Below are 115343 nucleotides of genomic sequence, written 5' to 3' on the forward strand. Positions count from 1 at the left end.
TTCTCACCGGGGCCATCGGCACCCTCACCGCGCTGGACTTCCTTGGCTTTGGCCTGCCGCCGGGCGCGCCGTCGCTGGGCGAACTGGTGGCACAAGGCAAGTCCAACCTGCAGGCGCCGTGGCTGGGCATCAGTGCCTTTGCCGTACTGGCGATCATGCTGAGCCTGCTGGTATTCATCGGCGAATCCGCCCGCGATGCCTTCGACCCGAGGAAGTGACATGACTGAACAAAACCTGATCGAAGTGCGTGACCTGGCCGTGGAATTCGTCACCGGGGAGCATGTAAACCGGGTGGTCGACGGCATCAGCTTCGACATCCGCAAGGGCGAAACCCTGGCGCTGGTGGGCGAAAGCGGTTCGGGCAAATCGGTGACTGCACACTCGATCTTGCGCCTGCTGCCCTACCCCCTGGCCCGCCACCCCAGCGGCAGCATCCGCTACGAAGGCAAAGACCTGTTGCAGCAAGGCGAAAAGGCCATGCAACGGATTCGCGGCAACCGCATCGCGATGATCTTCCAGGAGCCGATGACCTCGCTCAACCCGTTGCACTGCATCGAAAAGCAGATCAACGAAATCCTGCTGCTGCACAAGGGCCTGACTGGCAAACAGGCCACCGCACGCACGCTGGAGCTGCTGGAACTGGTCGGCATCCCCGAGCCACGCAAGCGCCTCAAAGCCCTGCCCCACGAGCTGTCTGGCGGGCAACGCCAGCGGGTGATGATCGCCATGGCCCTGGCCAACGAGCCGGAATTGCTGATTGCCGACGAACCCACCACCGCGCTCGACGTGACCGTGCAGTTGAAGATTCTCGACCTGCTCAAAGAGCTGCAGGCCCGGCTGGGTATGGCGCTACTGCTGATCAGCCACGACCTCAACCTGGTGCGGCGCATCGCCCACCGCGTGTGCGTGATGCAGTGCGGCAAGATCGTCGAACAGGCCGACTGCGCCCAGCTGTTCAGCAAACCGCAGCACCCTTACACGCAGATGTTGATCAATGCCGAACCCAGCGGCCTGCCGGCGCACAACCCGGTGGGGGCACCACTGCTGGAAGTGGACGACCTCAAGGTCTGGTTCCCGATCAAGAAGGGCTTGCTGCGCCGTACCGTCGACCACGTAAAGGCGGTGGACGGCGTCAACTTCAGCCTGCCTCAGGGGCAGACGCTGGGCATTGTTGGCGAGTCCGGCTCCGGCAAATCCACCCTCGGGTTGGCGATCCTGCGGTTGATTTCCAGTCAGGGCGGCATCCGCTTCCACGGCCAGGCGCTGGAAGGGCTGAACCAGAAGGAAGTGCGCCCGCTGCGCCGCGAGATGCAGGTGGTGTTTCAGGACCCGTTCGGCAGCCTCAGCCCGCGCATGTGCGTGGCTGATATTGTCGGTGAGGGGCTGCGCATCCACCGCATCGGCAGCCCGGCCGAACAAGAGGCTGCGATCATCGCCGCGCTCGAAGAGGTAGGCCTGGACCCACGCACCCGCCACCGTTACCCCCATGAGTTTTCCGGCGGCCAGCGCCAACGCATCGCGATTGCCCGCGCCTTGGTGCTCAAGCCCGCGTTGATTCTGCTGGACGAACCTACCTCGGCGCTGGACCGCACCGTGCAGCGGCAAGTGGTGGAGTTGCTGCGCAACCTGCAGCAAAAGTACAACCTGACCTACCTGTTCATCAGCCACGACCTGGCCGTGGTCAAAGCGCTGAGCCACCAGTTGATGGTGATCAAGCATGGGCAGGTGGTTGAACAGGGGGATGCCCAGGCGATCTTCCATGCGCCGCAGCATGCGTATACCCAGCAGTTGCTGGAGGCGGCGTTTTTGGAGCCTGAGGTGCGTCGGGCTTAGGGCATTGTGTTGGCTGTGCCGGCCTATCGCGGATAAATCCGCTCCTACAGGGGTACGCGTGTAGGAGCGGATTTATCCGCGAGAGGCCCGCGCTGGCAACGAAAATTCAGGGAGAATCGCAATGACCATAGACAACCCGGCGCTCAAGACCACCGTCGGCAAGACTACGCTCTACCAAGGCGAAAACCAGACACACCCCTTGTTCCGTATCGAACCCGGCATCACTTGCCAGCATGCCCGCGAGCAGGCGTCGGAATTAATGGGCTACGAATGAGGCCGACGATCAATTCGGCGTCACCAACCTGTACCCCACCCCCGCCTCGGTCACGATAAACCGCGGCGCCGCCGGATCATCCCCCAGCTTCTGCCGCAAATGCCCCACCACAATCCGCAGGTAGTGGGTATCGTCCACATGCGTCGGCCCCCAAATATCCTTGAGCAGCTGCTGCTGGGTAATCACCCGCCCCGGGTGCCCGGCCAGTTGCGCCAGCAGGGCATATTCCTTGCGGGTCAGCGCCACTTCCACGCCATCGAGCGTCACCTTGCGAAAAGCAAAATCCACGATCAGCGGGCCGAAGCTGGCGGCCACCTCCCCGCCGCCGCTCTGGGGCACCTGGCGCAGCAACGCACGCACGCGGGCAAGGAATTCCTGGATGCCGAAGGGCTTGGTCACGTAGTCGTTGGCCCCGCCGTCGAGTGCATCCACCTTCTGCACTTCACTGGCCCGCACCGACAGCACCAGCACCGGCACCGCGCTCCATTCGCGCAGCTCTCGCAGCACCTGCTGGCCGTCCATGTCGGGCAGGCCGAGGTCGAGCACTACCAGGTCCGGCTTGGCCAATGCAGCCTGGGCCAGGCCTTCGCCGCCGGTGGCGGCTTCGATCACCTTGTAGCCCTGGGAAGCCAGGCTGATGCGTAGGAATTTGCGGATCTGGGGTTCATCATCGATGACCAGCAGCGTGGCGGATTGGCTCATGGGGCGTCGTTTTCAGCTACAGGTTGTTCAGGCAGGGGCAAGCATAGTGTGATGCAGGTGCCATGGCCATCAATGCCATCATCCACCAGAATCTGCCCGCCATGGGCGCCGATCATGCCTTGGCAGATGGCCAGGCCCAAACCTGTGCCCTGCCCGCCCCGGTCGCCACGGGCGGCGGTGTAGAACATGTCGAAGATCTTCTCGCGCTCGGCAACGGGGATGCCCGGGCCTTGGTCGCTGACGGCGAAGCGCAGTTGCTCGCCTTGCACCGACACGTGAATGTCCAGCCGACCCTGTGCGGGCGAGAAACGGGCAGCGTTTTCCACCACGTTGATCAGCGCTTGCTCGATCAGCGCCGCATGCACATACAGCAATGGCAGCTCGCCCGGCACGTCGGTCTGCACGCGCAGCGGCGCCAGCACGGCCCGCAGGCGGTTGAGGGCGCTGCCGACGATGTCGCCAGGCGCCACCCAGTCGCGGGCCAGTTTGAGGCCACCGTGGCCGAGGCGGGTCATGTCCAGCAGGTTTTGAATGTAGCGGTCGAGGCGTTCGGCTTCGTTGCGGGTGCCTTCCAGCAATTCGCGGCGGTCTTCCATGGGGATCGCTTCGCCCAGCGCCAGCAGGCTGTCGATGCTGCCACGCATGGCGGTGAGTGGGGTGCGTAGGTCGTGGGACACCGAAGCCAGCAGCGCGCTGCGCAACTGTTCAGTTTCGCCGTGCAGGCGGGCAGCCTCCAGTTGCTCGGCCAGTTGCGCACGGGCCAGTGCCTGGGCCAGCGGTTGGCCGAGGGCCATCAGCAGGCGCCGACGCTGTGCGCTCAATGGCTCGCCTGAACGCGGGCGCACGCCGAGCAATGCCAAGGGCTGGTCCTCCACCGCCAAGGGCCACCACCACCAACGGCCATTGGGCAAGGTATCGCTGCCGTGGCCGGCGGCCTGAACGTGCTGCCAGGCCCATTCGGCGGCAGCGCGCTCGTTGTCGCTCAGCGCATGGGCCTCACCGCTGGCCACATGCAACAGGCCTTCGGGGTTGCGCTCCATCAGGCACACCTGAATGTCGCGCCAGTCGTTCAAATGCTGCCCGGCGGCGCTGAACACGGCCTGGCGGTCGGCGGCCACGGTCAGCCGGCGCGACAGGTCGAGCAACTGGTTGGTCTGCGCCTGGGTTTCGCGCAGGGCCTGCAACTGGCGGCGCTGACGGGCCGCGAGGTTGCCGGTGAGCGCGGCCATTAGCAGGAAGAACACCAGGGTCAAAACGTCCTCTTCACGCTGGATGCTCAACGAGAAGGTGGGTGGGATGAACAGGAAATCGTAAGCCAGAAACGACAGCGCCGCGCATGCCAGTGCGGGCCCCAGGCTGCTGCGCACGGCCACCAGCAATACGGCAGCCAGGAACACCAGCGAGATGTTGGGCAGCGCCAGCACGCTCGACACGGCATGGGCCAGCCCGGCCGCCAGCCCGGTGGCCGCCAGCGCCAGCAGGTAGTGCCGCCACATCCACACACGCTGCACAGTCGCCCGCGCGGGCGGGGCTTGGTTATCGCGGTCCAGTACGTTGATTTCAAGGCCGTGGCTTTCGCGCAACAAGCGTGCCGCCACCCCGGCCCCGAAAAAGCGCCGGCGCAGGCGATCGCGGGACTGCCCCACCAGCACCAGGCTGGCGCGGCGTTCGTTGGCATGCTGGATCAGCGTGCGGGCGACTTCGCCTGCCCTCAGCAATACCACTTCGCCGCCCAGGCGCTCGGCCAACTGTTGGGCGGCCTGCAGGCGGTGGCGCGAGGTTTCGTCACGCAGCCGGCCGTTGTCGACGTGCACCAGGCTCCACGGCAAATGACGGCGCTGGGCAACGCGGCAGGCATGCCGCACCAGCCGTTCGGCCTGGTCGTCACCATCGACGCCCACCAGCAGGCGGCCGCGCAATGCCGGCGCTTCCTGGCCGCGCTGGCGGTAGCCGTGGGCCAGGTCGTTGTCCACCTGCGCGGCGGCGGTTTGCATGGCCAGTTCGCGCAGGGCGGTGAGGTTGGTCTGGGAGAAGAACGCGTCGATGGCCGCGCGGGCCTGCTCCGGCACGTACACCTTGCCCTCGCGCAGGCGTTCGAGCAGTTCGCGGGGTGGCAGGTCGATCAACACCAGTTCGAAGGCTTCCTGCAGCACCCAGTCCGGCAGGGTTTCGCGCACCTGCACGCCGGTGATGTCGCGCACCTTGTCGTTGAGGCTTTCCAGGTGCTGGACGTTGACCGTGGTGTACACGTCGATGCCGGCGGCCAGCAATTCCTGCACATCCTGCCAGCGTTTGGCATGGCGGCTGCCGGGGGCGTTGGTGTGGGCCAACTCATCGACCAGCGCCAGCGCGGGGGCGGCCTTGAGCAGGCCGTCCAGGTCCATTTCCTCCAGCGTTACGCCACGGTAGTCGGTGCGCAGCAACGGTTGCTGGAGCATACCGCCCAGCAGGGCTTCGGTTTCGGCGCGGCCATGGGTTTCCACCACCCCGGCCAGCACCTGCACGCCTTGACGTTGCTGAGCGTGGGCGGCCTGCAGCATGGCGTAGGTCTTGCCTACGCCGGGGGCTGCACCGAGGAACACTTTCAGCCTGCCGCGCCCTTCGCGCGGCAGGTTGGCCAGCAGCGCGTCTGCGCGGGTGGAGTCATTCATGTTTCATCCTTCGAACTCGGGGCACTGTGTAAGAGCGGGGGCCGCGTTGCGGCCCTTTCCGACCGGTCCGGCGCCCCGGCAAGGCCGCTCCCACAATCAGCGTGGTGCCAGACGTTCCACGGCTTGGTTCAGGGCCAATACGTTGACCACCGGCGGGCCGACCAATGGGCGCAGAGTGGCCCCTTCCACCAGCGCTTGCAAGCGCTCTGCCGGGATCTGCCGGGCGGCCGCCACACGGGGGATCTGATACGCCACGGCCTCGGGGGGCAGGTGCGGATCCAGGCCGCTGCCGGAGGTGGTCAGCAAGGCCTGGGGCACCGGGCCCTGCTGCGCCTGATAAAGCGCTGCTGCGTCAGTTCTTACCCGCTCGGCCAAGGCCGGGTTGCTCGGCGCCAGGTTGCTTGCGCCGCTGGCGACGGTGGCGTAGGCGCCTGCCGAGGGGCGTGAATGGAACCAGCCATCGCCTTTGAACTCCTGGGCGATGAGTGCCGAACCACGCACCTGGCCCCGGTCATCGCGCACCAGGCTGCCGTTGGCCTGATCGGGGAAAACCACCTGCGCTACACCGGTCACCGCCAAGGGGTACAACGCGCCGGTGATCAAGGTCATCAGCAAGGCCAGGCTCAGTGCCGGGCGTACATAGCTATTCATGTCAGTCTCCTCAAACCAGGTGCAATGCGTTCAGCAACAGGTCAATCAGCTTGATCCCGGCAAACGGCACAATGATGCCGCCCACGCCGTAGATCAGCAGGTTGCGCCGCAACAGGTGCGCCGCGCTCGCCGCCTGCACGCGCACACCGCGCAGCGCCAGCGGGATAAGCACGATGATGATCAGCGCGTTGAACACGATGGCCGAGAGGATCGCGCTCTGCGGGCTGGCCAGCTGCATCAGGTTGAGCACGCCCAGTTGCGGGTAGATGGCGGCGAACAGCGCTGGCAGGATGGCGAAGTACTTGGCCACGTCGTTGGCGATGGAGAAGGTGGTCAACGCGCCTCGGGTCACCAGCAGCTCCTTGCCCACCTGCACCACATCCAGCAGCTTGGTGGGGTCGCTGTCCAGGTCGACCATGTTGGCCGCCTCGCGCGCGGCCTGGGTGCCATCGTTCATGGCCATGCCCACGTCTGCCTGGGCCAGTGCCGGTGCGTCGTTGGCGCCGTCGCCGCACATGGCCACCAGGCGGCCGTCGTTCTGCTCCTGGCGGATGCGCGCCAGTTTCTTCTCTGGCGTGGCTTCGGCCAGCACGTCATCGACACCCGCTTCGGCAGCAATCGCTGCGGCGGTGAGCGGGTTGTCGCCGGTCACCATCACGGTGCGGATACCCAGCTTGCGCAGTTCGGCGAAGCGCTCGCGGATGCCCGGCTTGACCACATCTTTGAGGTGAATCACGCCAAGCAGGCGCTTGTCGACGCACACCAGCAGCGGCGTGCCACCGCTTTGGGCAATGCGCTCCACTTCCCGAGCCAGGGCCTGCGGCATGTCCAGGCGTTGCATGCCGACGAAGGCCAGCACGGCATCGACGGCGCCCTTGCGGTAGCGGTGCTGCTGCAGGTCGATACCCGACAGGCGTGTTTCGGCGCTGAAGGCGATGGCGTCGTACTGCCCGGCAGCCGGCTCGGCGAAGTCGTGCAACTGGCGCAGGTACTCGACGATCGACTTGCCTTCGGCGGTGTCATCGGCCAGCGAGGCCAGTAACGCACCCTCCCCCAGTTCCTTGGCCGTTACGCCAGGCGCGGCATGCAGGGCGCTGCAACGGCGGTTGCCGAAGGTGATGGTGCCGGTCTTGTCGAGCATCAACGTGTGCACGTCCCCGGCCGCTTCCACGGCGCGGCCAGAACGTGCGATCACGTTCAGCCGCACCAGGCGGTCCATACCGGCGATGCCGATGGCCGACAGCAGGCCGCCGATGGTGGTGGGGATCAGCGTTACCAACAGGGCGGCGAGGAAGATCAATGGCAGCTCGCCACCGGCAAAGCGGGCGAACGGCTGCAGGGTCACCACCACGATCAGGAAGATCAGGGTCAGGCCGACCAGCAGGATGTCGAGGGCAATTTCGTTGGGGGTTTTCTGGCGCTTGGCGCCTTCGACCAGGGCGATCATGCGGTCCAGGGTCGATTCGCCCGGGTTGGTCGTGATGCGAATCAACAACCAGTCGGACACCAGGCGAGTGTTGCCAGTGACGGCCGAGCGGTCGCCGCCGGACTCGCGGATTACCGGTGCGGACTCCCCGGTAATCGCCGCCTCGTTAACCGCCGCGATGCCTTCGAGCACTTCGCCGTCACCGGGAATCAGCTCACCGGCGACCACTTTGACCACGTCGTCCTTACGCAGCTGGCTGGCGAGCACTTTCTCGAAGCCGCCCGACGCAGTGCGACGCATGGCCATCAGCCCTTGGCTGCCTGCTTTAAGGCTGTCGGCGCGGGCCTTGCCGCGGCCTTCAGCGAGGGCTTCGGCGAAGTTGGCGAACAGCACGGTGAACCACAGCCACACGGCAATCTGCACGGCAACACCGGTGCTTACACCGCTGCCGGGGGCAAAGCACAACAGCGTGGTGAGGACGGCGGTCAGGGCAACCACCAGCATCACCGGCGAGCGCTTGAGCTGACGCGGGTCGAGCTTGACGAAGGCCTGTACCAGCGCCGGGCGCCAGAGTGCGGCGAAGTGGGTCTGGTCCTTGGCGCCATGCGGGGCCTTTACTTCAGGAATGGGCATGTTCATGGTGTGCTCCTCAGAAGCCCAGGCTCAGGTGTTCGGCGATCGGCCCGAGGGCCAGGGTCGGCAGGAAGGTCAGGCCGCCCACCAGCAGGATGGTCACCACCAGCAAGGTGGCGAACAGCGGGCCGTGGGTGGGGAAGCTGTTCAGCCCCTGCGGTGCGGTTTTCTTCGCCGCCAGGCTGCCGGCCAAGGCCAGGATCGGCAGGATGTAGCCGAAGCGGCCGATCAGCATGGCCAGGCCAATCATCACGTTGTGGTACACGGTGTTGGCGCCAAAGCCGGCGAACGCCGAACCGTTGTTGGCAGCGCCCGAGGTGTAGGCGTAAAGCAACTGGCTGAAGCCGTGGGCACCGGGGTTGCTCACCGCACCGGCCGGGCCGGGCAGGCTGGCGGCCAGGGCACCGAGCACCAGCACGCCTACCGGCATCACCAGCAGGGTGGCCACCAGCAGCTGCACTTCACGCGCCTGTAGCTTTTTGCCCAGGTATTCCGGCGTACGGCCGATCATCAGGCCGGCCAGGAACACGGCAATCAGCACAAACAGCAGCATGCCGTAGAGGCCCGCGCCCACGCCGCCGAAAATCACCTCGCCGAGCATCATGTTGACCATGGCGACCATGCCGGTGACTGGGTTGAGGCTGTCGTGCATGGCGTTGACCGAGCCGTTGGAGGCGGCAGTGGTGGTCACCGTCCACAGCACCGAACCGGTGGTACCGAAGCGGCTTTCCTTGCCTTCGAGCGGCGGCACCTGTTGCACCTGGGCGTTTTCCAGCGCCGGGTTGGGCTGGTACTCGGCATACAGCGCGGTACCGCCGCCGATCAGGAACAGGGCCAGCATGCAGGCCATGATGGCGCGGCTCTGGCGCAGGTCCTTGACGTAGTGGCCGAAGGTGAACACCAGCGCGGCCGGGATCAGGATGATCGAGGCCAGCTCGAACAGGTTGCTCCAGGCGGTCGGGTTCTCGAACGGGTGCGCCGAGTTGACGCCGAAGAAGCCGCCGCCGTTGGTGCCCAGTTGCTTGATGGCAATCTGGCTGGCGGCCGGGCCGAGCGGGATGGTCTGGTCAGCGCCTTGCAGGGTAATGGCATGGGCATAGTCAGCGAAGGTTTGCGGCACGCCCTGCCACACCAGCAGCAACGCCAGCACCAGGCAAAGCGGCAGCAGGCCGTAAAGCGTGGCGCGGGTCATGTCTGCCCAGAAGTTGCCGAGGGTGGTGGTGGAACGACGGGCGATACCGCGCGCCAGGGCAACCAGTACAGCCAGGCCGGTGGCGGCGCTGACGAAGTTCTGCACGGTGAGGCCCAGCATCTGGCTCAGGTAGCTCAGCGACGCTTCGCCGCTGTAGGCCTGCCAGTTGGTGTTGGTGACGAAGCTCACCGCCGTGTTGAAGGCCAACGACCATTCCTGGCCGGGCAGGTGTTGCGGGTTCAGCGGCAGGTAGCCCTGCAGCAGCAACACGGTAAACAGCAGGATGAAACCGGCGAGGTTGAACGCCAACAGGGCCAGCAGGTATTGCTTCCAGTCTTGCTCCTGTTCGGCCCGTACCCCGGCCACGCGATAGCAGCCCCGCTCCAACGGGCCGAGTATGGGGGTAAGCCAGGTACGCTGGCCTTCCATGACCTTGTAGTAGAACCGGCCCAGCAAAGGTGCCGGCACCAGCACCAGGGCGAAGAACGCCATCAGCAGTGCGAAATCGTAACTGTGCATGGCCGCTCCCTAGCTGCGATCGGCGCGCAGCAGCGCCACCAGCAGGTAAACCGCCAAGGCCACTGCCAAGAGCAGTGACAGACCGTCGAGCATGTACATGAGTGGAACTCCCCGTTGTGCGGCGTGGGCCGCTTTGGGGGAATTGTCGGAGGGAGGGGTGTAAAGGGGCGAGATCGAGGGGGTGGGGTGGGAATAAAGAATGCGTAAAGATGGGGGGTTTGTAGTGTTTGTGCCGGCCTCATCGCGGATAAATCCGCTCCTACAAGGGGCGGTGTAGGAGCGGCTTTAGCCGCGATGAGGCCGGTGCAGGTTTACGACTGGACCTGCCCCGAATTGCGGCTCCAGTCCAGCAACAGGCTATACCCCACGGCCAACAAGGTCGGCCCGATGAACAACCCGATGAAGCCAAAGGCAATCAACCCGCCAAACACCCCCAGCAACACGATCACCAGGGGCAGGTTACCGCCCCGGCTGATCAGGTAAGGCTTGAGCACGTTGTCCACGCCACTGATCACGAAAGTGCCCCAGATGCCCAGGAACACCGCCATGCCGTACTCGCCCTGCCACACCAACCAGGCGGTGGCCGGTATCCACGCCAGCGGCGGGCCCATCGGGATCAGGCTAAGCATGAAGGTCACCAGGCCCAGCACGATCGCGCCCGGCACACCGGCGATGAGAAACCCGATCAACGCCAGCAAGCCTTGGGCCGCCGCCGTGCCGATCACCCCGTTCACCACGCGCTGCACGGTCCCGGCCACTAGGTCCAGATAGTACTCGGCACGCTCCCCCACCAGGCGGTTGAGCAGGCGCAGCACAAAGGCCGCCAGCCGTGGCCCATCGCGGTAGAAGAAGAACACGAACACGATGCTCAGGGTCAGCTCCAGCACCCCACTGCCGATTTGCGCACTGCGCGCCAGCAACCAATTGCCGACCTGGCCGAAGTAAGGCTTGATCGACGCCAGCAGCGCGGCACCCTGTTGGTCCAGCGATTGCCACCAGCTGACCAGCCGCTCACCGACAAAGGGAATGCCACCCAGCCACTCCGGCGCATCGGGCAGCCCGTCCACCTGCACATCGCGCACGAAGGCGGTGGCATCGCGGATATGGTCGGCCAGGTTGAACCCCAGCCACACCAGCGGCAAGGCCACGATCAGGATCCAGGCGGTGGTCAGCAGGCTTGCCGCCAGCGTTTCGCGCCCGCCCAGCGCTCGCGTCAGCAGGCGCATCAGCGGCCAGCTGGCAAACGCCAGAATGGCACCCCACAGCAAGGCGGAAATAAACGGCGCCATCACCCACAGGGCCGCGCCGAGCAAGGCCAGCAGCAGGATCTGGATCAGCAGGCGGTCATTGTTGGCCATGGCGGTGCTCGTTCAACGGATCAGCTCCAGGTGCAGGCCATCGGTTGGCGCGCTGCCCACTTCAAGGCGGTTGCTGCGCACACCGGCCTGTACCAGTTGCTCGCGCCAGGCTTCGGCTTGCTCACCGCTGAGGCTGGCGCGCAGGGTGCTGTCGAGGTTCAGGCTGCGGCCCAGCAACGTCACCCAGGCGGGTTGCGGGGCTTTCAGGTCCGGGTAGTCGAGCTTGCCGGTGTCGCGCATTTCGCGCAGCACCGTGGCGGCGGTGGGCAGCAGGTCGCCCAGCGGGCTGCTGGCGACGAACTCCTCCACATGCAGGTAGGCGCGGCGGTTGCCACGGGTGACGCTATACAACGCCACCAGGGTGTCGGCCTCCTCGGCGGAGCGGCGTAGCAGGATGAACGCCTGCTGCTCGTCACCGCCATTGAGGCGGGCATTGGCGAATACGTCGTTGGCCCACAGGCTGGCTTCGCCGCAGTCGCGGCCCTGGCACCAGAACAATGGGTAACCGCCGTCGCGCTGCAGTTCTTCGCGTGCACTGGTGAAGGCTTCACGCGCGGTGCGCTCGACAGGCAGCTCGTAGGTAACCGAACTGACCTGGCCACGGCTTTCCACCTTGTCCTCGACGCGCAGGCGGCCACTGATCTTGCGCAGCGGGCCCATGGGGTAGATGCGCTCCTGCTCCACGGCCGGGCGCTGGTCGACCACTTTGGCGTCCACGGGCACCGGCAGGCTACCGGCCCACAGCAACGGGCTGGCAAACGCCAGGCAGGCGGCGAGGGTGGTACGGATGGAAACGGGCGCGCTCATTGGCGGCCCATGCGGCGCCCAGCGCCGAAGTGAAGCTCCAGGATGTCTGGCAGTTGCATGGTTGTCTCCCTGTTCAACCCGCCAAGCCTCGACACTTGCCCGGTGCAAGTCAAGCAAAGCCAAAGAAGCGATTGAAACAGTCTGCGACAAGGGCCGCGCCCTGTTCATCGTTAAGGTGCAGGTGATGCCCACCGGGCAGCACCGTTTGCTCGAAGCGTAGCTGCTTCAGCAGGCCGGTGTTGCGGGCCAGCATGCCATCGGCCGCCACCACCAGGCTGGCCGGGCATTTCACCCCCTTTACGTAGGCCATGGCCTGCCCCAGGGTCAGGCGCACGGGCGATGGCAAGGTCAGGCGACTGTCGCTGCGCCAACTGTACCCACCTGGCACTGGCATCAGGCCACGTTGGGCGAGCAGCTCGGCAGCTTCACGGCTGACGGCGACCATGCCGTTCATACGCGCTTTCACACCCTCCTCCAAGGTCGGGTACACCGTTTTGCGCTTGCCATCCATGCGCAGCTGGGCTTGCAGCGCCATGCCCAGACGATCCCCGGCGTCCTGCTCGGCACCGGTTGGTGGAATCACGCCATCGATCAAGGCCAGGTGGCTGACCCGCTCCGGCAAGGCACCCGCCAGCTGCACCGAGATAATCGCACCCAGCGAATGCCCCAACAGGGCAAACCGCTGCCAGCCCATTTGCTCAGCCACCCGGAGCACGTCATGGGCATAGTCGGCCAGTGCATACCCAGCCCCCAATGGCCGGTGCCCGGAGTAACCATGCCCGGCAAGGTCAAGGGCGATAATACGCAGCCCTTTGAGGCGTGGCGCCAGCCTGGCAAAGCTGTTGGCGTTGTCCAGCCAGCCATGCAGGGCAATCACCGGCATGCCATCCTCCGGGCCGAACAGGTGCGCGGCCAGTTCGATATGGCCCAGCGTGAGGCGCACCTCTTCAACCTGCGCGCTCATGCCTGGCTCCAGCGATCGAAAAGGCCTTTGATCAGGCTTGCAGTATCGCAGGGCCGCTCCAGAGGAAACATGTGGCCGCCCGGTACACTGTGATACTCACCTCTGGGCATGCCGCGCACGGCCAACGCATGGTGGCGGCGAATCACATTGCTGCGGTCACCACGCACCATCGCCAGCGGTACTTGAAGCTGTCGCGCCGGTGCCGGGCTGGCATGGGGAATGCTGCGGTAGATGCTGATCTCGGTGGCCGGGTCGAAGCGCAGGCGTAGCCCCTCTTGCGCCTCCTCCAAACCATGTTCCAGATAAGCCTCCAGGCAGTCGGGATCAAAATGCCGGAACAGGTGCTTGCTGGCAAAATAGGCCCGGGCGCTGTCGCGGTCGGCAAATGCCTCTCGCCGCCCCAAGGTACGCCCTGCCGGGGTAATACGGTCAATGAAGCCAAAGCGCTTGGCGGTGCGCAGCAGCCATTGGTCTGCGCGGGTCAGCACGGGTGAATCGAGCATGACCACGCCGCGGTAATACTCAGGGCGGCGCAAGGCAGCGTGAAAGTGCAGCACGCCGCCCAACGAATGGCCAACGCCCCACACCGGCGCTTGCTGCCGGGCCAGATGGTGCAGCAGTTCATCCACCAGATTCTGCCAGTTCTCGTTTACCGGAAAACGCGGATCATGGGCATGTTGCACCAAGTGTTCAACTTGATAGTCCGGCGCCAGTGCGGCGAACAGCTTGCCGTAAGTAGCCGACGGGAAACCGTTGGCATGGGCGAAGAAGATCTGCTGCGACATGGCGCCAGTTCCGGAGCTGGAATGATGGCCTATTGTCGGCATGCTGATCGCGTTCGGCAATGTCCGTAAAGGTCATCGACGAGGGCTAACAGGTCATCCGTGCTGTGTGAAATCGGCCATGGAGCGGTCAAGGCATGCCTGCATATACGCCAGCTGGCTCTCCAGCACCTCCCGGGCCAGCCCTTGGTCCTCGTGCTCCAATTGCAGACGACGCAGGGCAAGGCAACTGCTTTGCAGCAGATGTGCCATGCGCACACAAGCATCCTGCAGCTCGTACAGGTCATTTTCGAGAGGGAGCGCCAGAGCCTGCCCAGGGCCAGACTTCTCTCGGATCTTGCCCATCAGGCGATAGAGCTTGGCATCGGTCGCATCGCGTAGCAGGCTGTAATGGGCAAAATCCAGTACATGCCGATTCTGCACTTTCTGCAGCGTTGTCTGCATATCCAGAGAACTTAACAAATCACGTAGCCAGACACTCATGCACCACTCCCTGCACTGCTGAAAGCCGTTTTCCTGACCCCACGCTAGCAACAGGTGGGCAGCAGCGACAACTGACAAAAATGCTAGTTTCGCAGGCTAACGATTTACAGCATCATCTGTGCCGCTCCCTCTACGGGTGTGGTACAGGGTCATGCGTGATTGATGCAGCACAACGTCATCGAAGCCATCAACACTGCCGCCCCTTCCAGCTCTGCCAAGCTGGCAGTACTCATCCCTGGCCCCTGCCGATGGCCGTCCACCAACATCCCCACCAGGCAACTTACCAAAGGCTGGTGGCTCACCAGCAATACATGTTCCAGCCCCAGCCGCTCGACCTGATCGATGACTTCCCGCACATCACTGTCCGGCGTCAGCCAAGGCACCGTGCGCACCGGCTCGGCAAAACCCAGCGTGTCATGCACGATCGCCGCCGTCTGCTGCGCCCGCACATACGGGCTGGCAATAATCGCCTGCAGCGGCTGCCCCATTAACCGGGCAGCACTGTGCAGCACCTGCTCGCGCCCATGGGCGGTCAGGCGGCGCTCGGCATCGCTGTTGGCCCGAGGCTCCGCCTCACCATGGCGCAGCACCCACAGTTTCACAGCTTGGGCTCCTCATCGCGCACCGGGTGTGGCGCGGGGGCCACGGCATGGGGCGGCTCGCCTTCCGGTGCGCGCGGCGTGGGCCAGTCGGCGAACGGCCAGGGTTTGCTGTCGGTGTGGAAGGTGCCGAAACGGCCAATCTGCGCCAGGTACTGGCTCAGGCTGTCGCCGAAGTTCATCAGGCTGCCACTGGGGGCGCCGTAGATCACCCGGTAGACCAGCTGCACCAGCACCAGCCCGCCCAGCAGGATTTCGGCCAGTTGCCAGACGATCAGGAACACCAGCATCCACAACACACGCAGGATGATCGACTCGCGCTGGGCGCGCTCGGGGGTATCGTTCATGGCTTGCTCCTTCAATCAATTGAAACCGCTGGTGGAAATGAAGTCGACGTCTGTTTTGGGCTCGGCGCGCATAAGCCGCTCGATCACCTGGTTCAGCGTGCGGCCTTCGAACAGGATGGCGTGCAGGCCGGCCACCAGCGGCATGTAGACCTGTACTTCTTCAGCTTTGGCCTTGAGCACCTTGAGGGTGTTGACGCCCTCGGCCACTTCGCCCAGGCGATTGACCGCCTCCTCAAGGCTCAGGCCCTGACCCAAGGCGTGACCGACCTGATAGTTGCGGCTCTTGGGCGAAGAGCAGGTGACGATCAAATCGCCGACACCGGCAAGCCCCAGGAACGTCATCGGGTTGGCACCCTGGCTCACGGCAAAGCGGGTCATTTCGGCCAACGCGCGGGTAATCAGCATGCTCTTGGTATTCTCACCCATGCCAAGCGCCACGGCCATGCCGGCGATGATGGCATAGACGTTTTTAAGCGCGCCGCCCAGTTCGACGCCGAAACGGTCACTGCTGGCATAGACCCGGAAGGTGCGCCCGTGCAGCACGGCCTGCACGCGCTGGCAGAGGTCTTCGTCTTCACTGGCGACCACGGTGGCGGTCAGCGCATGCTCGGCGATTTCACGGGCCAGGTTCGGGCCGGACAGCACACCGATACGGGCCTGCGGGGCGATTTCTTGGAGGATCTGGCTCATCAGCTTGAAGCTCTGCGCTTCGATGCCCTTGGTCAGGCTGACCAGGCATTTGCCGCGCAACAGCTCGGCATGCGGCGCCAGCACGCTGCGCAGGGCGCTGGAGGGCAGCGCGACAAAGATCAGGTCGCTGTAGTTCAGTGTGGCCAGCAGGTCGCTGACCGGCTCAACGCCCTCCTGCAGGCCGATACCCTTCAGGTAGCGGGGGTTCTCGCGGTTGGTGCGCATCGCCTCGGCCTGCTCGGGGTCGCGCATCCATTGGCGCACGGGCACGCCGTTCTCGGCCAGCAGGTTCGCCACGGCGGTGCCGAAGCTGCCGCCTCCCAGAACTGCAACAGGTTGCTGTTCAGTCATAACTCAGTCCGTTCAAGCCAAAATGTAAGTGGCGACAGGGGCATTATACGGAGCAGCGGGGATAGAGCCAGCATCAACGACGTGAGCCAGACCACTCGGTTTGACGCTCACCAACGCGGGTACTCAGCGGCGCGTGCACAAGTCGAGCAATCGCTTTTCTTCAGCCGAAGAAAAGCGATGCATGTCAACTGGCAAATGTATTGGTTTTTGTATTATTAATTTGGCACGGCTCGATAAACACCTAGCATTTTTGTCAGTTTAAAATCAAAAGCTCTGCCTTTAACCTAAAGCCCCACACACAAAGCAGGGCAACTGAAATGACCAACACCACATGTACCCTGGAAGACTTCAGCAGCATTAGCAGTCAAACTGAAATCGAGGAAGGGCTCGAACTAAAACTGCCAGGGCTGACTGTCCTGGCCTGGAGAAAACCATGCTATATCGATAACTCACCGGAATGGGATGGCCTCAGCGGATACCATCTTGGGATAGAGTTTTTCGGCACCGTGGACTTGGACCTCAAACAGGCTGCCTATGAGATCAGTTTCGCCTTTGTCTGCGGGAGTTCAGCTCCAAGTAAACTTAAAGTCGAATTTTATTCCGACCTGGGGGGCACAACCCTCATCAGCACACAGGAGACTATGCCGAGCGCTCAGAACTTAGGTTTGTTCAGCAGCGGCGTACTAAACACACCGTTTCTCAAGGTCAGAGTCATCACGCCCGAATCAGAAGCCCTTAAAACCAATGCCTGGCTCGATGACATTGTGGTCCGTAGCAAGCCCGCTCTGAAGTCCAAGTAAACGTCTCCAACTTTTTGATATCTCTGCCCAGCGTCGTAGTCGACTGCCGCTAACGGTAAATCCTTAGCGCTCCCGGACGCTCTTTCCCTGTCAAATTCATCAGGCCGCAGACCTCCACTGGCAAAACCCCCACAGTCAGTTACCATGCCTGTTTCAACTCTGATACAAGGCCGTATCGTGTTCCCAGGCACGCCCCCCTACCCTCGCCTGCTGTTGCTGACTGCCCTGCTCGGCGGCCCGGTCATGGCCGACGACCTGTTCACCGACAACACCGACCTGCCACAGGTACTGACCGCCACGCGCCTTAAACAATCCCCGGCCGCAGTGCCCGGCAGCATGACCGTGCTAGACAGCGAGCTGATCCGCGCCAGCGGCGCCCGCGACATCCCCGAGCTGCTGCGCCTGGTGCCGGGCATGATGATCGGCTACGGCGCCGGCAACCAGCCAACGGTCAACTACCACGGCAGCAACGTCGAACAGGCCCGGCGCATGCAGGTGCTGATCGATGGCCGCTCGGTGTACCGCGCGGGCCTGGCCACGGTGGACTGGAGCGACATCCCGGTCGCCCTGGAGGACATCGAACGCATCGAGGTGTTCCGCGGCCCCAACACCGTCAGCTACGGCGCCAACGCGCTGATGGCGGTGGTCAACATCCTCACCCGCAACCCGGCCGACAGCCACGGCACGCGCATGAAGCTGACCCGCGGCCAGGATGGCATCGACGACTATTACCTGAGCCACGGTGAAGGCTGGGACGGCGGTGACATGCGCCTGTCGGTGTCGGGCCAGAAAGACGACGGTTTCGACACCAATCAGCTTGGCCAGGACTACCGCGACAGCCGCCGCCTGAACCGCTTCAACCTCAGCGTCAACCACACCCTGGCGCCGAACCAGACCCTGGAATGGCAACTGGCGGCCAAAGAAGGCAGCAACCAGCGCCCCTACACCTACCAGCCGGTGTTCCCCTTCGTCACCGAAAGCGGCAACAATGCCGACGTCAACGCCAAGGATTACGCAGGCTCGGTGCGCTGGAACATCGATTTCAACCCCGAGCACAGCCTGTACGTGCAGGGCTCGGCCCAGCATTTCGACCGCCAGCAGGTGTGGCGCGCCTGTGACGCCGCGCTGGCGTTCAGCCCGGAGTTGACCCGCCTGTGGCAGCTCAACCCCAACTTTGCCGAGCAGGTGGCGCGCGGCGCCAACAATCCGCCCAGCAGCAGCAACCCCGAGGAACAGGCGCTGGTCAACGCGATTCGTGACCAGTGGAACAACCAGGGCGGCAGCAACGTGGTGTGCGGCGACGTGGACCAGAGCACCCGCGAAACCCGCTATGACCTGGAAGTCCAGGACACCCTGAGCCTCACCGACAGCCTGCGCCTGCTAAGCGGCATGAACTTCCGCTATGATCGCGCCGACTCGGCAACCTATTTCGACGGCAGCCTGGATGACCAGACCTGGCGCTTGTTCGGCCAACTGGAGTGGCGTGCCGACGAGCACTGGATTGTCCAGGGCGGCGCAATGTTCGAGGACTCGCAACTGTCGGGCAGCTCACTGACCCCGCGCATGGCGGTGAACTACCTGATCACCCCACGCCACGGCCTGCGGGCAGTGTATTCCGAGGCGGTGCGCTCGCCCGACATGTTCGAGAACAACGTCAACTGGAGCTACACGGTCAGGAACCTGACCCCACCCGCCTTCGGCCAGCAGCACGGCGAATACTTCGTCAAGACACGCGGCCCGGGCAACCTCGACCAGGAACGCATGCGCTCCCGTGAGCTGGGCTATAACGGCCAGTTCAGCGACATCGACCTGAACATGGATGTGAAGCTGTTCTACGACGAGATCACCGGAATGATCAGCGAACCGTTGCGCAACAACCAGTACATCGCCAGCAACGCCAACAAGGCCCGCTTCAGCGGCAGCGAGGTGCAGCTGGACTGGCGCCCCACCCGGCGCGACCGCCTGCGCTTCACCTACGCCTACGTCGACGCCTGGGCCAGTAACCCGGCCGACAGCGCCAATACCGCGCGCAACAGCGGCTCGGCAGGCTGGATGCGCGAGTGGGGCGGCGGCTGGTCCAGTGCAGTGTTCTACTACGGCGACGATGCGCTGAACGAATACCGCTACGAGCGCGTAGACCTGCGGGTTGCCAAGCGTTTTCGCATTCAGGGCAGCAACCTGGAGCTGGCTGCGTTGTGGCAACAGCGCCTGGATGACGAACCGATCACCACCGCCGACAACCGGTACGACAGCCGTCACCGCCTGAGCGTGAGCGCGGAGCTGGAATTCTGATGGCCCTACTGCTGCGCCTGCTGCTGTTCTGCCTCTGGCCACTGGGGTCGCTGTCCGCCAGCGAAATCCTGTTGGTCGGCGGTGATGACCAGCCCGGCATCCGCAGCTTCGTCGCGGCACTCGAAAGCCGCCGCAGCCATGATCAGGTGCGGTTCCAGACCGTCGCCGAACTGCCCCGGCCTGGCCAGCTGAAAGCCGACCAGCGCCTGATTCTGCTTGATAGTGCCGCGCTGGAGTGGCGCCTGGCAGAAAGCGCCGGCCCGCCTGCCCTGGCCATGCGCATCAGCCGGGTGCAGGCTGAGCAACGCCTGGGAAAGTCCCGCCCTGCATTCCTGACCTTGCTCTGGAGCGACCCGCCGCTGGCGCGGCAACTGCGCCTGGCCCGCTACCTGCTGCCCCAGGCCCAGCGCATTGGCGTGCTGTATGGCCAACACAGCCACTTCTTGCTGGACGAACTGCGCTTGGCCGCCCGTTCGCTGGGCCTGGAAATCGTCGCCCAGGACTGGGACGACCCACGTGACAGCCGCCCCCTGCAGCACCTGCTGGGCAACAGCGACGTGCTGTTGGGCCTGGACGATGCCGACTTGTACAACTCCAAGACTGCCAAAAACCTGCTGCTTAGCAGCTACGGCCGGCAAATGGCACTGATCGGCCCCAATGCCGGCTTTGTGCGTGCCGGTGCTTTGGCCAGCACCTACAGCGACCAGGACGACTGGCTGGCGGTGCTGGACCAGCTGCTCGACCACCCGCCCGCGCGCTGGCCGCGCAGCCTGTACCCGGCCCGCTTCGGTGTCAGCGGCAACCAGCAGGTGGCGCGTGCACTGGGCCTTGAGGCCATCAACCCGGACGCCGCCGCCAAGGCGCTTGCCGAAGGAGAACCCACCCCATGAGCACTCGCATGAGCTGGGACATCCACACCCGCACCCAGATCATCAGCCTGGGCCCCGCACTGCTGCTGACCTTGCTGCTGATCAGCTTCTTCACCTTCGTACGTATTCAGGACTTGCGACAGGAGCTGAACCACACCGGGCAACTGATCGCCAACCAGCTGGCCCCGGCATCGGAGTATGGGGTGATCTCCGGCAACAACGAAGTGCTTGAAGGCCTGATGCGCGCCACGCTGAGCATTCCCCATGTGCGCTTCCTGGAGGTGCAGGACAGCCGCAACCACATTCTGGTGTACGTCGAGCAGGCCGACGAAAGCGCCAACCGCGCACAGCGCGTGGAGGTGTTCCAGGCGCCGATCCGCCTGCAGCAAATCCGCCTGGATAGCGACTTCCTGCAACAGGGCAAGGCGGCAACGCCGGCCATTGGGGACGATTACCTGGGCCGGGTGATCGTGGGCATGTCGGACGACGCCTTCAGCCAGCGCCAGCAGGAAATCGTCATCAAGGCCGGCATCCTGGCGCTGTTCGCCCTGCTGTTCACCTTCTTGCTCGCGCGCCGCCTGGCCATGAGCCTGGCCAAGCCGATCAGCGACATGGGTCACGCAGTAAAGGCCATTCAGCAAGGGGAATACAACGCGCCGCTGCCGGTGGTCGATGACAGCGAACTGGGCCACCTGGCGCGCCACATCAACAACCTGGCCAGCGCGCTGGAACAGGCCAGCGCCGAGCAGAAGCAAGCCATCGCCCAGCTCATCCAGGCGCGTGAAGAGGCCGAGCAGGCCAACGGCGCCAAGTCGGAATTCCTGGCCATGATGAGCCACGAATTGCGCACGCCCATGAACGGTGTGCTGGGCATGCTGCAACTGCTGGAAACCACTCAACTGACCAGCGAGCAGGCCGACTACACGGCAGTGGCCAGCGAGTCTACCGGGCACCTGCTGAAGGTGATCAACGACATTCTCGACTTCTCGCGCATCGAACGCACCACCCTGCAACTGGAGCACATCGACTTCAACCTTGGCGAAATCATTGCCAGCAGCGTGCAGTCGTTCCAGCACAGCGCCCAGCAGCGGGGCCTGGATCTGCAACTGCAACTGCCGGCCGACGCCGAACCCCCGGCGGTCAATGGCGACCCCACCCGCATCCGCCAGATTTTGCTCAACCTGATCGGCAATGCGCTGAAGTTCACGGAACACGGCCAGGTTCAGGTGGTGGCTCGCTGGCAGGCGCTCGACCGGCAACTGCTGTGGCTGACCTGCAGCGTGCGCGACACGGGCATCGGTATCGACAACGAACGCCTGGAAATGATGTTCGTCGCGTTCCAGCAGGCCGACAGCTCGATCTCCCGGCGCTACGGCGGCACCGGCCTTGGGCTGTCGATCGCCCGCACCCTGGCCGAACGCATGGGTGGCAAACTGCGTGGCGAGAGCCGGGTGGGTTCGGGGTCGACCTTTACCCTGGAGATGCCGCTGGCCCTGGCCAGCGTCGAACCGGCGCCCCTGCCTGGCGCGCAGGCGGAGGCTGCCCCGTTGAACGAGGGCGAGCGCATCCTGCTTGTGGAGGACAATCCGGTCTATCAAAGCGTCATCGAAGCCATGTTGCGCAGCCTGGGGCTTGAAGTCAGCATTGCTCACGACGGCCTGCAGGCGGTGGAACAGGTCAGCCAGCAGCGTTTTGCCGCCATTTTGATGGATTGCCGCTTGCCCGAGATGGACGGCTACGAAGCCACCCGGCACATCCGCCTGCTGCCCAACGGCGGCGAGCTACCGATCATCGCCTTGACGGCCAATGCCTTGCAGGGTGACCGTGAGCGCTGCATGGCCGCCGGCATGAACGATTACCTGAGCAAACCCTTCCGCCGCACCGATTTGCAGCGGGTATTGCAACGTTGGTTGCCCGGCCAGGCAGCCGCGACTGGCGATAAATGCTAAAGTGCGGCAGTCTTAAACACTGGACAGGACCTTCGTCGGCCCTGAAAATAGACGTTTCAGTGCACACCTGTACTTCTTTCGCCAGGTGCGCTGTGACTTTCACCACAACGCAATAGTCTACCTGTAGGCTGCCGCCCCGTAAGTCGACGTACCACGGGCCGGCCGGGAAGATTCATCCCCTGCCCACAGGGGGTTATTGAGGAGCTCGCATGACCAAACAACACGCCTTTACTCGGGAAGACCTGCTGCGCTGCAGTCGCGGTGAGCTGTTCGGCCCAGGTAATGCGCAACTGCCCGCGCCGAACATGCTGATGGTCGATCGCATCACCCATATCAGCGAAGAAGGCGGCAAGTACGGCAAAGGTGAATTGGTCGCCGAGCTGGATATCACCCCGGACCTGTGGTTTTTCGCCTGCCACTTCGAAGGCGACCCGGTAATGCCGGGCTGCCTGGGCCTTGACGCCATGTGGCAGCTGGTCGGCTTCTTCCTCGGCTGGCAAGGCCTGCCGGGCCGTGGCCGTGCGCTGGGTTCGGGCGAAGTGAAATTCTTTGGCCAGGTATTGCCTACCGCCAAGAAAGTCACCTACAGCATTCACATCAAGCGCGTCCTGAAGGGCAAGCTGAACATGGCCATCGCCGATGGCTCGGTCAGCGTCGACGGCCGCGAGATCTACACTGCCGAAGGCCTGCGGGTCGGCGTGTTCACCTCCACTGACAATTTCTAAGGGTTATTCGCATGCGCCGCGTCGTTATCACTGGTCTGGGCATCGTATCGTGCCTGGGCAATGACAAAGCTACCGTCACCGAAAACCTGCGTAACAGCCGTCCGGGTATCCGTTACAACCCGGAATACAAGGAAATGGGGCTGCGCAGCCAGGTTTCCGGGTCCATCGACCTCAACCTCGAAGAACTGATCGACCGCAAGGTTTACCGCTTCGTCGGCCACGCGGCTGCCTACGCCTACCTGGCGATGCAGGACGCCATCAAGGATGCCGGCCTGACCGAAGAGCAGGTTTCGAACCCGCGCACCGGCCTGGTGGCCGGCTCCGGCGGCGCTTCGACCCTGAACCAGATGGAAGCGCTGGACACCCTGCGTGAGAAGGGCGTCAAGCGCGTGGGCCCATACCGTGTCACCCGCACCATGGGCAGCACCGTGTCGGCGTGCCTGGCTACCCCGTTCAAGATCAAGGGCATCAACTACTCGATCTCGTCGGCCTGCGCCACCTCGGCACACTGCATCGGTACCGCACTGGAGCAGATCCAGTGGGGCAAGCAGGACATCGTCTTCGCCGGTGGCGGTGAAGAAGAGCACTGGAGCCAGTCGTTCCTGTTCGATGCCATGGGCGCCCTGTCGACCAAGCGCAACGAAACCCCTGAGCTCGCCTCGCGCGCCTACGACGCCGACCGTGATGGCTTTGTCATCGCTGGCGGTGGCGGCATGGTGGTGGTCGAGGAGCTGGAACACGCCCTGGCCCGTGGCGCCAAGATCTACGCTGAAATCGTCGGCTACGGCGCGACTTCCGACGGCTACGACATGGTCGCACCGAGCGGCGAAGGCGCCATCCGCTGCATGCAGCAGGCCCTGAGCACCGTCGACACCCCGATCGACTACCTGAACACCCACGGCACCTCCACCCCGGTTGGCGACGTTGCCGAGATGAAAGGTGTGCGTGAAGTGTTCGGCGACAAGGCACCGAAGATCAGCTCGACCAAGAGCCTGTCGGGCCACTCGCTGGGCGCCGCTGGCGTGCACGAGGCGATCTACTGCCTGCTGATGATGGAAAACAACTTCATCGCCGGCTCCGCCAACATCGATGAGCTGGACCCTGAGGTCGCCGACCTGCCAGTACTGCGCAAAACCGAAGAAAACGCCAAGATCGACACGGTCATGAGCAACAGCTTCGGCTTTGGTGGCACCAACGCTACCCTGGTGCTCAAGCGCTGGGAAGGCAAGTAAGGTTTAGCTGCTGTAATCAAAACGCCCCGACTGGTTCGGGGTGTTTTTTTGTGTGGCCTGTGCTGGCGTCTCGCGGATAAATCCGCTCCTACACGGTCCTTGTAGGAGCGGATTTATCCGCGAGACGCCCGCACAGGCAACTCACCTCCCCTTTGGCAACACCGCCAAAAAGTTATCCCTTGCCACCTTTTTGGCCACATCTTCAGGCAACGCATCCAGAAACGGCTTGAACCCATTCATCTGCTCACCCACGCTGCCAAACCGCCCCACCACATCCGACCCCAGCATGAACCTGTCCGGGTGCTTTTCCACCAAAGCCACCCACCCCTTGCGCGGCACGCCTTTGTCATCCAGCAAGTACGGCTCCAGCACACTCCACGAAAGATCCACATACAAATTCGGGTAATCCGCCAGCAACCGGCTCAGCACGGGCAGCAAAAAATCCATCTGCGTCTGGTGCCGGTGAATTTCCATGCTGCTGCCGGCATGCGCCCAAATGAAGCGGGTGTGCGGGTGATTGCGCAGCGGCTCTTCGATCTCTGCCAAGTACAGCGGGTTGCGCTCGCGCTTGGAAGTGATGTTGGAATGCACCAGCACCGGCATGTCGCGCTCAGCGGCCAGGTGGTAGATACGGGTCATGGCTTCGTTGTTGGCGCGCGGGGTATCGCCGCTGGTGAGGGCTGTCAGGTCATCGTGGCGGGTGAACACTTCGCCGATGCCCTGCCACAACCCGGGGTACAGTTCGAGCATGCGCTCGATGTGGGTCACCGCATTCTTGTCCACCGGATTGAAGCCTGTCAGGAACGGGTGAAACCGCCGCCGTTGTTCGGCAGGCAGTTTTTCAAGGGCTGCTGCCACGTAGGTATCCGTGGCGCTGTACCAATAGGCGTCGGCATCGTCGCCGGCGTAATAACGCGGGCGCTTGGGTTCGTCTTCATGCCATTTCTTGGCCACCGGGATGCCGGAAATCATCGAGTGCTCGATGCCGGCCTGGTCCATGGCCTTGATCAGCGCAGGCATGCCCTCGGTTTCCTGAAAGAAGTCCACGTAGTGCAGGTGAGCGTCGCTGTAGCGGTAGTCACGCGCCTGGGCGGCCTGACACAAACAACCGGACAACAGCATGCAGGCCAATGCTCGGGCAATCATCGGGCAGCGTCCTCTGATGGATAAGAACAGGGTAGACCGGCAGCGCGACGTAGCAGTTCAGCCACGCCAGGCAACCCGTTATGCTGTAGGCCTTCCCGCCAACACCGGAGCCCGCCATGAGCAGCCCCCTGGTCATCCGCCCACGCGCCGAATCGGTCGAGGGGCAGCCGATTTTGCGCCCACTGCCGTCGGCCCAATGCCGCAGTGTCGGGCCATTCGTGTTCTTCGATCACATGCTGGAAACGGACTATGCGCCCGGCCATGGCATGGACATCCGCCAGCACCCGCACATCGGGCTTTCAACGCTGACCTACCTGTTTGAAGGGGCGATCCTGCACAAGGACAGCCTCGGGTCGGACCAACGCGTGCTGCCAGGGGATGTGAGCTGGATGACGGCCGGCAAAGGTGTCGCACATGTGGAGCGCACGCCCGAAGATGCGCTGGCCCACGGCTCGCGCCTGCACGGGCTGCAGGTATGGCTGGCCTCGCCGCAGGCGCTTGAGCAGGGTGAGCCGCAGTACAGCCACCACCCGGCAGCGAGCTTGCCGGTCAGCGATAGCCTGGGCGTGCGCATCTGCATGATTGCGGGTAGCGGCTTTTGCCTGGAATCGCCGGTGCCGGTGCAGTCCCCTACCCTGTATGCGCATGTGGCGATGCAGCCGGCGACCACGCTGCTGGTGCCTGACGAACATGCGCAGCGGGCGCTGTATGTGCTTGATGGCGAATTGAAGATGGACGATGAGGACGTCGAGCCCTGTAGCCTGGTGGTGTTGCCGGAGGGGGAAACGGTGACGCTGTATGCCGAAGGGGAATGCCAACTGGTGCTGATTGGTGGCGCGCCGCTGGATGGGCCGCGGCGGATGAACTGGAATTTTGTGGCCAGCGACCAGGAACTGATTGAGCGGGCCAGGGAGAGGTGGGCGGCAGGGGATTGGCCAAGCGTGCCAGGGGAGATTTCGAGGATTGAGTTGCCTCGATGACCGCTGGGGCTGCTTTGCAGCCCCATTACTGTCAACCGTGGAACACTTCGCCCAGCAGGTTATGCATCGCCCGGAACGCCCGCTCCGAGGTCCGGCGGTCATACTGCATCTTGCCCGGCACATTGGCATGCGGGTCGGTGAACGAATGCACCGCGCCGCCGTAGCTGACCAACTGCCAGTCGACCTTGGCCGCGTTCATCTCGGCTTCGAACGCCGGCAACTGCTCGCTCGGCACCAGTGGGTCGGACGCGCCATGCAGCACCAGCACCGAGCCCTTTATGCGTTTGGCATCTTCCGAGTTCGGGGTGTCCAGCGTGCCGTGGAACGACACCGCAGCCTTCAGGTCAGCGCCGGTACGCGCCAGTTCCAAGGCACAGCAACCCCCGAAGCAGAAGCCAAAGGTGGCCACCTTGCCAGGCTCCAGCAAAGCCCTGGACTGCCCTAGCAACTGCGCCAACGCTTCCTGCATGCGCTTGCGCAGCTCGCCACGGTCGTTCTTCAGCGGCATCATCGCCGCCCCGGCCTCGTCGGCATTGGACGGGCGCACCGATTGGCCGTACAGGTCGGCAATCAACACCACATAACCCTTCTCGGCCACTTCCTTGGCGATGCGCTCGGCACCTTCGCCAATGCCCATCCAGTTAGGCGCCATCACCAGCCCCGGCTTGGGCAGCGCGCCCGGCTCGTAAACCAGGCGGCTCTCGTAGGTTTTGCCAGCCAGGTGATAAACCAGCGACTCGACGATTACCTTGCTCATCAGCACTCCTTAAGGCTCACCATTAAAAAAGCCCGCCGAAGCGGGCTTTCCTTGCATCAACTCAAGCAGACAGTTCGACCAACAGCTTGTTCAGGCGACGAACGTAGGCTGCCGGGTCTTTCAGGCTGTCACCCGCGGCCAGTGCGGCCTGATCGAAGAGAATGTGCGACAGCTCGGCAAAGCGGTCTTCGCTCTGCTCGTTGTCCAGCTTCTCTATCAGCGGATGGGTTGGGTTGAACTCGAAGATCGGCTTGGAATCCGGCACTTTCTGGCCGCTGGCTTCCAGGATCTGACGCATCTGCAGGCCCAGGTCCTGCTCACCGATGGCCAGAATCGCCGGCGAGTCGGTCAGGCGGTGGGAAACACGCACCTCGGCAACGCTGTCACCCAGCGCACCCTTGAGGCGCTCGACCAGGCCTTCCTTGTCCTTGGCGACTTCTTCCTGGGCCTTTTTGTCTTCTTCGGAATCCAGGTTGCCCAGGTCCAGGTCGCCACGGGCGACGTCGACAAAGGCCTTGCCATCGAATTCGTTCAGGTAGCTCATCAGCCACTCGTCGATGCGGTCGGTCAGCAGCAGTACTTCGATGCCTTTCTTGCGGAAGACTTCCAGGTGCGGGCTGTTCTTGACCTGCGCGTACGACTCGCCGGTGAGGTAGTAGATCTTGTCCTGGCCTTCTTTGGCGCGGGCCAGGTAATCAGCCAGGGCAACGCTCTGCTCGCCGCTGTCGTCCTGGGTGGAGGCAAAGCGCAGCAGGCCGGCGATTTTCTCTTTGTTGGCGAAGTCCTCGGCCGGGCCTTCCTTCAGCACCTGGCCGAAGTTTTTCCAGAAGCCCTTGTACTGCTCGGGCTCGTTCTTGGCCAGCTTCTCCAGCATGTCCAGCACGCGCTTGGTCAGCGCGGTTTTCATCGAGTCGATGATCGGGTCTTTCTGCAGGATTTCGCGCGACACGTTCAGCGACAGGTCGTTGGAGTCCACCACGCCCTTGATGAAGCGCAGGTACAGCGGCAGGAACGACTCGGCCTGGTCCATGATGAACACGCGCTGCACGTACAGTTTCAGGCCGCGTGGCGCCTCGCGCTGGTACAGGTCGAACGGCGCGCGGGCCGGCACATACAGCAGCGAGTTGTATTCGAGCTTGCCTTCGACCTTGTTGTGGGCCCAGGCCAGCGGGTTTTCAAAGTCGTGACCGATGTGCTTGTAGAACTCCTGGTATTCCTCGTCCTTGATCTCGGTACGCGGGCGGGTCCACAGCGCGCTGGCGCGGTTGACGGTTTCCCACTCCTGAGCCGGCTTCTCTTCGCCTTCGGCGGCTTCCTGTTCTTTCGGCAACTCGATAGGCAGGGCAATGTGGTCGGAGTACTTCTTGACCACGTTGCGCAGGCGCCAGCCATCGGCAAACTCCTGCTCGTCCTTTTTCAGGTGCAGGACGATACGGGTACCGCGCTGTGGCTTCTCGACGGTGGCAACTTCGAAGTCACCCTCGCCCTTGGACGACCAGTGCACACCCTGCTCCGCAGGCTGGCCGGCACGACGGCTATACACGTCGACCTTGTCGGCGACGATGAAGGCCGAATAGAAGCCCACACCGAACTGGCCGATCAGGTGCGAATCCTTCTTCTGGTCGCCGGTGAGGTTTTTCATGAAGTCGGCCGTGCCAGACTTGGCGATGGTGCCCAGGTGGGCGATCACATCGTCGCGGCTCATGCCGATGCCGTTGTCCTCGAGGGTGACGGTGCCGGCGTCCTTGTCGAAGCTCAGGCGAATTTTCAGATCGGCGTCGCCCTCCAGCAGCTCAGGCTTGGCCAGCGCTTCGAAACGCAGCTTGTCCGCGGCGTCGGAGGCGTTGGAGATCAGCTCACGCAGGAAGATCTCCTTGTTCGAGTACAGCGAATGAATCATGAGGTGCAGCAGTTGCTTCACCTCGGTCTGGAAGCCCAGTGTTTCCTTTTGTGTTTCCACAGTCATGGTCTTCGAAACTCCGATCTGATGGCAGGTGGCGCCCGGCAGCCGATTCGGCCTGCTTGAGTGGCGGATGTCATGCAGATGGGGGCTGCCCGGATGATTTCAAGGGCTTTTCCGGTTCTATCTTGAAATGTGCACGGGCGGTGGCGATGGGTGATTGACGGTCGCCCTGCCAGGCGGTGATGGCAACATTGGTCACCCGCCGGCCCTGGCGCCACAGCTGGCACTGCGCGTACGTGTCGCGGTAGTGCCCGGCGCGCAGGTAATCGATGGAAAAATCGATGATCTTCGGAATGCTCGCGCTTTCGCTGTAGATCAACAGGTACAACGCAGCCGACAGCTCCATGAAACCGGCGATCACACCCCCATGGATGGCCGGCAGCAGCGGGTTGCCGATGTTGTCCTCGCTGGCCGGCAGGCGGAACAACAGGTCATCGCCCTGGCGCTCGCACTGGATGCCGATCAGGCCGGCATAGGGGATAAGCGCCAACAGCGGCTGGTAGTCACCCACGGCGTGGGCCTCATTGAGGCGCTTGCGCACATCCTGCGGAATCATGCGTCACCTGCCTTGAGGCTGTTGCCGAAGCGGATACCGCCCTTTATCTCCTGCCCCAGGCGCATGAAGGTGCCTACCACCTGGCAAATCGGCTGGCTGGGGTCGTCCTGATAGGCGCTGCCCCGCGTGAAGATCACGTCGCGGGTCACCCGATAGCATTGGGCATGGCCGTAGATCGGCTTGCCCGCCTCGGCCGGGTGCATGTAGTCGATGCGCAGGTCCAGAGTCGGGCAAACCTCGAAGCGTGGCAGTACGCACAGCGTGGCCATGCCGCAGGTGGTGTCCATCAGTGTGGTCAGTGCCCCGCCATGCACGGCCCCCGTTTGCGGGTTACCGACGATGGCTGGCGACCAAGGCAGCATTAATGTCATGCCGTCAGCATCTGCATGGGCCACTTGCATCTGCAACAACTGGCAATGTTTGAGCGCCGATAGAAATCGCTCGGCCATGGCCATCAAGCTTGTATCGCTCTTCCCTGCTTCCATGATCAACACCGCTGCGGCATAAAATTAATAAAAAGTCTATACAGGGCAATGCTTTATATATCTGCAACATTCGTGGAACTTATCCCGCACCGCTGAACTCGAAGGAACAAGTCAGTTATTCCACCAAGGAGAAACACCCCCATGCGTAAACCATTTGCTTTTGCTCTGATGCTGGCTGCTGCCATGGGCCTGGCTGCTTGCGATAAAGCGAGCGAAGACAAAGCCCAAGACGCACAGCAACACGCCGAGCAAGCCCAGGAAAAGATGGGCGAAGCTCAGGATAAAATGAACGACGCTGCCAAGGAAAACGCCGAAGCCGCCAAAGATCAGGCCGAAGCCGAGCAGAAGGCCGCTGAAGAAGCCGCACCGGCTACTCCGGCTGCGCCTGTTACCCCGGCCGAGCCTGCCAAGCAGTAATCGCGTTAAACAAAAAAACCCGACAACGTCGGGTTTTTTTGTGCCTGTTACTTGCAGGTTAAACGTTTCAGGAATTAACCGTTTCTGCCGGGCTACTTTCCGTTGGGGTGAACACCATGACATCCAATACATCGGAATGGAATTCGCGACGGTAAAGAATCAGTACAACCCCCACACTCGTCACCATGAACAACCAGGGGCTGATGAACCACGTCAGCATGGCCATGCCGAAGTAATATGAACGCAGGCCGAAGTTGAACTGGTTTGCAGCCAGTGACAATACCCGCGCCGCCCTCGAAGCAAATGCCTTGCGCTCCAGCTCATTGACCAGTCGCTCGCCGATCATCGGTGCAGAACCTACCAGCACGGCTGCGAAGTTGTACTGGCGCATGCACCAGCTGAAGGTGAAGAACGCATAGACGAACACCGCTGCCAGGCACAGCAACTTGATCTCCGACATCCCTTGAGAGGCCTGTTGCACCAGTGGCAAATCGGCCAGCAATGACAGCGCGCGGTCCGACGCACCCAGCACGGTGAGGATACCGGCCAGGATAATCAGCGTACTGGACGCGAAGAACGAGGCGTTGCGCTCCAGATTACCGATCACACTGGCGTCGGCGATACGGTTGTCGCGCAGCAACATGCGGCGCATCCAGTCTTCACGGTACAGGTGCAGTACGCTGGCCAGGCACGCGGTGTCGCGGCCTTTCCAGATGGCGTAGCGGGTGTAGCCGCCCCAGCACAGGGCGAACCAGCAGAGGGCCAACAGGTTGCTGAGGTTGTTCTGGATGAAGTTCATGCACGGGTCCTGAGGGGCAGGTGCAGTTTCGACGTTGGCGAGCGGAAAAAGGCACACGTTGGCGCCGTAATTTGTGGCGCCTGTTGCGGCCTCATCGCGGCTAAAGCCGCTCCTACATGTGCTGCGCTGGCCATTGTAGGAGCGGCTTTAGCCGCGATGAGGCCAGAACAGGCGCACAAAAAACCCCGCATCCTCACGGACACGGGGTTTTCAAGCTTCCACCCTTGGCGTACACCCTACGGCTTGTGGCCGGTGACGCCCTCAGGCTTCAACCCATCAGGCCAACGCTTCGCGCGGCTTGCCGAGCATGCGGTCGCACACCACGGCACCGGCCAGCGTCACCACCGAAGGCACCAGCCAGGCCAGGCCCTGGTCGCTCAGCGGCAAGTGCGCCATGAAGTCTGGCAGCACGTGGGCGATGGTGCTGCCCTTGATGGCATCGACGATGCCAAACAGCAGTGACACCAGCATGACCGGCGCCAGGATACGGGTCGGCGAGTTCCACAGGTCTTTTACGAAGCTCAGGCCCACCACCACGATGCACGGTGGGTAGATCGCCGTGAGCACCGGGATCGAGAACATGATCAGCTTGGTCAGGCCCAGGTTGGAGATCAGCAGCGAGAAGCCCGCCAGGATCACCACCAGTGCACGGTACGACAGCGGCAGAATCTGGCTGAAGTATTCGGCGCAGGCACAGGTCAGGCCAACCGCGGTAACCAGGCACGCCAGGGCGATCAGCACGGCGAGGAAGCCGCTGCCGAGCGAGCCGAAGGTGTGCTGCACGTAGGCATGCAGTACCGCCGCACCGTTGGTGGCACCGGCTGCGATCTCGTGGCTGCCCGCCCCCAGGCGGAACAGGCTGATGTACACCAGCGCCAGGCCCACACCCGCGATCAGGCCGGCGATGATGGCATAGCGGGTGATCAGCTTCGGCGACTCCACACCGCGCGAGCGGATGGCGTTGACGATCACGATACCGAATACCAGGGCACCCAGGGTGTCCATGGTCAGGTAGCCGTCGGAGAAGCCTTTGGAGAACGCCGCCGCCGCATACGCAGGCTGCGCTTCACCCATGGTGCCGGCCGGCAGCGCGAAGGCTGCAATGCCCAGCACCGCCAGGGCGATGATCTTCAACGGCGCCAGGAAGCGGCCCACGGTATCGAGCAACTTGCCCGGATACATGGAAACCGCCAGCACCACGATGAAGTACACCAGGCTGTACAGGAACAGCGCCAGCGGGCTTTCACCGGTCAGCGGCGCCACACCCACCTCGAACGACACGGTCGCGGTGCGCGGGGTGGCGAACAGCGGGCCAACCGACAGGTAGCACACAGCCGCCAGCAGGCCGCCGAAGAACTTGCCGATCGGGCTGCTCAAGGCGTCCATGCCGCCACCGACCTTGGCCAGGGCGACCACGGTGATGACCGGCAGGCCCACGGCGGTGACCAGGAAGCCCAACGCTGCCATCCACACATGCGGGCCGGACTGCAGGCCGACGATGGGCGGGAAGATGATATTGCCAGCGCCCACAAAAAGCGCGAACGTCATAAAGCCAAGTGCCAGGATGTCCTGGCCTTTTAACACTTTCATTTAAGGAAGTACCACACTGCTGAAATCGGGATTCGAGAAGGGATTTCCCCATGGGTGAGGGAAATGCTGCCCGGCTTGGTAGGCCAGACCCGTTTAGCGTGTCGTTCCCTTTTGGGGTACGGGCACAGAGTGAACGCGTAGATTAACCGTTTTACCGGGCAAACGCACTGTTACGGTGCTGCTTGTCCGATGTGCGTACATGTTTGTCGTCTGTGTGACCGAGGACGGGGCGGATTATCGGTGTTGGATGGGCATTCGTCTGTGTGAAGAATCCTATTTAAATGATCGAAAGTGCTCATTACCTGTGACGACCCTATCGCGGATAAATCCGCTCCTACAGGTTGAATGCGTTGTAGGAGCGGATTTATCCGCGATAGGGCCGTCACAGGAAAAACTTAACCCAACAACGACAAAGGCCACCCGAAGGTGGCCTCTGTGCGCGTGGGGGTACTACGTATTACTTACTTCTTGGCTTCCCAGCCAGTCAGCTCGGCCAGGGCCTTGCCGATGTCAGCCAGGGAACGCACAGTTTTCACACCAGCGTCCTGCAGGGCGGCGAACTTCTCGTCCGCAGTGCCCTTGCCGCCGGAGATGATGGCGCCAGCGTGACCCATGCGCTTGCCCGCAGGTGCGGTAACACCGGCGATGTAGGAAACGACTGGCTTGGTGACGTTGGCCTTGATGTAGGCCGCGGCTTCTTCTTCAGCCGAACCGCCGATCTCACCGATCATGACGATCGCTTCGGTCTTCGGGTCTTCCTGGAACAGCTTCAGGATGTCGATGAAGTTGGAGCCCGGGATCGGGTCGCCACCGATACCCACGCAGGTCGACTGGCCGAAGCCGGCGTCGGTGGTCTGCTTGACCGCTTCGTAGGTCAGGGTGCCGGAACGCGAAACGATACCGACCTTGCCTGGCAGGTGGATGTGGCCTGGCATGATGCCGATCTTGCACTCGCCCGGAGTGATCACGCCTGGGCAGTTAGGGCCGATCAGGGTAACGCCCAGCTCGTCGCACTTGACCTTGGCATCCAGCATGTCCAGGGTAGGAATGCCTTCGGTGATGCAGACGATCAGCTTGATGCCGCCGAAGGCCGCTTCCAGGATCGAGTCCTTGCAGAACGGAGCCGGAACGTAGATGACCGAAGCGTCAGCGCCGGTAGCTTCCACGGCTTCCTTGACGGTGTTGAACACCGGCAGGCCCAGGTGGGTGGTGCCACCCTTGCCCGGGGTAACGCCGCCGACCATCTTGGTGCCGTAGGCGATGGCTTGCTCGGAATGGAAGGTACCCTGCGAGCCGGTGAAGCCCTGGCAGATGACTTTGGTGTCTTTATTGATCAGGACGCTCATTACTTGCCCTCCGCAGCTTTGACAACTTGTTGAGCAGCGTCGGTCAGGCTGGTTGCCGCAATGATGTTCAAACCGCTTTCTGCCAGTACTTTAGCGCCCAGTTCGGCGTTGTTGCCTTCAAGGCGAACAACAACCGGTACTTTGACGCCGACTTCTTTCACTGCACCGATGATGCCTTCGGCAATCATGTCGCAGCGAACGATGCCGCCGAAGATGTTGACCAGAACGGCCGCGACATTGCTGTCGGACAGAATGATCTTGAACGCTTCGGTAACGCGCTCTTTGGTAGCGCCGCCGCCAACGTCGAGGAAGTTGGCTGGCTTGCCGCCGTGCAGGTTGACGATGTCCATGGTACCCATGGCCAGGCCGGCACCGTTGACCATGCAGCCGATGTTGCCTTCCAGCGCTACGTAGTTCAGTTCGAACTTGGCAGCGTGGGCTTCACGGGCGTCGTCCTGGGACGGGTCGTGGAAGGTCTTCAGCTTGGGCTGACGGTACATGGCGTTGGCGTCGATGTTGATCTTGGCATCGAGGCAGTGCAGGTCGCCGTCGGCCTTGATCACCAGCGGGTTCACTTCCAGCAGAGCCAGGTCGTGATCCTTGAACAGTTTGGCCAGGCCTACGAAGATCTTGGCGAACTGTTGAACTTGCTTGCCTTCCAGGCCCAGCTGGAATGCCAGCTCACGGCCTTGGAACGGCTGAGCGCCGACCAGTGGGTCGATGGTGGCCTTGAGGATTTTCTCAGGTGTTTCGTGAGCGACTTTCTCGATGTCCACGCCACCTTCGGTGGAGGCCATGAACACGATACGGCGGCTCGAACGGTCCACTACAGCGCCCAGGTACAGCTCTTTGGCGATGTCAGTGCAGGATTCGACCAGAATCTTGGAGACGGGTTGACCGTTGGCATCGGTCTGGTAGGTAACCAGATTCTTGCCCAACCACTGTGCAGCGAACGCCTTGGCGTCTTCCTTGCTGCGAACCAGCTTGACGCCGCCCGCTTTACCGCGACCACCGGCGTGGACCTGGGCTTTGACGACCCACTCCGAACCACCGATCTTGTCGCAGGCTTCTGCCGCTTGCTCAGGGGTGTCGACTGCGAAACCCTTGGAAACTGGCAGGCCGTATTCAGCGAACAGCTGCTTACCCTGATACTCGTGAAGATTCATGCTTTTTACCGTCTTCGTTAGGTACTGCGCTTCGGCGCTGCGCCATTGCTGGCGCCGCACCACCTGTGACCGTTAACCCCGGGTTATCCCGTGTAGTCCGGTCCGGCGAACGTTCCGCGGTGAGTCATGCACGCAAGACTCACGACGGGCAGCCCGCCGTGGTTTCTTATAATTAACGCTTCTTACGGTTGGCCACGTGAATGGCGCCGCCATTCACTGCCAGCGCTGCTTCATGCAACGCTTCGGACAGGGTTGGATGGCTGAAGACCATCATGCCCAGATCCTCGGCACTGGTGCCGAATTCCATTGCGATCGCGCCCTGCTGTACCAGTTCGGCAGCGGATGGGCCAATCACGTGCACACCCAGTACGCGGTCGGTCTTGGCATCAGCGATGACCTTGACGAAACCACCGGTGTCGTTGGCTGCCATCGCACGGCCGCTGGCCGCGAACGGGAAGGTGCCTACGTTAACCTCAACACCCTCTGCCTTCAAGGCTTGTTCGGTCTTGCCGACCCACGCGATTTCCGGGTGGGTGTAGATAACCGACGGGATCAGGTCGTAGTTCATCTGGGCTTTGTGGCCCTTGATGCGCTCGACAACCATGATGCCCTCTTCCGAGGCCTTGTGTGCCAGCATCATGCCGCGTACCACGTCACCGATGGCGTACACGCCCGGTACGCTGGTAGCGCAGTGATCGTCGACGAAGATGTAGCCACGCTCGTCGATGTTAACGCCGCTGTCAGTGGCCAGCAGGTCGGTGGTCACCGGGCGACGACCAACGGCAACGATCAGCTTGTCGAAGGTGATCTTCTGCTCGCCTTCGGCGTTGGTGTAGGTGACTTCGACTTCGTTGCCGTTCACTTTCGAGCCGGTGACGCGAGCGCCCAGCTTGATGTCCAGGCCTTGCTTGGTCAGGGTCTTCTGGGCTTCTTTCGACACAGCGGTGTCGGCAGCCATCAGGAAGGTGTCCAGCGCTTCCAGAACAGTGACTTCAGCGCCCAGGCGAGCCCAGACCGAACCCAGCTCCAGGCCGATGACGCCAGCACCGATCACGCCCAGGCGTTTCGGTACCGATTGGAATTCCAGGGCGCCGGTGGAGTCGACGATGACGTTCTGGTCGACCGGAGCCGGCGGAATGTCGATCGGGCGCGAGCCGGATGCCAGGATCACGTTTTCGGCTTCGATGACTTCGGTGGTGCCGTCAGCCTTGGTGACTTCGACTTTCTTGCCAGCCAGCAGCTTGCCGTGGCCCTGGATCGAAGTAACGCCGTTGGCCTTGAACAGAGTGGCAACGCCACCGGTCAGGTTCTTGACGATGCCAGCCTTGCGGCCAACCATCGCGGCAACGTCCATCTTCACTTCGCCAGTGGAGATACCGTGTACGTTGAAGCTCTCTTTGGCTTCCTTGTACTTCCAGGAGCTGTCCAGCAGCGCCTTGGAGGGAATGCAGCCTACGTTCAGGCAGGTGCCACCCAGGGCCAGCTTGCCCTCGGCGTCGGTGTACTTCTCGATACAGGCAGTCTTCAGACCGAGCTGGGCAGCCTTGATGGCAGCTACATAGCCGCCAGGACCTGCACCAATCACCACTACGTCAAATTTCTGGGTCATAAAAGATTCCTTGTGAGCTTCAAGCGGCAAGCTGCAAGCCGCAAGACAGACAGGCTTCGACTTGAAGCTTGCCGCTTGCAGCTTACAGCTGCGCGATTAGATGTCCAGCAGCAGGCGAGACGGATCTTCCAGCAGGTTCTTGATGGTGACCAGGAAGGTTACCGCTTCCTTGCCATCGATCAGGCGGTGATCGTACGACAGCGCCAGGTACATCATCGGGCGGATGACGACCTGACCGTTGATGGCCATCGGACGCTGGATGATGTTGTGCATGCCCAGGATGGCAGCCTGCGGCGGGTTGACGATCGGGGTCGACATCATCGAGCCGAAGGTACCACCGTTGGTGATGGTGAAGGTGCCGCCGGTCATCTCTTCGATGGACAGCTTGCCGTCACGGGCCTTCTTGCCGAAGGTGGCGATGCCGTTCTCGATTTCAGCCAGGCTCATCGATTCGGCGTTGCGCAGCACAGGAACCACCAGGCCACGGTCGCTGGAGACGGCAACGCCGACGTCGGCATAGCCGTGGTAGACGATGTCGTTGCCGTCGATCGAGGCGTTAACGGCCGGGAAGCGCTTCAGAGCTTCGGTGGCAGCCTTGACGAAGAACGACATGAAGCCCAGGCGCACGCCGTTGTGGGTCTTCTCGAACAGGTCCTTGTACTTCGAACGCAGGGCCATGACTTCGGTCATGTCGACTTCGTTGAAGGTGGTCAGCATGGCCATGCTCGACTGGGCTTCGACCAGACGCTCGGCGATCTTGGCACGCAGGCGGGTCATCGGCACGCGCTTCTCGGTGCGGTCGCCAGCGGCAACCACAACCGGGGCAGCAGCAGCGGCAGCAGGCTTGGCAGCCGGCGCAGCGGCAGGGGCCGACTTCTTGTTGGCGACGGCAGCAACGACGTCTTCCTTGGTGATGCGGCCACCTTTGCCGGTGCCGGCAACGGTAGCCAGGTCGATGCCGTTTTCTTCAGCCAGCTTGCGGGCGGCAGGTGCGGCGACCGGGTCGTCTTCACCAGCATCGGCAGCGGCGGCAGCCGGGGCAGCAGCGGCCGGAGCAGCAGCTGGAGCAGCGGCGGCAGCACCACCTTCAACGATCGAACCCAGCACTTCGTCGGACAGGACGGTGTCGCCCTCGCCCTTGACGATGGCACCCAGCACGCCGTCGGCGGTGGCCAGCACTTCCAGGACGACCTTGTCGGTTTCGATGTCGACGATCAGCTCGTCACGCTTGACGGCTTCGCCCGGCTGCTTGTGCCAGGTGGCAACGGTGCCGTCGGCAACCGATTCCGGGAAGGTTGGGGCTTTGATCTCGATAGCCATTATCAGTGTTTCCTTAAATTCGGTTTCAGGTGCACGAAGGCGTTAGACAGTGAACGCGTCTTGCAGCAGTTTTTCCTGCTGTTCGGCGTGCTTCGAAGCGTAACCACAGGCTGGCGCGGCGGAAGCGTCGCGGCCGGCGTATTCCAGGACCAGTGCCTTGTTGTGGCGGCCCAGGATACGGCGCATGTGGTGCTGGCTGCTGTACCAGGCGCCCTGGTTCATCGGTTCTTCCTGGCACCACACCGCATGCTTGAGGTTGGTGTACGGCGCCAGGATTTCGACCAGGTCGTCCTCAGGGAACGGATACAGCTGCTCGATACGCACGATGGCGATGTCTTCGCGGCCTTCGGCACGGCGTTTTTCCAGCAGGTCGTAGTAGACCTTGCCGCTGGCCAGCACCAGGCGTTCGACCTTGGCCGGATCGAGGGTGTCGATTTCCGGGATCACGGTCTGGAACGAGCCTTCTGCCAGGTCTTCCAGGGTGGAGATGGCCAGCTTGTGGCGCAGCAGCGACTTCGGCGTCAGCACAACCAGCGGCTTGCGCAGCGGGCGAATGACCTGACGACGCAGCAGGTGGTAGATCTGTGCCGGGGTGGTAGGCACGCACACCTGGATGTTGTGCTCGGCGCACAGCTGCAGGTAACGCTCCAGACGCGCGGAGGAGTGCTCCGGCCCCTGCCCTTCATAACCGTGTGGCAGCAGCATGGTCAGACCGCACAGGCGGCCCCACTTGTGCTCGCCGCTGGTGATGAACTGGTCGATCACCACTTGCGCACCGTTGGCGAAGTCGCCGAACTGGGCTTCCCAGATCACCAGCGCGTTCGGCGTGGTGGTGGAGTAACCGTATTCGAAGGCCAGCACCGCTTCTTCCGACAGGAAGGAGTCGTACAGGTCGAAACGCGGCTGGCCCGGGAACAGGTTCTTCAGCGGCACATAAGTGCTGGCGTCCTTCTGGTTGTGCAGCACCGCGTGACGGTGCGAGAAGGTGCCACGGCCGATGTCCTGGCCGGTCATGCGGATCGGGTGGCCTTCGAACTGCAGGGTGGCGTACGCCATGGTCTCTGCATAGCCCCAGTTGATCGGCAAGCCACCGGCCTGCATCTTCTGGCGATCTTCGTAGATCTTCGCGACCTGGCGCTGAACCACGAAACCTTCCGGCAGCTCCAGCAACTTGGCCGACAGCTCCTGCAGGGTCTTGAGGTCGAAGCGGGTGTCGTGACGCGCGGTCCAGGCATGGCCCAGGTATGGGCGCCAGTCCACGAACAGCTCGCGGTTCGGCTCCTTGACCAGGCTTTTTACAACGTGCAGGCCGTTGTCCAGCGCATTGCGGTACTCGTCGATCTTGGCCTGGGCGCGCTCGGCGTCGATGCGGCCAGCCTGGATCAGCGCCTCGGCGTACAGCTCACGGGTGGTGCGCTGCTTGGTGATCTGCTGGTACATCAGCGGCTGGGTGCCGTTTGGCTCGTCGGCCTCGTTGTGGCCGCGACGGCGGTAGCAGACCAGGTCGATGACCACGTCACGCTTGAACTGCATGCGGTAGTCGATGGCCAGCTGGGTGACGAACATCACCGCTTCCGGGTCATCGCCGTTCACGTGCAGGATCGGCGCCTGGATCATCTTGGCAACGTCGGTGGCGTACTCGGTGGAGCGCGCGTCCAGCGGGTTGCTGATGGTGAAGCCAACCTGGTTGTTGATCACGATGTGCACGGTACCGCCGGTCTTGAAACCGCGGGTTTGCGACATCTGGAAGGTTTCCATGACCACGCCCTGGCCGGCGAATGCAGCGTCGCCGTGGATCGAGATCGGCAGCACCTTGTCACCCACGGTGTCGTTGCGACGGTCCTGACGGGCGCGCACCGAACCTTCCACCACTGGCGAGACGATTTCCAGGTGGGACGGGTTGAACGCCATGGCCAGGTGAACTTCGCCACCGGGGGTCATCACGTTGGAGGAGAAGCCCTGGTGATACTTGACGTCACCGGAGCCCAGCTCGTTCATCTTCTTGCCTTCGAACTCGTCGAACAGCTCGCGCGGGTTCTTGCCGAAGGTGTTCACCAGGACGTTCAGGCGGCCACGGTGGGCCATGCCGATCACGACTTCCTTGGTGCCGTAGGAGCCGGAACGCTGGATCATCTCGTCCAGCATCGGGATCAGGCTTTCGCCACCCTCGAGGCCGAAACGCTTGGTGCCCGGGTACTTGGTGCCCAGGTACTTCTCCAGGCCTTCACCGGCGGTCACGCGCTCGAGCAGGTGAGCCTGCACGTCGGCGGAGAATTCCGGGCGGCCACGCACGCTTTCCAGGCGCTGCTGGAACCAGCTGCGTTGCTCGGAATCGACGATGTGGGTGAACTCGGCGCCAATGGTGCGACAATATGTCTTCTGGAGTGCATCGAAGATGTCGCGTAGGCTCGCTTCCTCTTTGCCGATGAACAGGTCGCCGGCACGGAAGGTCGTATCAAGATCGGCATTGGTCAAGCCGTAATGATTGATCGACAGGTCTACGGGCGCAGGGCGCTGCCACAACCCCAAGGGGTCGAGCTTGGCAGCCTGATGGCCGCGCATACGATAGGCCTGGATCAGTCGCAGAACTTCAACCTGCTTCTTCTCGTGTTCTGTGCTCACGCTCCCGGCGGACACCGGTTGGGCGCGGCGCTGGTTCTTTGCCAGCAATACGAAATGGTCGCGGATCGTCGAGTGCGATACATCGGTAGCGGTGCTGCCGTCGGCGGGCAACTTCTGGAAGTAAGTGCGCCACTCTTCTGGCACAGCGTTAGGGTCGTGCAGGTAGAGCTCGTAGAGCTCTTCCACATATGCAGCGTTACCACCTGAAAGGTGGGCGCTTTCCCACATGCGCTGCATCACGCTTTCTTGCATGCTTGGTCACCCTCGGTTAGGGGACTGATCGGCGAGAGCCACAGCAAACCTGGAAAAGTCCGAACACAGCGACTGAACCACGCCACTTGGATCTTGCTGATTTTCCGGGTACCAGCCCGGAAAGCCCCTGCTGGTCTCATATCTTCATAGGTATCGAGCGCGGGCTTTGTGGGCCCTTGCTCAGGTTTTACCTCAGTGCGGGCTCACCACCCGCACCTCGGCTTACTGCAGTTACAACGCTTTGAATCAGGTGCCGCTTTGCAGCAGCATGTTACGTACGTGGCCGATTGCCTTGGTAGGGTTCAGACCCTTGGGGCAAACGTTCACGCAGTTCATGATCCCGCGGCAGCGGAATACGCTGAACGGGTCATCCAGGGACGCCAGGCGCTCCTGGGTTTTGGTGTCACGGCTGTCGGCCAGGAAGCGGTAGGCCTGCAGCAAAGCGGCCGGGCCCAGGAACTTGTCCGGGTTCCACCAGAACGACGGGCAGGAAGTCGAGCAGCAAGCGCACAGAATGCACTCGTACAGGCCGTCCAGCTTGTCGCGGTCTTCCGGCGACTGCAGACGCTCGATGGCCGGAGCCGGCGTGTCGTTCTGCAGGAATGGCTTCACCTTCTCGTACTGCTTGTAGAAGATGCTCATATCGACGACCAGGTCACGGATTACCGGCAAACCTGGCAGCGGGCGCAGAACCAGCTTGTTGTTCTTGACCACACCCGACAGCGGGGTGATGCAAGCCAGGCCGTTCTTGCCGTTCATGTTCATGCCATCGGAACCGCACACGCCTTCACGGCACGAGCGACGGTACGAGAAGCCCTCGTCCTTTTCCTTGATCAGTGCCAGCACGTCCAGCACCATCAGGTCCTTGCCGCCGGTATCGACGTCGAACGACTCCATCTTGGGCGCCGAGTCGGTGTCCGGGTTGTAACGATAAACTTCGACTTTCAACATAGCAGCCACCCTTAGTAAGTCCGGACTTTTGGTTCGAAGGCTGGAACAGTCTTCGGCGCAAAGTTGACGCCACGCTTGGCAACGCGCTTCTCACCCGGGTAGTACAGGGTGTGGCACAGCCAGTTCTCGTCGTCACGGTCTTCGAAGTCTTCACGGGCGTGCGCGCCGCGGGACTCTTTACGGGCTTCGGCCGCAATGGCGGTAGCTTCGGCAACTTCCAACAGGTTCTGCAGCTCCAGCGCTTCGATACGCGCAGTGTTGAAGGCCTGGGACTTGTCGTTGATCTTCACGTTGGCGATGCGCTCGCGCAGGCCAGCCAATTGCTCGATACCCTTGAGCATGTATTCGCCGGTACGGAATACACCGAAGTAGTTCTGCATGCAGCTCTGCAGCTCGCGCTTCAGCGTGGCAACGTCTTCACCGGTGTTACGCTCGTTGAGCTTGCTCAGGCGGCTCAGGGCAACATCGATGTCGGTGTCGCTGGCATCGAGATGCTCGATACCGTCGCTCAGCGCCTTCTCCAGGTGCAGGCCGGCAGCACGGCCGAACACCACCAGGTCGAGCAGCGAGTTGCCGCCCAGGCGGTTGGCGCCGTGAACCGATACGCACGCCACTTCACCGACCGCGAACAGGCCCGGAATGATGTGGTCCTTGCCTTCGGCGTCCATGGTGATGGCCTGGCCATGAATGTTGGTGGCAACGCCGCCCATCATGTAGTGGCAGGTTGGAACGACCGGGACCGGCGCGACGACAGGGTCGACGTGGGCGAAGGTCTTGGACAGTTCGCAGATACCTGGCAGGCGGCTGTGCAGCACTTCCTCGCCCAGGTGGTCCAGCTTCAGCAGTACGTGGTCCTTGTTCGGGCCCACGCCGTTGCCGGCGATGATTTCTTTGACCATGGAGCGCGCAACCACGTCGCGGCCAGCCAGGTCTTTCGCGTTCGGCGCGTAACGCTCCATGAAGCGCTCGCCGTGGGCGTTGATCAGGTAGCCACCTTCACCACGGCAACCTTCGGTCACCAGTACACCGGCGCCGGCGATGCCGGTCGGGTGGAACTGCCACATTTCAATGTCCTGCACCGGCACGCCGGCACGCAGCGCCATGCCGATACCGTCACCGGTATTGATCAGGGCGTTGGTGGTGGAGGCGTAGATACGGCCTGCACCGCCAGTGGCCAGTACGGTGGCCTTGGACTTGATGTACATGGTTTCGCCGGTTTCGATGCAGATCGCGATCACGCCGACAAACGCGCCCTCCTGGTTCTTCACCAGGTCAACCGCGTAGTACTCGTTCAGGAAGGTGGTGCCTGCTTTCAGGTTGCCCTGGTACAGGGTGTGCAGCAGCGCGTGACCGGTACGGTCGGAAGCAGCACAGGTACGGGCAGCCTGACCACCCTTGCCGAAGTCCTTGGACTGGCCACCGAACGGACGCTGATAGATGCGGCCGGTTTCGGTACGGGAGAACGGCAGGCCCATGTGGTCCAGCTCGAAGACCGCAGCCGGGCCTTCCTGACACATGTATTCGATAGCGTCCTGGTCACCGATGTAGTCGGAACCCTTGACGGTATCGTACATGTGCCAGCGCCAGTCGTCGTTCGGGTCGGCCGAAGCGATGGCGCAGGTGATGCCGCCCTGGGCGGATACGGTGTGCGAACGGGTCGGGAAGACCTTGGTGACTACGGCAGTCTTGTGGCCGCCTTGAGCCAGTTGCAGCGCTGCGCGCATGCCGGCGCCGCCGCCACCGATGATGATGGCGTCGAAGGAAATGGTTGGAATGCTAGCCATGGATCAGATACCCCAGAGAATCTGCACACCCCAGACGAAGTAAGCGAACATCGCAACGCCGCATACCGCCTGGAACAGGAAACGAATCGCAGTCGCCGACTTGCCGAACGACATCGGCGTCAGGTAGTCGGTGGCGATGGTCCACATGCCGACCCAGGCGTGAGCGCCCAGGGCAACGAGGGCCAGCAGACTGAAGATCCGCATCGCGTTGTTGGAGAACAGACCGTGCCACTGGGCATAGTCCATGCCCGGGTGTACGACGATGTATCCGATCAGGAACAGGAAGTAAGCCGCGAGAACGACCGCCGAGACGCGCTGCGCCATCCAGTCATAGAGGCCCGAACGCGACAGGTTCGTGACATTGGTTACCATACCCAAACTCCCACCAGAACGATCACCACCACGGAGATGACAATCACGATTTTCGAGCCCAGTTTGCCGCCTTCCAGCGTCTCACCGATGCCCATGTCCATGATCAGGTGGCGTACGCCTGCCACCAGGTGATACAGCAGGGCGGATAGCAGACCCCAGGTCACGAACTTGGCCAGCGGGCTGGTCAGACACGCCTTCACCTCGCCGTAGCCTTCCTCGGAACCCAGCGACTTGCCCAGTGCATAAAGCATGATGGCAAGGCCCAGGAACAGGATGACGCCGGAGATACGGTGAAGAATGGACGTGTACGCGGTGATCGGGAGCTTGATGGTCCTTAGGTCTAGGTTTACAGGTCGTTGGCTTTTCACGGCTTTTTTCACACTGAAGAGCCCCTAGCGAATCAGGGCAAAGTTGTTGGTAAGTGTACTGGTCAGGTACCCACCACCCACAGAACGGCGACCCCCAGCAGTTCGGGCTTGCAAGCCCCTGGCGGTCGGGTGCCGAGTATAGACAGTTAGGCTGCTTATGACAACGTGACGGGGTAGCCCAAATAGCGGATTGCCTTTAGCGCGCAAAAGGCGTAAATGGGCGACAAATTCTTGAAAAATCAGGGTTCAATACCGGTTTCAACCAGCCTTTAGGCAAATTGACATTCGGATTTGATTCTCTATAGTGGTGCGGGCCCTGCGTGGGGGGACTGTCTGATGATTTCAAGCATTAATAGGAGGCCACATGGCTGACAAAAAAGCGCAGTTGGTCATCGAGGGCGCTGCCCCCGTCGAGCTGCCCATTTTAACCGGCACGGTTGGTCCTGATGTAATCGACGTCCGCGGGTTGGGGGCCACTGGTCACTTCACCTTCGACCCAGGTTTCATGGCGACCGCCTCGTGCGAGTCGAAGATCACCTACATCGATGGCGACAAGGGCGTGCTGCTGCACCGCGGCTACCCGATCGAACAACTCGCCGAAAAGTCCGACTACCTCGAAACCTGCTACCTGCTGCTCAACGGCGAACTGCCGAATGCCGAGCAGAAGGCCCAGTTCGTCAGCACCGTGAAGAACCACACCATGGTTCACGAGCAGCTGAAGTCGTTCTTCAACGGTTTCCGCCGCGACGCTCACCCGATGGCGGTGATGTGCGGCGTGGTCGGCGCCCTGTCGGCGTTCTACCACGACTCCCTGGACATCAATAACCCGCAACACCGCGAAATCTCCGCGGTGCGCCTGGTCGCCAAGATGCCGACCCTGGCCGCGATGGTTTACAAGTACTCCATGGGCCAGCCGATGATGTACCCGCGCAACGACCTGTCGTACGCGGAAAACTTCCTGCACATGATGTTCAACACCCCGTGCGAGATCAAACCGATCAGCCCGGTGCTGGCCAAGGCAATGGACCGGATCTTCATCCTCCACGCCGACCACGAGCAGAACGCTTCCACCTCCACCGTGCGCCTGGCGGGCTCTTCGGGTGCCAACCCGTTCGCCTGTATCGCCGCCGGTATCGCCGCGCTGTGGGGCCCTGCCCACGGCGGTGCGAACGAAGCCGTGCTGACCATGCTCGATGAAATCGGCGATGTTTCGAACATCGACAAGTACATCGCCAAGGCCAAGGACAAGAACGACCCGTTCAAGCTGATGGGCTTCGGCCACCGCGTGTACAAAAACCGCGACCCGCGCGCCACCGTGATGAAGCAGACCTGCGACGAAGTCCTGGGCGAGCTGGGCATCAAGAACGACCCGCAGCTGGAACTGGCCATGCGCCTGGAAGAGATCGCCCTGACCGATCCGTACTTCATCGAGCGCTCGCTGTACCCGAACGTCGACTTCTACTCGGGCATCATCCTGAAGGCAATCGGCATTCCGACCAGCATGTTCACCGTGATCTTCGCCCTGGCACGTACCGTGGGCTGGATCTCGCACTGGAAAGAAATGCTCTCCAGCCCGTACAAGATTGGCCGCCCGCGCCAGCTGTACACCGGCGAGCAGCAGCGTGACATCGCTGAGCTGAAGGACCGCAAGTAAGCTTTAACGGCCGAACGCAAAAAGGCTGCCCTCGGGCAGCCTTTTTTATTGGCAAGTCAGCCGCAACCCCTGCTGGACCCTGCTGGACCCTGTGGGAGCGGCCTTGTGTCGCGAAAGGGCTGCGCAGCGGCCCCGGCAATATCGGCTGTGAAGCTGAAATCCAGGGGCCGCTGCGCGACCCTTTCGCGACACAAGGCCGCTCCCACAGGGATCGCGTCAGCCTTTAGGCTTTGTACAAGTCAGTTGCTCCCTCAGGCAGAGCAATAAGGCTACTCAGTTTTCTCGGCCCGCTCACGCAGCTCTTTCAGGGTATTGAACGGCGAATCCACCACAAACTTGTTGGCCACCATCGCCGGCACGCTGCCACCAGGCTCAGTGTGCACCTGATAGGTCACTTCCGTGCTGTCGCCTTTAGGCACCAGCTTCCAGAAGCCCTCCACCTTCGCCACCCGCACAAAACCCTTCTCTTCCGGGATGTACGTCGGCTCTTCTTTCAAGGTACGCGTCAAGGTGCCGTCCGCGCCCTTCACGGTGGTGATGTGCAGCACCGAATCGCGCGGCGTCACCGGCCACGGCGTGTTGAACTGGGTGTAGGTCCAGCTCTGGTCGCCTTCATGCTTGAGCAGCTTCTGGGCCTTGCACTCGTGCACCCAGGCACAGGCCCCGGCCACATCCTCTTGCAGCGCCTGCACTTTGGCCAATGGCGCCTTGATCAGGGTTACACCCTGATAAGCCTTGTACTTGGAGCCCGGCACTTCGCTGAGGGAGACCTTGATCCCCTCCTCGTCCTTGGCCACCTGCCAGTTCTCGGCCCAGGCCGCCGGCGCCAGCAAAACACCCATTCCACACACCAGCGCAATACGCTTGAACGATCTCATCATCTTTATCCTTGTTGTCGAAGATACCGCTTTCACGCCGCCGTCATCTGCTCCCACCAGCCGAGGATCCTGATCGCTTCGTCACGGTCGTTGCCGCACACCTCGATATCCGCCTTGAACCCACCACACACCGCCGGGCGTTCGGGCTTGCCGAACAGGTCGCAGAGGTTGTCGGCGGTCAGGTGCAGGCAGCGCTCGCCGGCAGGCTTGCCTTGGGGCATGCGCGGCATGGCAGAGGTAATGGACGGGGCAATGCAGCAGGCACCGCAGCCCTCACGGCAATTCATGGCTAACAGGACTCCCTGGAGCAAAACGGGACGAACGTCCCTGATACTAACGGCTCAAACATATGTTTGAAATTGCTGGCCCGATGAAATCTGCCGTGACCCGGCAGTCAGTTCGCCCGGGCTACTGGCGAAACTCAAATTCGATGGCCGCCCCTTCCACATCCCGGCGGCTGTCATTGCGCAGCTGCAGCTGCATTTCGTTGCTGATCAGTCGCCCATTGAGCTGGAACGGGCTGTCGTCGGTTTGCGGCTTTTCCGTGAACATGGCCGGCAGCAAAGGTTTGCGACGGGTGGCCGAACTGCCCACGTCGGGTTCAAGGTTCTTGACCATATCAACCGGCAGGCTCAAGTCCAGATGCGCCTTGGGCAGCGGCTGGGTAACAGCCTTGCTCACCGGCTTGCGCGCAGGCTTGGCCTTGGCGGGCTTTACCGGCGCTTTATGAGCAGCCTGATCATGGCCGACCGGCTGTGCGGCATGCGCCGCGGCACCTAGCATGCAAAACGGCGCGAGGCAGAGCGAAAAAGCAAAACAACGCAACAGAGTCATGGATGTCGGCGGGCAGGCTGGAAAGTGCGTATGCTCTCCGTTCCGCCGCCCGCTGGCAAGCCTACAACAGCGATCCGGCAGAATCTCGGCACAATTGCTGGGCCAGCAACCCGAGCGTCATCACTGCCCGCTCGGCTTCCTTGTTCCAAGGAATGCCGCAATTAAGGCGGATGCAGTGGTTGAACTGCTCGGTGTTACTGAAGATCAACCCTGGCGCAATACTGATGCCCTGCTCCAGGGCCCGCACGTGCAATTCCTGAGTGTTGACCCGTCCCGGCAGGCTAATCCAGAGAATGAAGCCGCCCGTCGGCCGGGTCATCTGCGTGCCTTCAGGGAAGTGCTGCTGCACGGCCAGTTGATACGCACTGAGATTCTTACGGTACTCCTGGCGAATGTAGCGCAAATGGCGGTCGTAACCGCCGTTCTCCAGGTAGGCCGCCACGCCCATTTGCGTGACACTGCAGGCCGAGTGGGTGGTGAACGTTTGCAGGCGCTGGATCTCGTCCTGATAGCGCCCCGCGATCATCCAGCCTACCCGCACCCCGGGCGACAGAGTCTTGGAAAAGCTCGAGCAGTAGATCACCCGGTCCAGGCGATCGAAGGCCTTGAGGGCCTTGGTCTTGCCTTGCTCGAACATCAGTTCGCCATAGATATCGTCCTCGACGACCTGAATGTCAAAGTCGGAGGCAAGGCGCAGCAGCTGTTTCTGCCGCTCTTCCGGCATGGTCCCGCCCAACGGATTGCTCAACCTTGTGGTCAGCACCAGGGCCTTGATCGACCACTGGCTGGCAGCGAGCTGCAGGGCTTCCAGGCTGATGCCGGTCGAGGGATCACTGGGGATTTCGATCACCTTCAAGCCAAGCAAGTCGGCAAGCTGCAGCAAGCCATAGTACGTCGGCGATTCGGCGGCGATCAGGTCGCCAGGCCGGGTCAGCACCCGCAGTGACATTTGCAGGGCATCGACGCAGCCATGGGTGACAATCACCTCGCGCGGGTCGACCAGCACCCCGGCATCGCGCATGCGAATTGCAATTTGCCGTCGTAGCGGCTCGAACCCGGGGCTGAACATGTAGCTGAAGGCCCGCGGGCTGTGAAAGCGAGTGACCTTGGCGATTTGCTGGTGCAAGGCGCGCACGGGCAGGTAATCAACATGGGGCACCGCGGCGCCGAACGGGAACACACCATCACGACGCGCCTCGGTCAGTACCTGCTGGATGATGCTGGCACGGGTAACCAGGCCTGGGCGCTCCACACGAGCGATGTCCGGCGTTTGCGCGGTAAGGGCGGGTGTTTGGTGAACGTAGTAGCCCGACTGCGGCCTGGCACGGATCAGGCCCTGATCTTCCAGGTTCGCGTACGCCTGCAGTACCGTGGCATGGCTGACATTGAGCTGCGCGCTCATCTTGCGCACTGAGGGTACGCGCTCGCCCGGCTGGTAGACACCGCGACGGATGTCATCGGCCAGTTGCTGGGCGATACGCTGGTACAGCAGCAGGTTGGTCATGGCGGGCGGGCTCGTTGTTCTTGTACGACTGACTGTCGGTAAAGCATACCGTAACAGTTGCAAAGTGTACTGGGACAGATTGCAGGATAGTCGACATTTCTGTTGAGTAGCAGTCCTAGCGTGGATGGCACCGGCTACGCCGGTGTTCGCGGCTAAAGCCGCTCGCACAGAGATTGCGCATGCCTTGAGGCAAGCACTGAACCTGTGGGAGCGGCTTTAGCCGCGAAGAGGCCCGCACAAGGCTACCGCGCCGGCGCCAACCTGCCCTTGTCATCCGAAAACACGATCTCCACCCGGCGATTCTGCGCCCTGCCCCGCTCCGAAGCATTGGCTTCGATCGGATACTGGTCACCATACCCCATCACCTCCAGCCGCTTCTCATCGACACCAAGGTCAACCAGCATGTCAGCCACGGCCTGGGCACGATCACGGGACAGCTTGAGGTTTTCCTCAGGCGCACCCGTACTGTCGGTGTAGCCCTCGATCCGCACCACGCGGCGCGGGTTCAACTGAAGGAACTGCACCAGTTTCAGCACCGTGCGGCTGGCCGAGTTCTTCAGGTCGGCGCGGCCGGTGTCGAACAGCACATCACCCAGGGTCATCACCAGGCCACGGTCGGCCTGCTCCGACGCCAGCGCGGCGATCTGCGTCTCAACCCATTTACCCTGTTGCTGCACGCTTGCCAGCTTGGCCTCGCGAAGGGCCAACTGCAGGCGCTGGCGCTCCAGGTCGAGTTTGGCAATGCGCTCCTGGTTCAATGCCAGCTTGGCATGCTCGCCAGCAATTTCGCTGTAGCGCTGGCTCAGGTAGGCGTAATGACGCACATCGCTGCCGGTGCCAATGTAGCTGGACAGGCGCTCGGCCCGCGCCAGCGATTCACCGGCACGAATCACGTCACGCGGCGCACTGCGCAGCACGTCGGAGTCGTCCTTCACCTTCTGGAACGCCGCCGTGGCGTCATCCAGGGCTGCCTCGCTGCGCTGGCTGGCGCAACCCTGCAAACCGGCCGTCAAGGCCAGCAGCGCCAGCACGGCCATGGGCTTGGATGGCTTCATGGCTGCACCTCCAGCTGCTTGCGCAGGCGCTTCACCCGCGAGTTCAGCAGCTCAAGCTGCTCTTCACTCTTCTGGTTCAACACCTGCGCCTCGGCCAGACGCGCATCCAGTTCGGCCTGCTCGGCGCGCATGCGGGCATCGCGGTAGTCTTCGCTGAGCATGTTGCTCTTGGCCCGGGTGAACTTGTCTTCGGCCAGCTTCAGCGCCTCGACCTGGTCGGTGGCACCGACCGCCTTGGCCTGCTCCAGCGCCTGCTCGGAAATTCGCATCTGCTCATTGGGCGCCGGGTCGTTGGCGCAGCCGGCCAGGCCGAGCATGGCCACGGCAAGAATCAGGGATTGGGTTCTCACGCACTCTTCCTAATGTTTGGGGGCGTCCGCCTGCACCTGCATCTGCGCCTTCCAGCGCTCGACGTTACGTTGCAGCACAGCCTGGGACGCACCGGAGATCGGCAATTCTGTCAGCTTTTTCGCCAATTGCCCACGCAACCACGTGTCGTTGCACGCCGAATTGTGGGACACCGCCAGGTACAAGCCTGGCCTGTCCACCGGCAAGCCGCGGGCGATCAGGTGAGTGCTCATGCCCAGGCTCTGGGTCATGGCCATGCCGGAATAGCGCCCTGCCAGCACATAGTCGACCTGCCCCAGCACCAGTTTTTGAAAGGCCTGGGTCAGGTTCTGGGCCGGCACCAGCTTCAGCTGCGCCTTGGCGAAAGCACTGAAGGCCGGCGTCAGGCGTGCCCGCTCCGACAAGCTGCCCTGATAGTTGGCCAGGTCCGCCGGGCCTTCGAAGTCCAGCACGGCGTCATGCCGGGTCCAGACCAGGTATTCGTTAAGCTGCAAGGGCGGGTGGATGTAGTCCAGCGTGGTGAGTTGCTCGACCTGCATGGGGGTGTCGAGCAACAGGTCGATACGCCCGCTGCGCACCTCTTCCAGCGCCTGATCGCGCCTGCCGGCGTTCAGCACCTCCACCTTCACGCCCAGTTCGCCGGCAACCTGGCGCAGCAGGTCAACGTTTGCGCCGATCAGGTGTTTGGGGTCTTTAGGGTCTTGCCAGGAGTATGGCGGCGCGTCCGGGCTGCCGGTGGCCACCAGGCGCTCGCACTTACCAGCCGCAACAGCCAGCGGCGATGCCATCGCCAGCGCGCATGCCAGCATCTTGCCTGCCTTGCGAAACACCATCGGTTACTCCTTGCCAATAAAAAAGCCCGGCCCTCGATGCGAGGGCCGGGCTTCTTTATAAGTGAAGCCGCCGGATCAGACCAGCTTTTCCAGCTCTGGAACGGCTTCGAACAGGTCCGCGACCAGGCCGTAGTCGGCCACCTGGAAGATCGGCGCCTCTTCATCCTTGTTGATCGCGACGATCACCTTGGAGTCTTTCATACCGGCCAGGTGCTGGATCGCGCCGGAGATACCGACGGCGATGTACAGCTGTGGCGCGACGATCTTGCCGGTCTGGCCGACCTGCATGTCGTTCGGCACGAAGCCTGCGTCAACCGCGGCGCGCGAGGCACCCACGGCAGCGCCGAGCTTGTCGGCCAGGCTGTACAGGTGCTTGAAGTTATCACCGTTGCCCATGCCACGGCCGCCGGAAACGACGATCTTGGCAGCGGTCAGCTCAGGGCGGTCGGACTTGGCCAGTTCTTCACCGACAAAGGCCGAGATGCCGGCGTTGTGCGCGGCGCCCACGGTTTCAACGGCAGCGGAGCCACCTTCGGCAGCCACGGCGTCGAAGCCGGTGGTACGCACGGTGATGACCTTGACCGCAGCGCTCGATTGCACGGTGGCAATGGCGTTACCGGCGTAGATCGGGCGCTTGAACGTGTCGGCGGATTCAACCGAGATGATCTCGGAAATCTGGTCGACGTCCAGCAGCGCGGCAACGCGTGGCAGTACGTTCTTGCCATTGGTGGTGGCCGGGGCCAGCACGTGGCTGTAGCCTTTAGCCAGCTCGACGATCAGCGGCGCGACGTTTTCCGGCAGCACGTGGGCGTAGGCGGCGTTATCGGCAACCAGCACCTTGGCCACGCCAGCGATCTTGGCGGCGGATTCAGCAACGCCACCCACGTTCTGGCCAGCGACCAGCACATGGACATCACCACCGATCTTGGCAGCAGCGGCAACAGTGTTCAGGGTGGCCGGGGCTACGGCACCGTTCTCGTATTCAGCGACAACCAGGATAGTCATTTAGATTACCTTCGCTTCGTTCTTCAGCTTCTCGACCAGTTCGGCCACCGATTTGACCTTGATGCCAGCGCTGCGGGCAGCAGGGGCTTCGACTTTCAGGGTCTTGTTGGTGGAGGCGAGGGAAACGCCCAGCGCGTCCGGAGCCAGTGTCTCCAGCGGCTTTTTCTTGGCCTTCATGATGTTCGGCAGCGACGCATAGCGCGGCTCGTTCAGGCGCAGGTCGGTGGTGACGATCGCCGGCAGGTTCAGCGATACGGTCTGCAGGCCGCCGTCGATTTCGCGGGTGACGTTCAGCTTGTCGCCAGCCACTTCAACCTTGGAGGCGAAGGTGCCTTGGGCGTAGCCGGTCAACGCAGCCAGCATCTGGCCGGTCTGGTTGTTGTCGCTGTCGATGGCCTGTTTGCCGAGGATGACCAGCTGAGGCTGCTCTTTGTCGACAACGGCTTTCAGCGCCTTGGCCACGGCCAGGGAGTTCAGCTCGTCTGCGGCTTCAACCAGGATGGCGCGGTCGGCGCCCAGAGCCAGGGCGGTACGCAGTTGCTCCTGGGCAGTGGTCGGGCCAACGGAAACCACGACGATCTCGGTCGCAACGCCCTTTTCTTTCAGGCGTACGGCTTCTTCGACGGCGATTTCGCAGAAGGGGTTCATGGACATCTTGACGTTTGCAAGGTCGACGCCGGAGTTGTCCGCCTTGACGCGAACCTTGACGTTGTAGTCGACCACTCGTTTGACAGCTACAAGAACCTTCATGGATTCCTCGTTACTCTCCGGTGAATAGATAGTCGCCTGGGGCTGAGCCCGGCGATGCGCGTGGGTACAAGGGCACCTCTAAAAACGAATCTGGAGCGGCAAACTTCATGGTGACCGAACAGTCTTGTCTGGACTGTTGCGGCAAATACCCACGGGTCATTTTCTGTCGTGGCGTGTAAACTCCACTACAAACCGGCCTGATGGCCGAAAACCCTGCTCCAAACCAGGTCTTTAGAGGTGTACCTGCGCCCGGCTGCAAGCCTACGGCGAACGTAAAACCGCTCGTATCTTGACCGTAACACCCAATCCGGTCAATACGGCAAATCGGTCACCCTTCAGCCGCGCTCCTGTGATTTTACTGGCCTGCGGCAAATTCAAACAAACGTTTGTATTGGACCCGCCGAGTGGTGTAGATATAATGCGCGGCCAAGAGAAAACGGTGTAGTTCATCCTTTGCGCAGCTACAGGCCGGCTCCACCCGTGAGAGCCGCCGCGCAACAGCGCCCGCACCCATAAGACAAGCAACAGCACGAGCCTTGATGAGTAGGAGAGAACCAGTGGAACGCGAATACATGGAATTCGACGTGGTCATCGTCGGCGCCGGCCCGGCGGGCCTGTCCGCCGCCTGCCGCCTGAAGCAGAAGGCCGCCGAAGCCGGTAGCGAGATCAGCGTCTGCGTGGTGGAAAAAGGCTCCGAAGTCGGTGCTCACATCCTCTCCGGCGCGGTGTTCGAGCCCCGCGCGCTGAACGAACTGTTCCCTGACTGGAAAGAGCTCGGCGCGCCGCTGAACACCGAAGTGAAGCGCGACGACATTTACGTGCTCAAGGATGCCGGCAGCGCCACCAAGGTGCCTGACCTGTTCGTGCCCAAGACCATGCACAACGAAGGCAACTACATCATCTCCCTGGGCAACCTGTGCCGCTGGCTGGCCCAGCAGGCCGAGAACCTGGGCGTTGAGGTCTACCCGGGCTTCGCCGCCCAGGAGGCGCTGTTCGACGAAAACGGCGTGGTGCGCGGCATCGTCACCGGTGACATGGGCGTGGACCGTGAAGGCAACCCCAAAGACGGCATGTACACCCCGGGCATGGAGCTGCGTGGCAAATACACCCTGTTCGCCGAAGGCTGCCGTGGCCATATCGGCAAGCAGTTGATCAAACGCTTCAACCTGGACAGCGATTCCGATGTGCAGCACTACGGCATCGGCCTGAAGGAAATCTGGGAAATCGACCCGGCCAAGCATGAACAAGGCCTGGTGGTACACACCGCCGGCTGGCCGCTGGATGTGGTAAAAGCCGACAACACCGGTGGCTCGTTCCTTTATCACTTGGAAAACAACCAGGTCGTGGTCGGCCTGATCGTCGATTTGTCCTACGCCAACCCGTACCTGTCGCCGTTCGACGAGTTCCAGCGCCTGAAGCACCACCCGGTGATGGCCCAGTACCTCGAAGGCGGCAAGCGCATCAGCTACGGCGCCCGCGCCATCTGCAAAGGCGGCCTGAACTCGCTGCCCAAAATGGTATTCAACGGTGGCGCGTTGATCGGCTGCGACCTGGGCACCCTGAACTTCTCCAAGATCAAGGGCAGCCACACCGCGATGAAGTCCGGCATGCTCGCCGCCGAAGCGGTGGCCGATGCCCTGATTGCCGGCAGCGAGGGCGGCGACGCCCTGAACACCTACGTCGAAGCGTTCAAGGCCAGCTGGTTGCATGAAGAGCTGTTCGCCAGCCGCAACTTCGGCCCGGCCCTGCACAAGTTCGGCCCGCTGCTCGGTGGCGCCTTCAACTACGTGGACCAGAACTGGTTCGGCGGCAAACTGCCGTTCACCCTGCACGACACCAAGCCGGACTACGCCTGCCTGAAACTGGCGGCCGACTCGCAAAAAATCGAGTACCCGAAGCCGGACGGCAAGCTCAGCTTCGACAAGCTCAGCTCGGTATTCCTCTCCAGCACCAACCATGAAGAGGAACAACCTTGCCACCTGAAGCTGACCGACCCGAACGTGCCGATCGCCAGCAACCTGCCGCTGTACGACGAGCCCGCCCAGCGTTACTGCCCGGCTGGCGTGTATGAAGTGGTCACTCAGGAAGACGGCAACAAACGCTTCCAGATCAACGCGCAGAACTGCGTGCACTGCAAAACCTGCGACATCAAGGACCCGGCCCAGAACATCACCTGGATTACTCCTGAAGGCGCCGGCGGGCCGAACTACCCGAACATGTAAGGCCCCAACAAAAAGCCCCCGGCTCGCAAGAACCGGGGGCTTTTTCGTATGCCGAAGCGTCAGGCGGTACGCACTTCCTCGAACAATTCCGGGTGGCGATCGAGCAGTTTGAACAACTTGATCAGCGCCACTGGGGGTGTGGTCTTGCCGTTTTCATAGCGAGAGAATGCATTGACCCCACCACCAAAGATCTCCCCCGCCTCACGCTGGTCGAGGTCGAATTTCCGGCGTATGGAAACAATGAACGAAGGGTCCACAACCGTTGCGTTCACTTGGCGCTCGAACGCCGTCATCAGAGTACTGACACGCATGGCTTCATCGTGGCCAAGAACACATTCTCCACAGGCGGAACAGTAATCGCCACTAACGCCTGTGATTACGGTCGCCACGCCTTTGTAACTATAGGGCATACCCTGAACATCAGGTGCAAGCTCCGCACCGCCGCATGCTGGACATCTCATGACTACAACTCCTTGAAAGACACGATGAGTACCTCGTCTATCACGGAAACTTTCAGATAAACGTACCCGGTTGCCGTAAGCCGGCGATACACGTCCTGCCAAACCCGGTGATCGATATGGCTGGTCATGCTCTTGAAGAAATCAGTGCGTTCCAGGCGGGCAACCACTTCAAGGATGCCGGGAAAATCCATTCCCAGCGTCCTGGCGCCTCTCAATGCAGTACCCGTAACGCCAACGCGCCCTTCGGCAGCCAAGGCTTTCACCCGCTCCAGCGGGCAATGAGGCATTCTCTTTTCCATGAGAAATTAACCTTCCAGGTTAAATTTGGCCAATAGGTTATTCCAATAACCCCCGCCCGGAAGTCTGCCTCAGTGCCTCACCAGCGTTAGCCCCTCATTTGTCACCACACATGATCGGCAACGGCTGCGCCACAAACGCCAACGCCTCACGACGCCCGAAGTACAGGGCCGTCAGCAACCCCACCACACCCATGATCAGACAAAACCCGACACACACCCACGGGCTCCACGGCATCAGCGCAATCAGCGCCAGCGGCGTGGTACTGGCCCACAGTGCATAGGCCACGTTGTAGGTGAAGGAAATCCCCGACACGCGAATTTCGGCCGGGAACAGCCCGACCATCACCGACGGCACCACCCCCACCACCCCGCAGCACAGCCCGGCCACGGCATATGCCAGCCAGGTCGCGCCCCACTGCCCCACCAGGCTGGCATACAACGCGCCGATGCCCAGCGGCAGCAGCACGCTGTAGATCATCAGCGCACGCCAGGCGCCCAGCCGGTCGACCAACAGCCCGGCCAGCACGCAGCCGATGTTGAGGAACACGATGCCCACGCTGCTCAAGGCAAAGGTATGCCCCGCCGTCATGCCAAAGCGTTGCTGCATCACGGTCGGGGTGATCACCACCAGCACCACCACTGCCGAGGTCAGCACGCAGGTCAGCAATGCGGCCGGGATCAGCGCCTGACGGTGCTCACCCAGCACCCGCCGCAACGGGAACGCCACCGGTTGTTCCTGGCGCTCGCGCAAGGCCAAAAATACCGGGGTTTCGCTGAGCCAGCGGCGCAGCCATACACCAATCACGCCAAACACCCCGCCCAGCAGGAACGGGTAGCGCCAGGCGTAATCGAGGATTTCCTGCGCAGTGAACACCTGCGCCAGCAGCGTCGCCGTCAGTGCCCCGAGCAAGTAGCCAAAGGTCAGCCCCGCCTGCAAGAAACCCAGCGCATAACCACGGCGCCCGGCCGGTGCATGCTCGGCCACGAAGGTCCAGGCACTCGGCACTTCACCTCCCACTGCCGCCCCTTGCAGTATGCGCAGGGCAAGCAGGATCAGCGGCGCCGCGTAGCCGATGTCGGCATAGGTAGGCATCACCCCGATCAACAGGCACGGCAGCGCCATCATCAGGATGCTCAGGCTGAACACCCGCTTGCGCCCCAGGTGGTCGGCAAAGTGGGCCATCAGGATGCCCCCCAGCGGCCGCGCCAGGTAACCGGTGACGAAAATGCCGAAGCTCTGCAGCAAGCGCAGCCACTCGGGCATTTCCGGCGGGAAGAACAGCTGGCTCAGGGTCAGGGCGAAGAACACGAAAATGATGAAATCGTAGATCTCCAGCGCGCCGCCCAGTGCCGCCAGACCCAGGGTCCGGTGATCGCTGCGGCTGAAACGCGGCGCGCGCGCGGTATCGATGGCAGTCATGGCAGGGGTCCGAAATCGGCAAAGGGCTAGAGAATAACAAATACCCTCTGCCTTGCCCCCAACGAACGGCCTATCGGCTGAAAACAGTGTGGGCGAAGTTCCGGTGGCGAATGGCTGGCGTACTGCCACTGGACATGCCCGGCGGCAGCGGCAGTTTGCCTATGACCAAGGGCGCATCGATGATCGCCATGAACGACTCCAACGCCTCGTTATCCGGTACCTGCGGCAAGCTGACGTTCACCGCCTGGCGTTCGGTTTGCGGCACCGCAGGCACTTTCAGGTGCTGGGAGTGGTAGAGCAGCGCGTGTTGGATCTGCGCGCTCACCCGGCAAAAGCGCGCCAGGTCGACGCCGGCATGGCTGGCCAACTCGATGTTGCCAAGCAACAGGTTGAACGGCTGAAGCGCACAGTGCACCAGGCGCTGCAGTTCATCGAAGCTTTCCACCGGGGCAATGCGGTAATAGCCCAGCCCGTTGAGCAGGCGTTCCAGCTGCAGGCGCTGGTACGGGTGCTCGTCGGCAATCAGTATGCGCAGGGTCTTGTTCGCCATGGTTGGGCCTGGGCAGTAAGGAAAAAGGGCAAACTCCCTGACCAGACTGCGCCAGCAACAGGCAACCACCAAGGCTGCGCTTGGAGGGGTCAATTTAGATATTTGTCGGTTAACAGTGAGAAATCAAGTCGCCACCACACAGATTTTTCACACGCACTGCATGACTTTTTCAGGACTCCCACTGCCGCATCCGCACCCGGCAGTGCTTCATCGCATTGACGATGTGCTTTTCCACCAGGCTACGGGAGATACCCAGGCGCTCAGCGATCTGTTGATGCGACAGGCCATCAAGCTTGCGCAGCAGGAAGCTTTCCCGACAAGGCAGGCTCAATTCATCCAACGCTTTCTGCATGAGGGCCAGGCGCTGGTCCAGTTGCATGTCCTGGGGAAACGCGGAGCTATGCCAACGCTCGTCCTGTTCAAGTACTTCCAACGGTTCGGTCTGTCGGACCAAATGCCGCCGATGGCGGTCGACCACCAGGTTGAGCGCAGTGCGATAGAGGAAGGCCCGAGGATGCTCGATCTGTTGAAGATCGGTGCGCTCCAGCACGCGCAGGTAGGCATCGTGGGCAACATCTTCCGCCGCCTGGCGACTGCCAAGGCGCGCGCAGAGGAAGCTCACCAATTCGCGATAGTAGTGTTCCACGACGGTACCTGAAACGTCCTTGCCAACCAGGGCCGAGCAAGGCGGGAGGCTGAATGATATCAGGCTGGCATCTTACAAATTATAATTATTCTCAGCAACACGATCGGTTCGACCCGCCCAGCTAATTTCCGCCACGCTGCCTTCGTCTATCGGGGACCTCCCTGCGCACGCAGTTGCCAGCGTGCAGCCATCACTCCGGCTGGAAGCCCTCATGAGACGTGAATCCCCTATCCGCCGTCGCCTGGTACTTGGTGGCCTCGGTCTGCTCAGCCTGGGCAGCCTGCTGGCCTGGAAGGCCCTGCCTTTCGGCACGCTGCCAGTCAGTACCGTCACGGTCACCCGCGCCGACATCGAAAGCAGCGTCACCGCCCTGGGTACCCTGCAACCCCGGCGCTATGTCGACGTCGGCGCCCAGGCCTCCGGGCAGATCCGCAAGCTGCACGTGGAAGCCGGCGACCCCGTGCGCAAAGGCCAGTTACTGGTGGAGATCGACCCCTCGACCCAACAGGCCCGCCTCGACGCCGGACGCTTCTCGATTGACAATCTCAAGGCCCAGCTGGCCGAACAACGCGCCCAGTTTCAGCTCGCCCAACAGCAACTGAAACGCCAGCGCGACCTGGCCGCCGCCGGCGCCACTCGCGATGAGGACCTGCAGGCAGCCGCTGCCCAGTTGAAAGTGACCCAGGCGCGTATCGAGATGTTCCAGGCGCAGATCCGCCAGGCCCAGGCCAGCCTGCGCAGCGACGAGGCGGAACTGGGTTACACGCGCATCTATGCGCCGATGGATGGCACCGTGGTGGCGGTGGATGCCCGTGAGGGCCAAACCCTCAATGCCCAGCAACAAACGCCGCTGATCCTGCGGATCGCCAAACTGTCACCGATGACCGTATGGGCGCAGGTGTCCGAAGCCGATATCGGCAAGGTCAAGCCCGGCATGACTGCCTACTTCACCACCCTGGCCGGCGGCAAACGCCGCTGGGCCAGCAACGTGAGGCAGATCCTGCCCATCCCGCCCAAACCCCTCGAACAAACCAGCCGCGGTGGCGGCGGCCCGGTCGCCGCCACCAGCGGCACCACCGGTAGCCAGGTGGTGCAGTACACCGTGCTGCTCGACGTCGACAATCCGGATGGCGCACTGATGGCCGACATGACCACCCAGGTGTTCTTCGTCGCCGGCCAGGCCAGCCAGGTGCTCAGCGTGCCGCTGTCGGCGCTGGATGACCGCGGTGACCAGCGCCTGGCCCAGGTACTCGACCCGGACGGCAAGGTCCGCCAACGCCAGGTGCGTACCGGCCTGAGCGACCGCCTGCGGGTCCAGGTACTCGACGGCCTGCGCGAGGGCGAGCGCCTGGTGATTGGCGCCAGCCCCGCCAGTGGAGGATGAATGACTACGCCCCTGATTGAACTGCTCGACATCCGCAAATCATACGGCGGCCAGGACACGCCCAAGGTGGACGTGCTGCGAGGCATCAGCCTGAGCATCCACCCTGGCGAATTCGTCGCCATCGTCGGCGCCTCTGGCTCCGGCAAATCGACGCTGATGAACATCCTCGGCTGCCTCGACCGGCCGACTTCCGGCAGCTATCGCTTTGCCGGCAAGGACGTGGCCGAGCTGGGCAGCGACGAGTTGGCCTGGCTGCGCCGCGAAGCGTTCGGCTTCGTCTTTCAGGGCTACCACCTGATACCTTCCGGGTCAGCCCAGGAAAACGTCGAAATGCCAGCCATCTACGCCGGCACACCCGCCAGCGATCGCCATGCCCGCGCTGCCGCCCTGCTGGGGCGCCTGGGCCTGGCAAGCCGCAGCGGCAACCGCCCGCACCAACTGTCCGGCGGCCAGCAGCAACGGGTATCGATCGCCCGTGCATTGATGAACGGCGGCCATATCATCCTCGCCGACGAACCTACCGGCGCCCTCGACAGCCACAGTGGCAGGGAAGTGATGGCCCTGCTGGACGAACTGGCCAGCCAAGGCCACGTGATCATCCTGATCACCCACGACCGCGAAGTGGCGGCCCGTGCGCACCGGGTCATCGCGATCCGCGATGGCCTCAAGACCAGCGACTCTGCCAGCGCTCAGGGCACCGGCGACACCCGCCAGGGGCTGCAGGCCGATGAACTGCGCCAGCGCCTGGACCGCGGCGCAAACCTGCGCGGCGCCTGGAAAGGCGAGCTGCTCGAAGCCCTTCAGGCCGCGTGGCGGGTGATGTGGATCAACCGTTTCCGCACTGCCCTGACCTTGCTTGGCATCGTCATCGGCGTCGCTTCGGTGGTGGTCATGCTGGCCGTCGGCGAAGGCAGCAAACGCCAGGTCATGGCGCAGATGGCCGCCTTCGGCTCGAACATTCTCTACCTCAACGGCAAGGCGGCGACGCTGGGCGAACCGGCGGGCACCATCACCCTCGACGACGTAGCGGCTATCGGCGAACTGCCGCAGGTCAGCCGCATCATGCCGGTGATCGGGGAAAAGCTGATGGTGCGCCAGAACAACAACAGTCAGATGTTCTACGTAGGTGGCAACAACACCTGGTTCGAGGAAATCTTCAACTGGCCAGTCGTCGAAGGCGCCTTCTTCAGCGAGGCCGACGAAGCCAGCGCCGCGGCGGTGGCGGTCATCGGCCAGAAAGTACGGGAAAAAATGCTCGGTGACCACGCCAACCCGATCGGCCAGTACCTGCTGATCGGCAATGTACCGTTCCAGGTGGTCGGCGTGCTCGCCGGCAAGGGAGCCAGCTCTGGCGATCAGGACAGCGACGGACGCATCGTGGTGCCCTACTCTGCTGCGGCGATCCGCCTGTTCGGCCACCGCGACCCGGACTACATCACCGTCGCCGCACGCGACTCGACACAGGTCAACGACACCGAAAAGGCCATCGACCGCTTGCTGCGCCAACGCCACCAAGGCCGCCACGACTTTGAGCTGACCAACGATGCGGCGCTGATCCAGGCCGAGGCGCGCACGCAGAACAGCCTGTCGCTGATGCTCGGTGCGATTGCCGCCATTTCGCTGCTGGTCGGCGGTATCGGGGTGATGAACATCATGCTCATGACCGTGCGCGAACGCACCCGCGAGATCGGCATCCGCATGGCCACGGGCGCACGCCAGCGCGACATCCTGCGCCAGTTTCTCAGCGAGGCAGTGATGCTGTCGATGGTCGGGGGCCTCAGCGGCATCGCCCTGGCCCTGGGCATCGGTGGCGGGCTGATGCTCGCCGGCATCGCCGTGGCCTTTGCCCTGCCTGCCATTCTCGGCGCGTTTGCCTGCGCCGTCGTCACCGGCATCGTGTTCGGCTTCATGCCAGCACGCAAGGCCGCCCGACTCGACCCGGTGAAAGCCCTTACCAGCGAATAAGCCATGACCTTGCCAAGCCGCATAAGCCTGTTGACCCTCTGCCTGGGGCTCACTGCCTGTAGTACCCCACATGCACCTTCAAGCGGTATCACCGCACCACAGAGCTGGCAGGGTGGGACTTCCTTGCCCACGGTGGCCCCACCCTCGACACGCTGGTGGCAAACCTTCGCCAGCAACGAGCTGGACCAACTGGTCGAGCGCGCACGTGACAATGCCCATGACCTCGCCGCTGCCACCGCACGGGTGCGCCAGGCACAGGCGCAAGCTGTGATTGCCGGGGCACCACTGCTGCCCGAAGTACAGTTTGGCCTGGATGGCAGTCGCCAGCGCCTGCTGCACGGGCCCGGCAACAATGCGCTGGATGTCAGCAAAAGTGCCCCCACCTACAGCACCTTCGGCACGCAACTCACCGCCAGCTACGAGCTTGATTTCTGGGGCGGGCTGCGCTCAGCACGCGCCAGCGCCCTGCACGACCTCGACGCCAGCCGTTTCGACCGCCAGACGGTGGAGCTCACCCTGGTCAGTGCCGTTGCCAACAGCTACCTGCAAGGCCTGGCTCTGGATGAACAGCTGCGTATCGCTCGCCTGAACCTGCGCAATGCCCGAGACGTGCTGAAGCTGGTCGAAACCCGCCAGCGCGCAGGTTCAGCCACGCGCCTGGAGCTTGCCCAGCAGCGCAGCCTGGTGGCTGCCCAGCAGCGTCAGGTGCCGCTGCTCGAACAGCAACGGCAGGACAACCGGGTCACCCTCGCCACCCTGCTCGGTGACCCGGTACAGGCTCTGCCCGCCAGCCGCCAGACGATCGCCACCGTGCAGTGGCCATCCATAGGCAGTGGCGTGCCCAGCGAGCTTTTGGCCCGGCGACCGGATATTGCGGCCGCCGAAGCACGCCTGGCAGCCGCCAATGCCAATGTGCAGGTGGCCAAGGCCGCATTGCTGCCCCAGGTCACGCTCGGCGCAACCCTGGGCACGGGCGCGAATACCTTTGCCCGGATGTTCGACAGTTCCTACTACACGCTCACGGCCGGCCTGGTCGCTCCCGTTTTCAACAACGGCCGGCTGCGTGCCGCGCGTGCGCTGGCCGAAGCCGAGCAGGACGAGCTGCTGGAAAACTACCGCAGCAGCATCCTGGCCGGGTTTGCCGATGTCGAAAAAGCCCTCAACGCCATCCAGGGCGTCGAGCGTCAACAGCAATGGCAAGATGAGGAGGTCGAGCAGGCTCGTCAGGCCTTCGATCTGGCCCAGCAACGTTATGGCGCAGGGGCTGAGACGCTGCTGACCGTGCTGGAGACGCAACGCACGCTATACGTGGCGCAGGATCAGCAGGCGCAGCTGCGCCTGGCCCGCCTGCAAGGCAGCGTAGCGTTGTACAAAGCACTGGGAGGGGGCTGGCAGGTGCAGTCACGTTGACAACGAGGCCATGGGAAAGGCCCGCTCCCATGGCCTCTGCACTGCCAAGGTGTACTAACGCAGCTGCCCGACGACTTTGAGGTTGCGCGCATACCAGGGCCGCTGTGGCACCTTCGGCCGCAGCTTGGCAAAGATGTCGTCATTGCCGTAGATGATGCGCAGTGCCAGCTTCATGGTTTCCGGGTCCATCTCCACGCTACGCCCTGGCAGCAGCCCCGGTACGTTGGAGCAACCGTGGGTATCCGGCCCCAGCCACGGGTCGGCCACCTGCACCCAGCGCCCCGGCGCGAACCACGGCACACCGTTGATCTCCATGCGCCGTACTTCACCCGGGTGCAGCCGTTCGTGAGCGCGAAACCAGTCCTCGATGCGGTCGTCGATCCAGCCATGGAAATGCCAGAACACAGGGTTCACATGGGATGAGAACGGGTCGCCGAGGAAGTCGTTTTCGGCGCCATACCAGCGTTGGGCAAAATCGTTCGGCGTGCGCGCCATCGGCACCGGCATGCCATTGGCCGGGTCACGCGGCACCGATGCCCAGCGCATGTGCAGCCAGTCGTGCAAGCCCAGTTCAACTTCCGAGCCGAACTGCCCCAAGGTCAGGGTGCTCAGGTACTCCGGGTCACTGTAGCGGGACTCCCAGACCTGGAAGTTGCCATTGAAGGTGTCCGGGCTCTTGATGTCCCGTACCCACTGGGTGTATTCGGCATCCCCCGGCGCCAGCCAGGTGGGCGGCAAGGCGTTGCCGTCGTGGTTGTCGAAATAGCGGGCGAAACCGGCGCGATCACGCTCGAGTTCCGGCTGCGGCAGCGGGAATCGCGTCCACGACGGCAATGGCTGAATGGCCCGGGCGCTGCGCAGCATATGCCGATGCATGAAGAAAAAGTCCTCACCCGACCCATTGCGGTCCTTGTGCCGCCCACGCGCGTCACGCTCCCGGTCACGCGGCCCCGGCTGCCAGCCGAGGCCGCGCAAGGCCGCGTGCTTGTCGTCGTCAAGCTTGTGCCACTTGTCGCGGGAGGCATGCCAGAGCTGGTGAAACAAACGGTGCTCCGGGGCAATCAGCCAGGCCAGCAATTGCGGTGACAGTGGCGTACGCTCGCGCGCTTCGGGGAAGGTACGCTTGAGCGCCATGAAGCGGTTGTCCTGCAGCGGCAATGCCAGCGAGCGGTCCATCGAGGCAATGCGCCCATTCAGGGTGGCTGGCCCGGCATTGCCGAAAGCCCCCCATACCTCGTCCAGCACGATATGGCATTCGTAACGCACCGGCTGCTCGCCCGCTTCATTACCCAGCAACCGCCAGCGCAGTGTGCCCGGCTTGTCCGCCAGCAGGTCGCCGACCACGCGATAACGCGGCTGCGCCTCACCCCGCAGGCGCTCGGGGGTGTCAAGGAAGCCGCGCAGGCCACGCCCACTTGGCGCAACATCCAGGAACAATTCCAGATCGCCCTCGGGCAAGCCCAGCAGGCCTGCGTCCTCGCCCAGCGCAGTCCATCGCCACACGCCACGCAGCGAGTCGCCCAGCTGCCGCAGGCGGCTGTCAGCCAACTCGACCACCGCCTCGCCGGGGGTCTCCGGGAATTCTTCGGTGGCTCGCTGGCGCTGAAGATAAAGCGCCCCCGGCACCGCCACCCCCGTCAATGCCACACCGGCGATGAACCAGCGTCGAGAAATCGTCATTGCAACTACCTGCGCATTCATTGCGGCCATGGAGCACGGCCCGTCCAAGGCTAGAACGTTGCAGGCACGGTGAAATTTACCGCAGTGCGCAGGCTTGCCTGGCGCCGTCAGGTGCAGGACAGGCGGCTAAATTTCCACCGTGCGGGCTCGTTCCCTCCAGGTAGCGGCGGCCTCTGTGCCCATCCCTCGACGGTGAACCTACTGAGACCAAGATGACGACACCACGCTGGAAAAAAGCCCTGTACATCAGCCTGAGCGCGGCCGTTGTCGCCGGTGCCGGGCTGGCCGCCTGGCAGTACCTGAAAACCCCGGCCGGCTACCCTCGCGAGGTGGTGCGCCAAGCCAACGACCTGCAGGAACGCATCATTTCGTTCGACAGCCATGTCACCCTGCCGCTGAATTTCGGCAGCAGAGGCAACGAAGCCGACCAGGACGGCCGTGGCCGCTTCGACCTGGCCAAGGCTGCACGTGGCCGTCTGTCCGGCGCCGCCCTGACCATCTTTGCCTGGCCCGAATCATGGACGGGCAGCAATGGCCCACATCGCCCCACCGACGGTTTCGTCGAGGCGGCAAGGCATACCCAGGAAGTCCGTTACAATGCCATCAGCGCCATGGTCCGCGATTTCCCCGAGCAGGCCGGCATCGCCTACACCCCGCAAGACATGCGACGCCTGCACGGCGAGGGGCGCTTCGCGATCTTCCTCAGCATGCTCAATGCCTACGCGTTCGGCGATGACATCGACCAGCTCGACCGCTGGGCAGCGCGCGGCGTGCGCATGTTCGGCTTCAGCTATGTGGGCAACAACCGATGGGCTGACTCCTCGCGCCCGTTGCCATTCTTCAACGACACCGCCGATGCGCTGGACGGCCTGTCGCCGATTGGCCAGCGTGCGGTGCAGCGGCTCAACGACCTTGGCGTGATCATCGATGTGTCGCAGATGTCCAGCAAGGCGCTGGCCCAGGTAGTGCAGCTCAGCCGGGCGCCAGTGGTGGCTTCCCACTCGGCCCCGCGGGCCATGGTCGACATCAACCGCAACCTGTCCGACAAGGAGCTGCAACTGATCAAGGACAGTGGCGGGGTCGTGCAGCTGGTGGCCTTCTCCACCTACCTCAAGCCACTGAGCAGCAAGACGCAGGACAAGCTCAACACCTTGCGGGCGCAGTATGACCTGCCGCCGCTGACCAACCTCAACTATGCGCTGATGCCCGGGGACCCGGTGATCGCCGGCTGGCCCGAGCAGAAGGTCGGCCAGTATGCCACCGCGCTGTACGCGATCCTCGACGAAGAGCCACCCGCTTCACTCAAGGATTACGGCGACGCCATCGACTACACGGTGCGCAAGGTCGGCATCGACCATGTCGGCCTCAGTTCGGACTTCAACGAAGGCGGCGGCATCGACGGCTGGCACGACGCCAGCGAAGCACGCAACGTCACCGCAGAACTGATAACCCGCGGCTACTCCGAGGCGGACATCGCCAAGCTCTGGGGCGGCAACTTCCTGCGTGTGTGGGAGCAGGTGCAAAGCGCCGCCAAGCCCAACGCCACGTCGGCCCGATGACCCAGCGAGCGCATTCATGAACGATCGCCGTACCTTTCTCAAGCAAGCCGGCCTGCTCGCCGTCAGCCTGCCCCTGGCTGCACGGTTTGTGCCCGGCGCCCAGGCCGCCACGGCACTGGCCAATGCCGATGACAGCTGGGCAGGTTTTCGCAGCCTGTTCGAGCTGGATCCGGACTATGCCCACTTTGCCAACTTCCTGATCACCTCACATCCCAGGCCGGTGCGCGAGGCGATTGAAGCCCTGCGTGCGCAATTCGACCAGCACCCTGCCCGCCTGGTCGACTGGGACAGCCAGTCCGAGTGGAAGCATGAAGATCAGGTGCGCGAGGCTGCCGCCCGCTACCTTGAAGTGGCCCCGCGCCAGATTGCCCTTACCGGCAGTACCACCGAAGGCCTGGCCCTGATCTACGCAGGCCTGAAAATCGCCCCGGGCCAGGAAGTGCTGACCACCGTGCACGAGCATTCCGCAGCCCGCCACACCCTCAAGTTGCGCACCGCGCGCGATGGCACGATGGTACGCCGGCTACGCCTGTTCGATCAGCCATGGAACATCAGCACCGACCAGGTGTTGGGCACCCTCGCTGCCGCCATCAGCCCCAAAACCAGGGTTCTGGGCATGACCTGGGTCCACTCCGGGAGTGGCGTCAAACTGCCCGTTGGCGAGATCGGCGCGCTGGTGCGCGAAATCAACCGCAACCGCGACGAACACGATCGCCTGCTCTACGTGATCGATGGAGTACACGGGTTTGGCGTCGAAGACATGCGCTTTGCCGACCTGAACTGCGACTACTTCATCGCTGGCACACACAAATGGATGTTCGGCCCTCGTGGCACCGGCATCATCTGCGCGGCCTCAACCGAGCTTGGATCGTTGACGCCGAGCATTGCCACCTTCTCCCAGGACGAGGACTTTGCCACGACGATGAGCCCGGGCGGCTATCACGCCTTCGAGCACCGTTGGGCTTTGGGCAAAGCCTTCGAGCTGCACCTGCAGTACGGCAAGGCGGCAATCCAGGCACGCATCCACGGCCTGAACGAGTACCTCAAGCAACGCCTTGAAACACTACCGGCCGTGCAGCTGGTAACGCCACGCAACGCCAGCCATAGCGCAGGCTTCACCTTCTTCCGGGTCAAGGACCGGAACGCCGACCAGCTGGCCAGCCAGCTCAATCGCCAGCGCATCGTCGTCGATGCCGTGGCGCGTGACGTTGGCCCGGTGGTGCGCACCGCGCCCGGCCTGCTCAACACCGAAGCCGAAATTGACCGCTTGATCGACGTGCTGCACCAAACGTTGCGCAGTTGATCTTTGCCTTTCTCCTAGCCATTGCTGACGGAATCTTGCCCATGCCTCATCTACCCCCCGCTTCGCCCAGGCCATCGCTGCTGCGGCTGAGCCAGCTCGGCGCATCGGCCCTGCTGGCCCTCGCTGCATGCTCGCAAGCCCAGGCTGCCGCTGCACCGCAACCGGGCAGTGTGTTCAGGGACTGCCCCCACTGCCCGGAAATGGTCGTGCTGCCTGCCGGCAACTTCATGATGGGCACTGCGGAAGGTGAAACCGGCCGCGAGCCCGATGAAGGCCCGCAGCACAAAGTGACCTTCGCCAGGCCGTTCGCCATCAGTCGATACCACGTCACCGCCGGCGAGCTCGATGCCTACATCAAGGAAGCCGGCGTGACCATCGCCGACGGCGACGAGCGCCCTGGCCGCCGCTGCACGGCGAGCAAGCCAAGCTACAAGCAGGGCCCGCGCCAACCGGCGGTGTGCGTCAGCCACACGGATGTGCAGGCCTATGCCAAGTGGCTGTCGGCCAAGACCGGGCATGTGTACCGCATGCTCAGCGAGGCCGAGCGCGAATATGCCGCCCGCGCCGGTTCCAGCGGTCCCTTCCCGTTCCCGTTCGACAACGACGACGCACAGAAATACAGCATCGCCCAGCACGCCAATACCTATGGCCCCACCGACGGCTATTCGTACACGGCGCCCGTGGGCAGCTACCCGCCCAACGCCTTCGGTGTGTACGACATGCATGGCAACGTCTACGAATGGGTCGCCGACTGCGGCCATCCCAACTACATCGGTGCGCCCAGCGATGGCAGCGCCTGGACCACCGGCAAATGCCAGACCCGGGTGATGCGCGGCAACGACTGGGGCGAAGCGCCGGTATTTTCGCGCTCCGGCAACCGCAACTACCGCGCCCCCGAAGTCCGGGGCGATTTCCTTGGCTTCCGGGTTGCCCGTGAGCTGTAAGCCTTCCACGACCCGCGTATCGGGAGACGCTCATGTCCACTAAACCCCGCGGCGCCATCCGCGAACTGTTCACCCTGCTCAGGCCTTTCTGGCCTCTGGTAAGCGTATCGATCGTGCTGGGCATGATCGGCGGCCTGAGCGTGACCGTACTGCTCGCGACCATCAACCAGGCCCTGCACAGCGATGCCGGGCTGACCCAGGGCGTGGTGTTCGGCTTTGCCGGCCTTTGCGTGCTGGCACTGGGCTGCACGATCTGCTCGGATATCGGCACCAACCACGTCGGCCAACACATCATCGCCACCTTGCGCAAGACGCTGGGCGAGAAGGTGCTGGCGGCACCGATCGACCAGATCGAGCGCTACCGCAGCCACCGCCTCATCCCGGTGCTGACCCGCGATGTCGACACCATCAGTGCGTTCGCATTCGTCTTCGCACCGCTGGCCATCTCGCTGACCGTGGTCATCGGCTGCATGGGCTACCTGGCGATGCTGTCGTGGCCAATGTTCCTGATCATGCTGGCGGCCATTGCCCTCGGTACGGTCATGCAGTACATCGCCAGGGCCCGGGGCATGCGTGGTTTCGAGGCAGCCCGGGAGGCCGAGGACGAACTGCAGAAGCATTACAATGCGATCGCCGCGGGCGCCAAGGAGCTGCGCATCCACCGCCTGCGCCGCCAACGCATGTTCAGCCACGGGATACAGGACACCGCCGAACGCATCTGCACCACCCAGATGCGCTCGATCAACACCTTCGTGATTGCCAAGAGCCTGGGTTCGATGCTGTTCTTCGTGGTCATCGGCCTGGCACTGGCGTTGCAGTCGATGTGGCCAAGCAGCGACCCGACGGTGATGAGCGGTTTCGTCCTGGTGCTGCTGTACATGAAGGGGCCACTCGAACACCTGATCAGCACGCTGCCGATCATCAGCAAGGCGCAGATCGCGTTCCGCCGCATCGCCGAACTGTCCAGCCAGTTCTCCTCGCCCGAGCCGCACCTGTTGCTCGACGACCACAGCCAGCCGCCGATGAACCTGAACGTGCTGGAACTGCGTGACGTGCGCTATCGCTTCCCACCGGTCGAAGGCAGCGAGCCGTTCCAGCTTGGCCCGGTGAACCTGCGCATCAACCAGGGCGAGATCGTGTTCATCGTCGGTGAAAATGGCTGTGGCAAGACCACGCTGATCAAGCTGCTGCTGGGCCTGTACGCACCACAGGAAGGCAGCATCATGATCGATGGCAAACCGGTGACCGCACAGAGCCGCGACGACTACCGGCAACTGTTCACCACCATCTTCGCCGACTACTACCTGTTCGACGAGCTGATCCAGGGAGACAAACCGGTGCCCCAGGATGCCGAGCGTTACCTCGAACGCCTGGAAATCAGCCACAAGGTCAGTATCCGCGACGGCAAGTTCAGTACCACCGACCTGTCGACCGGCCAGCGCAAGCGCCTCGCCCTGGTCAGTGCCTGGCTGGAAGAACGCCCGGTGCTGGTGTTCGACGAATGGGCCGCCGACCAGGACCCTACCTTCCGCCGGGTGTTCTACACCCAGCTGCTGCCCGACCTGAAGCGCCTGGGCAAGACCATTATCGTCATCTCCCACGACGACCGTTACTTCGACACGGCCGACCAGTTGGTCCGTTTGAGCCGCGGCCAGGTCGTCTGCGAGCTACAGCCCGCCTGATCGAAGGCCGGACGAGCCGGATAGAAAAAATCTTTCCGGTTTTTCCGGCCTTCTGCGTCTCACTAGTGGAAATATAAATCATTATCAATAGCCAGCCTTTCCAGAGCGTACGATGCCAACTACACACAGCCTCTCACCTCTCACCACGGCGCTTAAGCTAAGCCGCCTGCTGCAACCCAAGCTGCTCGGATCGACCATGGGGATGGTCATGTCCTTGCCACTGGCAACCCAGGTAATGGCCCAGGACATCGACTTCAATGTCCCGGCCCAGCCTCTGTCACGCGCGGTGATGGCATTCGGTCAGCAAGCCGGCCTGCAAGTGCTGTTCAGCCCGGAAGACCTCGAAGGCATGCAGGGCAATGCCCTGATCGGCCGCTACAGCGCACAGTCGGGCATCAGCCGGTTGCTCGGCAACGCGGCGGTCAACTACAGCTTCCAGAGCGGCACGCTGACCATCACTGCCCGCAACAAGGATGGCGCGGTGGAACTGGGTGCCACCAACATTACCGGCCAGGGGCTGGGCGCGCAGACCGACGGTACCGGCTCGTACACTACCGGCATCAGCAGCACCGCCACGCGCATGAAACTGTCGCTGCGCGAAACGCCGCAGTCGATCAGCGTGGTCACGCGCCAGCGCATGGACGACCAAGGCCTGAACGACCTCACCGAAGTGCTCCAGCAAACCCCTGGCCTGTCGGTACAGAGCCTGGGCAGTGAGCGTTTCAACATCTACTCGCGCGGCTACTCCGTCGACAACTACCAGTTCGACGGCATTCCCACCACCCTGGACATCGCCAGCCAGGTGTCGGCACAGAGCCTGGCCGACATGGCCATCTACGACCGTGTCGAAGTGCTGCGCGGTGCCACCGGCCTGATGACCGGCGCGGGTGACCCTTCGGCCACCATCAACATGGTGCGCAAGCGCCCCACCGCCGAGTTCAAGGGGCATGTCAGCGCGGGCGTCGGCTCGTGGGACAAGTACCGCACCGAAGTCGACCTGTCCGGCCCGCTGACCCCGACCGGCAACGTGCGCGGTCGCATGGTGGCGGCCTATCAGCAGAACAATAGCTACGTCGACCATTACTCCCAGGAAAAACAGATCTTCTACGGGATCCTGGAAGCCGACCTCACCGACACCACCCTGCTCACGGTAGGCGCCGACTACCAGAAAAACGACCCGCAGGGTTCGTCTTCGGTGGCCTTCCCGCTGTTCTACAGCAACGGCCAGCAAACCAACTTCTCGCGCTCCACCAACAGCGCCGCACGCTGGAGCCACAACCCGCAGGACGCGCTGAACACCTTTGCCAGCATCGAGCAAAAGCTGGCCTATGACTGGAGCCTGAAGGTTGCCGTCAACCAGATGTACATCAAGCGCGACGACTACAAGCTGGCCACCGCCAGCTGGGGCTTCCCCGACATCAACACCGGTGCTGGCGTGCGCCTGTACGGTGGCGCCGGCAGCACCTGGCAGAAGCAGACCGGCCTCGACGTCCAGGCCCAGGGCCCGTTCCAGTTGTTCGGCCGCCAGCACGAGCTGATCGTCGGCTACAACTTCTCGCGCTACGAAAACCGTCACTCGCCCCTGCGCGGCACGGCCATCGAGGGTACCTACGTCAACTTCTACGACTGGGACAACTACACCAACGAGCCGAACACCAGCAACGGCAAGCTCTATGACGGCGACACCACCATCTACCAGAGCGGCACCTACATTGCCACGCGCCTGCGCCCGACCGACGACCTGTCGATCATCCTTGGCGCACGCGCCAGCAACTACAAGTACAACTACGACCTGGAGTACGTGCTGACCCCGGCCAGCAACCGCAACACCCAGTACCGCGAAAGCGGCGTGGTCACGCCTTACGCGGGCGTGGTCTACGACCTCAACGACATCCACTCGGTCTACGCCAGCTACACCAGCATCTTCAAGCCGCAAAGCGTACGCGACGCCACCGGCGCGACCCTGGACCCACGCGAAGGTGACAACTACGAGATCGGCCTGAAGAGCGAGTTCTTCGGTGGGCGCCTGAACACCAGCATCGCAGCCTACGAAATCAAGCAGGACAACCTGGCCGTGGTCGATCCAGGCCAAGTCGTACCGGGTACCACCACGTCCGCCTACAAGGCCGTCAGCGGTGCCACCACGCGTGGTTTCGAAGTGGAAGCCAACGGTGAGCTGATGCCCGACTGGAACGTCGCCGCCAGCTACAACCACAGCATCACCAAGGACTCCGACGACGAGCGCATCAACACCGAAGCCCCGGCCAACATGGTCAAGCTGTGGACCACCTACCGCCTGCCGGGCGACTTCAATCGCCTGACGGTCGGCGGCGGTGCCAACTGGCAGAGTGGTACCCACATCACCGTCACCCCGAGCACGGCCATGGGCACCGTCAAGGCCAAGCAGGAGCAGTTCACCGTGGTCAACCTGATGGCCCGCTACCAGCTGACCGACCAGCTTTCCACCACGCTCAACGTCAACAACGTCTTCGACAAGAAGTACATCAGCGCGCTGGATACCACCTTCTACAGTGGCTACTACGGCGAACCGCGCAACGTGATGCTCTCGGCCAAATACCAGTTCTGATCAAGGCGCAAACAAAAGGCGGGCATCTCTGGATGCCCGCCTTTTTTCTTGCCCCGAATCCCCCCCCCCCGGTCAGCGCGCGAGCAGCGCCTGCAACCACTGCCCGAGGTCTCGGTAAATGCCCTCCACCGCCCCGACGATACCGGCCATGCGCAGGTAGTCGTGGGTCAAGCCTTGTTCGTCGCACAGCGTCACCTGCGTGCCGCTGGCCTGCAGGTGGCGCGCGTACGCCAGGCCCTCGTCGTACAGCGGGTCGAAACCCGCGAGGCCGACATAGGCGGGTGCCAGTGGCGGCAGGTCCCTGGCCTGCAGCGGTGAGGCGCGCCAGTCCAGACGGTCAGCCGGGTTGGGGGCGTAATGCTGGTAGAACCAGCGTAGCGTCTGGGTTTCCAGCAGGTAACCCGCCGCATGCCGTTGGTGCGAATCGCGCTCCTGGCTGATGTCGGTCACCGGGTAGAACAGCAGTTGCGCCAGCGGCTTCAATGCCAGCCCGGCCTGCGGCAGTGCCGCGGCGATCGCCAGCCCCGCAGCCAACGACGCGCCGACACTGTCACCCGCGAACACCACGCGCTCGCGGTCCAGCCCCAGTTGTGCGGCGGTTTCCGCCAGCCAGGCCACGGCATCCTGGCAATCGAGCTGCGCCGTCGGGAAAGCGTGTTCCGGCGCTCGCCGATAGGTCGGGGCCAATACCGCGAACTCGCCCAGGCAGGCCAGGCGTCGGCACACCGCTTCGTGGGAATCGAGGCTGCCCACCACATAGCCGCCGCCATGCAGGTAGAGGATCACCGGTTGCCCGGAAACCGCATCCGGGCGGCGGTACAGGCGCGCCGGCAACAGCGCGCCATCGCGCGTCGGCACCTGCAGCTCGGTTACCGACAGCTCGCCGGGCGGGCTCGGGTCGATGACCTGCGAACTGGCTTCAAAATCGCTGCGGGCCTGCTCGACGGTTTGTTCGTGCATGGCGCGGCTGGCGCCGGTCAGGCGGCCAAACTCGACAAGTTCGAGGAAGGCGGCCAGGTCAGGGTTGAGTGACATTGCGTATCCTTGGTCAGTCATGCTTCAAATGCCGGCCTGGGTCTCTACCCAGGCCGGCCAGTATGTTTCAGCCGTGCAGGGCCTGCGCTTGCTCCAGGCAATCACACGCCTGCTCGATCAGCATCGGGTGCTGCAGCATCTGGAAGTGCGTGGCCGCCACTCGGTGGCTTGCCTGCACATTGCCCAATGCCTGCTCGAACGCTGCCCGGCTCGGCCGCTCGGCGTCGGCGTTCCACCAGCACAGCGTCGGTGCCTGCAACGCGGGCAACGCCTGCTGCTGTTCACCCAGCGCCTTGAGCCGCATGGCCACGACGAAGGTGTGGGCCAGGTCGTCGACCGAGAAGTTCAGGTGCGCGCGCCAGTCATCCCGCTCACGCAGCAGCCCTTCGATCAACCCCTGGATCCGAACCGCATCCTCCCCGGCAGGCAAGGCGAAGGCAGGCAACTGTTCAGGCGCCCGATTCAACGCGATGCTGAGGAACTGGCGCAGTTCGTGCCCCCAGTCCGCTGCTGGCGAGGTGCCCTGGGCGCGTGGCACGTAGCTGTCCGCCAGGCCCAGCCAGGCCACCTGCTGCCCCTGACGCTCCAGTTCGTGGGCCACCAGCACCGCCAGCGGGCCACCCAGCGACCAGCCCAGCAGGTAGTACGGGCCATGCGCCTGCTTCTGGCGGATGTACTGGGCATAGTCGATGGCCATGGCAGCCAGCGACTCGTCACGCCACTGGCGATCGATCTGCATGCGGCATTGCAGGCCATACACGCTGCGGATGCCCTCCAGGCTGCGGGCCAGCGGCTCGTAGTCGAACACCGTGCCGAACCCTGCGTGCAGGCAGAACAGCGGCGCCCGGCCTGCAACTTTGCCATTGAGCGGTAACAGCGGGTCGAGCGCACGCTCGGCCTCGGGCTGGTAGCCCGACAGTTCGGCGATGGTAGGCTTGCTCATCATGTCGCGCAGGCTCAGGGTCAGGCCCAGCTCCGGTTGCGCGCGGACCTTGCTCAGTACCTTGAGGGTACGTAGCGAGTCACCACCCAACTCGAAGAAGTTGTCGGTCATGCCCACCCGCTCGAGCTCCAGCACCTCCTGCCAGATCTGCGCCAGCGCACGTTCCAGGGCATTGCGCGGCGCCAGGTAGGCAGCGCGCTGCAGTTGCGGATCCGGCAATGCCTTGCGGTCGACCTTGCCATTGGGGCTGAGCGGGAACGCCTCGAGCAACACGATCTGCGCAGGCACCATGTAGTCAGGCAGCTGCCCTTGCAAGGCGGCGCGCAGGCTGTCGCCGTCGACCCCGCCCTCGGTTGTCACGTAGCCGACCAGCTGGCGGCTGCCTTGCACGTCGCGCGCCACCACGAGGGCATCACGCACCCCCGGCTCACGGCGCAGGCAAGCCTCGATCTCACCCAATTCGATACGGAAACCACGCACCTTGACCTGATGGTCCACCCTGCCCATGTAGTCCATCACACCGTCTTCACGCAGGCGCACCAGGTCACCGGTACGGTACAGCCGGCCACCCTCGCCGCCAAACGGGTCGGCGATGAAGCGTTCGGCACTCAGGCCAGGCTGCGCGCGGTAACCGCGGGCAAGGCCGATGCCACCGATGTAGAGTTCACCGACCACGCCATGCGGCAGCGGGTTGAGCTGATCGTCGAGCACGTACAGGGTACGGCTGCCGACCCGTTGGCCAATGGGTGCCACGGCCGCGCCACAAACGTCAGCGTCGCCAGCCTTCCACAGCAGTGGCGTGACCACGGTTTCGGTCGGGCCATAGCCATTGGTGATCCAGCGCGGTCGCAGGTTGCGCCGCACCAGTTCAAAGCTGGCCTCGGCTACCGCATCGCCACCGAAGCAATAGACCTGCACCGGTGGCGGGTTGTCGCGGCCTTGCCCGTATTCCGCCAGTTGTTGCAGGTAGGCCGGAGGGAAGCAGGCAATGCTGATGCCATGGGTGTGCAGCGCATCCCAGGTCTCTTGCGCCGTCCACAGGCGGTTGCCGCGCAGCACCAGGCCGCCACCGGCCAGCAATGTCGACAGCCAACGCTCCTGCGCACCGTCAAAGGCGAACGACATGAACAGCAGCTCGCGGGTCTGCGGGGTCATCGCGTAGCGCTCGATGATGGCTTCGCAATGCATCTGCAGCGGCCCTCGTGCCACGGCCACGCCTTTTGGCCTGCCGGTGGAGCCGGAGGTGTAGATCACATACGCCAGGCTGTCGTCATGCACTTGCGGCTGCGGGGCATGGTCGCCAGCGCCCTGCAGGTCCAACTGCTCCAGCACCAGTCGGCGTACCTGCGTCAGCGCGGGCAGGCGCTCGGTCACCGTGGCCTGGGTCAGCAGCAGGGCCATCGCCGAGTTCTCGGCGATCCACTGCAGGCGTTCGGCGGGGTAGTCGATGTCCAGCGGCACGTAGCCACCACCGGCCTTGAGCACGGCATAGAACGCCACGATGACGTCGACCGAGCGCTCCAGGGCGATGCCGACCAGCACTTCCGGGCCGACACCTTCGGCCGCCAGGCGGTTGGCCAGGCGGTTGGCGCGCAGCTCCAGCTCGGCGAAGGTCAGGGAAACGTCGTCGCAGACCACCGCGAGCGCCTGTGGCCGTTGCACGGCGTTGGCCTGCAGGCGTTCAAGCAGCGAGGCGGCACCGGTGTGCATTGCCGGCAGGCGGTTTGCCTCGCTCAGCAGGCGGCATTGCGCCTGCCCCAGAATGCCCAGGTTGCCGATCATCTGCGCCGGGGCATCGAGCACGCTCTGCAGCAGGTGTTCGAAGCTGTCGCGAATCTGCGCAGTGCCCTGCTCGGTGAAGCGGTTGCGCAGGTACAGGAACTCGATGTTCAGGCGCTCACCCAGGTTCACCGCCAAGTCCATGGCGTAGTTGGTGACATCGCGGCCCTCGGCCTGGCCAAAGCGCAGCTCGCCCTGGCCCAGGCCCTGCAGGCGTTCATCCACCGGGTAGTTCTCGAACACGATGATGCTGTCGAACAATGCCTGGCCACCTTGGCCCGACCAGCGCTGCACGTCGGCCAACGCCGCATGCTCGTGGTCGCGGACTTCCAGGTTGTAGGCTTGCAGCTCCAGCAGCCACTGGTCGAAGCGCTGGCCCGGCGCAGGCGCCTGGATGATCGGCAATGTGTTGATGAACAGCCCGAGCATCTGCTCCGAACCCGGCAGGGTCGCAGGGCGGCCCGCCACCGTGGCGCCGAAGCATACCTGCTGGCGACCACTGTAGCGCTGCAGCAGGATCAGCCAGACGGCCTGCACCAGTGTGTTGGGCGTGACCCGCAGGCGCTGGGCCTGCTCACGCAGCCGCGCGGTACGCGCCGCGTCCCAGTCCAGGTACAGCGCCGCATGGCCGGCCAGGCTTGCATCGGCCTTGGGGTACAGGCTGTCGGCCAGCAGGGTGGGCGCTTCCAGGCCGGCCAGCTTGCCTTTCCAGAACCCTTCCAGGGCGGTTTGCGGCTGCGCTTGCAACCAGGCGATGTAATCGCGGTAGCGCCCTTGCTTGGCCGGCAGTGCCTGCCCGGCATAGGCCACGAACACTTCGGCAAGCAATTGTGAGTTGCTCCAGCCGTCCATCAGCAGGTGGTGACGGGTCCAGATCAACTGATGGCGCTGGGCGTCCAGCCTTACCAGGGTCAGGCGCATCAGTGGCGCGGCCTGCAGGTCGAAGTTGGCCGCACATTGGCGGGCCAGGCCGGCCAGCGCCTGCGCATCCACTTCGCGGTCGCGCCAGTCCAGCACGGTGAACGGCATGCGCGCGGCGCGGTGCACCACTTGCAAGGGCTCGGCACTGCCGGCATTGCCGTGGAAGCTGCTGCGCAGCACCTCGTGACGGGCGATCACGGTGTCCCAGGCAGCCTGCATGCGCTGCACGTCCAGGCCCTCGACCGGCACACTGGTCTGGTTGATGTAAAGCTGCGCATCGGGCTCGGCCAGCGAATGGAAGTACATACCCATCTGCATCGGCGACATCGGGTAGATGTCCTCGATGTCCTGCGGTGCCACCGGCAAGGCATCGAGCTGAGCCTGGTCCAGGCCGGTCAACGGGAAGTCCGACGGCGTCACGCCGGCACTGTCGGCCAGCAGGCAGTGTTCGATCAACGCCGCCAGTTGCGTGCTGTAGCGATCGGCCAGTTGCTGGATCACTTCCGGGGCATAACGCTCGCGGCTGAAAGTCCAGTTCAGGCTCAGTTCGCCATTGAAGACCCTGCCATTGACCAGCAGGTCGTTGTTCAGCTCGGCATCGGCACCTTGTTCGGCACCGCCATGGGCGGAGCAAGGTACGAACAGTGCGGCCTCGTCGTCAGCGGCAAAACTGCCGTCGAACTGGCCCAGGTAGTTGAAGGTGACTTTCGGCTGCGCCAGGGCAGCCAGTGCCTCGCGCTGGGCATCGCTGCCCAGGTGGCGCAGCACGCCGTAGCCCAGGCCCTTGTCCGGGATGGCCCGCAGTTGCTCCTTGATCGCCTTGATCGAAGCGGCCAGGTCGGCCTGCGGGGTCAGGCGCAGCGGGAACACCGTGGTGAACCAGCCCACCGTGCGGGTCAGGTCGACATCGTCAAACAGTTCCTCACGGCCATGGCCTTCCAGGCGGATCAGCGCACTGTCGTTGCCGGTCCAGTCGGCCAGCGTGCGTGCCAGGGCGGTCAACAGCAGGTCGTTGACTTGGGTCCGGTAGGCGGCAGGGGCCTGCTGCAACAAGCGCTGGGTCACGCCCTGGTCCAGGCGCGTGCGCACGGTCTGCACATGACGGCTGTGTTGGGAGCCTTGCGGGTTGTGGCTGGGCAGGTTGATCGGCGTGCCTTGCAGTTGCGCCAGCCAGTAGTCGAACTGGCTAGCCAAGGCAGGCATCTGTGCGTGGGCCTGCAGGCGCTGGCCCCACTGCTGATAGCTGCTGGTCTTGGCCGGCAACTGCACGGGCTGGCCGGCGGCCAGTTGCTGGTAGGCGGTTTGCAGGTCTTCGAAGAGGATCCGCCACGACACGCCATCCACCACCAGGTGGTGAATCACCAGCAACAGGCGTTGCTCTCCATTGGGCAGCGTGGCCAGCACCGCGCGCAGCAGCGGCCCATTGGCCAGATCGAGGCTGGCCTGGGCCTGTTCGGCCAGTGGCAGCCACGCGTTTTCGTCGGCCAGTTCGGCTTGCCAGAGCAGCGCCGCTTGCACATGCGGTGCCGCATGCTCGGCCTGCCAGCCAGCGGCCTGCTCGATAAAGCGCAGGCGCAGGGCATCGTGATGGCTCAGCAGCGCATGCAGTGCCCGTTCCAGATGCTCGGCATCCACCGCCATGCGCATCTGCAGCACCACCGACTGGTTCCAGTGATGGCGTGTGGTCATGGCCGTGCCGAAGAAGCCTTGCTGGATCGGCAACAGCGGCATGCTGCCTGTCACTGGCCCCTGGTCCTGTTGCGTCAATTCCTCCAGGCGCGCCACCCGGGCCAATGCCTGGATGGTCTGTTGTTCGAACAGGTCCTTGGGGCTGAAGCGGATGCCGGCCTGACGGGCGCGGCTGACCACCTGGATCGAGATGATCGAGTCACCGCCCAGTTCGAAGAAGTTGTCGCTGGCACCTACCTGCGGCAAGCGCAGCACGTCCTGCCAAATGCCTGCCAGTGCTTGCTCCATCTCCCCCTGCGGTGCCACGTAGGCTTCCTGCGCCTGGCGGGCATCCGGCTGCGGCAGGGCCTTGCGGTCGAGCTTGCCGTTGGGGTTGAGCGGCAGCTTGTCCAGCAGCAGCAGGTGTGCCGGCACCATGTAGTCGGGCAGCTGCGCCTTGAGCTGGCCCTTGAGCCGCTCGCGCAGCGCGCTTTCGTCGGCGCCACCTTCCACCACCAGGTACGCCACCAGCTGCGCGCCGGCCGGGCCGGGCTGGGCCAGCACCACCGCTTCGCGCACCTGGGCATCGTCCAGCAGGCAGGTCTCGATTTCACCCAGCTCGATGCGGAACCCGCGCACCTTCACCTGGTGGTCGACCCGGCTCACGTAGTCCACCTGGCCATCGGCCAGGTAGCGCACCAGGTCACCGGTGCGGTAGGCACGTGCGCCCGCCTCAGCGGCGAACGGGTCCGGCACGAAGCGCTCGGCGGTCAGCGCCGCCTGGCCGTGGTAGCCACGGGCCAGGCACGAACCACCGATGTACAGCTCGCCCACCGCGCCCAACGGCAACAGCTCGACGCTCTCACCCAGCACATACAGGCGGGTGTTGGGCAGGGCACGGCCGATCGGCACACTGCCCGCGCCGGCTTGCGTGCGCTCGCCATGGGTGGCGTTGATCGCCGCTTCCGCCGGCCCGTAGCGGTTGTACAGGGCAACCCCCGGCAGGCGCTGCCGGGCACGTTCAAGCAGCTCGCGCGACAGCGCCTCACCGCCCGAGAACAGCCGCTTGAGGCTGCTGCAGGCGGCCAACCCCGGGGTTTCGATGAAGGCCTGCAACATCGACGGCACAAAGTGCAGGCTGCTTACCTGCTGCGCCTGGATCAGCGCCACCAGGCGCTCCGGGTCACGCTGGTCGCCGGGTTCGGCCAGCACCAGGCGCCCGCCCGCGCTCAGCGGCCAGAGGAACTCCCACACCGACACGTCGAAGCTGAACGAGGTCTTCTGCAGCACCCCCTCGCCGGCCTCCAGGCCATAGGCCTGCTGCATCCACAGCAGGCGCCCGAGCAAGGCACCGTGGTGGTTGCCCACCCCTTTCGGGCGCCCGGTGGAGCCGGAGGTGTAGATGATGTAGGCCAGGTTGTCGGCGCCCACGGCGCTCACCGGGTTGGCCGCGCTGTAGCCTTCCAGCGCCAGCGCATCCACTTCCAGCACCTGCAGCGCGCGCCCTGCCAGGGGCAGGCCCGGGCGGCTGGCACGGTTGCTCAGCAGCAGCGCGATGCCGCTGTCGTCGATCATGTAGGCCTGGCGCTCGGCCGGGTATTCCGGGTCCAGCGGCACATAGGCACCACCGGCCTTGAGCACCGCCAGCAGGCTGACCACCATCTCGACGCTGCGCTGCAGGGCGATGCCCACGCGCACATCCGGGCCAACGCCCAGCTCGATCAGGTGCTGCGCCAGGCGGTTGGCCCGGGTGTTCAGCGCCTGGTAGCTCAATGCCTGCCCTGCGAACACAAGGGCGGTGGCATCTGGCGTACGCTGTACCTGTTGTTCGAACAGCGCATGCACCGCGGCGTCTGCGCCGTAGTGCAGCAGCTCACCCTGCCAGCTGTGTAGCATCGCCTCGCGCGCATCGCCCACGGCAAATTCGAACGCCCCCAGGCAGGTCTGCTGTGGCGCTACGGCCAGCCAGTCGAGCAACTGCAGCAAGTGTTCGTTCAACCGTTCGATAGCCGCCGGGCTGAACTGCGCCAGGTCATGGCTGTAGTGCAAGTCCAGGCTGCTGCCCATGCCAACCGCCAGGCTCAACGGGTAGTTGGTGCGCACATTGTTGGCCACACTGCCGAACACCAGATCGGCCGGCGCTTCTTCCTGAAGCACCTCGGCGATCGGGTAGTTCTCGAACACCAGGATGTTGTCGAACAGCGCCTCGCCGCCCTGCCCGGCCCAGCGCTGGATATCGAACAGCGGCGTGTGCTCGTAGTCACGCAGGCCCAGGTTTTTCGCCTGCACTGCCTGCAGCCAGTCACCCACGCTGTGCTCGGGGCGAGGACGGGCGACTACCGGCAGCGTGTTGATGAACAGGCCGATCTGTTTCTCGATACCGACCAGTTCGATCGGCCGGCCCGCCACGGTGGCGCCGAACACCACCGTGTCCTGCCGGGTGTAGCGCTGCAGCAGCAGCAGCCAAGCGGCCTGCATCAAGGTATTGAGGGTAACCTTGTGCTGGCGCGCCGCAGCGTTCAAGCGCTCGGCCCGCTCACCCGCCACGCGCACCGAATGGATACCGTGCCCTTGCCCGGCGGCACCGAGGCTATCCAGCCCGCCCGTGCCTGCCAGGCGAGTCGGAGCGTCCAGGCCAGCCAGTTGCTGGCGCCAGAACGCCTCGGCAGCGCCGGCATCCTGACGTTGCAACCAGCCGATGTAATCGCGGTAGCGGCCACTGGCTTGAGGCAGGCTGGCGTGGGTGTAATGCTGCATCACCTCGCCCATCAGCTGCGAACTGCTCCAGCCATCCATCAGGATGTGATGGTTGGTGTAAATCAGGTGGTGCTGGCCAGCACCGGTGTCTACCGCCAGCAAGCGCAACAGCGGCGCACTGGCCAGCTCGAAACCACGGCTGCGTTCGGCCGCGGCCAGCGTATCCAGGGCCTGGGCCAGATCGTCGGCGGCAGGCCGGGCGAGCACCTCGAATGGCATGTCGACCTGGCGCTGCACGCATTGCAGTGGCTGCTCCAGGCCCTCCCAGAGGAAGCTGGTGCGCAGGATATCGTGCTTGTCCATCACCGCCTGCCAGGCCTGACGGAAACGCGCCAGGTCCAGGCCGCGGACATCCAGGCGCATCTGCCCCAGGTACTGGGCACTGCCCTGCTCGTACAGGCTGTGGAACAGCATGCCCTGCTGCATCGGCGACAGCGGATACAGATCCTCGATCTGCCGAGGCTCGGGGGCCAGCTTGTCCAGGTGCTCCTGGTCCAGACGCGCCAACGGGAAGTCCGAAGGCGTCACCCCCGCGTTGCCCGGCGCGATGCAGTGGCTGATCAACGCCTGCAACTGGGCCAGGTAGGCTTGCGCCAGCGCTTCGATGGCCGCGCTGTCGAACACCTCGCGGCTGAAGGTCCAGGCCAGGCTCAGGTGCCCGTCGTAGACTTGGCCATTGACGGTCAGCCAGTTCCCCAGCGGGGCATCCGCGGCCTGGTCGGCACCGGCAGGTTCACCGGACGGCGCAAACAGGGCTGCAGCATCGCCGCTGAAACTGCCATCGAACTGCCCCAGGTAGTTAAAGGTGACTTTTGGTTGCGCCAGGGCTGCCAGAGCCTGACGCTGGGCATCACTGCCCAGGTAGCGCAGCACGCCGTAGCCCAGGCCCTTGTCCGGGATGGCCCGCAGTTGCTCCTTGATCGCCTTGATCGAAGCGGCCAGGTCGGCTTGCGGGGTCAGGCGCAGCGGGAACACCGTGGTGAACCAGCCCACCGTGCGGGTCAGGTCGACGTCGTCGAACAGTTCCTCACGGCCATGGCCTTCCAGGCGGATCAGCGCACTGTCGTTGCCGGTCCAGTCGGCCAGCGTGCGTGCCAGGGCGGTCAACAGCAGGTCGTTGACCTGGGTCCGGTAGGCGGCAGGGGCCTGCTGCAACAACTGCTGGGTAACTTCGCGGCCCAGTCGCACCTGCACGGTGTGGGCGTCGCGATTGTACTGCGCGGCGTGCGGATCGGCGCACGGCAGCACAGGGTCTACAGGAGCCGACTGGGTCAGCCAGTAATCGAACTGGGCATCCAGCGCGCCGTCACGGGCATGGCGCGACAGGCGCTCGCCCCACTGCTGGTAGCTGGTCGTCTTGGCCGGCAGTTGCACCCGCTGGCCAGCGGCCAGTTGCCGATAGGCGGTTTGCAGGTCTTCAAAGAGAATCCGCCACGACACGCCATCCACCACCAGGTGGTGAATCACCAGCAACAGGCGTTGCTCGCCAGCCGGCAGGTTGGCCAGCACGGCGCGCAGCAGTTGCCCGCGTGCGGGGTCAAGGCTGGTATGGGCACGCTGGGCCAGGGCCTGCACGGCGTCGCCATCGACGGCATCGGCCTGCCACAGCAACGCTTCGTGCTGCTGCCGGGCAGCCACTTCGGCCACGCTCAGGTGGGTGGCCTGCAACGTTTCGCCCTGGCCGGCGAAGCACAGCCGCAGCGCATCGTGGTGGTTGACCAGCGCGGCCAGCGCCTGCTCAAGGATGGCCGCCTGCAGCGGCTCGCCGGGCTTGAGGGAAACTGACTGGTTCCAGTGCTCGGGGTGGCTCAGGCCTTTGTCGAAGAAGCCTTGCTGGATTGGCAACAGCGGCATGCTGCCTGTCACCGGCCCCTGGTCCTGTTGCGTCAATTCCTCCAGGCGCGCCACCCGGGCCAATGCCTGGATGGTCTGTTGTTCGAACAGGTCCTTAGGGCTGAAGCGGATGCCGGCCTGACGGGCGCGGCTGACCACCTGGATCGAGATGATCGAGTCACCGCCCAGTTCGAAGAAGTTGTCGCTGGCACCTACCTGCGGCAAGCGCAGCACGTCCTGCCAAATGCCTGCCAGTGCTTGTTCCATCTCCCCCTGCGGTGCTACGTAGGCTTCCTGCGCCTGGCGGGCATCCGGCTGCGGCAGGGCCTTGCGGTCGAGCTTGCCGTTGGGGTTGAGCGGCAGCTTGTCCAGCAGCAGCAGGTGTGCCGGCACCATGTAGTCGGGCAGCTGCGCCTTGAGCTGGCCCTTGAGCCGCTCGCGCAGCGCGCTTTCGTCGGCGCCACCTTCCACCACCAGGTACGCCACCAGCTGCGCGCCGGCCGGGCCGGGCTGGGCCAGCACCACCGCTTCGCGCACCTGGGCATCGTCCAGCAGGCAGGTCTCGATTTCACCCAGCTCGATGCGGAACCCGCGCACCTTCACCTGGTGGTCGACCCGGCTCACGTAGTCCACCTGGCCATCGGCCAGGTAGCGCACCAGGTCACCGGTGCGGTAGGCACGTGCGCCCGCCTCAGCGGCGAACGGGTCCGGCACGAAGCGCTCGGCGGTCAGCGCCGCCTGGCCGTGGTAGCCACGGGCCAGGCACGAACCACCGATGTACAGCTCGCCCACCGCGCCCAACGGCAACAGCTCGACGCTCTCACCCAGCACATACAGGCGGGTGTTGGGCAGGGCACGGCCGATCGGCACACTGCCCGCGCCGGCTTGCGTGCGCTCGCCATGGGTGGCGTTGATCGCCGCTTCCGCCGGCCCGTAGCGGTTGTACAGGGCAACCCCCGGCAGGCGCTGCCGGGCACGTTCAAGCAGCTCGCGCGACAGCGCCTCACCGCCCGAGAACAGCCGCTTGAGGCTGCTGCAGGCGGCCAACCCCGGGGTTTCGATGAAGGCCTGCAACATCGACGGCACAAAGTGCAGGCTGCTTACCTGCTGCGCCTGGATCAGCGCCACCAGGCGCTCCGGGTCACGCTGGTCGCCGGGTTCGGCCAGCACCAGGCGCCCGCCCGCGCTCAGCGGCCAGAGGAACTCCCACACCGACACGTCGAAGCTGAACGAGGTCTTCTGCAGCACCCCCTCGCCGGCCTCCAGGCCATAGGCCTGCTGCATCCACAGCAGGCGCCCGAGCAAGGCACCGTGGTGGTTGCCCACCCCTTTCGGGCGCCCGGTGGAGCCGGAGGTGTAGATGATGTAGGCCAGGTTGTCGGCGCCCACGGCGCTCACCGGGTTGGCCGCGCTGTAGCCTTCCAGCGCCAGCGCATCCACCTCCAGCACCTGCAGCGCGCGCCCTGCCAGGGGCAGGCCCGGGCGGCTGGCACGGTTGCTCAGCAGCAGCGCGATGCCGCTGTCGTCGATCATGTAGGCCAGGCGCTCGGCCGGGTATTCCGGGTCCAGCGGCACATAGGCACCACCGGCCTTGAGCACCGCCAACAGGCTGACCACCATCTCGACGCTGCGCTGCAGGGCGATGCCCACGCGCACATCCGGGCCAACGCCCAGCTCGATCAGGTGCTGCGCCAGGCGGTTGGCCCGGGTGTTCAGCGCCTGGTAGCTCAATGCCTGCCCTGCGAACACAAGGGCAGTGGCGTCTGGCGTGCGCTGTACCTGTTGCTCGAACAATTCATGCACACGCGCTTCGGCGGCATAGCTGATTGCCGGAATATCGTTCCAGGTCTGAAGTTGAAGCTCGCGCTCCGCGGGCATCAGCAATTCCAGCTCGGCGACGCGCGCCTGCGCTGGCTGCTCGACGATCTGCAGCAGCAAGTTGAGCAAGTGCTGGTTCAGTTGCCCGATGATCGTGCTGTCGTAATGAGCGCGCGCGTAGCTGTAGTGCAACGACAGTGTCTGGCCAAGGTTGACGGCCAGGGTCAGCGGGTAGTTGGTGCGCACTTCGCTGCTGATTTCACTGAATGCCAAGCCTTGCGGCGCCCCCTCCTGAAGGGCTTCGGAGATCGGGTAGTTCTCGAACACCAGAATGTTGTCGAACAGCGCCTCGCCGCCCTGCCCCGCCCAACGCTGGATAGCGTTGAGCGCGGTGTGCTCGTACTCGCGTGCGGCCAGGTTGGTCGCCTGCAAGCCTTGCAGCCACTCACCCAGGGCCAGCCCGGCGTGCGGTGTGCCCAGCACTGGCAAGGTGTTGATGAACAGGCCGATCATCTGCCCGGCCCCCGCCAGCGCGGCCGGGCGCCCTGCCACCGTAGCACCGAAGGCCACGCAGGCCTGGCCGGTATAGCGTTGCAACAGCAACTGCCAGGCGCCCTGCACCAGGGTGTTGACGGTGACCTTGTGCTGACGCGCGCTGGCCTGCAGGCGCTGAGTCTGTTCAATGCTGAGGCGGGCATGCAAATCATCGTGCCCGCTACCGGCCTGTACCTGGCCGGCCACGGCTTCGGCCAGACGAGTGGGTGCCTGCAATGCCTGAAGCTGGCCCCGCCAGAATGCCTCGCACTGCTGCGGGTCCTGGCGTTCCAGCCAGTCAATGTAGTCACGGAAGCGCGCCGGTGCGCCAGCAGGTGGCTGGCCACGGTAATGCTGCAGCACTTCACCCATCAGTTGCGCGCTGCTCCAACCGTCCATGAGGATGTGGTGGCTGGTGTAGATCAGGTGATAACCGTCGTCTTCGGTACGGGCCAGAACCAGGCGCATCAGCGGCGCGCTGCCAAGGTCGAATCCGGCATCGTGCTCTTGACGGGCCAGGGTTTGCAGCGCCCCTGCGAGGTCATCAAAGCCACGCAGGTCTTCGATACGCATCGGCATCGGCAGCGACCGGTGCACCAGCTGCAGCGGCCGTTCGCCGAGGTTCCAGAGGAAACGGCTACGCAGGATTTCGTGCTGCGCCAGCACCTGCTGCCAGGCCTCACGGAACCGCTGCGGGTCCAGGCCGCTGACGTTCATGCGCATCTGGTTGATGTAGCCGCCGGCATTCTGTTCATAGAGGGTGTGGAACAGCATGCCCTGCTGCATCGGCGACAGCGGATAGATGTCCTCGATCTGACCCGCCGCTACCGGCAACCCATCAAGCTGGGCCTGCGTCAGGCCGGCCAGGGGAAAGTCGGAAGAGGTGACGCCGGCGTTCGGGTGGCTGGTGCAGTGGGCGATCAACACCTGCAGTTCGTCAGCGTACCGTGCAGCCAGTTGCTCAATGGTCGCGCGGTCATACTGGGCATCGCTGAAATGCCAGCCCAGGCGCAGTTGGCCATCGTAGACCTGGCCGTTGATGGTCAGCCAGTTGCCCAGCGGCGCCTGCTCGCTGTGCTCGGCACCTGCCGGCTCGGGGGCGGGTGCCCACAGCTGGCCTTCGCGGGTGTCGAAACTGCTGTCGAACTGGCCAAGGTAGTTGAAGGTCAGGCGCGCGTTGGGCAGTGCCGCCAGCGTCGCACGCGTGGCATCGTCGCCCAGGTGGCGCAGCACGCCAAAGCCCAGGCCCTTGTCGGGGATGGCACGCAGTTGTTCCTTGATCTGCTTGATCGAGCCCGGCATGTCGGCGGCCGGGGTCAGCAGTACCGGGTAGACGCTGGTGAACCAGCCGACGGTGCGGCTCAGGTCGATGTCGTCGAACAGCGCCTCGCGGCCATGGCCTTCCATCTGTATCAGCAACGACGCTTCACCCGTCCAGCGCACCATCACCCGTGCCAGCGCGGCCAGCAACAGGTCGTTGACCTGGGTCCTGTAGCTGCTGTTGCAGGCCTGCAGCAACTGGCGCGTGGCCGAGGCATCAAGGCGGGTGTGCACATGCTGCGCGCGGCGGCTGGCCAGGTCTTCGCTGGCGCGATCGCGCGGCAGGTCAAGCGGTGCCTGTTGCAGGCTGGCCTGCCACTGCTGCACCTGGGCCTGGCGCGCCTCGGCCTGAGCCCACTCGCGCAGGCGTTCGGCCCAGGTTTTCAGGGAGCTGGTCTTGGCAGGCAACGCAGCCGGTTCGCCGGCCAGTTGGCGTGCATAGGCAGCGGCCAGGTCCTCCAGCAGAATGCGCCAGGACACACCGTCCACCACCAGGTGGTGAATGACCAGCAACAGCCGCTGCTGGCCATCCGGCAGCTGCGCCAGCATGGCCCGCAGCAACGGGCCGTCCGCCAGGTCAAGGCTGCGCTGGGCGCGCTCGCAGGCAGCCAGCAACGCGTCGGCATCGGCCACTTCGACCTGCCACAGCAAAGGCTGTGCCTGGGCCTGCTCGACGCCGCGGTAACTGGCCTGCCAGTGCCCGGCCTGGTGCTCGAACACCAGACGCAGGGCGTCATGGTGACGCAGGATCGCCTGCAGTGCCTGCTCCAGGGCCTGGGCATGCAACGGCTGGGAAGCGTTGAGCAGCAACGACTGGTTCCAGTGATGGCGTTGCGGCACGGCGTCTTCGAAGAACAGTTGCTGCACGGGCAGCAGTGGCGTCGGGCCCACCACCGGCGACTGGTCGACCTGCAGGGCCGGCCCGCCCACCTGGGCAACCCGGGCCAGGCCCAGCACTGTCTGATGCTGGAACAGGTCTTTAGGGGTGAAATGAATACCTTGCGCGCGTGCCCGGCTCACCACCTGGATGGACACGATCGAGTCGCCACCCAGTTCGAAGAAGTTGTCCGCCAGCCCTACACGCTCAAGCTTCAACACCTGTTGCCAGATGTCGGCAATCTGCTGCTGCAGCGGTGTCTGCGGCGCCTGGTAGGCTTGCTGCAGCGCGCTCAGGTCCGGTTGTGGCAGGCGCTTGCGGTCGACCTTGCCATTGGGTGTCAGCGGCAGGCTGGCCAGCACCAGCAGGTGCGCCGGCACCATGTAGTCGGGCAGCTGTTGCTTGAGCCGGGCGCGCAAGGCTTCACGCAAGTCGCCTTCGCGGGTAGCGTCCGCCAGTATGGCCTCGGCCCCTTCAGGCACCACGTAGCCAACCAGTTGCTGGCCACTCGGGCCTTCGCAGGCCACCACAACCGCTTCGCGAATGCCCTCGCTTTCGAGCAGGCGTGCCTCGACTTCACCCAGCTCGATGCGGAAGCCCCGCACCTTCACCTGGCGGTCGATACGCCCGAGGTAATCGATGATGCCGCTGCCGCGCTGGCTCACCAGGTCGCCACTGCGGTACAGCCGGGCGCCCTCGCCGAACGGGTCTGGCACAAAGCGCTCGGCGGTCAGCGCCGGGCGCTTCAGGTAACCACGGGCCAGGCCTTGGCCACCCAGGTACAGTTCACCGGGGATGCCCAATGGCAGCAGGTTGAGGTCAGCATCGAAGACATAGGCTCGGCGCTCGCCGACACGGTCACCGATCGGCGCGTACGCGGCGCCGCAGGGGTCGTGCTCGGCCGCCTTCCAGATCAGCGGCGTGACCACCGTTTCGGTCGGGCCGTAACCGTTGATGATGTAGGTCGGGCGCAGTACACGGCGGGCCAGGGCATAGCTGGCCTCGGCCACGGCATCACCACCAAAGCAGTAGACCCGCACCGGCGGCGGGTTGCCATCGCGCTCTGCATGCTCGGCCAGCTGTTGCAGGTAGACCGGCGGGAACGCTGCCACGGTGACGCCGTGCGTGTGCATGGCGTTGTAGGTCTGCTCCGGAGTCCACAACTGCGGGTCACGGATAAGCAACGAGGCTCCGTGGGTCAACGCGGTCAGCCAGCGCTCATGGGCCCCGTCGAAGGCGAACGACATGAAATGCAGCTCGCAGTCGGCCGCGCTCATCTCGTAACGGGCTCCGATCGCCCGGCAATGCATGGCGATCGGCCCATGGGCGACGGCCACGCCCTTGGGCAGGCCGGTGGAGCCGGAGGTGTAGATGACGTACGCGAGGTTGTCGGCAGCCACCTCCACCGAGGGCGCATGGCCAGGCTGGGCGGCCAGGTCCAGCTGGTCCAGCGCCAGGGTCGCCAGGCCTTGCGGCACGGGCAAACGCTGCAACAGCGAATGGTCACTGAGCAACAGCGCCATGCCACTGTCCTGCATCAGGTAGGCCAGGCGCTCCCGGGGATATTCCGGGTCAAGCGGGGTGTAGGCACCGCCGGTCTTGAGCACCGCCAGCAGGCTCACGACCATCTGCAGGCCACGCTCCAGCGCGATACCCACCAGCACTTCCGGGCCGACGCCTGCCTTGATCAGGGCATGGGCCAGGCGGTTGGCCTGTTGGTCGAGCTCGGCGAAGCTCATGCGCTGGTCGCCAAACAGCAGCGCGGTGGCGTCGGGAGCCTGCGCCGCCAGTTCGGCGATGCGCACATGCACCAGCGGGCCATCGACATGGCGCAAGTCCGGCGCGTTGCGTTCGGCCAGCAGATGATCCCACTCGGCCTGCGCAAGCAACGGCAGCTCGGCGATGCATTGCGCCGGGTTGGCGACAATACCGCGCAGCAGGGTCAGCCAGTGGCCGCCAAGGCGCTCGATGGTAGTGGCGTCGAACAGGTCGCAGGCATACGTCAGCGATGCCCAAAGGCCATCCTCACCTTCAACGGTATCCAGGGTCAGGTCGAACGAGGCGTTGTGGCTTTCCCAGAACATGCCCTCGATGCTCAGCCCCGGCAACTGCCGGGCGCGGTTGTCACGGGCCTGGCGGTCCTGGCGCTGGTGGTTGTACATCACCTGGAACAGCGGGTTGTGGCTGAGGCTGCGATCAGGCTGCAGGGCCTCAACCAATTGCTCGAAGGGCAGGTCCTGGTGGGCCTGGGCACCGAGCACCGCCTGTTTCACCTGCTGCAGCACGGCCCTGAACGCCAGCGGCCCTTCGACGTCGGCACGCAGCACCTGGGTGTTGACGAAGAAACCCAGCAGGCGGTCGGTCTCGACCCGGTTGCGGTTAGCGGTGGGCACGCCGACGCGAATGTCGGTCTGCCCGCTGTAGCGGTGCAGCAGCACCTGGAACGAGGCCAGCAGCAGCATGAACAGGGTCGCCTGCTCCTGCTGCGCCAGGGCCTGCAGGGCCTGACTGAGGGTGCGGTCCAGCGGCAGGTCGAAGCGTGCGCCACGCAGGCTTGGCTGGGCCGCACGCGGGCGGTCGGTGGGCAGTTCCAGCACCGGCTGGCGATCGCCCAGTTGCTCGCGCCAGTAAGCCAGCTGCTGCTCGCTGCCACCGGCCTCCATCCAGCGCCGCTGCCACACGGCATAGTCGGCGTACTGGATGGCCAGTGCCGGCAAGTGCACCGGGCGCTGCTCGACAAAGCCGAGGTAAAGTTGCATCAGCTCGTCCACCATCACCTGCATCGACCAGCCATCCGAGACGATATGGTGCTGCACCATCACCAGCACATGCTCGTCCTCGGCCACTGCCAGCAGGCCGACACGCACCAGCGGGCCGCGCTCCAGGTCGAAAGTCTTCGCCACCTGCTGTTCGATCAACGCCTGGATGTGCGCCTCGCGCTCATCCGCCGCGCTGCCTGCTGGCAGCTCGAGGCGTTCGATGGCAAGCGGCAACTGCGCCTGCACCTGCTGGCGCGGCCGCTCCCCGTCGAGGACGAAGGTGGTGCGCAGGGTTTCGTGGCGTGCGACCAGGGCATCGAACGCCTGTTGCAGCGCAGCGGCATCCAGCTGACCGCGCAGGCGCAGCGCGGTGGGGATGTGGTAGGCGCTGCTGCCAGGCTCCAGTTGCCACAGGAACCACTGGCGCTCCTGGGCGAACGACAACGGCAGCTGGTCGAGCTCGTCACGGATTTCGGGGATCGGCAGGTTGGCAGGCGAAACCTGCTGCTCGGCCATTTTCGCCAGGTACTGGCGGCGCTTGTCCAGCGGCAAGGCGATGAAGCGCTTGGCGATACGCAGGGCGGCGGAGCGGTCCATTACACCTCCTCCATTTCGTCGAGCAGGCTTTCCAGCTGGTTCAGGGTGGAGTCGTCCATGCCGTCACCCCCTTGCTCCAGCTGACGGGCCAGTTCGCCCAGGGTCGGGTATTGGAAAATCAATTGCGCAGTTGCCTTCATACCAAGCTCGAGTTGAATGCGTGAAACCAGGCTCACGACGAGAAGAGAGTGGCCGCCCAGCTCGAAGAAGTGGTCGTTCAGGCCGACCTTCTCGAGCTTGAGCACGTCCTGCCAGATCGCAGCCAACTGGCATTCGACCGGGCTTTGCGGCGCCACGTAGAGATGTTGTTGCGCCACCTGCGGCACCGGCAACGCCTTGCGGTCCAGTTTGCCGTTGGGGCTGAGCGGCCATTGCTCGAGCATCACCCATTGGTTGGGCACCATGTACTCGGGCAGGTTGGCTTTGAGGTGGGCCTTGAGGCGTTCGCGCAATTGCACCTGGCGTTGAGCCTCCAGGTCTGCCTCGGTGACCAGCACGTAGCCCACCAGTTGCGGGCCGGCGGCACCTGGCTGGGCCAGCACCACGGCCTCACGCACGGGGTCCAGGTCCAGCAAGCGCGCCTCGATCTCGCCCAGCTCGATGCGCTGGCCACGGATCTTCACCTGATGGTCCAGACGGCCCAGGTATTCCAGGGCGCCGTCGGCGCGGTAGCGCACCAGGTCACCGGTGCGGTACAGGCGTTCGCCATCACCCAGCGGGCTGGCCACGAAGCGCTCGGCGGTCAGCGCCGGGCGGCGGTGGTAACCGCGCGCCAGGCCCACGCCACCGAGGTACAGCTCGCCGGCCACGCCGGGCACCACCGGTTGCAGCGCGGCGTCCAGCACGTGGGTTTGCAGGTTGGCGATCGGCCGGCCGATCGGCACGTTGTCGCTGCCCTCTTCCACGCAGGTCCAGTGCGTCACGTCGATGGCCGCCTCGGTCGGGCCGTACAGGTTGTACAGCGCCGCCTTCGGCAGACGGGCGAACACCTGGGCCTGGGCATCCAGCGGCAGCGCCTCGCCACTGCAGACGATGCGCCGCAGGCTGTGGCAACCGCCCAGGTCCGGCGACTGCAGGAACACCTGCAGCATCGACGGCACGAAGTGCAACGTGCTGACCGCATGCTGCTCGATCAGCTCGACCAGGCGCGCCGGGTCGCGGTGCGCTCCCGGCTCGGCGACCACCAGCTGCGCGCCGGTCATCAGCGGCCAGAAGAACTCCCACACCGACACGTCGAAGCTGAACGGCGTCTTCTGCAGCACCCGGTCGCCAGCGCCCAGGCCATAGGCCTGCTGCATCCAGTGCAGGCGGTTGGCCAGGGCCTGGTGGCGGTTGCCGGCACCCTTCGGCTTGCCGGTGGAACCCGAGGTGTAGATCACGTAGGCCAGGTGCTCCGGGGCCACGTCGACCTGTGGGTTGGCGCACTCGGCCAGCTCCGTTTCAGGCGCTTCCAGCAGCAGCGTCGGCAGCGTCGCCGGCACCGGCAGGCTCAAACCGCGCTGCTGCAGCAACAGCGCCATGCGGCTGTCGTCGATCATGTACGCCAGGCGCTCTTCGGGGTACTCCGGGTCCAGTGGCAGGTAGGCGCCACCCGCCTTGAGAATCGCCAGCAGGCCGATGACCATCTCCAGCGAGCGCTCGGCGGCGATGCCCACCAGCACATCCGGGCCAACACCACGGGCAATCAACTCATGGGCCAGGGCGTTGGCGGCAGTGTTCAGCTCGCGGTAGCTGAGCTGGCGGGCGCCGAACACCAGGGCGGTGGCTGCGGGGCTGCGCTCGACCTGCTGTTCGATCAGGCGGTGCACACGGTATTCGTCCGCATAACGCTGGGCGGTGTCGTTCCAGGCCTGCAGGGTTTGCTGCTGCCGGGCATCCATCAACATCAGGTCGGCTACCCGCGCCCGCGGGTCGGCAAGCATGCCGCGCAGCACGTTCTGCCAATGGCCAGCCAGGCGCTCGATGGTGCTGGCGTCGAACAGGTCGGTGGCGTAGGTCAGGGTTGCGCCCAGGCCTTGGGCGGTCTCGAAGGTATCCAGCGCCAGGTCGAACTGCGCGCTCTGGTGCTCGCCGCTCAAGGTCTCGACTTCCAGCTGCGGTACCTGGAAGCCTTCACCCAACTGCTGGTCGAGGGCGTTGCGGTGGTTGAACATGACCTGGAACAGCGGGTTGTGGCTCAGGCTGCGTGCCGGCTGCAAGGCCTCGACCAGTTGCTCGAAGGGCAGGTCCTGGTGCTGCTGGGCGCCCAGCGCCGCCTGGCGCACCTGTTCGAGCAGCGCTTCGACCGTCAGCGTGCTGTCAAAACGCGCACGCAGCACCTGGGTGTTGACGAAGAAGCCGATCAGTCGCTCGGTTTCCAGGCGGTGACGGTTGGCCACCGGCACGCCTACACGGATATCGTCCTGCCCGCTGTAACGTTGCAACAGGGCCTGGAAGGAAGCCAGCAGCAGCATGAACAGGGTGACGTTGTGCTGCTGCGCCAAGTGCTGCAGGCCGGTGGCCAGGTCCACGTCCAACGTCAGGGCCAGGCGCGCGCCACGGTAGCTTTGCAGCGCCGGGCGGGCATGGTCGGTGGGCAGTTCCAGCACTACCGGTTCGGCGCCCAGCTGCTCACGCCAGTACACCAGCTGGCGCTCACGTTCGCCGGCGGCGAGCCAGTCACGCTGCCAGTGGGCATAGTCGAGGTACTGCACCGGCAGCAGTGGTAGCGCGGGCAGGCTGCCGCCGGCCAGGCTGGCATAGCTCTGCATCCACTCATCGACCATCACCTGCATCGACCAGCCGTCAGAGACGATGTGGTGTTGCACCAGGGTCAGCACATGGTCACGGGCGCCCAGTCGCAGCACGCCAATGCGCAGCAGCGGGCCGTTGACCAGATCGAAGGTCTGCGCGGTCTGTGCCTGGATGAAGGCCTGGATGCCTGCCGCTTCGTCGCCCTCGGCAGCGGCTGATTGCACGCTGATCGGCAGGCGCAACTGGGCATGGATGACCGGGCGTACCTGAGCCTGTTCCTGGATGAACGTGGTTCGCAAGCTCTCGTGACGCTCCACCAGCAGGTTGAAGCTGTCCTCCAGAGCCTGCAGGTCCAGATCACCGCGCAAGCGCAAGGCCATCGGGATGTGATAGGCGGTGCTGTGCGGCTCCAGTTGCCAGAGGAACCACTGGCGCTCCTGGGCGAACGACAGTTGCAGCGGCTGGTTGCGGTCGATGGCGACAATCCGCGCCGCGCGGCTGCCTTGCAGCTCGCCGAGCGCCTGGGTAAAGGCCTGCAGGGTGCTGTGCTCGAACATCAGCGCCAGCGGCACCTCAAGGTCGAGCTCCTGGGCAACCCGCGAGACCACTTGGGTGGCGAGCAGCGAATGCCCGCCAAGGTCGAAGAAGTGATCGGCCATGCCCACCTGCTCCAGGTGCAGCACCTGAGCCCAGATGGCCGCGACCTTGCGCTCCAGCGCCGTGACCGGCGCCTGGAACTCGCGTTGTGCCTGGGCCATGTCCGGCGCCGGCAGGGCCTTGCGGTCGAGCTTGCCATTGGGGCTCAGCGGCATGGCTGCCAGCCACACCAGTTGCGCAGGCACCATGTAGGCAGGCAGGCGGTTGGCCAGCTCAGCCTTGAGCTGCGCTTGCCAGGCCAGCAAATCGGCAGGCTGGCGCGGGTCGGCGACGTACCCGACCAGGTGCTGGCCCTGGGCGTCGCGCTGGGCCACTACCACGGTTTCACCGGCACCGGCCACTTCCAGCAGGCGCGCCTCGATCTCGCCCAGCTCGATGCGCTGGCCACGGATCTTCACCTGATGGTCCAGGCGGCCCAGGTATTCCAGGGCGCCGTCGGCGCGGTAGCGCACCAGGTCACCGGTGCGGTACAGGCGTTCGCCATCACCCAGCGGGCTGGCCACGAAGCGCTCGGCGGTCAGCGCCGGGCGGCGGTGGTAACCGCGCGCCAGGCCCACGCCACCGAGGTACAACTCGCCGGCCACGCCGGGCACCACCGGTTGCAGCGCGGCGTCCAGCACGTGGGTTTGCAGGTTGGCGATCGGCCGGCCGATCGGCACGTTGTCGCTGCCCTCTTCCACGCAGGTCCAGTGCGTCACGTCGATGGCCGCCTCGGTCGGGCCGTACAGGTTGTACAGCGCCGCCTTCGGCAGACGGGCGAACACCTGGGCCTGGGCATCCAGCGGCAGCGCCTCGCCACTGCAGACGATGCGCCGCAGGCTGTGGCAACCGCCCAGGTCCGGCGACTGCAGGAACACCTGCAGCATCGACGGCACGAAGTGCAACGTGCTGACCGCATGCTGCTCGATCAGCTCGACCAGGCGCGCCGGGTCGCGGTGCGCTCCCGGCTCGGCGACCACCAGCTGCGCGCCGGTCATCAGCGGCCAGAAGAACTCCCACACCGACACGTCGAAGCTGAACGGCGTCTTCTGCAGCACCCGGTCGCCAGCGCCCAGGCCATAGGCCTGCTGCATCCAGTGCAGGCGGTTGGCCAGGGCCTGGTGGCGGTTGCCGGCACCCTTCGGCTTGCCGGTGGAACCCGAGGTGTAGATCACGTAGGCCAGGTGCTCCGGGGCCACGTCGACCTGTGGGTTGGCGCACTCGGCCAGCTCCGTTTCAGGCGCTTCCAGCAGCAGCGTCGGCAGCGTCGCCGGCACCGGCAGGCTCAAACCGCGCTGCTGCAGCAACAGCGCCATGCGGCTGTCGTCGATCATGTACGCCAGGCGCTCTTCGGGGTACTCCGGGTCCAGTGGCAGGTAGGCGCCACCCGCCTTGAGAATCGCCAGCAGGCCGATGACCATCTCCAGCGAGCGCTCGGCGGCGATGCCCACCAGCACATCCGGGCCAACACCACGGGCAATCAACTCATGGGCCAGGGCGTTGGCGGCAGTGTTCAGCTCGCGGTAGCTTAGCTGGCGGGCGCCGAACACCAGGGCGGTGGCTGCGGGGCTGCGCTCGACCTGCTGTTCGATCAGGCGGTGCACACGGTATTCGTCCGCATAGCGCTGGGCGGTGTCGTTCCAGGCCTGCAGGGTTTGCCGGGCGCTGGCGTCGAGCATTGGCAGCTCGCCGATGGCCTGGCTGGCATCGGCGACCATGCCACGCAGCAAGGCCTGCCAATGGCTGGCCAGGCGCTCAATGGTGCTGGCGTCGAACAGGTCGGCGGCATACACCAAGGCCACGGCGATGCCCTGTGGGGTCTCCAGGGTTTCCAGGGACAGCTCGAACTGCGCGCCGGCCCCCTCGAGCAACAACTCGCGGGCCTGCAACTGCGGCAGGCTGGTGCCGGTGGCGGTAGCACCCAGTGTGCTGAGGTGGTTGTACATCACCTGGAACAAAGGGTTCTGGTTCAGTGCGCGCTGCGGGTTGAGCACCTCCACCAGGCGGTCGAACGGCAGGTCCTGGTTGGCTTGGGCGCCCAGGGTCACCTCTTTGACCGCTTGCAACCACTGGCCAACGGCAAGCTCCGGCTGTGGGCACAGGCGCATCACCAAGGTGTTGACGAAGAAACCGACCACGCCCTCCAGCTCCTGGCTGTTGCGGTTGTTCACCGGCACACCGATGCGCAGGTCTTGCTGGCCACTGTGACGCTGCAACAGCAGGGCGAACGTGCCAAGGAACAACTGGAACAGCGTCACGCCCTGGCCCTGTGCCAGTTCGCGCACCTGCCGCTCCAGGTCCTGAGGCAGGCGCAGGTCGACGCGCCCGGCACGGTCACTGGCCTGAGCGTTGCGCGGGCGATCGGTGGGCAGCTCCAGTACCACCTGCTCGCCGCCCAGGCGCTCTACCCAGTAATCCTGCTGGCGCTGCATCTCGCCGTGCTCCAGCCACTGGCGCTGCCAATGGGCGTAGTCGGCGTACTGCACGGCCAGCGGCTGCAGGGCAGGCTCACGGCCGGCATTGAAGGCGCTGTAGAGCTCAACGAATTCGTGCACCAGCAGGCTCATCGACCAGCCGTCGGACGTGATGTGGTGCAGGGTCAGCACCAGCACCCACTCCTCGGCCGTACGCTCGATCACCTTGACCCGCATCAGCGGCCCTTGGTGCAGGTCGAACAGGCGGGTGATTTCCGCGCGCACCGCCAGTTCCAGTTGCGGCTGGCTGGCATCGGGCAGGACGGTCCATTGCAAGTCGACGCTGCTGGCCGGCTGCACCTGCTGATAGAGCAGGCCATCCTGCTGGGCGAAGGTGGTGCGCAGCGATTCGTGCCGGGCCAGCAAGGCATCCACCGCCTGTTGCAGGGCCTGGCGGTCGAGGTTGCCCTGCAGGCGTACGGCCAGCGGGGTGTGGTAGGCCGTGCTATGCGGTTGCAGGGTCCAGAACATCCACTGGCGCTGTTGGGCAAACGACGCGGGCAGGCGCTCGCTACGCGGCAATGCAGGGATTGCCCCTCGCTCGCGGTAACGCTCGCAGTGCGCCAGCGCTTCGGCCAGTTCACCCAGGTTGGCGCTGTCGAAGATGGCCCGCAGGGGCAGGTCCAGCCCCAACTGACGACGTACCCGCGAGACGATCTGCACGGCCAGCAGCGAATGGCCACCCAGGCTGAAGAAGTTGTCCTGCAACCCCACCTCCGGCACCTTGAGCACGTTCTCCCAGATGCTGGCCAACGCCAGTTGCTGCGTCGTCACAGGTGGCACATGCGCATGCGCCGTGCGCTCCAGGGTCGGCAGCGGCAGCGCGCGGCTGTCGAGCTTGCCGTTGGCGGTCAAGGGCATGGCCTCCAGCGCCAGGTAGAAGCTGGGCACCATGTATTCCGGCAGGCGTGTGGCCAGCCAGGCCTTGAGTTCCCCCTGCTGCGCCGTGCCATCAGCGTCGGCGTAAACGACGTAGGCCACCAACTGCGCCTCGCCAGCTTCTCCCACCAGCAGCACCGCAGCATCGCGCACCTGCGGCGCCGCGCGCAGCATCACCAGCACTTCCTCCAGGTCGATACGGTAGCCGCGCAGCTTGACCTGGCGATCGACCCGGCCAAGGAAGGCCAACTCACCACCGGCCAGACGGCGTACGCGGTCACCACTGCGGTACAGGCGTGCGCCCGGGGCACCGAACGGGTCGGGCACGAAGCGCTCGGCGGTCATGCCAGCGCGGCCATGGTAGCCGCGGGCCAGGGCGGCACCGCCGATGTACAGCTCGCCATGGCTGCCCGGCGCCTGCAACTGCAGGCCGGCGTCCAGCACGTGTGTGCTGAGGTTGGGCAAGGGTCGGCCCAGCACGATCGGGCTGCCGGCCGCGGTCAGGTTCTGCGTGAGCACGCCCACGGTGGTTTCGGTCGGGCCGTAGTGGTTGACGATATCGCAACGCCCCAGTGCACGCACCCGCTCGACCAACGCTTGGGAACAGGCCTCGCCGCCGACCACCAGGCAACGCTCCGGCAGTACCCGCTCCGGGTGCTCGGCGCCGAGCAGCGCCTCAAGGTGTGAAGGGACGATCTTCAGCACGTCAATGCCGTGGTTTTGCATGTAGTCACCAAAACGCAGCGGGTCGAGCGCGACATCCTGGGCGATGACATGCAGCACTCGCCCGGTGCACAGCGCGCCGAACAGCACGGTGTGGCCGAGGTCGGCCGCCAGGGTGGAAACCACGGCCATGCTGCCGGCGCCGTCCAGCGGCAGCGTCTGGGCAATGCCTTGCAGGTAGTTGCCGAGGGACGCATGGCTGACAGCCACGCCCTTGGCGGTGCCGGTGGAGCCGGAGGTGTAGATGACATAGGCCAGATGGCGGCCATCGACCTTGCGTTGCGGGCCCTGCGCGCTGTGCTCGGGGCGCGCGGGGTCGAGCAGCAGCGTGGTCACGCCTGGCACCTGTGGCAGGCTGGCCTGCAGCGCTTGCTGGGTCAGCAGCACGCCGATGCGGCTGTCTTCGATCATGTAGGCCAGGCGCGAAGCAGGAAATGCCGGATCAAGGGGCACATAGGCAGCGCCGGCTTTCCATACCGCCAGCAGGCCGATCACCATCTCCAGCGAACGCTGTGCCGCCAGGCCCACGCACACCTCTGCACCCACGCCCAGCTCCACCAACTGATGGGCCAGGGCATTGGCACGCGCATCCAGTTCACGGTAAGTGAGGCTGTGCCCGTCGAACACCAGCGCCTGGGCCTCGGGCACGCGACCCACCTGAGCTTCAAACTGCTCGAGGGCGGTGGGCGCCGCTGATGCCAAGCGGCCGTTGGCCTGCTCCAGCAGTTGCCCGGCCTGCTGCTCATCGAGCATCGGCAACTGGTCCAGCAACTGATTGCCGTCGCCAACCATGCCCCGCAGCAGTTGCTGCCAATGTTCGGCCATACGCGCGATGGTGGCGCTCTCGAACAGCTCACAGGCATAGGTCAGCGACGCGTGCAGCTTGCCGCCGCGCTCGAAGGTAGTCAGGGTCAGGTCGAACGGTGTCGAACGGCTGCTCCACTCCAGCGGGCGCAGCTCCAGGCCTTGCGCAACCGTCATCACCTCGACATCGGCGACATTCGGCAAGTGGTTGTACATCACCTGAAACAGCGGGTTATGGCTCAGGCTACGGTCCAGATCAAGCGCTTCCACCAACTGTTCAAAAGGCAGGTCCTGGTGGGCCTGGGCACCGGCGGCGGTCTGCTTGACGTCGGCCAGCAGGCTGGCTACCGATTGCTGGCCCTGCAAGCGGGTACGCAACACCTGGGTGTTGACGAAGAAACCGATCAACCCTTCCACCTCGGCACGGTTGCGGTTGGCAATAGGCACGCCGACGCGCACGTCGGTCTGGCCGCTGTGGCGGTAGAGCAGTACGTTGAACGCCGCGAGCAGGACCATGAACAGGGTGACGTTATGCTGGCGCGCCAGCGCCCGCAGTTGTTCTGCCAGCGCTTCGTCGATGACCAGCGCATGGCGCTCGCCACGCTGGCTGGCCACCGCCGGACGAGGGAAATCGGTGGCCAGTTCGAGCAAGGGGTGCTCGTCGCCCAGTTGCTCGCGCCAGTAGCCAAGCTGGCGCTCCTGCTCACCGGCCTCCAGCCATTTGCGCTGCCACAGGGCATAGTCCTGATACTGGATGGGCAAGGCCGGGAGTTCAGCCTCACGGCCTTGGGCAAAGGCTTGATAACTCTGGACGAACTCGTCGATCAGCACATTCATCGACCAACCATCGGCAACGATGTGATGCAGGGTCAACAGCAGCACATGTTCTTGCGCACCCAGCACCAACAGGGTGACGCGCAGCAGCGGGCCATTGGCCAGGTCGAACGGGCGCAGTGCCTCCTGCTCGGCCAGCTGGCGTACGCGCGCGCCCCGGGCCTCCTCGCTCAATGTCGACAAGTCCACCTGCTCGACTTGCAGCGCCTGCCCTGCGGGCACCTGACGCACCTGCCCGTCAACGTCCTCGGCGAACACCGTGCGCAGGGTCTGGTGGCGCGCCACCAGGGTGGCGAACGCACGCTCCAGGGCCGGCACATCCAGCGAGCCGCTCAGGTGCACGGCGCTTGGCAGGTTGTAGGCACCGCTGTGGCGGTCCAGCTGCCACAGGAACCACATGCGCTGCTGGGCATAGGAGAGGGCATGGCGATCATCGACTTCAACGTCGGCAGCGATCGGAAACTGGGAGAAGTCGATACGTTCAGCGCGCAGGCCGTCCAGGAACAGGCGGCGTTTTTCCACTGGCAGCTCAATGAACCGGCGGGCAAGCTTCAGGGACTTCTCGGCATTCATCTGCGATCTTCCATACAGTTGGGTATCGAGCGTTGGCTCGGCTATCCCTACGGGACGTAAGACGGCACGAAAAAATTAGCCGAACACGCGCCAGCGCTGGCAGCAGCCGCTTTAAAGGTGCAACGGCTAAATCGGCGGCGGCGCTGCTCGTTAACCCTGAACAACGAAAGACCGACAGGGGTTTACCGTGGACCTTCAGAGCATCCTCAGCAAGCTGTTCGCCAACGCCCATGCCGTGGGAATAGAAGGCGTGTACCAGTTCGTCTTCGGCCAGGACCGGGCGTTCTGGTCCGAGGTCCGCGAAAACAGCCGCACGGGCGCGGGCCGCCATGGTGCGCCAGATGTCACCATAGAAGTCGCCGAGCGCGACTTCCTCGGCATCATGGGCGGCACGGCCAACGTCGAGGAGCTGTTTGCCAGCGCGCGCCTCAAGATCACCGGCAACATGGGCTTGGCCACCCTGCTGCCGCAGATCATCAACAGTGCACGGCAAGGCGCGGCGGCCAGCAAGGTGGCGATGAACCAGCGCTACCCTACTCCGGCACGCATCAGCGAGCGGATCTCCGCGGCCCAGCCGGTACTGCGTGAAGTACCACGCATCAGCCGCGCGCAAATGCCCGTCGAGCGCTTTCGCCATGATTACCTGCCACAGGGCTTGCCGGTGGTGCTCAGTGATGCGCTGCAGGACTGGCCGCTGTTCACCATGGGCCGTGAGGCGTCGCTTGCACACTTCGCCGAACTGCAGGGCATCACTCGCCACGGCGACTACGTGAAAAAGACCTTCTCCACCGACCGCGACTTCCGCTCGACCTCCATGGCCGAGTTCATCGCCTCGCTGGACACCCCGGCCAAGCCAGGCGAAACCCCTGCCTACATGGGCAACAACATCGTGCCGGAAAAACTCCTGACGCTGATCCGCTTTCCGGATTACTTCGAGCGTTCGCGCTTCATCGCGCCACGTATCTGGATAGGCCCCAAGGGCACGCTGACCCCATTGCACCGCGACGACACCGACAACCTGTTTGCCCAGGTCTGGGGGCAGAAGTCGTTCATTCTGGCAGCGCCCCACCATCGCCCAGCCCTGGGCACCTGGTCGACCAGCCCCAAGGGTGGCCTGGACGGCTGTGACTTCAACCCGGATGCCGCGGACTACCAGCGCTTCCCAGCCGCTCGCGAGGTGCCATTCCTGCGTGTGGTACTGCAGGCCGGCGACTTGCTCTTCCTGCCTGAAGGCTGGTTCCACCAAGTGGAGTCGGTGTCCACTTCGCTGTCGGTGAACTTCTGGGTGAATTCCGGGCGCGGCTGGTGATGCCTGGGGGGCGGTAATTTGCACGGGCGTCTACTCGTTCATAGGGAAAGCCGCCTGCACGAGAACACCCCATGCCCAGCCCCGCCCGCATGACACAAACGCTCCAGCAAGGCCTGCGCCGCCTGATCGGCGGCCGCACGTCGGCCGCCACCGGCTACCGCGTGTTCGACCTGGCGCTCAGTCGCCGCATCAGCCTGAGCCCATCGCTCACCCGCCTGGTGTTCACCGGGCCCGACATTGCCGAAATGAACACCTTGGCACCCGACCAACGGGTGAAGCTGTTCTTCCCTGCTGCCGACGGCTCACTGCCGCGACTGCCCATCGACCAGCACTGGAAGGCGGCGCACAGCGCACTGCCGCCCGAGCGGCGCCCGCCCATGCGTACCTATACCATCCGCGCCCTGCACCGCGAGGCGCTGGAGGTGGAGGTGGATTTCGTCCTGCACGGCGTCAATGGCCCCGCATCAGCCTGGGCCACCCATGCCCAGGTCGGCGACTGCCTGCAAATGGTCGCGCCGAACCTGGCCTATACAGGTGACCCGGGTGGTTACGAGTGGAAGCCGCCGCACGGCTTGCGCAACGTGTTGCTGGTCGGCGACGAAACAGCCCTGCCGGCAATCACCGGCATTCTCGAACAGTTGGCCGATCAGCAGCCCGAGCTGGCGGTAGAGGCCTTCATCGAGGTGCCTCTGCAAGCCGATTGCCTGCCCCTGCGCCACAGCACCGCGACGCGCCTGCATTGGCTGCCCCGTGACATGCTGCAGTGCGAGCATGGCCAAGCCATGCAGCACGCCGTGCGTGAGCTGGCTACCCTGGCGCAGGGCAGCGCGACCATTAACGTAAAGCTGGAAGACGTGGATATCGAAACACGCATTCTGTGGGAAAAAGCCAGCACGCGCCGCAGCGCGTTCCATGCCTGGGTGGCGGGCGAGTCAGCGACGGTGATGGACATCCGCCGCCACCTGATCAAGGAGCGCGGGCTGCCACGTGAATGCCTGACACTGATGGGCTACTGGCGCGCCGGCCGGGCATTCGACTGACGGGCAAGGGCCGGGGGCCGCCTGGCGACCCCCGACACGGCTCAGACTGCCGCCGCCAGCGCGTCGGCAAAACGCTGCGCCACATCGTCGATCTGCTGCGCACTGATGATCAACGGCGGCAAGAAGCGCACCACCGCGCCATGACGCCCGCCCAGCTCCAGGATCAACCCGCGCTTGAGGCATTCACGCTGCACTTTGGGCGCCAGTTCACGATTGGCCGCCGGATGCCCCAGCGCATCACGCGAGCCTTGCGGGTCGACCAGCTCCACGCCCAGCATCAGGCCACGCCCACGGATATCACCCAGTTGCGGGTAGTCGCGCTGCAGGTGCTGCAGGTGCCCGCGCAAGCGCTGGCCCATGGCCTCTGCGTGGTCGGCCAGGCGGTGCTCGACCAGGTAATTGATCACCGCCGAACCTGCGGCCATGGCCATCTGGTTACCGCGGAACGTGCCGGCATGGGCGCCCGGCTTCCAGGTGTCGAGCCAGTCGCGGTACACCACCACCGCCAGCGGCAGGCTGCCACCGATGGCTTTGGACAAGGTAACCACATCCGGCACGATGCCCGCATGCTCGAAGGCGAACATGCGCCCGGTGCGGGCAAAGCCACTCTGGATTTCATCGACGATCAGCGCCACGCCGGCCTGCTCGGTGATGCGGCGCACGCCCTTGAGCCACTCGATGTCAGCCGGGATCACCCCGCCCTCGCCCTGCACCACTTCCAGAATCACCGCGGCGGGCAGCGGCACACCGCTTTCCGGGTCGAGCAACAGGTTTTCAAGGTAATGCAGGTTGGCCTTGACCCCGGCCTCGCCGCCCAACCCGAACGGGCAACGATAGTCGTAGGGGTACGGCATGAACTGCACGCCGCTAGCCAGCAAGGCGCCCAGCGGCTGCTTGGGCGAATGGCTGCCCATCAGGCTCAGCGCGCCCTGGCTCATGCCATGGTAGGCGCCCTGGAAGGCCAGCACGGTGCTGCGCCCGGTGGCGCTGCGCACCAGCTTGAGCGCGGCCTCCACGGCATCGGTGCCGGTCGGGCCGCAGAACTGCACCTTGGCCTCGCGGCGCAGCGCTTCGGGCAGCACGCCAAACAGGTCCTGAACGAAGCGGTCCTTGACCGGGGTGGTCAGGTCGAGGGTGTGCAACGGCAGCTCATCGGCCAGCACGCGCTGGATGGCTTCGACCACCACCGGGTGGTTATGGCCCAGGGCCAGAGTACCGGCACCGGCCAGGCAGTCGATGAACTGGCGGCCTTCGACGTCTTCGACGTAAATGCCACGGGCGCGCTTGAGCGCCAGCGGGATGCGGCGCGGGTAGCTGCGGGCGTTGGATTCCTGTTGCTGCTGGCGCTGCAGCAACGGCGAGTCGGTGAATTCGTACAGCGGCTGCGGCGCACTGGCCGGCAGGGCCTGGGCAAGGCTGGAAGCGGTGGACATGGGCGAATCCTCGCAAGCAAGCGAATGTGCGGGTGTTTGTCGCTTGAAAAACGCTTGAGTGCGAGGGGGATTTAGCCGTTGTCGTGGGATTTTTTCCGCGTTGCCAGCCTTAAACCGCCAACCCGATTGCCGGCTGCACCTGCGACGCCCGGTACGCCGGGTAAATGGTCGCCAAAAAGCTCATCACCAGCCCTGCCGTGCAAATGATCGCCACATCGCCCCACTGCAACTGGGACGGCAGGCTGCTGATGAAATACACATCCGAGGTAAAGATGTGCTGCCCGCTCACGCGCTCCAGCCAGCCGACGATCTGGCTGACGTTGAGCGCTGCAATCACCCCGAGCACACCACCGATCAAGGTGCCGACGATGCCGATCAGGCTGCCCTGCACCATGAACGTCCCCATGATCTGCGCCGGGGTGGCGCCCAGGGTACGCAGGATGGCAATGTCCGGCCCTTTGTCGTTCACCACCATCACCAACGTGGCGATGATGTTGAAGGCCGCCACCGCGATGATCATCAGCAGCAGCAGGCCGATCATGGTCTTTTCCATTTTCATGGCGCTGAACAGGCTGCCCTGGGTGTGCGACCAGTCATCGGCCCGGTAGGCATCGCCCAGGCCGGCAACAATGGCCTTGGACACCTGCGGGGCGGCATACAGGTCGTGCAGCTTCAGCCGCACACCCTGCACCTGGCCCGGCGCCCAGCGCTGCATTTCGGCGGCATCGGCCATGTGGATGTAAGCCTGCGAGCCATCCAGCTCGGCCCCGACCTTGAAGATACCGACCACCGTCAGGCGCTGCATACGCGGGGTAATACCGCCCGGTTCCTTGCTGATTTCCGGCACGATCAACGTCAGCTTGTCGCCCGTGTTGAGGCGGAAGCGGCGCGCTGTCAGTTCACCGATCACCACGCCGTATTCGCCCGGCTCCAGCGCCTGCAGGTTGCCCTGGACGATGTGCTGGCCGACGATGGACACCTTGCCCTCTTCGGCCGGGTCAATACCACTGACCTGAATCGGCTGCATCGCCCCCTTGTACGAAAGCATGCCTTCCATCTCGGTAATCGGCGCAGCCGCCATCACCGCCGGGTTCTTCAGGGCCGCGTCCGCGGTGGCGCGCCAGTCATCCAGCGGTTGCACGCCCAGGATGGCCGCGTGGGGCACCAGGCCAAGAATGCGCGAGCTCATTTCGCGCTGGAAGCCATTCATCACCGACAGCACCACGATCATCGCCAGCACGCCAAGGGACAGGCCGATCATCGAGGTCATCGAAATGAACGAGATGAAATGGTTGCGGCGCTTGGCACGGGTGTAACGGGCACCGATGAACAAGGGCAAGGGTCTGAACATGTACGAAAACACCCAATGAATATGTGGGAGCGAACCGGCTCAGATGGCGACCAGGTGGCCGTCGTCGAGCTTCAGTACGCGGTCCATCTGACGCGCCAGGTTGAGGTCGTGGGTGACCACCAGGAACGCGGTGCGCGAGGCGCTGGACAGCTCCTGCATCAGCTCCTGGATACCTTGCGCGGTGTGATGGTCAAGGTTGCCGGTGGGCTCATCGAGCATCACCAGGCCCGGGCGGTTGACCAGGGCGCGGGCAATGGCCACACGCTGGCGCTCGCCACCGGACAGCTCGGCCGGCTTGTGGTGCAGGCGATGGCCAAGGCCGACGCGCTTGAGCAGCGCCTCGGCGCGCTCCTTGGCCTCGGGGATGGCGGTGCGGCCGATCAGCAGCGGCATGCACACGTTCTCCATGGCGGTGAACTCCGGCAAGAGGTGGTGGAACTGGTACACAAAGCCCAATTCACGGTTGCGCAGCAAGCCACGGGCGCGTTCGCCCAGCGCCGACAATTCTTCACCGGCCAGCCACACGCTGCCCTGGGTGGGCCGGTCCAGGCCGCCCAGCAGGTTGAGCAAAGTACTTTTGCCCGAGCCCGAACTGCCCACGATGGCTACGCGCTCACCGGCATGCAGCTCAAGGTTAAGCCCGGCCAGCACCTGCACCGACTCCGGGCCCTCGTCGTAAGATTTGCCCAGGTTGCGGCAACTCAGAACGGCTTTATCACTCATGCGCGACTCACTCATAACGTAGCGCCTCTGCAGGCTGGGTGCGGGCCGCACGCCAGGCCGGGTACAGGGTGGCGAAGAAACTCAGGACCAGCGCCGCACCACAGACCATGTACACGTCCTGGGCCTGGATCTGCGACGGCAGGTAATCGATGAAATACACATCGGCATTGAGGAACTTGTGGCCAATCAGCTTCTCGATGCCGGCGATTACCGCGCTCACATTCAGCGCGGCGATGATCCCGACCACGGCGCCGATCAAGGTGCCGATCACCCCGATCACCGTGCCCTGAACCATGAATATGGCCATGATCTGCCCGGGCGTGGCGCCCAGGGTACGCAGGATGGCAATGTCGCCACGCTTGTCGTTGACCACCATCACCAGGGTGGAAATGATGTTGAACGCCGCCACCGCCACGATCAGCAACAGCAGCAGGCCGATCATGGCCTTTTCCATGCGGATGGCCTGGTACAGGTTGCCGTGGGTACGGGTCCAGTCGCGGCTGTAGTATTCCTGGTCACCCAGCTGCTGGGCGATGCTCCAGGCCACGCGCGGCGCCTGGAACAGGTCGTCGAACTTCAGGCGCAGGCCCTGCACCTGGTCGGGCTTCCAGCGGTGCAGGCGCGACAGGTCGGTGATGTTGGTCAGGCCCAGGTAGCCGTCGATTTCGCCGGCGCCCACGTGGAAGGTGCCCACCACGGTGAAGCGCTTCATGCGCGGGAACATGCCGGCCGGCGTGACGCTGACCTCGGGGGCGACGAAGGTCAGCTTGTCGCCGATGGCCACGCCCAGCTTGGCGGCGGCCTTGTCGCCGATCATGATGCCCCACTCGCCCGGCGCCAGCTGGTCGAGCCGGCCCTGCTGGATGAAGTTGTCGATGATCGACACATCGCGCTCGCGGGCCGGGTCGATGCCGTTGAGCAGCACCTTCTGCACCTTGCCATCGTGCGTCAGCAGGCCCTGCATCTGGGTGTAGGGCGCAACCGCCAGCACCTGCGGATTCTGCTTTACTTGTTGGGCAAGGGTAGGCCAGTCGTTGATCGGCTGGCCGCTCTCCAGCGTGGCATGGGGAATCATCCCCAGCACGCGGGTGCGCATCTCGTGGTCGAAACCGTTCATCACCGAGAGCACCACGATCATCACCACCACGCCCAGGGCGAGGCCGATCATCGAGGTCAGGGAAATGAACGAGACGAAGTGATTACGGCGTTTGGCACGGGTGTAACGCGTACCAATGAATGCGAAAAGAGGTCTGAACATGTCGGGGCTTGTTCGGATGAAAGGGAACGTCCTTGTGGCGAGGCGCCTACGGCGGCTTTACACTCGGACCACCGCCGCTACCATGGGTTCGCCATGACGACATTAGACGAAGAAGATCGCCGCGAATACTACCGCATCGAAGACCAGATCGCACTGGAAATCAACCCCTTGAGCGCGGCCGAAGCCCTTGAAACAGAACTGTTGCAGGATGATTCGCCGCTGTTCAACCTGCTCAGCGAGCTGCACCTGTCCGACTTCGAGTCGCAGCACCTGCTGCGCCAGCTGAGCGAGAAGGACCGCACGCTGGCGGCCTTCCTGCGCGCGCAGAACAAGCGCCTCGACCTGCTGAGCGCCGTGGTGGCGCACACGCTGATCGGCGAGATCGGCCAGCCCCAACGCGTGGTCATCTCCGAAGGCGGCCTGTTTTTCGCCCAGAAGCAGCCGATCGAGCCCGGCACCCGGGTAAAAGTGAAAATGGTGCTGATGCCCCGTGCCCACGGCTTGCTTCTGCGCGCGCGCGTCACCCACTGCGACCCGCGCGAGGATGGCGACTTCGAGGTGGGCACCGAATTCACCGACATGACCGACGCCCAGCGCCAACTGCTGGCCCGCTACATCCTGCAGCGCCAACAGCAGCAACGGCGCCAGCAACTGGAACAGAACGACCCAGCCCTCTGATTTGAAGGAACGAACGTGACCCTGATCTACGGCCACCGCGGCGCCAAGGGCGAAGCACCCGAAAATACCCTGAAAAGCTTCCAGCAGTGCCTGGCCCACGGCGTCAACCGCTGTGAACTGGACCTGCACCTGTCAGCCGACAATGAGCTGATGGTGATCCACGACCCTACCCTCAAACGCACAACCGGCCGGCGTGGCAAGGTGGTGGAGCACCCGGCGGCGGAGCTGGTGAAGATCGACGCCCGCAAAGGCGGCCCGGGGCACGTGCACCCCTGCCCGATCCCGACACTGGAAGAGCTGTTCGAAAAATGCGCCTTCGAGCACTGGCAACTGGAGGTCAAGAGCGCGTCGCGCACCCGCGCCGCCACCACCGTGCTGGCCATTCGCGAACTGGCGGTGAAACATGGCTTGCTGGACAAGGTGACCATCACCTCCAGCTCCCGCGAGGTGTTGGGCGCTGCGCTGGAACTGGTGCCGGACGTCAAGCGCGGGCTGGTCGCCGAGTATGCCTGGCTCGACCCGCTGAAGGTCGCGCAAAACTACGGCTGTGAAATGCTGGCATTGAACTGGACGCTGTGCACCCCCGAGCGCCTGCTTAAAGCGCAGGGCCAGGGTTTGCATGTGTCGGTGTGGACGGTCAACGAACCGGCACTGATGCGCCGGCTCGCTGACTTTGGCGTGGACAGCCTGATTACAGACTTTCCCGGTTTGGCCAAGACCACCCTCGGGTAGGGCTGAAATCGGTCTCCCCGACCGGCTCAGGCCACCGGCCGGAGCCGCTTAAAAAAGCCGGTTCAGGCCGTCGTAGGCAGCTACCCGATAGGCTTCGGCCATGGTCGGGTAGTTGAAGGTGGTGTTGACGAAGTACTTCAGGTTATTCAGCTCGCCCGGCTGGTTCATGATCGCCTGGCCGATGTGCACGATCTCCGAAGCCTGGTAGCCGAAGCAGTGCACGCCAAGGATTTCCAGGGTTTCACGGTGGAACAGGATTTTCAGCATGCCTTGCGGCTCGCCGGCAATCTGCGCACGCGCCATGCTCTTGAAGAACGCCTTGCCCACCTCATACGGCACCTTGGCCTGGGTCAGCTCCTGCTCGTTCTTGCCGATCGAGCTGATCTCCGGGATGGTGTAGATGCCGGTCGGCACGTCGTTGACGAAGCGCCAGCTGCCATTGTCGACAATGCTGCCCGCCGCCGAGCGGCCCTGGTCGTGGGCGGCACTGGCCAGGCTTGGCCAGCCGATCACGTCACCTGCACCGTAGATGTTCGGCACGCTGGTGCGGTAGGCCTCGTCGACCTCGATCTGGCCACGGCTGTTGACCTTGATGCCGATGTTTTCCAGGCCCAGCTGGTCGGTGTTGCCGGTACGGCCGTTGCACCACAGCAAGGCGTCGGCCTTGATCTTCTTGCCTGACTTCAGGTGCAGGATCACCCCGTTCTCCAGCCCCTCAACCCGCTCGTACTCCTCGTTGTGGCGTACGGTGATGTTGTTGTTGCTGAAGTGGTAGCTCAGGGCCTGGGAAATTTCCGAGTCCAGGAAGCTCAGCAGCTGGCCACGGTTGTCGACCAGCTCCACCAGCACGCCGAGGCCGCTGAAGATCGAGGCGTATTCGCAACCGATCACGCCGGCACCATAGACGATCAGCTTGCGCGGGGTGTGGCTCAGGCTGAGGATGGTGTCGCTGTCGTAGACGCGCGGGTGATGGAAGTCGATGTCGGCCGGGCGGTACGGGCGCGAACCGGTGGCAATGATGATGTGCTTGGCGTTGAGTTTTTCCACCACGCCGTTGGGGCACACCACTTCGACGGTTTGCTCGTCGGCGAAGCTGCCGGTGCCGAAGAACACGTCAACGCGGTTGCGGGCGTAGTAGCCGGTGCGCGAGGCCACCTGCTTGGAAATCACCTTCTCGGCGCTTTTGAGCACATCCGGGAACGAGAACCAGCGCGGCTCGCCAATGGCCCGGAACATCGGGTTGGTGTTGAACTGCATGATCTGCCGCACCGAGTGACGCAGTGCCTTGGACGGGATAGTGCCCAGGTGGGTGCAGTTGCCCCCGACCTGGCGACGGCTGTCGACCATCGCCACCTTGCGCCCTGCTTTGGCGGCGTTCATTGCCGCACCTTCCCCTGCCGGGCCGGAACCCAGCACCACTACGTCGTAGTTGTAGACAGCCATGCGTACTCCTTCAGAACTGGCCCGCTGGCCACGGTCGCCGCGGGACTCGATCATGCCGCCGGGGCGCCATGAGAAAATTCGGGTGCAGTCTAATCAAGCGTGAACGCCGCGCACATTAACCCTTGGTCGCGTCGTAGGCCAACTTTGCCTGCACTACATGTCGTTCACCAGCTCCCTGGTGGCGATCATCCCTGCCTGCGCTTTCACTCGCCTTTCACCGCCCGTTCGAACGCGGGCGTAGCTCGGGAGACGAAGCCACCCTCGGCCCGAGTCACCAATACCGCCGCCAGTTCGTGGGCCACGGCAAAATCCCAGCCCGCTTGCGGCCCAAGGATCAGCAACAGGGTCGAATAGCCATCAGCCAGCAGTGCGGAACGGTCAAGCACCGTCACTGCCGCCAGGTCGTGCTGCACCGGGCGCCCGAGGCGGGCATCGAAGGTGTGCGAATAGCGCCGGCCATTCTGCTCGAAATAGTGGCGATAGTCACCCGAGGTCGAAACGGCCAGGCCATCGACCGGGAAGATTTGCCGGGCGACCTGGCGGTCTTCGCGGGGCAATTCCACGGCAATGCGCCAGGGGCTGCCGTCGGGTTTGTGGCCCACCGCCTTGAGTTCACCCGTAGCTTCGGCCACGAAACTGGCCACGCCCATGGCGCGCAGGCGCTCGGCGATCAGGTCGACGGCATGGCCGGCGGCAATGCTGTTGAAGTCCAGTTGCACCGGGGCGTCCTTGCACAAGGCCTGGCCGTCGATGCGCAGGTGCTGGTAGCCCACGCGCTGGCGGGCCTGGGCCAGGGCTTGCGGGTCAGGCACGTGTTCTTCGCGCGCTTGCGGGCCGAAGCCCCAGAGGTCGAGCAATGGTTCGACGGTAAGGTCGAAGGCGCCATCACTCATGTCGGACAGGTGCTGGCCGAGGGTGACCAGTTCAAGCATATCGGGCGGCAGGGCCAGGCACTGGTTGGCGGGGAGCTGGTTGAACTGGCTGACGGTGGAGTCGTCGCGGTAGGTGGAATAGTGCTGGTCGATGTTCTGGAGGATGGTTTCGACTGCGGCTTGCACCTGGGCCGGTGCCGGGCCGCCGGGTTCGCGCACGTACTGGATGCTGTAGCTGCTGCCCATGGTCGGGCCGCCCAGGCGCTCCAGGGTGGGGCCCTGGTTGCAGGCGGTGAGGAGCATGAGGATGGGTAGCAGAGTTTTGCGCAAGGGGATGGGGTCTCGGTTGCCTGTGCGGCCTCATCGCGGATAAATCCGCTCCTACAAGGGTAGGTGTAGGAGCGGATTTATCCGCGATGGGGCCCGCACAGACATCACAAATGCCGGGCAAAAAAAACGGGAACCCGAAGGTTCCCGTTTCTTCAACACTTTACAAGCGTATCAGCGTGGAAACGCTGGCGGGTTCACACCGGCCATGTCTTCCATCACGCGAACCACCTGGCAGCTGTAACCGAACTCGTTGTCGTACCAAACGTACAGGACAACGCGGTTATCGTTGGCGATGGTCGCTTCGGCGTCAACCACTCCGGCGTGGCGCGAGCCGACGAAGTCGGTCGAAACCACTTCCTGCGAGCTTACGTAGTCGATCTGCTTGTGCAGTTCGGAGTGCATGGCGGTCTGGCGCAGGTACTCGTTGATCTCGTCGCGGCTGGTGGCCTTCTCGAGGTTCAGGTTGAGGATGGCCATGGACACGTTCGGCGTCGGTACGCGAATCGCGTTGCCGGTCAGCTTGCCCTTGAGCACTGGCAGTGCCTTGGCGGCAGCAGTGGCAGCACCGGTTTCGGTGATGACCATGTTCAGCGGCGCGGCGCGGCCACGACGGCTGCCCTTGTGGAAGTTGTCGATCAGGTTCTGGTCGTTGGTGAACGAGTGAACGGTTTCGACGTGGCCGTTGACGATGCCGTACTGGTCGTTGATGGCCTTGAGCACCGGCACGATGGCGTTGGTGGTGCAGGACGCCGCCGAGATGATCTTGTCATCGGCCGCGATGTCGCCGTGGTTGATGCCGTGCACGATGTTCTTCAGCGCGCCCTTGCCAGGTGCGGTGAGGATCACGCGGGCAGCGCCCGGGCAGGCCAGGTGCTGGCCCAGGCCATCAGCGTCACGCCATACACCGGTGTTGTCGACGATCAGGGCATTCTCGATGCCGTACTGGGTGTAGTCGACTTCGCTCGGGCTCTTGGCGTAGATGATCTGGATCAGGTTGCCGTTGGCGGTCAGGGTGTTGTTGGCTTCATCGATGGTGATGGTGCCATCGAACGGGCCGTGCACCGAGTCACGACGCAGCAGGCTGGCGCGCTTGACCAGGTCGTTTTCGGCGCCTTTGCGCACAACGATGGCACGCAGGCGCAGGCCGTCGCCACCACCGGTTTTTTCGATCAGGATGCGCGCCAGCAGGCGGCCGATGCGGCCGAAGCCGTACAGCACAACGTCGGTGCCTTTGCGCGCCGAAGCGTTCTGCTGGCCAACCACGTCGGCCAGCTCTTCACGTACGAACTGCTCGGCAGTGCGGCCGTTGCCTTCCTGCTTGAACTTGTTGGCCAGCTTGCCCAGGTCGACCGAAGCGGCGCCCAGTTTCAGCTCGCTCATGGCCTTGAGCAGGGGGAATGTCTCGTGGACGGACAGTTCGGTCTCGTCGGTTTGACGGTGACGCGCAAAGCGGTGGGCTTTGAGGATCGAGATAACCGAACGGTTGATCAGGCTGCGGCCATAAATCGAGCTCACCACGTTGTTGTTGCGGTAGAGCTGACCGATAAGCGGGATCATCGCTTCAGCAAGAGCTTCACGATCAATCCACTCACCAAGACACTGGTCGGGCTTCTGAGTCACGGGAACCTTCCACATGTAGGGGTAGAAAAAAGGGGCTACATTATGACGCCCCGACGCGTAACCGGCAATGAGCGCCTGTCGCTGCAGCCAAAGCCTGTGCTCACGCCCTTTCCGAGCCTGACAGCAGGCAGCCGCACCGGTACAATCGATCTCTTTGCCGCAACGCTTGGAGTGCAATCTCCCGTGTCAGTTCTGCGCCTACCGCAAATGTCGGCCACGGCCGGCAAACAAACCTGGGGCAACCTGCCCGGTGCCGCCCTCAGCCTGGCCATCGCCGAGGCCGCCAGCAACGCTGGCCGCTTCACCCTGCTGCTGACCGCCGACAGCCAGGCCGCCGACCGTCTGGAACAAGAGCTGCGGTTCTTCGCGCCGGAACTGCCGGTGCTGCCGTTCCCGGATTGGGAAACCCTGCCCTACGACCTGTTCTCGCCGCATCAGGACATCATTTCCCAGCGCATCGCCAGCCTTTACC

Annotated in this window: 80 protein-coding genes and 1 pseudogene (2 of these 81 only partly in view); 26 read left to right on the forward strand and 55 right to left on the reverse strand. The window is 64.0% G+C overall.

Translation table 11 applies throughout. From position 1 onward, the window contains the following. From PVV54_RS17185 to PVV54_RS17195, 3 genes and pseudogenes are all read left to right on the forward strand, one after another. Window positions 1–218, forward strand: partial view of an ABC transporter permease gene (locus PVV54_RS17185; RefSeq protein ID WP_274906412.1) — the 3' portion only. The gene continues 802 nt to the left of window position 1, outside the view; 218 of the gene's 1020 nt are visible here — the last part of the coding sequence; the start codon falls outside the window, past its left edge; it ends in the stop codon at window positions 216–218. A 1-nt stretch (window position 219) separates the two neighbouring features. Further along, window positions 220–1833: an ABC transporter ATP-binding protein gene (locus PVV54_RS17190; protein ID WP_274906413.1), complete on the forward strand. Its 1614-nt coding sequence runs from the start codon at window positions 220–222 to the stop codon at window positions 1831–1833. Window positions 1834–1954: 121 nt separating this feature from the next. Beyond that, a pseudogene (locus PVV54_RS17195) lies at window positions 1955–2101 on the forward strand (DUF3077 domain-containing protein); the annotation flags it as partial. A 15-nt stretch (window positions 2102–2116) separates the two neighbouring features. Here PVV54_RS17195 and PVV54_RS17200 read toward each other — a convergent pair. From PVV54_RS17200 to PVV54_RS17265, 14 genes are all read right to left on the reverse strand, one after another. Further along, a complete protein-coding gene (locus tag PVV54_RS17200; RefSeq protein WP_274906414.1) occupies window positions 2117–2809 on the reverse strand; it encodes a response regulator in 693 nt (230 codons plus the stop codon). After that, entirely contained in the window at window positions 2806–5460 is a 2655-nt protein-coding gene (locus PVV54_RS17205; protein ID WP_274906415.1) for a sensor histidine kinase, read from the reverse strand. The genes PVV54_RS17200 and PVV54_RS17205 overlap by 4 nt, the downstream gene beginning before the upstream one ends. Before the next feature lie 96 nt (window positions 5461–5556). Further along, entirely contained in the window at window positions 5557–6111 is a 555-nt protein-coding gene (gene kdpC / locus PVV54_RS17210) for a potassium-transporting ATPase subunit KdpC (protein ID WP_274906416.1), read from the reverse strand. A gap of 10 nt (window positions 6112–6121) precedes the next feature. Beyond that, window positions 6122–8176, reverse strand: a complete 2055-nt coding sequence (gene kdpB, locus PVV54_RS17215; protein ID WP_274906417.1) for a potassium-transporting ATPase subunit KdpB — start codon at window positions 8174–8176, stop codon at window positions 6122–6124. 10 nt (window positions 8177–8186) lie between these two features. After that, window positions 8187–9881 carry a potassium-transporting ATPase subunit KdpA gene (gene kdpA, locus PVV54_RS17220; RefSeq protein ID WP_274906418.1) on the reverse strand — a complete coding sequence of 565 codons (1695 nt, stop codon included), beginning with the start codon at window positions 9879–9881 and terminating at the stop codon, window positions 8187–8189. A gap of 9 nt (window positions 9882–9890) precedes the next feature. Further along, the gene (gene kdpF, locus PVV54_RS17225; protein WP_033696222.1) at window positions 9891–9980 is read right to left on the reverse strand and encodes a K(+)-transporting ATPase subunit F; all 90 of its coding nucleotides are present in this window, start codon (window positions 9978–9980) and stop codon (window positions 9891–9893) included. A 212-nt stretch (window positions 9981–10192) separates the two neighbouring features. Further along, window positions 10193–11239, reverse strand: a complete 1047-nt coding sequence (locus PVV54_RS17230) for an AI-2E family transporter (RefSeq protein ID WP_274906419.1) — start codon at window positions 11237–11239, stop codon at window positions 10193–10195. 12 nt (window positions 11240–11251) lie between these two features. Next, entirely contained in the window at window positions 11252–12046 is a 795-nt protein-coding gene (locus tag PVV54_RS17235; protein ID WP_274906420.1) for a DUF4892 domain-containing protein, read from the reverse strand. A gap of 109 nt (window positions 12047–12155) precedes the next feature. Next, on the reverse strand, window positions 12156–13010 hold the full coding sequence (locus PVV54_RS17240; RefSeq protein ID WP_274906421.1) for an alpha/beta hydrolase: 855 nt from the start codon (window positions 13008–13010) through the stop codon (window positions 12156–12158). Continuing rightward, a complete protein-coding gene (locus PVV54_RS17245; protein WP_274906422.1) occupies window positions 13007–13795 on the reverse strand; it encodes an alpha/beta fold hydrolase in 789 nt (262 codons plus the stop codon). The genes PVV54_RS17240 and PVV54_RS17245 overlap by 4 nt, the downstream gene beginning before the upstream one ends. 93 nt (window positions 13796–13888) lie before the next feature. Continuing rightward, window positions 13889–14275: a hypothetical protein gene (locus PVV54_RS17250; protein ID WP_274906423.1), complete on the reverse strand. Its 387-nt coding sequence runs from the start codon at window positions 14273–14275 to the stop codon at window positions 13889–13891. Between the two features lie 149 nt (window positions 14276–14424). After that, window positions 14425–14877 (reverse strand): phosphohistidine phosphatase SixA, encoded by a 453-nt coding sequence (gene sixA / locus PVV54_RS17255; protein ID WP_274906424.1) that lies wholly within the window; start codon window positions 14875–14877, stop codon window positions 14425–14427. Continuing rightward, window positions 14874–15221, reverse strand: coding sequence for a DUF4389 domain-containing protein (locus tag PVV54_RS17260; protein WP_274906425.1), 348 nt, complete (start codon window positions 15219–15221; stop codon window positions 14874–14876). Before PVV54_RS17260 ends, sixA begins: the two co-directional genes overlap by 4 nt. Before the next feature lie 15 nt (window positions 15222–15236). After that, on the reverse strand, window positions 15237–16262 hold the full coding sequence (locus PVV54_RS17265; protein WP_274906426.1) for an NAD(P)H-dependent glycerol-3-phosphate dehydrogenase: 1026 nt from the start codon (window positions 16260–16262) through the stop codon (window positions 15237–15239). Between the two features lie 317 nt (window positions 16263–16579). Here PVV54_RS17265 and PVV54_RS17270 point away from each other — a divergent pair, with 317 nt between their 5' ends. From PVV54_RS17270 to fabB, 6 genes are all read left to right on the forward strand, one after another. Beyond that, window positions 16580–17062: a hypothetical protein gene (locus tag PVV54_RS17270; protein WP_274906427.1), complete on the forward strand. Its 483-nt coding sequence runs from the start codon at window positions 16580–16582 to the stop codon at window positions 17060–17062. Between the two features lie 144 nt (window positions 17063–17206). Then, a complete protein-coding gene (locus PVV54_RS17275; RefSeq protein ID WP_274906428.1) occupies window positions 17207–19354 on the forward strand; it encodes a TonB-dependent receptor plug domain-containing protein in 2148 nt (715 codons plus the stop codon). After that, on the forward strand, window positions 19354–20244 hold the full coding sequence (locus PVV54_RS17280; protein WP_274906429.1) for an ABC transporter substrate-binding protein: 891 nt from the start codon (window positions 19354–19356) through the stop codon (window positions 20242–20244). The genes PVV54_RS17275 and PVV54_RS17280 overlap by 1 nt, the downstream gene beginning before the upstream one ends. Continuing rightward, entirely contained in the window at window positions 20241–22172 is a 1932-nt protein-coding gene (locus tag PVV54_RS17285; protein WP_274906430.1) for an ATP-binding protein, read from the forward strand. The genes PVV54_RS17280 and PVV54_RS17285 overlap by 4 nt, the downstream gene beginning before the upstream one ends. Before the next feature lie 209 nt (window positions 22173–22381). Then, window positions 22382–22897 carry a 3-hydroxyacyl-[acyl-carrier-protein] dehydratase FabA gene (fabA, locus tag PVV54_RS17290; RefSeq protein ID WP_274906431.1) on the forward strand — a complete coding sequence of 172 codons (516 nt, stop codon included), beginning with the start codon at window positions 22382–22384 and terminating at the stop codon, window positions 22895–22897. A gap of 11 nt (window positions 22898–22908) precedes the next feature. After that, complete coding sequence (gene fabB, locus PVV54_RS17295; RefSeq protein WP_232883896.1) at window positions 22909–24129, forward strand: beta-ketoacyl-ACP synthase I; 1221 nt, start codon at window positions 22909–22911, stop codon at window positions 24127–24129. Between the two features lie 141 nt (window positions 24130–24270). Here the strand turns inward: fabB and PVV54_RS17300 are convergent, their stop codons facing one another. Further along, a complete protein-coding gene (locus PVV54_RS17300; RefSeq protein ID WP_274906432.1) occupies window positions 24271–25275 on the reverse strand; it encodes an amidohydrolase family protein in 1005 nt (334 codons plus the stop codon). 116 nt (window positions 25276–25391) lie between these two features. Here PVV54_RS17300 and PVV54_RS17305 point away from each other — a divergent pair, with 116 nt between their 5' ends. Continuing rightward, entirely contained in the window at window positions 25392–26255 is an 864-nt protein-coding gene (locus tag PVV54_RS17305) for a pirin family protein (RefSeq protein WP_274906433.1), read from the forward strand. A gap of 31 nt (window positions 26256–26286) precedes the next feature. Here PVV54_RS17305 and PVV54_RS17310 read toward each other — a convergent pair whose 3' ends face one another. From PVV54_RS17310 to PVV54_RS17325, 4 genes are all read right to left on the reverse strand, one after another. Further along, window positions 26287–27012, reverse strand: a complete 726-nt coding sequence (locus PVV54_RS17310; RefSeq protein WP_274906434.1) for a dienelactone hydrolase family protein — start codon at window positions 27010–27012, stop codon at window positions 26287–26289. A gap of 61 nt (window positions 27013–27073) precedes the next feature. Further along, the gene (gene htpG, locus PVV54_RS17315) at window positions 27074–28978 is read right to left on the reverse strand and encodes a molecular chaperone HtpG (protein WP_274906435.1); all 1905 of its coding nucleotides are present in this window, start codon (window positions 28976–28978) and stop codon (window positions 27074–27076) included. 70 nt (window positions 28979–29048) lie between these two features. After that, on the reverse strand, window positions 29049–29531 hold the full coding sequence (locus PVV54_RS17320) for a PaaI family thioesterase (protein ID WP_274906436.1): 483 nt from the start codon (window positions 29529–29531) through the stop codon (window positions 29049–29051). Further along, window positions 29528–30016 carry a PaaI family thioesterase gene (locus PVV54_RS17325; protein WP_274906437.1) on the reverse strand — a complete coding sequence of 163 codons (489 nt, stop codon included), beginning with the start codon at window positions 30014–30016 and terminating at the stop codon, window positions 29528–29530. The genes PVV54_RS17320 and PVV54_RS17325 overlap by 4 nt, the downstream gene beginning before the upstream one ends. 141 nt (window positions 30017–30157) lie before the next feature. Here PVV54_RS17325 and PVV54_RS17330 point away from each other — a divergent pair, with 141 nt between their 5' ends. Beyond that, complete coding sequence (locus PVV54_RS17330; RefSeq protein ID WP_274906438.1) at window positions 30158–30433, forward strand: hypothetical protein; 276 nt, start codon at window positions 30158–30160, stop codon at window positions 30431–30433. 67 nt (window positions 30434–30500) lie between these two features. Here the strand turns inward: PVV54_RS17330 and PVV54_RS17335 are convergent, their stop codons facing one another. The 11 genes from PVV54_RS17335 to sdhC form a co-directional block, all read right to left on the reverse strand. Then, the gene (locus PVV54_RS17335) at window positions 30501–31232 is read right to left on the reverse strand and encodes a DUF599 domain-containing protein (RefSeq protein WP_274906439.1); all 732 of its coding nucleotides are present in this window, start codon (window positions 31230–31232) and stop codon (window positions 30501–30503) included. A 276-nt stretch (window positions 31233–31508) separates the two neighbouring features. After that, on the reverse strand, window positions 31509–32822 hold the full coding sequence (brnQ, locus tag PVV54_RS17340; protein ID WP_274906440.1) for a branched-chain amino acid transport system II carrier protein: 1314 nt from the start codon (window positions 32820–32822) through the stop codon (window positions 31509–31511). 461 nt (window positions 32823–33283) lie between these two features. Next, complete coding sequence (sucD, locus tag PVV54_RS17345; protein WP_016393102.1) at window positions 33284–34168, reverse strand: succinate--CoA ligase subunit alpha; 885 nt, start codon at window positions 34166–34168, stop codon at window positions 33284–33286. Then, window positions 34168–35334 carry an ADP-forming succinate--CoA ligase subunit beta gene (sucC, locus tag PVV54_RS17350; protein WP_011534748.1) on the reverse strand — a complete coding sequence of 389 codons (1167 nt, stop codon included), beginning with the start codon at window positions 35332–35334 and terminating at the stop codon, window positions 34168–34170. Before sucC ends, sucD begins: the two co-directional genes overlap by 1 nt. A 172-nt stretch (window positions 35335–35506) precedes the next feature. Further along, window positions 35507–36943: a dihydrolipoyl dehydrogenase gene (gene lpdA, locus PVV54_RS17355; protein WP_274906441.1), complete on the reverse strand. Its 1437-nt coding sequence runs from the start codon at window positions 36941–36943 to the stop codon at window positions 35507–35509. Between the two features lie 96 nt (window positions 36944–37039). Then, window positions 37040–38263, reverse strand: coding sequence for a 2-oxoglutarate dehydrogenase complex dihydrolipoyllysine-residue succinyltransferase (gene odhB, locus PVV54_RS17360; RefSeq protein WP_274906442.1), 1224 nt, complete (start codon window positions 38261–38263; stop codon window positions 37040–37042). Window positions 38264–38305: 42 nt separating this feature from the next. Next, on the reverse strand, window positions 38306–41137 hold the full coding sequence (locus PVV54_RS17365; RefSeq protein ID WP_274906443.1) for a 2-oxoglutarate dehydrogenase E1 component: 2832 nt from the start codon (window positions 41135–41137) through the stop codon (window positions 38306–38308). Between the two features lie 246 nt (window positions 41138–41383). Next, window positions 41384–42088 (reverse strand): succinate dehydrogenase iron-sulfur subunit, encoded by a 705-nt coding sequence (locus PVV54_RS17370; protein WP_274906444.1) that lies wholly within the window; start codon window positions 42086–42088, stop codon window positions 41384–41386. A gap of 11 nt (window positions 42089–42099) precedes the next feature. Continuing rightward, complete coding sequence (gene sdhA, locus PVV54_RS17375; protein ID WP_274906445.1) at window positions 42100–43872, reverse strand: succinate dehydrogenase flavoprotein subunit; 1773 nt, start codon at window positions 43870–43872, stop codon at window positions 42100–42102. 3 nt (window positions 43873–43875) lie between these two features. Then, entirely contained in the window at window positions 43876–44244 is a 369-nt protein-coding gene (sdhD, locus tag PVV54_RS17380) for a succinate dehydrogenase, hydrophobic membrane anchor protein (RefSeq protein WP_023381357.1), read from the reverse strand. Then, a complete protein-coding gene (gene sdhC / locus PVV54_RS17385) occupies window positions 44238–44624 on the reverse strand; it encodes a succinate dehydrogenase, cytochrome b556 subunit (RefSeq protein ID WP_274906446.1) in 387 nt (128 codons plus the stop codon). Before sdhC ends, sdhD begins: the two co-directional genes overlap by 7 nt. Before the next feature lie 352 nt (window positions 44625–44976). Here sdhC and gltA point away from each other — a divergent pair, with 352 nt between their 5' ends. Next, window positions 44977–46266 carry a citrate synthase gene (gltA, locus tag PVV54_RS17390; RefSeq protein ID WP_274906447.1) on the forward strand — a complete coding sequence of 430 codons (1290 nt, stop codon included), beginning with the start codon at window positions 44977–44979 and terminating at the stop codon, window positions 46264–46266. 269 nt (window positions 46267–46535) lie between these two features. Here gltA and PVV54_RS17395 read toward each other — a convergent pair whose 3' ends face one another. The 9 genes from PVV54_RS17395 to PVV54_RS17435 form a co-directional block, all read right to left on the reverse strand. Beyond that, complete coding sequence (locus PVV54_RS17395) at window positions 46536–47147, reverse strand: START domain-containing protein (RefSeq protein WP_446731420.1); 612 nt, start codon at window positions 47145–47147, stop codon at window positions 46536–46538. A 29-nt stretch (window positions 47148–47176) separates the two neighbouring features. Beyond that, window positions 47177–47431, reverse strand: coding sequence for a YkgJ family cysteine cluster protein (locus tag PVV54_RS17400; RefSeq protein WP_274906448.1), 255 nt, complete (start codon window positions 47429–47431; stop codon window positions 47177–47179). Between the two features lie 121 nt (window positions 47432–47552). Beyond that, complete coding sequence (locus PVV54_RS17405) at window positions 47553–47978, reverse strand: hypothetical protein (protein WP_274906449.1); 426 nt, start codon at window positions 47976–47978, stop codon at window positions 47553–47555. Window positions 47979–48039: 61 nt separating this feature from the next. Beyond that, window positions 48040–49482: an aminotransferase-like domain-containing protein gene (locus PVV54_RS17410; protein WP_274906450.1), complete on the reverse strand. Its 1443-nt coding sequence runs from the start codon at window positions 49480–49482 to the stop codon at window positions 48040–48042. 242 nt (window positions 49483–49724) lie between these two features. Further along, complete coding sequence (locus PVV54_RS17415; protein WP_274906451.1) at window positions 49725–50537, reverse strand: OmpA family protein; 813 nt, start codon at window positions 50535–50537, stop codon at window positions 49725–49727. After that, window positions 50534–50887, reverse strand: coding sequence for a DUF4398 domain-containing protein (locus tag PVV54_RS17420; RefSeq protein ID WP_274906452.1), 354 nt, complete (start codon window positions 50885–50887; stop codon window positions 50534–50536). Before PVV54_RS17420 ends, PVV54_RS17415 begins: the two co-directional genes overlap by 4 nt. A gap of 9 nt (window positions 50888–50896) precedes the next feature. Continuing rightward, window positions 50897–51718 (reverse strand): substrate-binding periplasmic protein, encoded by an 822-nt coding sequence (locus PVV54_RS17425; protein WP_274906453.1) that lies wholly within the window; start codon window positions 51716–51718, stop codon window positions 50897–50899. Window positions 51719–51793: 75 nt separating this feature from the next. Continuing rightward, a complete protein-coding gene (locus tag PVV54_RS17430) occupies window positions 51794–52723 on the reverse strand; it encodes an electron transfer flavoprotein subunit alpha/FixB family protein (RefSeq protein ID WP_274906454.1) in 930 nt (309 codons plus the stop codon). Beyond that, complete coding sequence (locus tag PVV54_RS17435) at window positions 52724–53473, reverse strand: electron transfer flavoprotein subunit beta/FixA family protein (RefSeq protein WP_274906455.1); 750 nt, start codon at window positions 53471–53473, stop codon at window positions 52724–52726. A gap of 539 nt (window positions 53474–54012) precedes the next feature. Here PVV54_RS17435 and PVV54_RS17440 point away from each other — a divergent pair. After that, window positions 54013–55695: an electron transfer flavoprotein-ubiquinone oxidoreductase gene (locus PVV54_RS17440; protein WP_274906456.1), complete on the forward strand. Its 1683-nt coding sequence runs from the start codon at window positions 54013–54015 to the stop codon at window positions 55693–55695. Window positions 55696–55754: 59 nt separating this feature from the next. Here the strand turns inward: PVV54_RS17440 and PVV54_RS17445 are convergent, their stop codons facing one another. The 5 genes from PVV54_RS17445 to PVV54_RS17465 all read right to left on the reverse strand — a co-directional run bounded on the left by PVV54_RS17445 (window position 55755) and on the right by PVV54_RS17465 (window position 59071). Further along, on the reverse strand, window positions 55755–56156 hold the full coding sequence (locus PVV54_RS17445) for a type II toxin-antitoxin system MqsA family antitoxin (RefSeq protein WP_274906457.1): 402 nt from the start codon (window positions 56154–56156) through the stop codon (window positions 55755–55757). Window positions 56157–56158: 2 nt separating this feature from the next. Further along, window positions 56159–56455, reverse strand: coding sequence for a type II toxin-antitoxin system MqsR family toxin (locus PVV54_RS17450; protein WP_274906458.1), 297 nt, complete (start codon window positions 56453–56455; stop codon window positions 56159–56161). Between the two features lie 94 nt (window positions 56456–56549). Next, the gene (locus tag PVV54_RS17455; protein WP_274906459.1) at window positions 56550–57875 is read right to left on the reverse strand and encodes an MFS transporter; all 1326 of its coding nucleotides are present in this window, start codon (window positions 57873–57875) and stop codon (window positions 56550–56552) included. Between the two features lie 70 nt (window positions 57876–57945). After that, on the reverse strand, window positions 57946–58425 hold the full coding sequence (locus tag PVV54_RS17460; RefSeq protein ID WP_274906460.1) for a histidine kinase: 480 nt from the start codon (window positions 58423–58425) through the stop codon (window positions 57946–57948). 169 nt (window positions 58426–58594) lie between these two features. Continuing rightward, window positions 58595–59071 (reverse strand): sigma-70 family RNA polymerase sigma factor, encoded by a 477-nt coding sequence (locus PVV54_RS17465; RefSeq protein WP_274906461.1) that lies wholly within the window; start codon window positions 59069–59071, stop codon window positions 58595–58597. Between the two features lie 211 nt (window positions 59072–59282). Here PVV54_RS17465 and PVV54_RS17470 point away from each other — a divergent pair, with 211 nt between their 5' ends. Genes PVV54_RS17470 through PVV54_RS17480 form a run of 3 tightly spaced genes read left to right on the forward strand, consistent with a single transcriptional unit; the run spans window position 59283 to window position 63830 of the window. Further along, window positions 59283–60455, forward strand: coding sequence for an efflux RND transporter periplasmic adaptor subunit (locus tag PVV54_RS17470; protein WP_274906462.1), 1173 nt, complete (start codon window positions 59283–59285; stop codon window positions 60453–60455). Then, window positions 60456–62420, forward strand: a complete 1965-nt coding sequence (locus tag PVV54_RS17475; protein ID WP_274906463.1) for a MacB family efflux pump subunit — start codon at window positions 60456–60458, stop codon at window positions 62418–62420. A 3-nt stretch (window positions 62421–62423) separates the two neighbouring features. After that, window positions 62424–63830 (forward strand): efflux transporter outer membrane subunit, encoded by a 1407-nt coding sequence (locus PVV54_RS17480; protein ID WP_274906464.1) that lies wholly within the window; start codon window positions 62424–62426, stop codon window positions 63828–63830. Between the two features lie 54 nt (window positions 63831–63884). Here PVV54_RS17480 and pvdP read toward each other — a convergent pair whose 3' ends face one another. Then, the gene (gene pvdP / locus PVV54_RS17485) at window positions 63885–65510 is read right to left on the reverse strand and encodes a pyoverdine maturation tyrosinase PvdP (RefSeq protein ID WP_274906465.1); all 1626 of its coding nucleotides are present in this window, start codon (window positions 65508–65510) and stop codon (window positions 63885–63887) included. Between the two features lie 212 nt (window positions 65511–65722). On the opposite strand from pvdP, the gene PVV54_RS17490 reads away from it, so the two are divergent. The 5 genes from PVV54_RS17490 to PVV54_RS17510 all read left to right on the forward strand — a co-directional run bounded on the left by PVV54_RS17490 (window position 65723) and on the right by PVV54_RS17510 (window position 73585). Next, a complete protein-coding gene (locus PVV54_RS17490) occupies window positions 65723–67069 on the forward strand; it encodes a dipeptidase (RefSeq protein WP_274906466.1) in 1347 nt (448 codons plus the stop codon). 16 nt (window positions 67070–67085) lie between these two features. Then, window positions 67086–68372, forward strand: coding sequence for a pyoverdine-tailoring periplasmic protein PvdN (gene pvdN / locus PVV54_RS17495; RefSeq protein WP_274906467.1), 1287 nt, complete (start codon window positions 67086–67088; stop codon window positions 68370–68372). A 41-nt stretch (window positions 68373–68413) separates the two neighbouring features. Next, on the forward strand, window positions 68414–69316 hold the full coding sequence (pvdO, locus tag PVV54_RS17500; protein WP_274906468.1) for a dihydropyoverdine dehydrogenase: 903 nt from the start codon (window positions 68414–68416) through the stop codon (window positions 69314–69316). 32 nt (window positions 69317–69348) lie between these two features. Beyond that, window positions 69349–70998: a cyclic peptide export ABC transporter gene (locus tag PVV54_RS17505; protein ID WP_274906469.1), complete on the forward strand. Its 1650-nt coding sequence runs from the start codon at window positions 69349–69351 to the stop codon at window positions 70996–70998. 112 nt (window positions 70999–71110) lie between these two features. After that, a complete protein-coding gene (locus PVV54_RS17510) occupies window positions 71111–73585 on the forward strand; it encodes a TonB-dependent siderophore receptor (protein ID WP_274906470.1) in 2475 nt (824 codons plus the stop codon). Between the two features lie 72 nt (window positions 73586–73657). Here the strand turns inward: PVV54_RS17510 and PVV54_RS17515 are convergent, their stop codons facing one another. The 3 genes from PVV54_RS17515 to PVV54_RS17525 all read right to left on the reverse strand — a co-directional run bounded on the left by PVV54_RS17515 (window position 73658) and on the right by PVV54_RS17525 (window position 102082). Beyond that, window positions 73658–74620 carry an alpha/beta hydrolase gene (locus PVV54_RS17515; RefSeq protein ID WP_274906471.1) on the reverse strand — a complete coding sequence of 321 codons (963 nt, stop codon included), beginning with the start codon at window positions 74618–74620 and terminating at the stop codon, window positions 73658–73660. 67 nt (window positions 74621–74687) lie between these two features. Further along, window positions 74688–92426 (reverse strand): non-ribosomal peptide synthase/polyketide synthase, encoded by a 17739-nt coding sequence (locus tag PVV54_RS17520; protein WP_274906472.1) that lies wholly within the window; start codon window positions 92424–92426, stop codon window positions 74688–74690. Next, window positions 92426–102082, reverse strand: coding sequence for a non-ribosomal peptide synthetase (locus PVV54_RS17525; RefSeq protein ID WP_274906473.1), 9657 nt, complete (start codon window positions 102080–102082; stop codon window positions 92426–92428). The genes PVV54_RS17520 and PVV54_RS17525 overlap by 1 nt, the downstream gene beginning before the upstream one ends. Window positions 102083–102269: 187 nt before the next feature. On the opposite strand from PVV54_RS17525, the gene PVV54_RS17530 reads away from it, so the two are divergent. Beyond that, window positions 102270–103391 (forward strand): cupin-like domain-containing protein, encoded by a 1122-nt coding sequence (locus tag PVV54_RS17530; RefSeq protein WP_274906474.1) that lies wholly within the window; start codon window positions 102270–102272, stop codon window positions 103389–103391. Between the two features lie 71 nt (window positions 103392–103462). Then, window positions 103463–104431, forward strand: coding sequence for a siderophore-interacting protein (locus PVV54_RS17535; protein ID WP_274906475.1), 969 nt, complete (start codon window positions 103463–103465; stop codon window positions 104429–104431). Between the two features lie 41 nt (window positions 104432–104472). Here the strand turns inward: PVV54_RS17535 and PVV54_RS17540 are convergent, their stop codons facing one another. The 4 genes from PVV54_RS17540 to PVV54_RS17555 form a co-directional block, all read right to left on the reverse strand. Then, window positions 104473–105864: an aspartate aminotransferase family protein gene (locus PVV54_RS17540; protein ID WP_274906476.1), complete on the reverse strand. Its 1392-nt coding sequence runs from the start codon at window positions 105862–105864 to the stop codon at window positions 104473–104475. Window positions 105865–105973: 109 nt separating this feature from the next. Then, window positions 105974–107215 carry a lipoprotein-releasing ABC transporter permease subunit gene (locus PVV54_RS17545; protein ID WP_274906477.1) on the reverse strand — a complete coding sequence of 414 codons (1242 nt, stop codon included), beginning with the start codon at window positions 107213–107215 and terminating at the stop codon, window positions 105974–105976. Between the two features lie 39 nt (window positions 107216–107254). Continuing rightward, the gene (lolD, locus tag PVV54_RS17550) at window positions 107255–107938 is read right to left on the reverse strand and encodes a lipoprotein-releasing ABC transporter ATP-binding protein LolD (protein ID WP_274906478.1); all 684 of its coding nucleotides are present in this window, start codon (window positions 107936–107938) and stop codon (window positions 107255–107257) included. A gap of 7 nt (window positions 107939–107945) precedes the next feature. Next, window positions 107946–109196: a lipoprotein-releasing ABC transporter permease subunit gene (locus tag PVV54_RS17555; RefSeq protein ID WP_274906479.1), complete on the reverse strand. Its 1251-nt coding sequence runs from the start codon at window positions 109194–109196 to the stop codon at window positions 107946–107948. A 93-nt stretch (window positions 109197–109289) separates the two neighbouring features. Between PVV54_RS17555 and PVV54_RS17560 the strand changes: the two genes are divergently transcribed. Then, window positions 109290–109874, forward strand: a complete 585-nt coding sequence (locus PVV54_RS17560; RefSeq protein WP_274906480.1) for a PilZ domain-containing protein — start codon at window positions 109290–109292, stop codon at window positions 109872–109874. A 15-nt stretch (window positions 109875–109889) separates the two neighbouring features. Beyond that, complete coding sequence (locus PVV54_RS17565) at window positions 109890–110606, forward strand: glycerophosphodiester phosphodiesterase (protein WP_274906481.1); 717 nt, start codon at window positions 109890–109892, stop codon at window positions 110604–110606. A gap of 48 nt (window positions 110607–110654) precedes the next feature. Here PVV54_RS17565 and sthA read toward each other — a convergent pair whose 3' ends face one another. The 3 genes from sthA to PVV54_RS17580 form a co-directional block, all read right to left on the reverse strand. Continuing rightward, window positions 110655–112049, reverse strand: coding sequence for a Si-specific NAD(P)(+) transhydrogenase (sthA, locus tag PVV54_RS17570; protein WP_274906482.1), 1395 nt, complete (start codon window positions 112047–112049; stop codon window positions 110655–110657). Between the two features lie 203 nt (window positions 112050–112252). Then, window positions 112253–113251 (reverse strand): FAD:protein FMN transferase, encoded by a 999-nt coding sequence (locus PVV54_RS17575; RefSeq protein WP_274906483.1) that lies wholly within the window; start codon window positions 113249–113251, stop codon window positions 112253–112255. A gap of 171 nt (window positions 113252–113422) precedes the next feature. Continuing rightward, window positions 113423–114886: a glyceraldehyde-3-phosphate dehydrogenase gene (locus PVV54_RS17580; protein ID WP_274906484.1), complete on the reverse strand. Its 1464-nt coding sequence runs from the start codon at window positions 114884–114886 to the stop codon at window positions 113423–113425. Between the two features lie 168 nt (window positions 114887–115054). On the opposite strand from PVV54_RS17580, the gene mfd reads away from it, so the two are divergent. After that, window positions 115055–115343, forward strand: the 5' portion of a protein-coding gene (gene mfd / locus PVV54_RS17585; protein WP_274906485.1) for a transcription-repair coupling factor. 3161 nt of this gene lie beyond the right edge of the window; 289 of the gene's 3450 nt are visible here — the first part of the coding sequence; the start codon lies at window positions 115055–115057; its stop codon lies beyond the right edge, outside the window.

Source organism: Pseudomonas sp. PSKL.D1, from assembly GCF_028898945.1.
Lineage (GTDB): Bacteria > Pseudomonadota > Gammaproteobacteria > Pseudomonadales > Pseudomonadaceae > Aquipseudomonas.

Bases quoted from the DNA above. Each gene is read 5' to 3' on its own strand.
- PVV54_RS17190 (WP_274906413.1), top strand. From the start codon at position 220: ATGACTGAACAAAACCTGATCGAAGTGCGTGACCTGGCCGTGGAATTC.
- PVV54_RS17200 (WP_274906414.1), bottom strand. From the start codon at position 2,809: ATGAGCCAATCCGCCACGCTGCTGGTCATCGATGATGAACCCCAGATC.
- PVV54_RS17205 (WP_274906415.1), bottom strand. From the start codon at position 5,460: ATGAATGACTCCACCCGCGCAGACGCGCTGCTGGCCAACCTGCCGCGC.
- kdpC (WP_274906416.1), bottom strand. From the start codon at position 6,111: ATGAATAGCTATGTACGCCCGGCACTGAGCCTGGCCTTGCTGATGACC.
- kdpB (WP_274906417.1), bottom strand. From the start codon at position 8,176: ATGAACATGCCCATTCCTGAAGTAAAGGCCCCGCATGGCGCCAAGGAC.
- kdpA (WP_274906418.1), bottom strand. From the start codon at position 9,881: ATGCACAGTTACGATTTCGCACTGCTGATGGCGTTCTTCGCCCTGGTG.
- kdpF (WP_033696222.1), bottom strand. From the start codon at position 9,980: ATGTACATGCTCGACGGTCTGTCACTGCTCTTGGCAGTGGCCTTGGCG.
- PVV54_RS17230 (WP_274906419.1), bottom strand. From the start codon at position 11,239: ATGGCCAACAATGACCGCCTGCTGATCCAGATCCTGCTGCTGGCCTTG.
- PVV54_RS17235 (WP_274906420.1), bottom strand. From the start codon at position 12,046: ATGAGCGCGCCCGTTTCCATCCGTACCACCCTCGCCGCCTGCCTGGCG.
- PVV54_RS17240 (WP_274906421.1), bottom strand. From the start codon at position 13,010: ATGAGCGCGCAGGTTGAAGAGGTGCGCCTCACGCTGGGCCATATCGAA.
- PVV54_RS17245 (WP_274906422.1), bottom strand. From the start codon at position 13,795: ATGTCGCAGCAGATCTTCTTCGCCCATGCCAACGGTTTCCCGTCGGCT.
- PVV54_RS17250 (WP_274906423.1), bottom strand. From the start codon at position 14,275: ATGAGTGTCTGGCTACGTGATTTGTTAAGTTCTCTGGATATGCAGACA.
- PVV54_RS17260 (WP_274906425.1), bottom strand. From the start codon at position 15,221: ATGAACGATACCCCCGAGCGCGCCCAGCGCGAGTCGATCATCCTGCGT.
- PVV54_RS17265 (WP_274906426.1), bottom strand. From the start codon at position 16,262: ATGACTGAACAGCAACCTGTTGCAGTTCTGGGAGGCGGCAGCTTCGGC.
- PVV54_RS17270 (WP_274906427.1), top strand. From the start codon at position 16,580: ATGACCAACACCACATGTACCCTGGAAGACTTCAGCAGCATTAGCAGT.
- PVV54_RS17275 (WP_274906428.1), top strand. From the start codon at position 17,207: ATGCCTGTTTCAACTCTGATACAAGGCCGTATCGTGTTCCCAGGCACG.
- PVV54_RS17280 (WP_274906429.1), top strand. From the start codon at position 19,354: ATGGCCCTACTGCTGCGCCTGCTGCTGTTCTGCCTCTGGCCACTGGGG.
- PVV54_RS17285 (WP_274906430.1), top strand. From the start codon at position 20,241: ATGAGCACTCGCATGAGCTGGGACATCCACACCCGCACCCAGATCATC.
- fabA (WP_274906431.1), top strand. From the start codon at position 22,382: ATGACCAAACAACACGCCTTTACTCGGGAAGACCTGCTGCGCTGCAGT.
- fabB (WP_232883896.1), top strand. From the start codon at position 22,909: ATGCGCCGCGTCGTTATCACTGGTCTGGGCATCGTATCGTGCCTGGGC.
- PVV54_RS17300 (WP_274906432.1), bottom strand. From the start codon at position 25,275: ATGATTGCCCGAGCATTGGCCTGCATGCTGTTGTCCGGTTGTTTGTGT.
- PVV54_RS17305 (WP_274906433.1), top strand. From the start codon at position 25,392: ATGAGCAGCCCCCTGGTCATCCGCCCACGCGCCGAATCGGTCGAGGGG.
- PVV54_RS17310 (WP_274906434.1), bottom strand. From the start codon at position 27,012: ATGAGCAAGGTAATCGTCGAGTCGCTGGTTTATCACCTGGCTGGCAAA.
- htpG (WP_274906435.1), bottom strand. From the start codon at position 28,978: ATGACTGTGGAAACACAAAAGGAAACACTGGGCTTCCAGACCGAGGTG.
- PVV54_RS17320 (WP_274906436.1), bottom strand. From the start codon at position 29,531: ATGATTCCGCAGGATGTGCGCAAGCGCCTCAATGAGGCCCACGCCGTG.
- PVV54_RS17325 (WP_274906437.1), bottom strand. From the start codon at position 30,016: ATGGAAGCAGGGAAGAGCGATACAAGCTTGATGGCCATGGCCGAGCGA.
- PVV54_RS17330 (WP_274906438.1), top strand. From the start codon at position 30,158: ATGCGTAAACCATTTGCTTTTGCTCTGATGCTGGCTGCTGCCATGGGC.
- PVV54_RS17335 (WP_274906439.1), bottom strand. From the start codon at position 31,232: ATGAACTTCATCCAGAACAACCTCAGCAACCTGTTGGCCCTCTGCTGG.
- brnQ (WP_274906440.1), bottom strand. From the start codon at position 32,822: ATGAAAGTGTTAAAAGGCCAGGACATCCTGGCACTTGGCTTTATGACG.
- sucD (WP_016393102.1), bottom strand. From the start codon at position 34,168: ATGAGCGTCCTGATCAATAAAGACACCAAAGTCATCTGCCAGGGCTTC.
- sucC (WP_011534748.1), bottom strand. From the start codon at position 35,334: ATGAATCTTCACGAGTATCAGGGTAAGCAGCTGTTCGCTGAATACGGC.
- lpdA (WP_274906441.1), bottom strand. From the start codon at position 36,943: ATGACCCAGAAATTTGACGTAGTGGTGATTGGTGCAGGTCCTGGCGGC.
- odhB (WP_274906442.1), bottom strand. From the start codon at position 38,263: ATGGCTATCGAGATCAAAGCCCCAACCTTCCCGGAATCGGTTGCCGAC.
- PVV54_RS17365 (WP_274906443.1), bottom strand. From the start codon at position 41,137: ATGCAAGAAAGCGTGATGCAGCGCATGTGGGAAAGCGCCCACCTTTCA.
- PVV54_RS17370 (WP_274906444.1), bottom strand. From the start codon at position 42,088: ATGTTGAAAGTCGAAGTTTATCGTTACAACCCGGACACCGACTCGGCG.
- sdhA (WP_274906445.1), bottom strand. From the start codon at position 43,872: ATGGCTAGCATTCCAACCATTTCCTTCGACGCCATCATCATCGGTGGC.
- sdhD (WP_023381357.1), bottom strand. From the start codon at position 44,244: ATGGTAACCAATGTCACGAACCTGTCGCGTTCGGGCCTCTATGACTGG.
- gltA (WP_274906447.1), top strand. From the start codon at position 44,977: ATGGCTGACAAAAAAGCGCAGTTGGTCATCGAGGGCGCTGCCCCCGTC.
- PVV54_RS17395 (WP_446731420.1), bottom strand. From the start codon at position 47,147: ATGATGAGATCGTTCAAGCGTATTGCGCTGGTGTGTGGAATGGGTGTT.
- PVV54_RS17400 (WP_274906448.1), bottom strand. From the start codon at position 47,431: ATGAATTGCCGTGAGGGCTGCGGTGCCTGCTGCATTGCCCCGTCCATT.
- PVV54_RS17405 (WP_274906449.1), bottom strand. From the start codon at position 47,978: ATGACTCTGTTGCGTTGTTTTGCTTTTTCGCTCTGCCTCGCGCCGTTT.
- PVV54_RS17410 (WP_274906450.1), bottom strand. From the start codon at position 49,482: ATGACCAACCTGCTGCTGTACCAGCGTATCGCCCAGCAACTGGCCGAT.
- PVV54_RS17415 (WP_274906451.1), bottom strand. From the start codon at position 50,537: ATGAAGCCATCCAAGCCCATGGCCGTGCTGGCGCTGCTGGCCTTGACG.
- PVV54_RS17425 (WP_274906453.1), bottom strand. From the start codon at position 51,718: ATGGTGTTTCGCAAGGCAGGCAAGATGCTGGCATGCGCGCTGGCGATG.
- PVV54_RS17430 (WP_274906454.1), bottom strand. From the start codon at position 52,723: ATGACTATCCTGGTTGTCGCTGAATACGAGAACGGTGCCGTAGCCCCG.
- PVV54_RS17435 (WP_274906455.1), bottom strand. From the start codon at position 53,473: ATGAAGGTTCTTGTAGCTGTCAAACGAGTGGTCGACTACAACGTCAAG.
- PVV54_RS17440 (WP_274906456.1), top strand. From the start codon at position 54,013: ATGAGTAGGAGAGAACCAGTGGAACGCGAATACATGGAATTCGACGTG.
- PVV54_RS17445 (WP_274906457.1), bottom strand. From the start codon at position 56,156: ATGAGATGTCCAGCATGCGGCGGTGCGGAGCTTGCACCTGATGTTCAG.
- PVV54_RS17450 (WP_274906458.1), bottom strand. From the start codon at position 56,455: ATGGAAAAGAGAATGCCTCATTGCCCGCTGGAGCGGGTGAAAGCCTTG.
- PVV54_RS17455 (WP_274906459.1), bottom strand. From the start codon at position 57,875: ATGACTGCCATCGATACCGCGCGCGCGCCGCGTTTCAGCCGCAGCGAT.
- PVV54_RS17460 (WP_274906460.1), bottom strand. From the start codon at position 58,425: ATGGCGAACAAGACCCTGCGCATACTGATTGCCGACGAGCACCCGTAC.
- PVV54_RS17470 (WP_274906462.1), top strand. From the start codon at position 59,283: ATGAGACGTGAATCCCCTATCCGCCGTCGCCTGGTACTTGGTGGCCTC.
- PVV54_RS17475 (WP_274906463.1), top strand. From the start codon at position 60,456: ATGACTACGCCCCTGATTGAACTGCTCGACATCCGCAAATCATACGGC.
- PVV54_RS17480 (WP_274906464.1), top strand. From the start codon at position 62,424: ATGACCTTGCCAAGCCGCATAAGCCTGTTGACCCTCTGCCTGGGGCTC.
- pvdP (WP_274906465.1), bottom strand. From the start codon at position 65,510: ATGACGATTTCTCGACGCTGGTTCATCGCCGGTGTGGCATTGACGGGG.
- PVV54_RS17490 (WP_274906466.1), top strand. From the start codon at position 65,723: ATGACGACACCACGCTGGAAAAAAGCCCTGTACATCAGCCTGAGCGCG.
- pvdN (WP_274906467.1), top strand. From the start codon at position 67,086: ATGAACGATCGCCGTACCTTTCTCAAGCAAGCCGGCCTGCTCGCCGTC.
- pvdO (WP_274906468.1), top strand. From the start codon at position 68,414: ATGCCTCATCTACCCCCCGCTTCGCCCAGGCCATCGCTGCTGCGGCTG.
- PVV54_RS17505 (WP_274906469.1), top strand. From the start codon at position 69,349: ATGTCCACTAAACCCCGCGGCGCCATCCGCGAACTGTTCACCCTGCTC.
- PVV54_RS17510 (WP_274906470.1), top strand. From the start codon at position 71,111: ATGCCAACTACACACAGCCTCTCACCTCTCACCACGGCGCTTAAGCTA.
- PVV54_RS17515 (WP_274906471.1), bottom strand. From the start codon at position 74,620: ATGTCACTCAACCCTGACCTGGCCGCCTTCCTCGAACTTGTCGAGTTT.
- PVV54_RS17520 (WP_274906472.1), bottom strand. From the start codon at position 92,426: ATGGACCGCTCCGCCGCCCTGCGTATCGCCAAGCGCTTCATCGCCTTG.
- PVV54_RS17525 (WP_274906473.1), bottom strand. From the start codon at position 102,082: ATGAATGCCGAGAAGTCCCTGAAGCTTGCCCGCCGGTTCATTGAGCTG.
- PVV54_RS17535 (WP_274906475.1), top strand. From the start codon at position 103,463: ATGCCCAGCCCCGCCCGCATGACACAAACGCTCCAGCAAGGCCTGCGC.
- PVV54_RS17540 (WP_274906476.1), bottom strand. From the start codon at position 105,864: ATGTCCACCGCTTCCAGCCTTGCCCAGGCCCTGCCGGCCAGTGCGCCG.
- PVV54_RS17545 (WP_274906477.1), bottom strand. From the start codon at position 107,215: ATGTTCAGACCCTTGCCCTTGTTCATCGGTGCCCGTTACACCCGTGCC.
- lolD (WP_274906478.1), bottom strand. From the start codon at position 107,938: ATGAGTGATAAAGCCGTTCTGAGTTGCCGCAACCTGGGCAAATCTTAC.
- PVV54_RS17555 (WP_274906479.1), bottom strand. From the start codon at position 109,196: ATGTTCAGACCTCTTTTCGCATTCATTGGTACGCGTTACACCCGTGCC.
- PVV54_RS17560 (WP_274906480.1), top strand. From the start codon at position 109,290: ATGACGACATTAGACGAAGAAGATCGCCGCGAATACTACCGCATCGAA.
- sthA (WP_274906482.1), bottom strand. From the start codon at position 112,049: ATGGCTGTCTACAACTACGACGTAGTGGTGCTGGGTTCCGGCCCGGCA.
- PVV54_RS17580 (WP_274906484.1), bottom strand. From the start codon at position 114,886: ATGTGGAAGGTTCCCGTGACTCAGAAGCCCGACCAGTGTCTTGGTGAG.